The organism is Planosporangium flavigriseum (genome assembly GCF_011947225.1).
In the GTDB taxonomy this organism is placed as follows: Bacteria; Actinomycetota; Actinomycetes; order Mycobacteriales; family Micromonosporaceae; genus Planosporangium; species Planosporangium flavigriseum.
This window is the reverse complement of record NZ_JAATVW010000001.1, coordinates 113,989-229,331: the sequence shown is the minus strand read 5'-3', so window position 1 is coordinate 229,331 and position 115,343 is coordinate 113,989. Positions and strand designations below refer to the sequence as shown.

Below are 115,343 nucleotides of genomic sequence, written 5' to 3'. Positions count from 1 at the left end.
GACCAGTGCGCCGACCTGCGGGGTCGACGGCGATCACTCCAGTGCTCGCACCTACACGATCACCTGCAGCGGGGGCGATGCCGGCTCGGACTACGTGCTCGACTACAAGCCCGGCACCTACGTGGTCAGCCCGGCGGTCGTCACCGTGACCGCCGACAACCAGTCGCGGCGCTACGGCGCTGACGACCCGACCTTCACCTGGAAGGCGACCGGTCTGGTCGGGCAGGACACCTTCCAGACCCCGGCGGTCTGCGAGGTGTCCGCCGGCCACCACGATGCGGGCAGCTACCCGATCACCTGCAGCGGCGCGGAGGCCGGCCCGAATTACACGATCCGCTACTCCGATGGCGCACTGGCCGTGCAGCAGGCGCCGCTCGTGGTCCAGGCCGGCAACGCAAGCAGCACGTACGGTGATGCCACTCCGGAGATCGGGTACACGGTGACCGGGCTGATCGGCAACGACGGCCTGCAGACCGAGCCGACCTGCGCCGCGGCGAACCCGCACACTGCTGCCGGCAGCTACCAGACCGCCTGCAGCGGTGCCGAGGCGGGCGGGAACTACCACATCACCTACGCTCCGGGGACGCTGAGCGTCGGTAAGGCGGTGGTCACTGTGACCGCCGACAGTGCGTCGACGATCTATGGCCAAGCAGACCCGGCGTTCCATTACTCGGTCTCGGGTCTGGTCGGCTCCGACACGCTCGGCACCACCCCGACCTGCGCGGTCACCGACGCGCACAGCCAGGCGGGCACGTACCCGATTGCTTGCACCGGTGCCGATGCGGGCCCGAACTACACGGTCGCCTATGTGGCGGGCACGCTCACCGTTGCCAAGGCCCCCGGCGTGGTGACCGCCGCGTCCCAGACCATCACCTACGGGGAGAAGGACCCGGCGTTCACCTACACCGTATCCGGCCTGCAGCCTGGTGAATCGCTGGTGGCGCAGCCGACCTGCCGGGTGGACGGCCCGCACACCGCCGCCGGCACCTACCCGATCGTCTGCTCCGGCGGCGATGGCGGCGGCAACTACACGCTGTCGTACCAGGCTGGGACGCTGACCGTGCTCAAGGCGGCGGTTCGCATCAGCGCGAACGACCAGTCGATCAGCTACGGCAGCAGCGACCCGACCTTCGGGTACACGATCGCGGGTCTCGTCGGCTCGGACAACCTAATCAGCGCACCGACCTGTGGCGTGACCGGACCGCACAGTGCGGCGGGCAGCTACGCCATCACCTGCACCAGCGCGGACGCGGGCGGTAACTACACCGTCGATTACGCCCCGGCCACGCTCACGGTGAACAAGGCCGCGCTGACGGTGAACGCGCCGAGCCCGGCAACCACGTACGGAGTCGCCGCGTCGTCGATCGTGCTGAACCCGTCGCTGAGCGGATTCGTCGCGGCCGACACCGCAGCCTCGACCGGTCTGGACGCCATTCGGTGTGCCACCACGGCGAGTGTCATCGGCGGCGGCAGCTACCCGGCCGGCAGCTACCCGGTCACCTGCGCCGGGCCGGACAGCACCGCCAACTACGCCGTGACCTACACGGCCGGCACGCTGACCGTCGCCAAGGCTGTCCTGACCGTCGCCGCGAACGACGCCACCCGCGTTTACCAGGGTGCCGACCCGGTGTTCACGGCCACCATCAGCGGCCTGGTCAACGGCGACACCGCGGCGGCGTACTCGGGGGACCCGGCCTTGAGCACCACCGCGACCGAAACGTCGCACGCCGGGACCTACCCCATCACCCCAGCGCAGGGCACGCTGGCATCGGCGAACTACACGTTCGCGTTCCGGCCGGGCACCCTGACGGTCAACAAGGCGGCCGCCAAGCTGACGCCAGCTGGTGTGCTGGTCACCCTGGCGCGCGGAGGTGCCACCGTCAGGTTCGGCACGCTCACCGCGACGCTGACCTTCGGCAGCCCGGCCCAGCCGGCCGTTGGACAGACCATCGCGTTCACCTCCGGCGGCAAGGCCATGTGTACCGCGGTCACCGGCGCAAACGGTGCCGCGATCTGCCAGATCAGCGTTCTGCAAGACGCCTGGGTGATCCGGCAACGCGGTTACACGGCCACCTTCGCCGGCAGCCAGGACCTGTTGGCTACCACCGCCACCGGAGGCCTGTTCAACTTCACGTCCTGACAGGCAGCGGCACGAACGCCCCGGCGGGAGCGGAGAACACCTCCGCGCCCGCCGGGGCGGTCCTCAGGCGATCCGAGGTCGGGGGCAATCCCACCCCAACTGTCGGTTGGCGGGGCGCGGCAATCGCGGCGGGTCGATTTGCTGAGAAAGTTACGGCGCGTGCGGTTTCGCCGAACCGCGCTCTCCGCTCACGGTAATCGCCTGTGCACGCTGAGTGACCTATGGATAGCGTGGCTTAAAGCCAGAACTAAGTGTCTTTTAAGTGTGCTGTTCGCCGTGGTGCGGCGGTCCGGCCGGCTGGTATCAACACCGCTGTGGAACGACGACAAGGCAGCCTCATGGCCGCCGAGCGTTGGTTGGGTACGGACCGCCCCGGACCGGACATGGACGGGGTCATCGCCGCAGCCGATGCGACACGCCGGGCAGTGGAAGAACCGCTCTTCATAGACCAACAACCGCCCTTCATAGACCGGGAACCGCTCTTCGCAGACGAAGAACCGCTTTACCTAGACCTGAGCGAGGAGCCACGTGGCGGTTCCGCCGCGTACGACCCGCACCGGTCACGCACGGGACCGAGGCGGGTCAACGCCGGCAACCGCTTGTTCTTCGTGATCCTGTTCTGGTTCGCCCTGGCCGCCAGCGTCGAGGTGTGGTGGCTCGGCAACCCCTCGGGCTCGATCACCGGGGCGGGTCCGGCGCTGATCGCGGCCGGTCAGATCACCGGGCTGGTCGGCGGTTTCGTGCTGCTGGTCCAGGTCCTGATGATGAGCCGGGTGGCCTGGCTGGAGCAGTGGGTCGGCGCGCACGACCTGCTGATCTGGCACCGGTCGCTGGGCGGAGTCCTGGTCATCCTGATACCGGCACACGCGGTGTTGACCATCTTCGGGTACGCCGCGGCGGCGAACGTCTCGGCGGGCCGTGAAACGTGGACCATGCTCACCACGTACGAAGACATGATCAGCGCCTTCGTCGCCACCGGCGTGCTGGTCGCGATCGGGGCGCTGTCGATTCGCGCGATCCGGCGGCGGATGCCGTACGAACTCTGGTACTACGTGCACCTGGCCACCTACCTCGTGCTGCTGCTCGGATACGGCCACCAGTTCGCGGACGGCACGGACCTCCTGCGGGGCGGCTTCGCCCGGTGGTACTGGACCAGCCTGTACGTGTTCGTGGTCGTCTGCCTGATCTGGGGCCGGGTGCTGGAGCCGCTCTGGCTGAACCTGCGGCACCGCTTCCGGGTGGTGGCGGTCGTTGGCGAGGCTCCGGACATGGTGTCGATCTATGTCGGCGGCCGGCGCCTGGACAAACTGGAGGCCCAGGCCGGTCAGTACTTCCGCTGGCGCTTCCTGACCCGCGGCAACTGGTGGCAGGCGCATCCGTTCTCGCTGTCGGCGGCGCCGAACAGCGACTGGCTGCGCCTGACGGTCAAGATCGTCGGTGATCACACCCGCGGCCTGCAGCGCCTCAAACCCGGTGACCGGGTGTACGCCGAGGGCCCGTCGGGGGCGTTCACCGCGGACCGCCGGGTCCGGCCGGGAGCGCTGCTGATCGCCGGCGGCAGCGGCATCGCGCCGATCCGGGCGCTGCTGGAGGACCTCCCGGCCGGCACGGTCGTCCTGTACCGTGCCACCTCCGCCGACGACCTGGTCTTCCGCGACGAACTGGACAGCCTGGCGGTCGAGAAGCGCGCGCAGGTCTGGTACGTCCTGGGCGGGCGCGACGATCCCGCGCCGCGGCACCTGTTCACCCCTACCGGCATGCGCGAACTGGTACCCGACGTCCGCAGGCGTGACGTGTACCTGTGCGGCCCGAACGGGCTCATCTCGATGTCGGTCAAGGTACTGCGCCGCCTGCGCGTACCGAAGCGTCAGATCCACCTTGACCCGTTCGAATTCTGATCTGGGAGATTGTCGTGCGTAGAGCCACCGCTGCGCTGCTGGGCACCGTTGCCGGCACCGCCCTGCTCGTCGGTGCCAAGTACGGAACCAGCCCGGCGTCCGGTGCCGGCATCAGCAACACCTCGAGCCTTGCCGGGCCGGCTGCGGGCGGGGAGCCGGGCATGCCCGACCCGACCGCGGGCAGCGGCGGCGGTGCGGGGACGCCAAGCCCGACCACCGCGCCCGGGCCTGCTACTGCTTCCCCCGCGCCGACCGCCGCGAAGGCGACCGCTGGCGCCGGCACGACCGGCGGGACGACCGCGCCGGCCGCGCCGGCCGCGCCGGCCGCGCCGGCGGCCCCGGCGTGCACCACCGCCACCGGTAGCGCGGCCAGCGTGTCGAAGCCGGGTATCGGGGCGGTCACCGTGACCATCAAGGTCTGCGGGGGCGCGATGAGCAGCGCCTCGGGCGCGCTGAGCCAGTCGAACTGGAGCAAGAACACGAGCGCGATCCCGGCGCTGAACACCATGGCTGTCCAGTACTACAAGACCGGCTTCTCCCAGATCCACTACTCGGGTGCGAGCCTCACCAGCGCCGCGTACCAGGCATCGCTCAAAGTGGCGCTGACCAAGGCCGGAATCTGAGCGGGGCGCACGCCGACATGAGCAGACTGCGCCGGGCCGAGGACATGATGGGCACGATGATCGCCATCGACCTGGCCGACCCGCTACCCGAGGCCACCCTCGCTGCGCTCGCCGACGACTTCTTCTCGTGGATGCGCGAGGTCGACCGGAGGTTCAGTACCTACAAGCCGGACAGCGAGGTGTGCCGGCTGCACCGCGGGGAGCTGCCACCGGCGCAGTGGTCCGACCACCTGCGCGAGGTCCTCGACGCCTGCGCGCGGCTGTGGCGCGACACGGATGGCTACTTCGACGTGTACGCCACCGGCCCGCTCGACCCGTCCGGTTACGTCAAGGGCTGGGCGGCCGAGGTCGCCTCGGCACGGCTCGTCGCCGGTGGCAGCACCAACCACTTCATCAACGCCGGCGGCGACGTACGGGTCCGCGGCTGCCCCGCACCCGGCGAGCGGTGGCACATTCCGATTCGCCACCCCTGGCAGCACGACGGGGCGTACCTGGTGGTGGCCGGCAACGACCTCGCGATAGCGACGTCCGGCACGTACGAGCGGGGATTCCACGTGGTCAACCCGCGCACCGGGGAGCCGGCGCAGGCGCTGCGGTCGGTGACCGTGGTCGGCCCGGATCTGGCCGTGGCCGACGCGTACGCCACCGCCGGGGTGGCCATGAGCATGGCCGGCCTGCCGTGGCTGGCCGCGCTGCCCGGCTACGAGGTGGCGGTGGTGACCGAGGACGGGCAGGGATTCCGTTCGCCGGGGCTGCCGGAGGTACCGGCGTCGATCTTTACCGCCCCCGCTGGCTGATCAAGACCGCCGTCGAGTTGTGGATGGCTTGCCGCCACGGCCGTTGCCATCATGCCTCATCATCACCGATCTCGACAGCGTCATTGCCGCTGGCAGTTATCAGCCTGGAAGGACTGCGATGGCGTCGACGGAGATGCGTCGTCCACCGGCAAGTCCGACAATGGCGGCTGAGCGTGCGGGGGGGTTGTTCGGGAAGACGTCGGCGTACACCTTGTTGATAGTCGGAAGGTCGGCAAGGTCGGCGTAGAAGACGGTGGTCTTGACGACGTACTGAAGGCCCGACCCGGCCGCACGCAACGCCTGCTCGATATTGGCGAACGCCTGGCGGCATTCGGCCTCGAAGTCTCCCTCCGGCACTGCGCCGGTCGACTGGTCGATGCCTGTCTGGGCGGAGAGGAACAGCAGGTGCCCGGTGCGGACCACGGGCGAGTACGGTCCGAGTGGGCGGGGTACATCAGCGCCGGTAACGACCTCGTGGAGCATTAGTACATACCTCCGTTGTCCAAATCAGATTTAGCTCGAATAGCTGCGGACTGATGGGCGATTCCGGCGTGGAGCGTGCAGAAGAAGTGCCAGTGTGATCGGTGGCGATTCAGGACTGACCTGTGTGGCCGATGCCAAGTATCGCGGCAGCCCGTTGGTCGAGCTTGCGGGCAAAGGTGGGCTGGCGCGGTCCGAGCGCACTGAGGCGGCGCCGTAGATTGAGGACGGCTTGATTGGCCCGGGCTGACTGTAGGCCAGTCATCGTGTCCAGTGACTTGGACCAGTTGTTGCAGGCATCGGTGAGTTGGCCGCGGGTGTACTGCACGTCTGCGAGGTTCGCCAGGGTCAGAGTCTGAATGCGGCGATGGGCTGTCCCGTCACGGGTGGCGGTCGATCGGCGGAATTGGCGTTCGGACTCTTCGAGGTCGCCAAGACCGCGAAGCGCTTGCGCGGTTTGGTTTGCCAGGGAGGGCTCACCAAAGCCCATCCGATGGATCCACACCGGTTCGGCACTCCAGTCGACCCGGTCAAGCAGGCGTTCTGCGGCCTGAAGCGTCGCGATGGTCGGTTCCTTCTGCCGTTCGGCGGCGTAGCCGCGTGCCTTGACGACCGTGAATAGGGCGGACGCACCCGGCGTGGCGCTTTTGCGCGACCACTCCAGCGCCGACTCGGCCAGCCGAAGGCATGCCTGACCATGCCCCAAGTCGACGGCCTGATGTGCCATCGCCCGGAGGATGAATCCGCCGAGCGCGCCGTCGTCGGCTTCGTTCGCCAACCGCAGTGCTCTCAGGTAATACCGCTGGGCGATACCTTGCTGGCCGGAGTCGAACGCCTTCCAGCCCACGAGATAGGTCAATTCGGCGGCGGCGCTGAACATCGCACGTCGCTCGTCGTCAGAGCCGAACGAACTCCGCAGGTACCCGGCTACGTCGTTGGTCAGGTAGGCCACGATCGCCAGCCGGGCGTGGCCGCCCCCGAACCGCTCGTCCGCCTGCGAAAACGTGGCAATCATGTGCCGGACGGCGTCGACCTCGCCGACACCGACGACGGCACCTGCGGTACGTGCCCGCTTGCCCCGCTCCGCGATTTCCTCCCAGGAGTCGAGAGGAACGGCCAGCGCGGCCAGCGAGTACAGGGCCGTCTTCGCGAAGTCGCGTCGGTCCAAGTCGGCCCTCCCTACAGTGACGAGATCGGCGACGGGGTCGCATCCCCAATCTAGATCGGGTAGCGCCGGTCCGGGATCGGCGTCCGGGCCAAGCCCGAGATCGTTAAGCGTGACCTGCCAGCTAAGGCGCCTTGTCGCCGCCTCGGCCAGGTACTGCGGCGTACGCCCGCTCGGGCGGACGCCGGAGATCCAATGCGCTACATGCGACCGGTTCACTGACTGTAAGTCGTCGCCGCTCTCCCTCGCCACGGCGCGAATCGCATGGGCGCAGGACTCGTAGGACCAGCCACATGCCTTGATGATCGCTGACAGCCGCTCGTTGCGCCGTTTCTCGGTGCGACCCATCGCCGGACCTTCCTAGGTGGAGCGTTCAACGCGTTCAACACGTCCGGTGCTACTCAAGCCTACTAAGCGGGTGCCGTCCCCGTTTCACTGCTTGTGGACGGTCATGCCACCGGAGGTGATCTAACAATGAAACCAATGAATATCTCAAGCGATGTCGGGACCTGCGCGGTTCCTGAATATCCCGCATGGCTGGGACAGGAGGTGGACGGCGCCTTCAACGCGTCGGAGCTGAGCGGACTGCAGTGCGACGTGGTAACGGCGCCGCTTGACCTGTGCTGCGGAGTCTTCGTCGAGTTGGAGCGGGCTGGCGGGCCGCTTCCGCCGATGGCGCAACTCGGCGACAGGATGTTGTTCTTGGTTCGGGTCGGCTCAGGCGCTGCAGCGCTCGCCGCCCCGTCAATGCCGGTCGACTGCGAGTCCCTCGGGATCGAGGTGACAGCAGCGGGGAGCGTGTTGGACGCAACCGACCCGGCCGCTACTGGATCTTGGGTCGTGCCGCCTTCTGCTCATGGTGCAGACCTGCCGACCGTGTCCACCGTGCTCACCGCTCTTCAGGCGGCGCGGGCAACGACCGGACGGCGGGAAGGTGCACGATGACGCATCTTCCCAACACGATCTCGGGCGTCGGTCGAAGCCTCCGTGACGACGACCTTGCCCTGATGCGACACCTGCTGGACGCGGATGGCTACGTCTACCTCACCGGCATTACCGACGGTTTCGACTACCTGGCCGAGGTTTCCCGCCTTGGCCCGCTCGCGCGTCAGTACAGCGGCGCTCTCGTCCGTGATATTCGGCCTGCACCGGACATCGGCAACGATGTCTACTCCGCCTCGAACACCCGGGAACTGACGCCGCACACAGAGTCGTACGAGTTCGAAGGAATCCCACCTCGCTACGTGGCGCTATGGTGCGTCCGACCAGCCGAGGGGCCCGGTGGTGAGACGACGCTCGCGGACGGACACCGCTTCCTGCAGCAGTTCTCGGCAGACGACCAAGACCTCATGCGCTCGCGGGTGTACGAGTGGCGGTCCAGCCCCAGCCTGGCAAGCCAGGGTGTGCGGATATCTGCCCGCCATCCGATCCTGGAACCTCACGATGACGGGCTGGTCATGCGCTACTCGAATCAGGACATCGTGCGGGTGGACGACGGACTGCTACCGCGCTACGTCGACGGTGGCCGGCAGTTCTTCGACGCGAACAAGCGCGCCATTCGGATCGAGCGCAATGCCGCGCTTATCTGGGACAACTGGCGCATGATGCATGCCCGCAACGGGTTCGGTGATCGCAGCCGGCACCTTCGCCGCGTCCTCATCGCCACGCAGTAGTGGAGACACGCGCTTTTGTTGTGGCGGTATGTGTACCGACCCGGGCCCGTTCACGACTCCCGCGCGGGCCATCGATCAACCCAACTTTTATGTCCTGCGGAGCGCAGACGTATCACGCCGAGCCATCGAGAGGAGAGCGGCATGAGCCACCTGGTCACAGTGATCCCGGCAGTGCTGCTCGGGTTCCTGGCGGGGCTGCTGTCGTTCAAGGTTAAGAGCAGATGGTGTACCGAATGCGGCACGGTCAAGAGTTGCCCCCGATGCGCCGGCTGGGCTGACCCCCTTCCTGCTCGAGGTTCGTCTGGCGGTGCTAGGGCTGACGAGCGGCTCCGAAATGCCGGCTCCCACTGGTGGGCAGGAGTGTGGCGCCGATGATCCTCGACGAGGAGAACTGATGACCCTCCTGCTACATCGACGTCGCGACGTCGAGACCAATTCCATCACTGAAGGCCGAATGCAGGTGGACCGGCCATGGGCGGTCCCGGTCGGGATCCTGGGAACGGCGGCGGAGCGGCTGACACGGCTAGCGGGCAGTCTTCCGCTATCAGACTCTGTTGACCTGGCCGTCACCGCACGCACCGTGCATGTCGACCTGCACGAGGTATTCGGCGAGGTGGCCATGGTCCTCGGCTTCTGCCCTCAGCGGGATCAGCGTCATGTGCTCGCCGATGCGGCGATGTCGGTGTTCGCGGCGTGGCTGGTTCAGGTGGGGAAGGCGGCACCGTCGACGCCGGGGGAGAGCCCCCACCGTCTTGTGTGCCGCTGGGTGGTCAATCAGCCGCTGTGGGCGGTTATGCGCGAGCTATCGGCCGCCGCCGGCGTGCAGCGGCTGCGGCGATTGGCCGGTGAGCTCGGCGCAGAGCGTTTCGAAACGTTGCTGCGTGCCGAGGTGGCCACCGGTGCGCACGTATCCGGTGGGGCGTTGGCGTTATCGGATTGCGCGCGTTCGGCGGAATCCAGGGAGGGTGGAACGAGGCAATGAGGTCGACCACGTACTACGCGATGACGGCCGACGCACAGTTGGCCGAGGCGCAGCGCCTGCTCGATGCACACGTCACGTCCAGCGCAGACGGCTGCTGCGTCGCGTGCGGGATCCCTGGTCCGTGTCCGAAGCGAGAGACCGCTGTCGTGATGTTCTCCCGGACGCTTCGCCTGCCGCGTCGCAAGCCCGGTGCCAGCCGGCCAGAGGCGATCGGGCGGCGGTCGTCGCCGTACACGTGGTTCGGCAACGAATGAGTGCTGCGACTGACGATCGCCGCGATGCACATCGTTCAAGGGCCGGCGGCCGGTTCCTTCTGCGGCAACGGTTGTAGAGCACTACCGAGCCGATGCACGTGTTCGCTGACGGCTTGGCATTGGTTGAGCCTGCACCCGCGCTCCGCACGAACCGGCGCGTGCAGTCACCCCGCACCCTTCCACAGTCCAGCCGACCCCTCCTCAACCAACTAGGAGTACGCCGTGAGCAGCCCGATGATCCGTGAGGCACCAGAAATCCGCCAGGCTGTCCGCAGCGATGCCGCCGTCGTCGCAAGCGTCGTCACCACTGCCTTCCACGACCTGGGCGTGTGACGGTGGCTGGTGCCCGACCTGTCGCCCTGCAGGCGGCGGGCTTCGTGGTGCACCAGGAAGATCCCGACAGTAACCTGTCGGAGCTGTTCTACGGCTTCGACCGAGACATGCGGGAGCTCCGCGTGCGGCGGGACGGGCGCAGCCTGGTGCTCAGCCTTGGCCGGCTCGATCGGTTGTGCAGTCCCATCGTGATGGGCATCGGCCCTGTGCTGCGCATTGATGACGTGGTGGCATCAAAGGCAGCGGCCCTCGTCAGCCGTCGAGAGGTACGCGACTACATCGACGGGGCCGCAGTACTCGGCCGCTACAGCCTGGACCAGCTGCTTGACCTCGCGCACCAGCACGATCCCAGTCTTGAGCCGGCCGACGTCATTTTGGTTGGGGCATACCTGGACCGTTTGAGTGATGAGTGCTTCCAGCGGTATGCGCTCGGTCCTTGACAGCTGGCCGCATTACGAGCCACGTTCGGTGTGTGGCCCAGGTCGGGAGGCTCAGCTTGACAGAGACATGCTGAATCCGGTCTATACCTCGGCTATGGGAGGACCCCAGGCCATCCCCGATGCGCGGCCGCGGCGCCGGGCTAACCTCTCTGGTGATGATGCCCGCTGAGAAGTACGCAGCGACGCCGCTAGGCAACGTGGTCGGCGTAGCCTGTGTTGAATGAAGTGAACGAAATCCGAGAGTTGGATCTTCAGAACCGCAGGTGAACAAGTCTGCTCCCCGCGTACGCGGGGATGGTCCCTCGTTGAACCAGGCCGGCGGGCCGGCGCTGGTCTGCTCCCCGCGTACGCGGGGATGGTCCCAGAGCGGCCAGCGCTCCACCGCCAGCCGCCCCCTGCTCCCCGCGTACGCGGGGATGGTCCCAGAGCGGCCAGCGCTCCACCGCCAGCCGCCCCCTGCTCCCCGCGTACGCGGGGATGGTCCCTGCCCCAGCTGCGACGGATCCGGTGGGCCGTCCTGCTCCCCGCGTACGCGGGGATGGTCCGGCGGTCGCCCCGGGCGACCAGGGCAGCGGCGCCTGCTCCCCGCGTACGCGGGGATGGTCCGCTTGACAGCCTCGCCGACGCGTCCTCCCGCATCTGCTCCCCGCGTACGCGGGGATGGTCCCCGTCCATGGACCGCTGGACAGTGAACGTCTGCCTGCTCCCCGCGTACGCGGGGATGGTCCCCTGGCACCCGCTAAATAACTACATAGTGCGTTCTGCTCCCCGCGTACGCGGGGATGGTCCCTACCAGCCGGCGCAGGTGCTGCCCTACATCGGCTGCTCCCCGCGTACGCGGGGATGGTCCCCAGCTGACCCCGTGCCAGGGCTGGTTGAGCTGCTGCTCCCCGCGTACGCGGGGATGGTCCTGCTTCGGCGATCTGCTGACCCACCCGGTAGCCCTGCTCCCCGCGTACGCGGGGATGGTCCACGTCGGTGGGTGTCGCGGTTACGCCGTGACCGCTGCTCCCCGCGTACGCGGGGATGGTCCCCCGGCGGCCTTGACTTTGGCCAGGTCGATGCCCTGCTCCCCGCGTACGCGGGGATGGTCCGCCGAACGGGGCGACGATCACGCCGTCGGTGTCCTGCTCCCCGCGTACGCGGGGATGGTCCGTACTGCACCGGGCCGGTACGGCCGGTGAAGCGCTGCTCCCCGCGTACGCGGGGATGGTCCAGCCCAGCAAGCGAGTACCCCGAGCCCGACACCCCTGCTCCCCGCGTACGCGGGGATGGTCCCCCGGGGGAGTGGCAGATGGAGCAACGGGCCGCCTGCTCCCCGCGTACGCGGGGATGGTCCCGCGATGCGCGCCTGCTCGGCCTTCACGCGTAGCTGCTCCCCGCGTACGCGGGGATGGTCCGGACGCCACGACGTGGCTGGTGCGAGACCACAACTGCTCCCCGCGTACGCGGGGATGGTCCCCTCGACGCGTACACGGTGCTGCCCTAGCAGGGCTGCTCCCCGCGTACGCGGGGATGGTCCCCGTCGGTAGGTGCCGGTCGCGGTTCCCTCGGTCTGCTCCCCGCGTACGCGGGGATGGTCCGGAGGCCACGATGTATCAGGTAATGGGGCCGGACTGCTCCCCGCGTACGCGGGGATGGTCCCTTGTTGGCGTCCCGCCAAACTGGAGAGCATGACTGCTCCCCGCGTACGCGGGGATGGTCCCCTGTGCACCGGTGTGGCCACCGAGATGGGTGACTGCTCCCCGCGTACGCGGGGATGGTCCGCCATGAGCCTCGAGGAAGCCGGCTACGACGTCCTGCTCCCCGCGTACGCGGGGATGGTCCCGCCTGGTAGGACACGCGCTCGCCGGGGGTGCCCTGCTCCCCGCGTACGCGGGGATGGTCCCCGGGCCGGCACGCCGAGCATCCGCAACGATTTCTGCTCCCCGCGTACGCGGGGATGGTCCGGTTGACCCATGGGCTGGACAGCTGGCGGGTGCCCTGCTCCCCGCGTACGCGGGGATGGTCCCCAGCGCGCCGTCCTGCACGCGGGCGTCCTCGGCTGCTCCCCGCGTACGCGGGGATGGTCCACGAGGTCGCCGGGCATCGGGTTGACCACCGGGCTGCTCCCCGCGTACGCGGGGATGGTCCCGAACTGGTGCGCTGGCTGATCACCGCTGGAGCCTGCTCCCCGCGTACGCGGGGATGGTCCGCTACGCATCCGGGGGCAGGTGGCAGCCAAGACCTGCTCCCCGCGTACGCGGGGATGGTCCCGTGAACCGCACGCTCTCGCCACCGTCGCCGTTCTGCTCCCCGCGTACGCGGGGATGGTCCCGGTCGGCGCGGGTGAGCACACCACCCGCGTCGCTGCTCCCCGCGTACGCGGGGATGGTCCCCGTCGGGCTACGGGCGGGTACCCGGCGCCGGGCTGCTCCCCGCGTACGCGGGGATGGTCCTCGATCACGGGTCCGCCGCCGAACGGATCAGGCCTGCTCCCCGCGTACGCGGGGATGGTCCCAGGGCCGCGTCCACGAACTCATGGCCCCCGCCCTGCTCCCCGCGTACGCGGGGATGGTCCCTCCAACGGCGGGTCGCGCGCGTTGGGCGAGGCCTGCTCCCCGCGTACGCGGGGATGGTCCTCGCCGGGGCCGGTGACCCATGGTCCAGAAGAACTGCTCCCCGCGTACGCGGGGATGGTCCCTGTTGGTGGTGCTGATGGTGTGGGTCGCGCCCCTGCTCCCCGCGTACGCGGGGATGGTCCCGACACGGCGCTGCGTCACTCCGCGGTCTGGGCCTGCTCCCCGCGTACGCGGGGATGGTCCCTACGCCCCGAACTTGCCGACCGAACGTCAAGACTGCTCCCCGCGTACGCGGGGATAACGGTCGGAGACACCCTGCTCCCCGCGTACGCGGGGATGGTCCCGGTCACACGGTGATCGAGTGCCGCGGCGGTACCTGCTCCCCGCGTACGCGGGGATGGTCCTGAGTCGATCGGCCTGCTCAACCCGTCCAAAGGCTGCTCCCCGCGTACGCGGGGATGGTCCGGTCGTGTGCCGCTTCAGCCGGCCGCGGGCGTCCTGCTCCCCGCGTACGCGGGGATGGTCCCTGCTGGCTACCGAGACACGGCTGCCCGTAGGCCTGCTCCCCGCGTACGCGGGGATGGTCCCTACATCTATCACGGGCCGGACTGGGACCAAGGCTGCTCCCCGCGTACGCGGGGATGGTCCCGGGGTCATCTTCCACAAGTTCGGCACCGACGACTGCTCCCCGCGTACGCGGGGATGGTCCGCGCAAGCGGGGCGTCCGGGAGCTGGTCAACGCACTGCTCCCCGCGTACGCGGGGATGGTCCCCCGGTCTGGCCTCCGGGTCGGCGCAGCTCACCCTGCTCCCCGCGTACGCGGGGATGGTCCCGCCCTGACGTGCTGCAAACGGTGACCGGGAAGCTGCTCCCCGCGTACGCGGGGATGGTCCCGACGCCGGGAACACCGCCATGCCCCGCTCGTCCTGCTCCCCGCGTACGCGGGGATGGTCCCTCCGCGCCCCGCTCCGCCCCGCGTCGGCCGACCTGCTCCCCGCGTACGCGGGGATGGTCCACCAGACTCACGCTCGCGACGACCACCAAGCCACTGCTCCCCGCGTACGCGGGGATGGTCCCGTCACCGCTGCGACGAGAACGGTTGCACCGAGCTGCTCCCCGCGTACGCGGGGATGGTCCCGTGTCGGTGCGCACGGCCAGGACCTCGTTGACCTGCTCCCCGCGTACGCGGGGATGGTCCCGACCTGGTCGGATGGGCCGGTGGCCTACCCGGCTGCTCCCCGCGTACGCGGGGATGGTCCTCAGGGTCGACACGAACAGCGAAGTCGTGTCGGCTGCTCCCCGCGTACGCGGGGATGGTCCCTCTCGGCTGATGCCCGATCCGTTGGTTACGGCCTGCTCCCCGCGTACGCGGGGATGGTCCCTCGACCACGTCGATGTCGTGGCAGCCGAGCCCTGCTCCCCGCGTACGCGGGGATGGTCCCAGCGGCGACGGCGACGGACGACCGGGCGAACCCTGCTCCCCGCGTACGCGGGGATGGTCCGGTGTCCCGGATCGCCGACACGATCCCGGTGACCTGCTCCCCGCGTACGCGGGGGTGGTCCGGCGTACCGGAGCGCGGCGAAAGCGGCCAGCTCCTGCTCCCCGCGTACGCGGGGAGGGTCCCTTACGAGGCTCTCTACCGGGCTCGGGATCGTCCTGCTCCCGCGTACGCGGGGATGGTCCACGGCCGCCGACATTCGGAATCGAGTAGGCCACCTGCTCCCCGCCTACGCGGGGGTGATCCCGCCGACCAGCCCAAGACCGACGAGCAGCGGCACTGCTCCCCGCGTACCCGGGTCCCAGGCGCCGCGGGTCCATGATGAGAGGCAATGCGCAGTCCCAGCCTGTGCAGACGGCGGTGGTGAACAAGGGCTGCCGGATGCTGGCGCCGGGGCTGCTGATCACCGAGGCGCCGATGGGGGAGAGCAAGGCCGCCTGGCGGCGGTCGAAGTGTTCGCTGCCCGTGGCAGGGTAGGCGGTTGTTGCATTGCGTCGCCGACGCATGCGGCCAGTAACGTGATGTTCCGACGGCCCTAATCTGGCCGGGGCGGTTGCCGGTGCCGGATACCGATTGTGGTGCCCGCGATGTGGGTTTGGCTTATGGCAGGGCTCGCCCGAATGCGGACTGCGCGCGGTTGTGCCAGCACGCTTTGCCCAGCTTCACAACACCATCGTTAAGTCCAGCGCTGGGCGCTCCAGGGCGTGCGATGGTTCCTCGTGGAGTAGTTCGATCAGGAAGAGACGGTGAGGGTACCTGCGGTGAGTCCGTCGCGTATCTCGCGGGCGAGGGCGGTGCCCATCGCGGTGGCCTCGTCAAGTCCGGCGCGGAATTCGGCGAGCCGACGGAAGGCTTGTCCGTACGTCTGCTGCTGGTCCAGCGGCAGAACAGGGATGGTGAGGCGCTTGATATCTATACGCAGAGTGCCATTGGTGGAGCTGGACGTCCGACCTGCAACGCGCAGGTTGTCCGAGTAGGAGAGGACACCGGCGACGAACCATGGGTCGAACCGGACCGGGTCGACGCGTACGAGTTGCACGTTGGGCTCTAGCTCGGTGCCGATCTGCTCGGGGGTGGCCACCCGGGCGACGATCTCGCGGCCCATGACCGGGATGAGGATGTCGTTGGCGCGTACGCGTGGTACGGGATCGTCGTCTCCGGCGCGAGTGGTCGTGCCGGTCACTGATCCGCTGGGGAGGTCGGAGGAGGCCGGCACGGCCCCGCTGGCCATCGCTCTGTTCGCATGAGTACGGGAGACCGTGCGCTGCACGGACATGCTGCCCGCCCGGATCAAGTCGGCCAGGCTGGCCTGCGGTGCCGTGCTCAGTGCTGCCGTCGTCCCCTTCTGCACTCTGGGTAGGCCGCGCCGTACCTCGTCGATGAGTCGGTCGAAGTCGCTGATCCTGACGATGGTCTGGGCCGGATCGGCGGCGAGCGTGCCAGCTTGCGGCAGGTAGCGCTGCGGCGTTAAGTCGACCTGGTCGTTGAGCACGTCGATGGCGGATATGGAGCGGTGGATGCCGGATGCTTCACCGTCCTTACCGGACAGATAGACACGCCATGCGTTCCCAACGACGTCGGCGAGCGTGCTGGTTTCTGATGCGGTGGTATCGGCGAACAGCAGACGGCCAGCGGGCGGCTGCTGTGGATCGGGCTGGGTGAGTACCCAGATGTGCAGCCCGATGCCGGTTGGCGGCATCAGACCGGCGGGCAGGGCGATGACCGCACGCAGCGCGCCGCGGCGCACCAGTTCGGCGCGGATGCGGCGGCCCGCCGGGCGCAGCGCGGCGGCCGGGGGCATGAGCACAACGGCGGTGCCGCCGGGGGAGAGGTGGGCCAGGGCGTGCTGCACCCAGGCGAGCTCGGGCTCGGTACGCGGGGGCAGGCCGTAGGTCCAGCGCGGGTCGTACGCGAGCTGGTCGTGGCCCCAGTCGTGGATGCCGAACGGGAAGTTCGCCACGACGACATCGGCCCGCAGATCGGGGAACGCGTCGGCAAGGAGGCTGTCGCCGACGTGGATGATCGGCGGTTCCGCCGTCAAACCGGCGCGCTGGGCGCGGCGGTGCACGAACCACAGGCGCAGCAGGGTGATCAGCGCGTACTGCGGCTTGATCTCCTGTGCGTAGCAGTGTGTTGCCACGCCATTGTGCAGCGCCCGGTCAGCAGCCATGCGCAGGATCGACCCGGTGCCGCAGGTGAAGTCGAACGTGCTCGCGCCGGAGCCCGCGAGGGCCAGCATCACCTCGGCGACGTTGTCGGGAGTGCCGGCGAGGCCGGACATCGAGTGCGCTGAGATTACGTACTGACTGTGTAGGTACTCGAAGGCGTCCTCCGGGTCCTGCTCCTGACTGAGCTGGTCGACCATGCCCAGCACAGTGGTGAGCTGTGGCGTCCACTGCGCCGGCAGCACACCGCCGACCAGGTCGGCCAAGCGGCGGTCGAGCGCGCGCAGCCGAGTGACCAGTTGTTTCGGGGTAAGCAGGGCGTTGCTCCGGGCGACGGGCTGATCGGAGCGGACGAGCAGGTAGGCGCCGGAGATGGCGAGGGCGTCTCCGATCTGCGCTGCGGGCTGGTAGCTCTCGATGTGTCGCCATGCCCACTGCTCGATGCCGACCTGGTGCAGCTTGCCCTGTCGGCGTAGCCACTGCTCCACTTCGCGCGCGTCGAACAATGGGCTGGTTGGCGTTCCGCCGACCGGCGCGGGGAAGTCAGCGTACCGACGACGCCAGTTGCTCACAGCCGCCCTGCCGACGTTGGCCAGTTGCGCGATCCCGCTGGCAGTCAGGGTGGCGTCCCCGATCGCTGCACTCCGCTCCGTTGTCACACGTGAACGTTAGCACGCGTCGATATATTGTGAACTCGATACACAAGCCTTAGTCTTCACGTAAACCCGGTTCACAAGGAAGCTTGAGGGGGCCCATGCCACGCCGCGGGCACAGTACGACCATCGGGAAGATCGCCAAGGTCTGTCACGACCGCCGAGTCTCGGAGATTCGCGTTCTGGGTGAGCTACTGCGCCGCGAGCAGTGTGCCGTGTCGACTGTGATACCGGCTGCGCCCGACATGCGGCCGGGATCATTGGCCCGCTGACCGCATCCGTCCCATAGCGACGATCGAAGGAGGACCATGAATACCGTTGTTCGCACCTGCGTTGCCGTCCACCTCGGCCGCACCCTTTCCGCCGATTGCGTATCTGCTCGCAGGCACGCGGCGGTACGGCTTTCGTGTCCGTGACGCCCTCGCGCCAGCAGCGTATGCACGGGTGCGCCTCGGCCCGGTGCTAGGCGTCGCCATCGCAGACGCTTACATGGCCGCACCGGCCAGGGACGAGCGGGCCTTTCCCGCGTACGCCGCGTTCTGCCGCGAGACGGTGCGGCAGTACCACTTTCTGGTGGGCCGGGTCGAGTTCGGCGGGCTCGGCGTGGCGGTGCGGGTCGTCGACGAGGATCCGTACCCCGACGTGGAGTCGATGGTCGATGATGTGCGGCAACGCCGGTTGAAAGTGTGGGCCAGCGCAGCGACCGGCAATCCGCATCCATACCTCAGCGACGGCGAGAACGACATGTTCCGCGCGGTTCACGATGTGTTCGGGCACGCGGCCAGCGGTCGTGGCTTCGATCCGCATGGCGAGGAGGCGGCCTGGTTGAAACACAGCATGATGTACTCGCCGCAGGCGCGCCGAGCCCTGACTACGGAGACGCGCGGGCAGAACTGCGTGCAGACCTTCCACTACGGGGGCAGCCGGTTTCCGGAGCAGAAGGCCGTGCTGTTGCCGCGGTCGTTCACTGACCCGCGTTCGGTGTGCATCGAGGGTGGCTCAGTGTGATGAGGCACCTTTCTCGCTCAGTCGCGCGATCTCCTGGCGCAGTTCCAGCACTGCTGGGTGCTCCGGCCCGTCCGCCCGGATCCGGTCGTGCAGCAGCTGGTTGAGTTGGCGCAGCGCCCGGTCGTGTTCGCCGAGCGGCAGGTGGGCGCGAGCAGCGCGCAGCCGGCAGTCGAACACCAGCGGATGGGTGTCGCCGTGCTGTCGCGCGTGATGCTCCGCGAGGCGCCGCCATAGTCGAGCGGCGGCACGGAACTTGCCGTCGGCAACCAGCTGCTCCGCCTGCTCCGAAGCCTGGTCCACGTCGAGGTCCGGCCGCCGAGGTGGGGGATCCGGCGCCGCGTTGTCGTTGGACGGCCGCGGCGCCTGTCCGACTATCGCGGCGTACGCCCGCACCGTGTCGCCGCCCTCGTCGACCACCCCGGGGATCGGTGGCAGGTCCTGGGCGAGCGGGGCGAGCGTCGCATACACCTCAGTGGCGCTGGCAGGCCGGTTCTCCGGGCGGATCGCCAGCAGTGCGTGGACCAGTTGGTCGAGCGCGCTCGGGATCTCCGGACGCAGCAGGGCGGGGCGCGGCGGGGGATCGGCCAGTTGGTGGTGCAACGTGGTCGCGGTGGTGTCACCGTCGAATGGTGGATGGCCGGTGAGTAGGTCGAACAGCGTGCCGCCCAGCCCGTAGAGGTCGGTGCGGTGATCGGTGGGTTCGCCGAGGATCTGCTCCGGCGCCATGTAGCCGATAGTGCCGAGGCTCTGTCCGGTCTGGGTGATCCGCGAGTAGCGGTCGTCGTCGCGAATGACGGCCAGCCCGAAATCCAACACCTTCACCGCGCCACTCGCGTCCAGCATGACGTTGCTCGGCTTGATGTCGCGGTGCACCAGGCCGATCCGCCGGGCGGCGACCAGCACGCTGCTGATCTGTGCACCGATGGCGGCCACCCAGGCGATCGACAGTGGGCCTTGCTCTGCGATCAGATCTGCCAGGTTGATCCCGTCGACCTTCTGGAGGACGAGGTAGGGGCGGCCGTCGTGCTCGTCGAGATCGTAGACCGCCGGTACGCCGGGGTGATCCAGTCGGGCGGTCAGCAGTGCCTCGCGCCGAAACCGTCGCATCAGCTCCGCGTCCACCATGGAGCCGTTGACGAATTTGACGATGACGGCGCGGTCGAGGTGCTTGTCCTGCGCTGTCCAGACCTCGCCCATCCCGTTGTGCGCCAAAGGTAGCCGGCCTATCGCGTACCGGCCTTTGAGGAGCGCGTCCGCCAACACGAGGCCAGCCTAGTCGGACGCCGGGCGGCACGGGCCTTTCCGGACAGTCGAGCCACTGGGTCCCGCGTTGGTGAATGGAGCGTTCGAAAATTTCCTTGCAAACAGCGTTCACAATATGTTGGAATGCTCATCGATACGAGGGAGTGGGCCTCGGCCGAGTGGCCTTCGATGCTTGCGCGATTAGAGCTGTTTCACTCATGGCGGGGCTCGCTATGGTGCACTCTTCGCGTCCTCGGTCGGGCCAGGGTGCTGACGATGGGGAAGGGGATGATGTGGCCGAGCTGGCCATCGATCGTGGTTTTCTTCCTGCCTATGCCAGGTTGCAGCGCCCAGTGCAGCGTGCTGTCGACGCCGCGATCGGCAAGTTCGCCGAGCACACCCATGCGGGCCTGCACCTGGAGAAGCTGGCCAGCGCCCGCGATCCGCACATCCGCACCATCCGCATTGACCAGTTCCATCGAGGGGTTGTGCTTGCCCTCGGCGAGCAGCGATACGCCCTGCTCAACGTTCTGCCGCACGATGACGCCATCGCCTTCGCGGTGAGCCGGCGGTTCACTGTCAACCAGGCCCTCGGCGTGCTGGAGGTACGTGACCAGGTCGGTATCGAGGAGTTCGCACGCGTCACGCAGGCAGCACCGGCCACCACTGGGCTGTTCGACAAGTCCTCCACCGCCGACCTGGTGCGGCTCGGCGTGGACAGGGACCTGGTGCCGCTACTGCGGCTGATCAGCACCGACGAGCAGTTGGAGAGCCTGGGCGGCCGGTTGCCTGAGGTTCAACTCGATGTCCTGCGCGGGCTGGCCAGCGGGTTGACCGTAGAGGAGGTCTGGCAGGAGCTGGCCGAGCGGATCGTGTCCGGTGTGGACACCGACGACTTGCTGGCGGCGGCGCGCCGCACGCCGGAGCGGATCGCGTTCGTCTCGGGCCCGGTGGAGCTGGCCGCCATCCTCGCCCACCCGTTCGACCTCTGGCGCACCTTCCTGCACCCGACCCAGCGCGACGTCGCCTACCGGGCGGTCTACAACGGTCCCGCGCTGGTCACCGGCAGCGCCGGGACCGGCAAGACGGTCACCGGCCTGCACCGGGCGGTGTTCCTCGCCGGGCGGCTGCCGGACGACGGCTCAAAGGTACTGCTCACGACCTACACCCGTGCACTCGCCGATGCGCTCAGCAAGCAGCTGTACCGGCTCACCGGCGACCCGAAGGTGAGGTCGCGCATCGACGTGATCAGCGTCGACAAGCTGGCGTACGAGATTGTCACGCGTGGCGGCCGGAAGGTCACCATTGCCGACGACGACATCATGGACCGGCTGTGGGAGGCGGCCGCGAAGACCGGGCCGACATACCTGAACCGGGCCGGCCAGGTCACCACGCTCAGCGGTGCCTTCCTCCAGCGGGAGTGGGAGCAGGTGGTGCTGGCGCAGCAGCTGACCAGCGTCGAGGCGTACCGGGACGCCCCGCGCAAGGGCCGCGGCGAAGGGCTCCGCGGGGCCCAGCGCGAACAGGTGTGGGTCGCGATCGAGGGGGTCGTCAACCAGCTGGCCAAGCAGCGCCGGCGCACCCACACCCAGCTCGCCGACGAGGCAGCCGAGATCGCGCGACGCTCTCCCGCCCCGTACCAACATGTGATCGTGGACGAGGGACAGGACCTGCACCCGGCGCAGTGGCGGCTGCTGCGCGCGCTTGTCGCACCCGGGCCGAATGACATGTTCCTGCTGGCCGACCCGTACCAGCGCATCTACGACAGCCACGTGTCGCTGGCCCAGCTCGGCATTCATGTGCGGGGCCGGACCCGCCGGCTCACCGTCAACTACCGCACCACCCACGAGATCCTGGACCTGTCGGTGAAGGTGCTGGCCGGTGATGCCGCCGTCGGGCTGGACGACGAGGCCGACACGCTGCGCGGCTACCGTTCGGTTACTCGCGGCGGCGCCCCGGTGGTGGCCGCGCACACCAGCAGAGACAACGAGTTTGAGGCCCTGATCGAGCGTGTGGGCACCTGGCTGGAACAGGGCGTCGAGCCGCACGCGATCGGTGTCGCCGCTCGCACCGGGCAGCTGGTAATGGCTGTCACGGCGGCGTTAACCGACGCCTACATCCCCGTCGCCGACGACCGGCGCGGTATCGACGGGGTACGGGTCGCCACCATGCATCGCATGAAGGGGCTGGAATTTCAGTGCCTCGCGGTCGTCGGGCTGGACGCTGGCGTACTGCCCGCGCCCAACGCGGTGACGTCGGCGGCCGAGGACCCGCACGCCCACCGGCAGGATCTGCAGCGCGAGCGCTGCCTGCTGTTCGTCGCCCTCACCCGTGCCCGCGACGTGCTCTACCTGTCGCACAGCGGCACGCCCAGCACCCTGTTGCCGGCGTCGCCATGAGTACCCGCCTCGTGGCCGACGGGCCGACGCTGGGCGACGCGGCGCGGTCGGTCTGGGGCAAGACCGACCGCAAGGGCACGTCGCCGGTGGGCTGGCTGCCGCTGTGGCGGCACCTGGCCGACTCCGTCGATGTGGCCGGGCGGCTGTGGGACCACTGGCTGAGCCCGGCGGTGCGCCGGCGTATCGCCGACGAGCTGCCCGGTGGTGACGCCGACGGCCGTACGCTGGCGATCTGGCTGGCCGGAGTGCACGACATCGGCAAGGCCACCCCTGCCTTCGCGATCCAGGCGTACGTGCTGGCGGAGCGGATGCGTGACCACGGGCTGGCATTCGACCGCGAGCTGATTCGGGCCGACCGGCGCTATGCCCCGCACGCTACCGCCGGCCACGTCATCCTCGCTCAGTGGCTGCAGGAACAGGGCTGGGTTGATCCGCACCCGTACGCAGTGGTCGTCGGCGGGCACCACGGCGCTCCACCGACCGACGAGAGCCTCCGGGATGTGCAGATCCGCCCCTACCTGCTTGGCGACGAGGCGTGGCAGCAGGTCCAGCTGGAACTGTTGACCTGGATGACCGAGCGATCCGGTGCCGGTGACCGGCTCGCCGCGTGGAGCGGTGCGCCGCTGTCGCAACCGGCGCAGGCGGCTCTCACCGGCCTGGTGATCATGGCCGACTGGATCGCTAGCAACGAGGAGTTCTTCCCGTACACGCTGGATAGTACGGACGCCGATCGGCTCAGCGTCGGCTGGGAGTTGGTCGACCTGCCCGTACCCTGGCTGCCGGCCGGGCCGCCGGAAAGCGTGGACGAGCTGTTCGCGGCGCGATTCGAGCTCCCCGCCGGCGCGGCGCCACGCCCGGTGCAGCGTGCCGTCGCGGAGCTTGCCGCCACCATGCTCGCGCCTGGGATGATGATCGTCGAAGCGGCGATGGGGGAAGGCAAGACCGAGGCGGCCCTGGCGGCTGTGGAGATCCTCGCCCGCCGTACCGCAGCGTCCGGCTGCTATCTCGCGCTGCCCACCCGGGCCACCAGCGACGCCATGTTCGGCCGGATGCTGCCCTGGCTGCGCCGGCTACCCGACGCGCAGGTCGGCCGGGGCGACCGCGACGTGCGGCTGGCGCACGGCAAGGCGGCGCTCAACCCCGAGTACGACCGGCTGCGGGCCACGTCGCTGCCGAGTGGCATCGCCGAGGACGCGGGCGGCGCCGACATCGGCGTACACGCGTGGCTGGCCGGGCCGAAGCGGACGCTATTGTCGAGCTTCGTCGTGGGCACCATCGACCAGCTGTTGTTCGCGGCGCTGCGCGGAAAGCACCTGGTGCTGCGCCACCTCGGGCTCGCAGGCAAGGTCGTCGTCATCGACGAGGCACACGCCTACGACGTCTACATGGGACGGTTCCTGGACCGGGCGCTGGAGTGGCTCGGCGCCTACGGGGTGCCGGTGGTCCTGCTCTCGGCTACGCTACCCGCGTACCGCCGGGCCGAACTGATGGACGCGTACGACAACGGCCGCCTCGGTCCTCCACCCCCGCGCACCTGGCGTGACCGGGGCAAACCGACGGTCGACCCGTACGCCTCACTCCGGAGTGACCTGCGGTACCCACTGGTCACCGTGTCCGGCGCCGAACGCAGCGCCACCGCGATCAGCTGCGCCGACTCCGGCCGTGGCGTCGAGGTGCGGTTGCGGCGCCTGGACGACGAACTGCCGGCGTTGGTGGAGCTGTTACGCGACCAGTTGGCCGACGGTGGCTGCGCGCTGGTGGTCCGCAACACCGTGGCGCGGGTGCAGGAGACGGCGGCCACGCTGCGGGCAGCGCTCGGGCCGGACATTCCGGTGTCGGTGGCGCACTCCCGGTTCATGGCGGTCGACCGAGCCGCGAAGGACACCTGGCTCCGGGAGACATTCGGGCCTCCCGGCAGCGCCAACCGTCCACACCGGCACGTCGTGGTGGCAAGCCAGGTCGCCGAGCAGTCCCTCGACATCGACTTCGATCTGCTCGTCACCGACCTCGCCCCCGTCGACCTGGTACTGCAGCGCATCGGCCGGCTGCACCGGCACCTTCGCAGCGACCGCCCGACCCGGCTCGCGACGCCGACCTGCTGGATCACCGGAGCTGACTGGACCGAGGAGCCCCCGCACCCGGTCTCCGGCTCCCGACGCGTCTACCAGCCGTCCATGCTGCTGCGCAGCGCCGCCGTGCTGCTGCCGCACCTGACCGGCACACCACTGCGGCTGCCTGCCGACATCGCGCCGCTCACTCAGTCCGCCTACGGCAGTGCAGCGGTCGGCCCCACGTCGTGGCAGCCGGCGATGGCCGAGGGGGAGGCGCGGCAGCGCGACGAGTTCGCCGCCAAGGAACTGAAGGCCGACGGCTTCCGGCTGGCCGGCGTGGCCGAACCCGGCGTGCCGCTGATCGGCTGGCTGTCCGGCGGCGTCGGCAACGCCGACGACCGTGCCGCGCTGGGCCACGTCCGCGACACCGACGCCGAATCGCTCGAGGTCCTCTTGCTGGTACGGACGCCGGATGGCCTGGTTCTACCCCCATGGATCGACGGGGGTGGGGTAGCCGTACCGACCGGCAGCGTCCCACGCTGGCCGCTGCCCCGGCAGATCGCCCGCTGCACCCTGCCGCTGCCGCGGATGATGACCGCCTCCGACGTGATCGACGATGTCATCGCCGAGTTGGAGCGGCGCACCGATGTCAGCGCCTGGCAGGACAGCCACTGGCTCACCGGCGAACTCGTGCTCGACCTCGACGACGACGGGCGTGCCACGGTGGCCGGTTTCGACCTGCACTACGACCAGGACGATGGGCTACGCGTCACCCGCGCGGCCGCCTGAGTCCTCAATCGCAAAGGAGGTGGTGCCGATGACCGGCTCACCGCGCCCGCCGGAATTCTCGCTGGTGGATGAGGCGTGGATCCCGGTGCTGGACGCCGCAGGCCAGCGGCGCGAGGTCTCCCTGCTAGGACTGTTCGAACAGGCCGACGACCTGCGCATGATCGCCTGCGAACTGCCCACGCAGACGTTCGCGATCCTGCGGCTGGCGCTGGCGATCCTGCACCGGGCCACCGACGGGCCACCGGGGGAGGCCGCCTGGCAGGCGCTCTGGCGAGCCCGGCAGCTGCCGCTGCCGGAGGTCACCGACTACCTCGCCGCGTTCCGTGACCGGTTCGACCTGCTCCACCCGAGACACCCGTTCTATCAGGTCGCCGATCTGCGCGCCGGCAAGGACAACTCGTTCGGGCTCGAGCGGCTGATCGCCGATGTGCCCAACGGCATGCCTTTCCTGACCACCCGCGCCGGGCGGGGGATGGAGTCGATCTCGCCTGCCGAGGCGGCCCGCTGGCTGGTGCACTGCCAGGCGTACGACCCTTCAGGCATCAAGACCGGGGCGGTCGGCGACCCGCGGGTCAAGGGCGGGCGAGGTTATCCGATCGGTGTCGGCTCACTTGGCGCGTTGGGCGGCGTCCACCTGGAGGGTGCCAGTCTGCTGGAGAGCCTCCTGCTCAACCTGGTGCCGATCGCGCCAGGCTGGCAGCGCGCCGACGAGCGGGACCTGCCGGTATGGGAGCGGGAGCCGCAGACGGCCACCGAGGAGCCCGACGAGACGCGGGGCCCGTACGGCCTGCTCAGTCTCTACACCTGGCAGTCGCGGCGGATCCGCCTGTTCGGTGATACCAGCGGCATCACCGGCGCCATGATCTCCAATGGCGACAAACTCGAGTGGCAGGACCGGCACCTGTTGGAGCCGATGAGTGTCTGGGGGCGCAGCGCGCCGCGCGAACGCGAACAGAAGAGGAGCCCGATCTATCTGCCCCGACCGCACGACCACACCCGGGCACTGTGGCGCGGCCTGCAGACCCTGCTGCCACTGGCACCGCCATCCGGCAGCGAGCCGCCCCAACGGTTGTCGCCGATGGTGCTGCAATGGCTGGCCCGGCTGACCGTCACCGGCGTGGTCGAGCCGGACTTCCAGGTCCGGCCGCGCGCCACCAGCGTTACCTACGGCACTCAGCAGGCGGTCATCGACGAAGTGTTCGGCGACGCGCTGACCATGAACGTCCTGCTGCTGGTCGACCAGTCGCCGCTGCGCACCACGGCCGTCGACGCGGCCGCCGATGCGGAGGGCGCGGTCGGGGTCCTGCGCCGGCTCGCCACGAACCTGGCACGCGCCGCCGGCAGCCGCGACGGCGACAGCGGCGAGGCCGACCGTGCGGCCGAACGCGGCTACGCCCGGCTGGATCGCGCCTTCCGTGACTGGCTGGCCCGCCTCGGTCCGACCAGCGACCCGGCGGCTGAGCGCGCTTGGTGGCAGCGCCTGGTGTGGCGAGCGGTGGTGCGGCTCGGCAATGACTTAGTCGCCGAGGCCGGCCCGGCCGCCTGGGTGGGCCGACTCGGCGTCGACCGCAACGGACGGGAAGTGCACTACTCCAGCTCGCAGGCCGAGGTTTGGTTCCGGGCCGGCCTCGCCAAGGCGCTACCGATGGCCGCCGACCCCGTAGCTAAGACGCAGGAGGTACCAGCATGACCACGGTCGAGATCAGCCAGTCGGAATCCGCGGCACGTACGCCGCGGGGACGGCGTCGTGGCGAGTTGGGCGACCATGTCGCCCGGACCGTCAGCGGCCTGCAGCAGCGACTGCTGCGCGACGTGCCGGACCCGGAAGCGGTCAGCGCGCTTGCCCGACTGCGCCGTGGCATCGGCCGCGACCCCGGCTTCGACTACACGCTGGAACGCTACCTGCAGGTCCCGGAGCACCTTCTGGGCTACCGGCCGGCCGACGACACCCAGGCCACCGACACCGAGTACGCGGTGCACGACGCGGTGACCCTGTACGCGCTGCACCAGCAGTCCCGCCGGGAGCGGATGCACGTGGACGGGCGAGGACTCGGCTGGGCCATGGCTGGTCTGGTACGCGCGTCCAGCGGTCCGGACGGCGTGCGTCGCCGCTTCGCCGCGCTCGGCACGGCCAGCACCTACCACGAGAGCATCTACCACCTGCGCAGCCTGATCACCATGCTGCGCGAGCACCAGATCCCGCTCGACTACGGGCTGCTCGCCGACGATCTGCGGACCTTGCGCTGGCCCGGCGGTCGCGCCCAGATGCAGGCCACCTGGGGACGGGAGTTCTTCCGCAGCCGGCCCAGTACCGACACCGACGCCCTCGTCACCGACACGCAGGAGGAGAACGCATCATGAGCCGCACCATCATCGACGTCTACGCGCTGCAGACCGTGCCGCCGAGCAACCTCAACCGCGACGACACCGGCTCGCCGAAGACCGCGCTCTACGGCGGCGCCCGCCGCGCTCGCGTATCCAGCCAGGCCTGGAAGCGAGCGGTTCGGCTGGCCTTCGCCGACGTGCTCGACAGGTCCCAGCTCGGTGTGCGGACCAAGCGGGTGGGTGAGGCGCTCGCTGCGCGGATCAAGGCGCTCGACCCGAGCCTGTCCGACGAGGCCGCGTCGGCGCTCGCCGCCGAGGCGTTCGCTGCGTCCGGGCTGGCCAAGGCAGACAAGAAGAAAGGTGAGGCGAAGGACGTCGAGTCCGGCTACCTGCTGTTTCTGAGTCACCGGCAGCTGGACAGCATCGCGGCCGCCGCGCTGGACGCCTCGCGTGCGGGTAGCAGCCTGGACAAGGCCCGGTTCAAGGCACTGGCGAACACCGAGCACTCGGTGGACATCGCCATGTTCGGCCGGATGGTGGCCGACATGACCGACATCAACGTCGACGCCGCGTGCCAGGTGTCGCACGCGATCAGCGTGCACGCCGTAGACAACGAGTTCGACTACTTCACCGCCGTGGACGACCGCAAGGCTGACGCCGCGGAGACGGGCGCCGGCATGATCGGCACCGTCGAGTTCAACTCCTCCACCCTGTACCGGTACGCAACGGTCGACGTGGACGCGCTGCATCGTACGCTCGGCGACGCGGCCGCCACCCGCGCCGCCGTCGAGGCGTTCCTCGTCGCGTTCGTGCGCAGTATGCCGACCGGGAAGCAGAACACGTTCGCCCACCGCACCCTGCCCGACGCGGTGATGGTGCGGGTGCGGGACACCCAGCCGATCAACCTGGTCGGCGCGTTCGAGACGCCCATCCGCGAGACGCACGCCGCCGGCCGGGTCGAACTGGCAGCCGCCGCCCTGGCCAAGCACACCGTGGCCGTCGAGAACGCGTACGGCGAGCGGCCGGTCGGTGCCTGGGTCACCCAGGTCGGCGAGCAGACCGTGGCCCTGGCCGACCTCGGCAAGCTGGTCACCTTCGACGAGCTGGTCAACGGCGTGGGCGAGCAGGTCGCTGTGGCGCTCGGGCAGCCGGCATGAGCGGGTATGTGGGCAGCCGAACGCCGGAAGCGAGCGGAGCGGGATGCTGACATGAGCGTGTTGTTGTTGAAGCTGGCCGGCCCTCTGCAGTCGTGGGGATCGTCCAGCCGCTTCGCCCGTCGAGGAACCGAGGTCGCGCCAACCAAGAGCGGCGTAATCGGCCTGCTCGCCGCGGCCAAGGGCATCCGTCGTAGCGAACCGCTCACCGAACTCCTCGGCCTCGAGTTCGGAGTACGGATCGACCAGCCCGGGCAGATCCTGCGCGACTTCCAGACGGCGCGCTCCCTCGACGGGCGGGAAAGCGCCCCGCTGACCTACCGCTTCTACCTGTCCGACGCAGCCTTCCTCGCCGCCGTCAGCGGCGAGCGGGAACTCCTCCTGGGCTTGGCAGAGGCACTGAACAGGCCGCAATTCCCGCTTTATCTCGGGCGGCGCTCGTGCCCGCCCGTCGGCCCGATCAGCCTCGGAGTACACGACGATAGCCTCGACGACGCGCTGAGCTCATGGCCGTGGCTCGCCGCCGAGTGGTACCGCCGCCGAGCGGCCCGTACGGTCCGGCTGGAGATCATCCGGGACGCCCGGCCGGGCGAGCCGGTCACCGAGACCATGCCTGATGAACCGGTCAGCTTCGACCCCACGCACCGGCAGCACACCTGGCGGTCGGTGCTGCGCCGGCACGTGGACGTCACCAACGACCTCGCCGAACGGGCCGGCATCGCCGAGCACGACCCGTTGAGCCTGCTGGGAGGCTGAGCATGTTCCTCACCCGGTTCCAGATCAATCCGGCGCGCCGGGGTGCGCGGAAGCTACTCTCCTCGCCGCAGGCCATGCACGCCGCGGTCCGCGCCGCCTTCGCCGCGCCTGAGGACCATGAGCGGGCCGGAACCCGTACGCTGTGGCGGCTCGACACCGCGGCGACCGCGACCGTCCACCTGTACATCGTCAGCCCCGGCCGGCCCGACCTCACCCACCTGGTCGAGCAGGCCGGCTGGCCCACCACCCAGACCTGGGTGACCCGTGACTACGACACGCTGCTCAGCTCACTGCGCCCCGGTCAACAGTGGGCGTTTCGGCTCACCGCCAACCCGATCCACAGCGGACGCAAGACCGCCGAGGCCAAGGACACCCAGCGCTTCGCTTACCTGCGCGAAGAGGAGCAGGTGAAGTGGCTTGCCGACCGCGCACCCCGGCACGGCTTTGCCCTGGCGACGCAGCAGGACGGCGAGCCCAACCTGCGCCTGCACCGCCGCCAGACGCAGACCTTCAAGCGGGGCATGGCTGCAGTTACCATCGCCACCGTCACGTACGACGGCATCCTTCAGGTCACCGACTCGGATACCTTCCGCCGAGCGCTGACCAGCGGGATCGGGCACGCCAAGGCCTACGGCTGCGGCCTACTCATGCTCGCCCCCGTTGGCTGAACCCAGGGGACGACTGATGAAGATCCCTGGAGTACCGCCAGCGGAGCTCGCCGATCTCGCCCGCGCCGAGGACCGCATCAGCTTTCTCTACCTCGAACGCAGTGTCATCCATCGGGACAGCAACGCCATCACCGCCACCGACGATCAGGGCGTGCTGCACATCCCGGCCGCTTCGGTCGGTGTGCTACTGCTTGGGCCCGGCACCAGCATCACCCACCAAGCCATCGCCCTGCTCGCCGACCACGGTGCCACCGCCGTCTGGGTAGGGGAGCGGGGCGTGCGCTACTACGCCCACGGCCGGTCGCTTGCCGCCTCCAGCCGGTTGCTCATAGCGCAGGCCGCCAAGGTCAGCCACCGCGACCGCCGGTTCGCCGTCGCCCGCGCCATGTACGCGATCCGCTTCCCCGGCGAGGACACCGCCAACCTCACCATGCAGCAGCTGCGCGGCAAGGAAGGTGCCCGCGTCCGCCGGACGTACCGGGAACACGCCGCACGGACCGGTGTCGCCTGGAGCCACCGCGACTATGACCGGATGGACTTCACCGGTGGCGACGCCATCAACCAAGCGCTCTCGGCCGCGCATGCCTGCCTGTACGGCATCGTGCACGCCGTTATCGTCGCGCTTGGGGCGGCTCCCGGCCTTGGTTTCGTTCACACCGGACACGAGCGCGCCTTCGTGTACGACATCGCTGATCTGTACAAGGCGGAGATCACCATCCCCGTTGCCTTCGACGTGGCGGCCAGCGGCTCCACCGACATCGGCGCCGACACCCGCCGCACAGTACGTGACCGCGTGCACGACGGGGCGATCCTGGCGCGTTGCGTACGCGATATCCGTACACTGCTGCTCCAGCCACAGCCCAGTGGCATGATCGATGACAGTGACTTCGAGGATCGCGATTCGCTTGGCCTCTGGGACGATAACGGCTTCGAGGTCGCTGCCGGTCGCAACTACGCCGACATCGGCGACGTCGACTTCTGATGACCGTCATCATCCTCACCGCGTGCCCGCCCGGCCTACGTGGGCACCTCACCCAATGGTTGCTGGAGATCTCCGCGGGCGTGTACGTCGGGCACGTCAGCGTGCGTGTGCGCAGCCGATTGTGGGCTCGGGTGGTTGAAATGGCCGGTCCCGGTCGTGCCTTGATGCTCTTTGAGGTACGCGGCGAGCAGCGACTTTCTTTCATGGCCCATGACCATCACTGGATTCCAGTTGACGTGGATGGTGTGACCTTGATGCGCCGCCCCAGCGAGCCGTCGGCCAATCCGGCGATGCCAGCGGGCTGGAGTAAGGCGGCTAGACGTCGCCGGTTCGGGCACCGCGGACGGTCGGCGTAGCCTGCGTTGCGTGAAGTGAACGAAATCCGAGATCTGGATCTTCAGAACCGCAGGTGAACAAGTGTGCTCCCCGCGCACGCGGGGATGATCCCTCAGCTCGACCGACTGCGCGATGATCGATCACGTGCTCCCCGCGCACGCGGGGATGATCCCATGCTTCGACGTACGCGTGCCGTTGCCACGCGGTGCTCCCCGCGCACGCGGGGATGATCCCGCCCTGCTCGACGGGCAGGCCATCGAGTGGCTGTGCTCCCCGCGCACGCGGGGATGATCCCAACGCCAGCCCGCCGGCGGATCCAAACTGGTCGTGCTCCCCGCGCACGCGGGGATGATCCATCGGGCTGCGTCACGGGACCTCCGGCGTATCGGTGCTCCCCGCGCACGCGGGGATGATCCCAGGCCGCCGAGCAGTTGGCCACCCAGATCATGGTGCTCCCCGCGCACGCGGGGATGATCCCTCGGGCTTGAGGGCGTCCTGGAAGACCCGCTCGTGCTCCCCGCGCACGCGGGGATGATCCCCACTGCCGCCGTGGCGGGCAGCTTGCGGTTCTGTGCTCCCCGCGCACGCGGGGATGATCCGCTGGCCGCCGGTATCACCTCGACGGCCACCACGTGCTCCCCGCGCACGCGGGGATGATCCGTGCATGAGGTCGCCCACCGCGCGGAGCAGCTCGGTGCTCCCCGCGCACGCGGGGATGATCCCGCCGGGGCCTCGCTGGCGTTTACGGGTCGCTCGTGCTCCCCGCGCACGCGGGGATGATCCGAACTACTGCAAGCTGGCCGGCGCGAACGACGCGTGCTCCCCGCGCACGCGGGGATGATCCCATGTCCAGCAGCTCGATCGTCTGGTGGGGTTGGTGCTCCCCGCGCACGCGGGGATGATCCCGGTGCCGGGCTGGTGCGGTCGTCGATGCCGGGGTGCTCCCCGCGCACGCGGGGATGATCCTCACACCCAGCCGTCCGGCGGCACGATGGTGTGTGCTCCCCGCGCACGCGGGGATGATCCCTGCGCCATCCAGCTCACCAAGGCGCAGATGGGGTGCTCCCCGCGCACGCGGGGATGATCCCCAAGGAGTCAGATCGTGACCTACCCGCAGCAGGTGCTCCCCGCGCACGCGGGGATGATCCCGAGTCCGTGCGCGCCCTGGCCGGTGCCGCATGGTGCTCCCCGCGCACGCGGGGATGATCCGGTTGTGGCCCTGACCTGCGACGTTCAGAAGTTGTGCTCCCCGCGCACGCGGGGATGATCCCGAGACGCTCATCTTCTTGCCCTTCTTGGTGATGTGCTCCCCGCGCACGCGGGGATGATCCGCTGGCGCAGCTCGCCTACGCGTACGGGTGGGAGTGCTCCCCGCGCACGCGGGGATGATCCCCGGGCGCTGACGTGGTGCAGCGGTGGGAGGACGTGCTCCCCGCGCACGCGGGGATGATCCCCCCACACCGCGACTGCGTACTCGTCGGCCTGCGTGCTCCCCGCGCACGCGGGGATGATCCGGGGATGCAGTCGCGTCCCAAGCCAGCGGTACCGTGCTCCCCGCGCACGCGGGGATGATCCCTCGTCGCTGCGATCTTGTGGCCCCTGGCGTACGTGCTCCCCGCGCACGCGGGGATGATCCGAAGGCTCACGTACGCCACCGGTGCGGGCTTCCGTGCTCCCCGCGCACGCGGGGATGATCCCGGGCAGCGAACCTGCATCGAGGGATGCGTCGGGTGCTCCCCGCGCACGCGGGGATGATCCCACGGACCGGTGGATCAGGATCGCCGCGGATCCGTGCTCCCCGCGCACGCGGGGATGATCCGTTGTGGGTGTCCATCGGGGGGACATCGGAGGCGTGCTCCCCGCGCACGCGGGGATGATCCGGGCCGGCTGACTGCCCGTCTGCGCCGGGGCAGGTGCTCCCCGCGCACGCGGGGATGATCCGGAACTGCGCGATCGGCACGCCGAGGACCCCGGGTGCTCCCCGCGCACGCGGGGATGATCCCTGCAGTACCTGGTCGGTACCGTCCGGAGTGAAGTGCTCCCCGCGCACGCGGGGATGATCCCGAGTACTCGACGTCGCGGACCATCTGCTTGAGGTGCTCCCCGCGCACGCGGGGATGATCCCCTGAACCCGGTAGTGAGCGGCACGGCCACGGTGTGCTCCCCGCGCACGCGGGGATGATCCCGGCCTGCCGCAGCCGGTCACCCGTGACCAGGAGTGCTCCCCGCGCACGCGGGGATGATCCTACGACCTTGCGCGCGATGGTCCGACGCGTCCAGTGCTCCCCGCGCACGCGGGGATGATCCGGTGCGCGGGCTCGCTCTCGGCGTCGGCAACATGTGCTCCCCGCGCACGCGGGGATGATCCCGATTTCGCCGCCACGCTCCCGGCCACCTCGCCGTGCTCCCCGCGCAGGCGGGGATGATCCCGACACGGTGATCGAGTACCGCTTCCCGGCGCAGTGCTCCCCGCGCACGCGGGGATGATCCGTGGTGGACCGCCTACCAGGCCGGATACTCGCCGTGCTCCCCGCGCACGCGGGGATGATCCCGACCCCGGCGCTGTGTCTGACGGCTCGATCTGGTGCTCCCCGCGCACGCGGGGATGATCCGACGAACGCCGCGCTCTCGTCGGCGAGGCCGCAGTGCTCCCCGCGCACGCGGGGATGATCCTCTTTGACGGACTTTCCGAGCAGCGCGAGGCTCGTGCTCCCCGCGCACGCGGGGATGATCCCACGGTACGGGGAGACCGGCCTGGCGCCGTACCGTGCTCCCCGCGCACGCGGGGATGATCCGTATGCTCCAATGCCGGGAACATCCGCAGGGTGCGTGCTCCCCGCGCACGCGGGGATGATCCGTCCCTGCAATGGTCGGTGGTCGGCAACAGCAGGTGCTCCCCGCGCACGCGGGGATGATCCCGGAAATCGGCCGCGGCCGCCAGAACGGCGGCGAGTGCTCCCCGCGCACGCGGGGATGATCCCGCGATCGCCTACGCCCGCCAGCAGCTGGGCTCGTGCTCCCCGCGCACGCGGGGATGATCCCGCGTTGGCGTCACAACCGGACTGCGAGCCGATGTGCTCCCCGCGCACGCGGGGATGATCCGGAGATCACTGTGGCTGAGATCGTGCTCGCCGAGTGCTCCCCGCGCACGCGGGGATGATCCCGACGGGTACCGCGTGGTACGTACCCGGCCGGTGTGCTCCCCGCGCACGCGGGGATGATCCCGTCGGCCTCGAAGGCGACTACCTCGAAAACCCGTGCTCCCCGCGCACGCGGGGATGATCCCGGCCGGACGCGCGGCCGGGCTGGAGCCGCTACGTGCTCCCCGCGCACGCGGGGATGATCCCCCGGGCGCCGCGAGGGAAGCCGCCATGATGCTGTGCTCCCCGCGCACGCGGGGATGATCCCAGGTAGTAGGCCTTGCGGATGGCGTGGGGTCCGTGCTCCCCGCGCACGCGGGGATGATCCCAGGTAGTAGGCCTTGCGGATGGCGTGGGGTCCGTGCTCCCCGCGCACGCGGGGATGATCCCATCGAAGACGCCTTCGCCGAGGCGCAGCTCCCGTGCTCCCCGCGCACGCGGGGATGATCCACACTGGCACGCCGCCGGTGCTGGCATGCCCGGGTGCTCCCCGCGCACGCGGGGATGATCCGTCCGGCAATGACGTCTCACGACGGCCCTTCGCGTGCTCCCCGCGCACGCGGGGATGATCCGGCACGGCGCCGACGGAGGAAAACCAGTACGGCGTGCTCCCCGCACACGCGGGGATGATCCCGGGGGCAGCCAACAGGACTAAGGCGCGGCAGCGTGCTCCCCGCGCACCCGGGGATGATCCCGACTCGACCAGTACGCCGCCGATACGGAACGAGTGCTCCCCGCGCACGCGGGGATAATCCCGCCTCGAACAACGCGATCCGCGCGCCGAGACCGTGCTCCCCGCGCACGCGGGGATGATCCCAGCCGGTTGGTCACCGCCGGCGACAGCATCGGGGTGCTCCCCGCGCACGCGGGGATGATCCCAGCCGGTTGGTCACCGCCGGCGACAGCATCGGGGTGCTCCCCGCGCACGCGGGGATGATCCCCACCCCGGTGTCGTGCCGTTCTCCGACGACCCGTGCTCCCCGCGCACGCGGGGATGATCCCCACCCCGGTGTCGTGCCGTTCTCCGACGACCCGTGCTCCCCGCGCACGCGGGGATGATCCCGTCGCGCCCGGGCCGGCAAACACCACGGCATCATGCTCCCCGCGCACGCGGGGATGATCCTGCCGGGGCGGCATCCCGCCGGTGTCGTCGGCGGTGCTCCCCGCGCACGCGGGGATGATCCCGTCACCCCGATCGGTTCGCGTCGCGCCCAGACGTGCTCCCCGCGCACGCGGGGATGATCCGTGCAGGGTCGCGCCCTTCGGATGCTGGAACCGGTGCTCCCCGCGCACGCGGGGATGATCCCGTGGTGCGCACCGAGACGCTCGACGCCTACCGGTGCTCCCCGCGCACGCGGGGATGATCCTTGACCGTGGCGTCGGCGGTCGGACTGCGGGTGGTGCTCCCCGCGCACGCGGGGATGATCCCGCGTTCACCCAGCCGTACTGGCTCGACTTCGCGTGCTCCCCGCGCACGCGGGGATGATCCCGAACTGGTGGCCGTGGTGACCGAGGCGCGCAAGTGCTCCCCGCGCACGCGGGGATGATCCGTACTCCGCCGGGCCCGCACCGGGTGGCCGATGGTGCTCCCCGCGCACGCGGGGATGATCCCTTGGACGAGGTGGCGGACCCGTTCGACATCGTGGTGCTCCCCGCGCACGCGGGGATGATCCTTCGGCGCGCTCGTACCGCCGGCTCGGGTACGGGTGCTCCCCGCGCATGCGGGGATGATCCGCTCGGCCGCGACGACCTGCGCATCGTCGGGGTGTGCTCCCCGCGCACGCGGGGATGATCCGAAGTCGCTGCTGGCGGCGCAGCCGACCGCGAGGTGCTCCCCGCGCACGCGGGGATGATCCATCAACCACCACCGGATGCTGTCGTGGTCCGGCGTGCTCCCCGCGCACGCGGGGATGATCCATGGTGCCACCAGTACTGCGCCAACCATCACCCGTGCTCCCCGCGCACGCGGGGATGATCCAGGGAAAGCCCCGAGGAGAGCGTCAATTTCTCCGTGCTCCCCGCGCACGCGGGGATGATCCGACGTTGCGGTTGACACTCTCGCGGGTCTTGCCGTGCTCCCCGCGCACGCGGGGATGATCCGGGTCTCGACTCGGTCGACCGGTTGATCGATAAGTGCTCCCCGCGCACGCGGGGATGATCCCTGACGGAGGCTGCCGCCCCGATGGCCCCGAAGGTGCTCCCCGCGCACGCGGGGATGATCCTACGTTCGAGCAGCCCTCCATGTCAGTGCGCTGGTGCTCCCCGCGCACGCGGGGATGATCCGCAGCTGGCCCAGGCCGTGCTCGGCGGCGCCTCGTGCTCCCCGCGCACGCGGGGATGATCCCGTGGCGCGCACCGAGACGCTCGACGCCTACCGGTGCTCCCCGCGCACGCGGGGATGATCCTTGACCGTGGCGTCGGTGGTCGGACTGCGGGTGGTGCTCCCCGCGCACGCGGGGATGATCCCACCTCGGCGATCCTGTCTAGCGTCCAAGCGAAGTGCTCCCCGCGCACGCGGGGATGATCCCAGCGCCGCCATCATCGCGGCCATCTCGCCGGCGTGCTCCCCGCGCACGCGGGGATGATCCCGTGCTCGGCCGGATAAAGATCACGAAGCCGGAGTGCTCCCCGCGCACGCGGGGATGATCCCTCGACGTGATGCTCGACGTCCTCAACGGAGTCGTGCTCCCCGCGCACGCGGGGATGATCCTCGGTCGACGACCACAAGATCCTGGGCGAGTCGGTGCTCCCCGCGCACGCGGGGATGATCCGCCGCCTACGTCCTACGAGGCAAAGGCTGCGACGTGCTCCCCGCGCACGCGGGGATGATCCGCTGGAAGCGCGGGGTTCCGTGCTGTCTGGGCTGTGCTCCCCGCGCACGCGGGGATGATCCGCTGTTCGAGCTGGAGACCGACGCCGGCCTGGTGTGCTCCCCGCGCACGCGGGGATGATCCCTCGCCCGTGACCGGGTGGAAGCGCACGATGTGGTGCTCCCCGCGCACGCGGGGATGATCCGACCGACACGATCTCGGTGGGGTGGATCAGGATGTGCTCCCCGCGCACGCGGGGATGATCCCGACTCCGACGAGCCCCGCTCGGCGTTGTTGACGTGCTCCCCGCGCACGCGGGGATGATCCCAGGTCGTGGCCGAGGACGTTCGTGGTGTCGAGGTGCTCCCCGCGCACGCGGGGATGATCCGGTTAGACACGACCCCCGACAAGTTGCCCGGCGGTGCTCCCCGCGCACGCGGGGATGATCCCTCATCCACAGTGGAACGCCGACGGATCCGTTAGTGCTCCCCGCGCACGCGGGGATGATCCGATCGAACGAACTAGGCTGCCCGACCGGACGACGTGCTCCCCGCGCACGCGGGGATGATCCGGTTCGCCACGTCATCGGCGGTGGCCGGATCGAGTGCTCCCCGCGCACGCGGGGATGATCCTGGCGGGCGCACGGCGTGCACAGCAGGGACTCGGTGCTCCCCGCGTACGCGGGGATGATCCCCGGACCGTGTTCGGCCACGGCGTCCACTGGCAGCCTCGTCGTGCCCGGTGCTCAGCGGTTGGCCGCGTCGGCGAGGGCTCGCTCCACCGGGACCGGCCGCCCCAGGTAGAACCCCTGTCCGAGGGGCACGCCGCACTCGACGAGCGCGTCGCGCTGCTGCGCCGACTCGATCCCCTCGGCGATGACGGTGCAGCCGTGCTCACGTGCGAACTCGACCAGCGAGCGGATCGAGGCGCGGCGTGCATTCTCTGCCTCGACACCGGCCAGCGCCGCTCGGCCCAGCTTGAGGAAGCCCGGCTTCAGTGACTCCACCCGAGCCAGGGAGTCGTACCCCGCGCCGGCGTCGTCGACCGCGATCCGCACCCCGGAGGGCAGGCGGTCGAGATCCGCCCGGTCGGCTTCGGTGATCTCCAGCACCAGCGGCCGGGAGCTCTCCGCCAGCAGCGGTTCCAGCTCGCGCGGCCGCCGCAGCAGGTCGCTGGAGACGTTGACCGCCAGCCACGTGCCGTCCGGCAGGGCATTCGCGGAGGCCATGGCAGCGCGGATGAGGGCGGCATCGAGGTCGATATGCAGGCCCTGTGCCTGCGCGGCCTCCAGTCCACGCTGTGGGCTGCTGCCGTCGGCGAACCGGGTGAGGGCCTCGTAGCCCACGACCTCCCCGGACTCCAGCTCGAAGATCGGCTGGAAGACGGTGAAGAAGGTGAACTCCTCGAAGGAGCTCGACCGGGACAGTGGGGTCTGCGATCCGCGCCTGGACCGGTCCGCGGCCGCCGCCTGCGTCGACCGGACCGCGACCAGTCCGGAAGCGCCCCGGTCGGACCGGTAGTGCAGCACCGATGCCCAGTCGCCGATCGCGCCGGTCGGTGCCACCGCGTGGCCCCCGGAGGCGGCGGCCGAGGCCGGCCGCGTGGCGCTGGCACCGCCGCGGGCGCGCTTCTTCGGGTGCACCGGGCGGTACAGCCAGTTCCGCAGGTGGGTGAAAAGGTCGACCACGGTGTTGCCCACCCCGACGAAGGCCACCATCGCGTACGTCGCCAGCACCAGGTTCATCCCAGCAAAGACCAGGTTGGCCCACTGGTGCAGCTGTACGTCGCGGACCGCCGTCCAGACGCAGAGCGCGATCAGGGCGAGCGGCGCGACCAGGTACGTGGTGGCCGCGGTGGTCCGGTCGCGCACCTTCGGCGTCCGCTTGAACGCGCTCTTCTCTCCGGTCAGTAGCTGCAGGATCGAGGCGAAGCTGCCGGAGAGGTTGACCGGCAGCAGGATCAGGTTGAAGCCATAGATCCGCAGCACGTCCACGCGCTTGTAGCCGAGGTACTTCAGGTCCGCGCTCATCATGAGGAAGTACGGCACGGACACCAGCAGCAGGATCGGGTTGAGCAGGTCGGCGTTGAACGGGTACGCGAGCATGACTACCAGGCACACGGAGCTCCAGAAGATGGAGGCCATGTAGTTGACCCGCAGGAACAGCTCACCGAACCGGTTCTTCTGCCCCCGGGCCGCACGGGCCCGGAACTGATCCTTCAACCGGGACAGGATCAGCAGGCCGCCGTTCGCCCACCGTTGGCGCTGGATGCATAGCGAGCCGAAGTCCGGCGGGGTGGCGCTGTACGCCAGGCGCTCCGGGTAGTTGTAGAGCGTCCAGCCGTTGACCCCGAGGTCGATCGTCGACTCGGTGTCCTCGATGACGGTCCGGTCCTGGATGTAGCGGCGGATCTCCCAGTCGCCCTCATACGCGACCTCGCAGATCTCGTCCAGCGCCTTCTTGCGCAGCACGGCGTTGGCACCGACCCAGAACGTCGCGTCGTAGTGCGTCATCCCCTGGTGGACGATGTGCTGGATGTCGGTCGTGGCGCCGGAGATGCGCTCGATCCGGGTCGCCGAGCCGGGGAACGCGCTGTACGGCGTCTGCGCCACCGCGTCCCCCGCGTGGGCGCCCTGCTCGAGCAGGTGCACCAGCCGCAGGCAGTACTCCGGCAGCAGCACGCTGTCGGCATCCAGGGTCAGCACGTAGTCCGGGTCGGGGATGGTCAGCTCGCCCCGCCCCGGCCCGGCCGGCACGAGCGCGACCCCCAGCGGGGTGCTGACCTCCTGGTAGCTGCCGCCCATCAGGCCGATGTAGCTGTTGAGGTTCATCGCCTTGTTCGGTTCGCTCGACAACGAGACGTACCGCTTGCGCTCGAAGCTCGTCACGGAGACGTCGCAGATGGCGAGCAGCCGGCGGTACAGCTGAACGAGACGCTGCACCGGCAGGGCGGCCTCCTCGCTGGCGCCGCTCTCCAGCGCCTCGGCGATCGTGGCGAGATCCTCGGCGAGCGGGTGCAGGATGTGCTCGACGAAGAAGACGTCGGTGTGGTCCACCATCTCCTGCCGGCGGCCCAGGCCGTAGAGCCAGCCGGCGGCGAACCGGTACTCGGCGGCGAGGTCCCGCATGTCGTCCGCGGCGGTGACGCCCTCGTCGCGCCCGCCGAGGGACTGCTCGAATTTCTCGTACGACGCCTGCACCCGCGCGTAGGGGCCGGCGAACTCGGCCTCGATCGCGGCCGGCAGCGCCCGGGCGGAGATCAGCAGGTCGCGGGCGGCCCGGGTCCTCGGCTGCTGCGGGTCGTCGATGAGCAGCACGACCCGCAGGCCGGGGTACTCCTGCAGCGCCGCCGTGAGCAGGGTGGTGCGGATGACGCGCTCGTCCTCCTGGTACGACGGCACGAGGACCGTCACCGACGGGGTCGGCCCCGCCAGGAAGTTGTCCAGCACGATCCGCGGCGCTCGGTGATGCGCCCGGCTGCGGTAGAAGAAGCCGATCCGGGTGATCAGGTAGGCCGTCGCGGAGGCCGCCAGTCCGGTGACCACGATCATGTAGACGATCGCCTCGACGACCAGCCGGGCGCTGTTGGCGCGTCCGGCGATGAACTGCTCGATCACCGTGTAGACGATGTAGCAGGCCCAGACGGTGATGGTCATCACGATCGCGAGCCGACCCCGGGCGATGCGGCCCTCGGATACGGGCGGGGGCACGAGAGGGTGGGGTTCCGACCGCCGGTCGGCACCCCACTGGCGCTGGGCGTCCGGCCTACGCTGGTCCACCGAGTTGCGCTGCATCGTTGCCCTTCACTGTTGTCCGACACCGGCCGCACCTGCGCGACCGCCGAGCCCGGCGCGGCTCGCCGCGTCCGTTCGACTCCCTATCGGCGGCTTCGCGACGTACCTTGAAGGTTTTTCTGTCGCAGGCCTTCAGTTGTCGTGGAACCTGCCGATTCGAGAACAGAGGGTCGAGCCCAGCCAACGACCCACGAACGAGAGGCCACCATGCTGACCGACCGCGCCATCCCGCAGTCCGTGCGGCAGGAGCACGACCCCCTCGCCGACCCGGACTGGCAGGAGCCAGAGGCCCCGGTCGAGCGGCTGTCGTGGCTCAGGCTCGGCATTCTGGTTCTGGTGCTGGCCGGGCTCGGCGCCGGCAGCGCCGCCACGGTGCTGCACCTGCGGGACACGGCCGGCCCAACCGCGAAGTCGTGGGCCGTGCCGTACGTGGATGTCACACTGACCCCGACGTTCCAGTTCCAGGACCCGAAGGCGAACCCGGCGAACGACGTGGCCCTCGCCTTCGTGGTCGCCGACCCCAAGGACGGGTGCTCGCCCAGTTGGGGCGGCGCGTACAGCCCTGATGAGGCGGCTGCCTCCCTGGAGCTGGACCGCCGCATCAGCCAGCTGCGTTCCGCCGGTGGGAACATCATGCTCAGCGTGGGCGGGCAAACTAACACCGAGCTCGCCGTAGCCTGTACCGACCAGGCGCGGCTGACCGACGCCTACCGGCAGCTGGTGCGGCGCTACGACGTGAAGACCCTGGATCTGGACATCGAGGGGACGGCCGTTGCGGACCAGGCGTCGTTGCGGCGGCGCGCGCTCGCCCTGGCGGCGCTGCAGGCCGAGCGGGAGTCGGCGGGCCAGCCGCTGGCTGTGTGGCTGACCCTGCCGGTGACGCCGAACGGCCTGACCGCTGACGGTCTCGGCGCGGTGCGGACGACGCTGGAGGGCGGTGTTTCGCTGCGCGGTGTCAACGTGATGACGATGGACTTCGGGTCGCAGCAGAGCTCCCACCCCAACATGCTCGAGTTGAGCACTCAGGCGCTGGAGTCGACCCACCGGCAGCTGTCCGCCCTTTACCTGCGGCTCGGGGTGCAGCTCACGCCGCCGCAGGTCTGGTCCAGGCTCGGAGCCACGCCGATGATCGGCCAGAACGACGTGGATGCCGAGCGGTTCACCCTCGACGACGCGCGCGGGCTCGCCTCGTTTGCCGTCGAGAAGGGGCTCGGCAGGGTGTCGATGTGGTCTCTGAACCGAGACGCCCGGTGCCGTGGAACCTTCACCAACGTCGTCGTTCACTCCAACACGTGCAGCGGGGTGACCCAGGAGGCGCTGGCCTTCTCGTCGGTCTTCGCGGGGCTGCCCGGAAGCGCGGTGGGTATGTCCGGCAGGGAGTCCGTCACGGTCCCGAACCAGGAGTCGATCGTCGACGATCCCACGACAAGCCCGTACCCGGTGTGGCGTATCACCGCCCAGTACGTGAACGGGTACAAGGTCGTCTGGCACGGTGTCGTCTACGAGGCGAAGTGGGCGAACAAGGGCGTGGATCCCTCGGCTGCGGGTGACGCCTCCAACCCCACACCGTGGTCGGTGATTGGCCCGGTGGGTCCGACCGAGACCGCTCCCCGGCCAAGTCCGACGGTAACCGGGGTGACCGTGGCATGGAACCCGGCGACCCTCTACGCCCGTGGGGAGCGCGTGCTGTTCGAGGGGCTGCCGTACCAGGCTCGGTGGTCGACGAAGGGCGACGCTCCCTCGACTCAGTACCCGATCAGCCCGGACGAGCCGTGGCAACCGCTCTTCACGGTACCGGGGGAGCCGGTGACCAACTGAGGCTAGCTGCGTGTGTCCTGTTTCGGCTGTACCCACGTCGCGGTCGCGGCGCCGGTTCAGGGGATCAGTGGTGAAGCCCGCACCGCGGCCATGTCCGGTTATCCTTGCCAGCCGCATCACGATGCGCGGGACGGCTGCGGGCGTTCATGGTCGTGGCCCGGTTGGTCGCCGCCATTGGGGCCTCCGCGCCCCGCTTGCTTCTGAGCCGCACGTGCGGTGTGGGGACTGGCGAGTCGTCGGAGCGCAAGCAGGCCGCCGATGCCTGGAAGCACGGCGGTCGCTCGCGTCCCTGTGGTGGTTTCGGGTCGGCGGGCGATGAGGATGATGACCAATAGGTAGGCGCAGCCGTGCGTAGGCCCAATGAGAGAGGCCACCGCCCGCCAGTGCACCGTGGCGAGATTGATCAGCAGGACGAGCAGCGACACCAACTCCACGGCCGCCGCGATCCGCAGCGGGCGCAAGGACGAACTCACCGTCAGACTCCCGTCGTCGAGCCGGGTCGGACAATCATCAGCACGGTGACCGAGGCCCACAACACGTTGAACACTCCGGTGTACATGGCCAGCCGCGCCGGCAGTCTCCGATCGCTCTGCGCGTTCGCGGCGGTCGCGGGTGATGAAGCGAGCCTGGCGAGGATGCGGCTCTGACGCGGCAGAATCACCAGCGCCAGCACCGCTGCCGCAGCGGCGGTCAGCCCGATCGACGTGATCAGCCAGGCATTTCCCAGCACCTGGAGGCTGCTGGCGGTGGCGAACCCGAATACCGGAACCACGATCCCGATCGCGGCATAGACCCGGCAGATGCGATGCAGCGTGCCTAGGGTGGCGAGTTCGCGGTCCGCGTGGAGCGCCGAGAGGGCACGGCGGGTCGCGGCGGGGAACATGCTGGCCGCGACCGTCACCGGTCCGATTGCGATGATCGCGGCCAGCACATGAACGCAGAGCAGGACCTTGGTCACGCGCCCGCTCCGGACGAATCCGCCGCCATGCGGTGTTCGGTGACCCTGGAGACGGGCAGGCGGGCAGCCGCGGCGCGGCCGGTCATCTCCCCACCGTTGGTGGTGAGGTCCAGTGGGTCGAATCCATCGAACAACACGATCTGCGCCAGCATTGTCGTACAGTCCTCCACACGTTTGGTCGCGTCGACGCTAACCGTGGTCCCCGGACACCGGAACAGGCTGGATTGCCAACATCCAACGGATTCTCGCCACCAGACGTGAGCTGGACACAACGGTGTCGTGTCTGGTCCACGGTTTGGCTGGAAACAGTCGTACACCTATGGTGTTGCCATGCATACGGTGACTGTCCTGGCTCTGGACAACGTCATCCCGTTCGACCTGTCCACGCCGATCGAGGTGTTCACCCGCACCCGGCTGCCCGACGGCCGCCCGGCGTACCGCGTCCGGATCTGCGCCGCCACCCCGACCGTCGACGCCGGCACGTTCACCCTGCAAGCGCCGTGGGGCTTGGACGCCCTGGCCGAGGCGGACACCATCATCCTGCCTGGCTGCGCCGACCCCGCCGTCCCCGTCCCGAACGACGTGCTCGACGCCCTGCGCCAGGCCGCAGCGGGCGGCACCCGCATCGCCTCGATCTGCTCAGGCGCGTTCATCCTCGCCGCCACCGGGCTACTCGACGGGCACCGCGCCACCACCCACTGGCTCGCCGCCGACACGCTCGCCAAACTCCACCCGAGCATCGAGGTGGACCCGGACGTGCTCTACGTGGACAACGGCCAGTTCCTCACCTCGGCCGGCGCCGCGGCAGGGCTGGACCTGTGCCTACACCTGATCCGCCGCGACCACGGCTCCGCGGTCGCCGCCGACGCCGCCCGCCTGTCGGTGATGCCCCTGGAACGTGAGGGTGGACAAGCCCAGTTCATCATCCACGACCAACCACCCACACCACGCGGCTCCGTCCTGGAACCCGTACTCCGCTGGATGCAGGACAACGCCGACACCGACCTCACCCTGAAGGACATCGCCGAACACGCGGGCATGAGCACCCGAACCCTCAACCGACGCTTCCGCGAACAAACCGGCACCACGCCACTGGAATGGCTGCATCGCACCCGCATCCGCCAGGCACAGCACCTGCTGGAAGGCACCGACTACCCCGTCGACAGGATCGCCAGCCAGGTCGGATTCGGCTCACCGACCGCCTTCCGAGACCGCTTCAAACGCGTCGTCGGCACCAGCCCCAACGCCTACCGCGCCGCCTTCCGCGGACCCGCGGGACGCTGCCCCTACAAGCCGTAGTCACCGCGCCCCAAACCATCAGCCCACTGCCCCAGAGGGCCTGGACCGTCTGTCCACGATGGTTGGCGAGATTCCGTTGGTACCTGGCACTACAGCCGCTGTTGCGGCCGCGACCAGCCGATTAACGTCCCGATCATGGTCGTCATCGCGCCGATACTGATTGGTGTCCTGTACGCGTTCCTCATGTCCCTGCTCCGAGAGCCAACGAGGCGGCGGTTCAACGCCATCATGGTCGCCGGGGCCGGCGCCGCCTATCTCAGCAGCGGCAGTTTCGGACCCTGGGAGTTCGTCTTCACCATCGCGGTCACCTACTGCGCCTACCGCGGCCTCGACTCCTACACCTGGATCGGCATCGCCTGGCTACTCCACACGGCCTGGGACGCCCTGCACTACCTACGAGGTGCTCCGATCATCCCGTTCGCGTCGCACTCGTCGCTCGGCTGCGCGATCTGCGACCCAGTGATCGCGATCTGGTGCCTGCGGGGCGGGCCGTCGCTGCCTGGTCTGATCAGGTCCTGGTTCTCGCGGCGGCCTGCATCCGGGTCCGGCGCCACAGGTTCGTAGACACACCAGTCCACAATCCGTACCGCGTCGGATGTGTTGCGCAGCGCACCGTTGGACAGCCGACTGTGCACCTGTGGGGTCTGCCCTCGACCTAGCCTGGCCGGGCTGCGAACGGCAGGGTCGACCTGCTCTGGCGGTGTCCATACGTTAGGCCATCATCGAGGGCCGGTACCGGAGCCTTGATCGACGCGCTCACGGTCATCGGCATGCCGATGACCGTGAGCCGCATGCCAGTCGTTGCGCCGTCGTATCAGTTCTCGTACGTCGCCACGATCCGGTTCTGTTCGATGATGTTCTTTCCGTAGCGCTCAAGGAACTCTTCCCTTGACGGGGTGCCGTCGACCGTCGTGTTGAGCGCGTACACCCAGAAGTAGTAGTGGTGCGGGCCGTGACCGGCTGGCGGCAGCGGACCCACGTACCCAGGATCACCGGTGCCGTTGGGTCCTGCCCGGAATACCTTGTCGGCGTCCCTGTCCAACTCCGTGGTCTCCGGCGGGATTCCGTACAGCGTCCAGTGGGTGAAGCCGAAGGGCAGCGGAGCGTCAGGGTCGTGGCAGACCACAGCGAGCTCTACAGTGCCCTCGGGCACCCCGTGGATCGTGAGGCGCGGAGCGACGTTGTCTTTGTCCCAAGCATGCACATCGTCGAGCCTGGAGCCCGCGGCGAAGTCCGGGCTGGAGACACGGAGGTCCTTGATGTTCAGCGCCACGTTTGAACCTTTCGTTTGAGGACATCGCGGATCTCGCCAGGGACCGCTCTGTCGTAATTCATGACTGGCAGGACTGCGGTTGTATCGAGGAGCTCGGGTGCGTCGACTAGAAGGTTCCGGTCGGCCGGTGCCTGGCCGCTTCTAGTACGGTTGGCGTGAACTGGTTCCCCTTAGACATTCCGCGCGTCTCCGCGTAGAAGGCGGATTTCTCTTGGCACCGGTCGGTAATGGGGCGCTCTTTCTTCTCCCATTCCTGCAGCGCGTTTTCAACGTCGTTGGTGCCTTCGACAGCCGCTGCCAGTGCGAGTGCGTTGACCATGGCGCAGCCCGCGCCCTGTCCGAGTGCCGGGCACATGGCGTGCGCGGCATCTCCAACTAGCGCCACCTTTCCGCTGGTCCAGGTTTCGAGGACGGTCGTCTCGTACCTGTCGTAGCGCCCGGGCATTCCGGCGGCAGACTCCAGTACCGGAGCCAGTTGCGGAAACGCCTCGCGCCAGAGGGGCAGATCAATGGGAACACGGGAGCCCTCGGGATCCTCCCACGGTGCCATGAGAGCAATGTAGAGGTTTTCGTCATTGCAGGGGACGTAGAGAATTCGCAGGACGCGCGGCTCGAAGTTCCAGAAGTCGATGACGTTGTCCCATTCGCCGGGGCCCAGCTCTTCCTTGTGCCTCGGGACCAGGAGCCGCGTGATGCCGTCCCGGGACTTGCGTCGGGTCTGGGTGAAGCCGATGGAGTCACGTACCTTGGACGCGACGCCGTCCGCACCTACTACCAAATCCGCTTTCAGGGTCTGTCCGGATGCGAGGACGAGCGAACCATCAGGGTCCGCTCCCGCCACCTCCGAGCCGACAGCAATGTCTGCCCCTTCGCGGACGGCAGCATTCAGGATCGACCGGTAAAGGTGTTGGCGGGTCATTGCTCGGAGCCGGACGTCTCCGAAGGACTCCTTCGACACGGTCGAATTGTGAATGCGGGTCTCATAGAACGGAGGAGCGGACGAGCTGGCCAACACATCGTCGTGCGCGCCAATGGCCTCGAGAACGCGCAACCCGTTTTCCCAGATGAGGATCCCGGCGCCGAATTCACGTAGTTCTTGACTCTTTTCGTGCACGCGAACGGTCCAACCGCGCTGAAGAAGCGCCACTGCGGCCGTCAGTCCCGCGAAGCCAGCGCCAGCGATTTCCGCGTGCGGCGCCTTGGGCCTTCCAGTATGTGTTTGTTCGCGCACTGGGGAACCTTCCTTTCGGATTTTGCTATGGGCTTAGCTGAATAAATGGCATTGGGCCGGATGGGGGTCAGACCCTGTAGTTTTCTTTGGGGAAGTCCAGTTCAAGCAGGTCGAACGTCGGCCTGTGAAAGAGCGCGTGGAGCTCCTCTGGGCTGATCGTTCCCGGGTAGACCAGCTCCATTTGTTTCACTATTCGAGTTACTGCTGAAATGGTTCCCTCGACCGTGGCGATAGGGAAATCCGTTCCGAACAGGACTCGGTCGAGCACTCCGTACTCTTTGGCTGCCGCCAATGCCGTCATGAGGATGGATGGCCGGTGGCACAGAGCGGAAATATCCGTAAACACGTTTGGATGGCGGCGCATGACGACGGTCGTCTCGGCTACCCATGGATGCCCCATGTGAGCGATGATGATTTTGAGCTTAGGGAAGGCGAGGGCGACATCGTCGATCATGATTGGGTTCGCATCCGCGAGTCGGCCCGTCGTCACGAAGACTGCACCCTGATGGATCAATATGGGTAGACCTAGAGTCGACGCGTGCGCGAAGATCCTCATCATCCGAGGATCCAATGGCGAGGTGCCCTGGTAGGGTGAGCCAAGCTTGATGCCGCGTAGCTGAAGGTCTTGTGCGGCCCGTTCCATCTCTTCTAGCGCGCCAGCCTCCCTGGGATCCAGGGACATGAATCCTACCGCGCTTGGTCCGACGTCGGTGACGAATTTTGCCACATCGTCATTGGGTACCATGATCCCCGACGCGCTAGCCCTCATTCCGAAAATGATCGAGGCATTCGCACCCGCTTGTCCGGCCAGGTACTTATCAACTGAGACATCGAGTCTCGCGCCGGTTCGTGAGTTGTCCTTGATCCGAGCCATCTGGTCGATCCACTGCGGCTCCATGAAACTGGAGGTCCAGAAATGGCTGTGGCAGTCGATAATCATCGCATCGCGCCTTCCGTCGGGAGTGCCGCTACGCCGCCACCGGCAATGATTTTCCCGTCGAGGCGGTAATTGGTACGGGCGCCCAGCGGCATCATCCGGCTCATGCGGTTGCCGGCAAGTGTCTGTTCCTGGGCAGGCGTCGACTCCGTGGAGATACGGCTCTGGCTGTTTCTACGGAGCAAGCGACTGCCTTCCTCTGTGCCGCTGAGTTGTGTAGTCCACCGTGTACTGCATGCGGGAATTACTGAGAGCGCGACGTCTTTCCGCGGCGTGTTCGATTCGCTCGGAATCTCGTTGGCAGAAGGTACCATACCAGTTGGCCAGGAGTGTACCATACCAGTTGTCGGGTGGCGGTTGCGTCGGCATCTGGCTTCCTTGGGCGACGCTGGCGAGGGCGTCGTCATCTCTTTGTGCCCTCAATTGGAGGCACCGCGACTGGCGAGGTTCCTGGGGGCGCAAGAAAGAGGCTCCTAGCCAAGAGGGTGTCTCGCTTGGGGGCCGACCTCGCGCCCATCGCCACTGAAAGGAACGACGGCCTCGTGACTCCTCGACGTCTTGTTCAACTAACGGCGTTCGTGAGCTCGTTGGACAGATTTGTGATGCCGCCGATGGTCGTGGCGATGTCCCATGATCTTGGCTTGCCGCTGACGCAAGTCATGCAAGTGACCGGCGTGTACCTGTTCGCGTACGGCCTGATGCAACCGGTCTGGGGCCTGATCTCAGATCGCCTTGGCCTTGTACGGATGATGCGCGTGACGCTTCTCCTTGCCGCCGGCGCAACGATCGCGTCCGTCCTCGTGCCGTCCACCCAGGGACTCCTGGTCGCCCGAGGGCTCGCCGGCGTGGGATTCAGCGCCGCGATCCCGGCTTCGCTGGTCTATGTGAGCGACACCGTAGCGGCCGGAAAACGGCAGCGAGAGCTGACAGATCTGGTGGCGGTCATCGCCCTGGGCGCCGCTGTCGCATCCCTCGGAGCGGGCGTTCTCTCGCACCTGTCCAACTGGAGGATCGCCTTCGTGGTGACAGGGGTGAGCGCCCTGTTGCTGGTCGTGAAGTTGGGTGCTCTTGCCGAGCCGCCACGAACCCGCGCCCATCATCATTTCCTGGCGCCGCTCGCGGAGGTCTTCCGTTCCAGGGCGACCGTGCTGGTGCTCCTCCTGGCCGTTGCAGAAGGTGCAGTCCTGCTTGGGAGTCTGACCTACCTGCCGGCGGCCATGGAAAGCAGTGGCGCGAACGCGTCGATCGCGGGTGCGATCACGGCAATCTACGGAGTGTCGGTCTTCGGCTTCGCGCGGGTTGCTAATTACCTGTCACGACGACACGTGTCCCCTGTCAAGCTGATCGCGATGGGGGGTGCGGCTGCGCTGGTCGCGTGCATCTGCGCAGCTATCTCCCAAAAACCGCTGAACGCGGCGGTAGCAACGGCCCTCATCGGCATGGCATGGGTGTTCTTGCACTCCACGCTGCAGACGTGGGCAACAGAGGTTCTACCGTCGGCGCGGCCGACCGTTGTCGCGCTGTTCGGCTCAGGCCTGTTCGTGGGAAGCGCCTTGGCTGCAGTTCTGGTCGCAGGATTCGCGGAGACGAACCGCTATGGGGACATTTTTCTGTTGGCGGCCATCCTGACAGTGCCTCTCAGCGTGCTGGGAAGCCGTGGCCGAGCGAAGTGGTCAGGAACCTGAGAGCCGTCAGGAACCTGAGAGCCATCAAGTACACCAGCCTTGCACGCTCCGTCGACGCAGGGACAGCCCCGTCGACTGGTCGGATAGCCCTCGCCCTCGGGATGGCCGAGACCGGGGCTGTGCACGGCGACAGTTGAGGGTGCGGGAAGTGAGCGGGCCGGCTCGCCGGCAGGCAACAGTCCCACGGCGAGTCCGATGGCCGTGGGACTGGCGAGTGGAAGGCCGGGCGCCTGGATGGGGGCAGTACCCGACGCGAACATTCACGGCGCGGCGCGTTCCGTCGGAGACCTCCACGTCGAGCTGGTGTACCAGACGCTTCACGTCATCCAACTCTTGCATGGCAGATTCGGTCCGACTGCGTCGGTGAAGGCCATTAAGTCCGAGGTAAAACTGCCGGTAAAGACGTCTTGACTTTCCGATCAAACGCCGGACACACTCACTGCCATACAACATGCAGGCGGACTCCCGGCCGGACCGGCCCGCTTACGAGGAGGGCAACGTCATGGTCCGCGGCAGGGAAGAAGGGGCGGAGCAGCCGGAGAGCGTGGTCGACGCGCTTCGCCGACTGATCGTCTCCGGTGAGCTCTCCTCGCATTCGGCGCTGAGCGAGTCCGCCCTCGCCCAGAGTTTCGGGGTCAGCCGCACCCCTATCCGTGAGGCCCTGAAGCGACTGCAGACCGAGGGGCTCGTGGAGATACGCCCTCGGGTGGGCACCTTCATCCGTGAGCCGTCGAATCGGGAGGTGGTGGAGCTGTTCGACGTCAAGGAGATGCTGGAAGGGCTGGCGGCACGGCTCCTGGCCGTTCGTGGGCGGGTGCTCGAACGGGACCAACTCGAAGAGAACGTGGCCAGGTCGCGCGAGGCCGTCGCCGCGTCCGAGCACGCGAAGTACGCGGAACTCGTTCATGAGTTCCACAACCTGATCATCCAGGGCTCGGACAACATCAAGCTGGCCGAGCACTATCGCGCCCTGATGAACCAGCTCGCCTATCACCGGATCGTCGTGCGCACCGTTTCGAACGCCGGAAGGCTGTCGTCTTCCTTGGAAGAACACGAACGTGTGCTGGCGCGGATCATGGACAAGGACCGGTTCGGCGCGGAGGCCGCCATGCGAGACCACGTGCGGGCCGCGGCCCGGGAGGCGGTCCTGCGCTAGCCGCTCGGCCAGCGGCGCGAGCGTCCGATGTGGAAACAAAAGACTCTGAAGTACGGCGACAGGCAGCAGTGCCTGCCCCTAAATACGGCGAACGTTCGACTCGATGGGTCGCGCTCGGATGAGGTAACAGGAGGACACGTGGTCGTGACCCGTCGGTGGCTGACGGTTCTGGAGGAGACTTTCTCGGAGTCTGGACTACCGCTCGACAATCCTTGGCGAAAGTGCGCCGTGGCGGCCGTAGTCCGTAACCCCTGGCACGGCCATGGATACGTCGCCGATCTTTCCGCTGAGGTGGCAGCGACGGCACCCGAGATTGCCAAAGGGTTGGTCGACCGGCTCCTGGACGTCCTCGGCGGTCCAGACGAGGTGGAAGCCTTCGGCAAGGGGGCGATCGTCGGTCTGAGCGGCGAGATAGAGCATGGGGCGGCGCTCATTCATACGCCGCACTACGGCGACCACTTTCGCGACCTTGTCAACGGAACGTCGGTTATCAATTTTGCCGATACGAGAGCGTCCGCAGGCACCTCCCTCGTCATTCCCGTTTGGCACAAGACCAGGAGTACGACGCGCTCCCACTACCAAACGGTGGAGGTGAGCGTGCCGGACGCCCCGAAGAACGACGAGATCGTGATTATCGCAGCAGCCGCCACCGGAGGCCGGCCCTTCGCCCGCATAGGCGACCGCTCCACAGACCAGCAGTAGAGACGTACGGAAGGAAGGCGTGACACGATGAAGCTGCGTAAGATACTGACAATTCGCGATGAGGTCACTGTCGAAGGCGGAAAGCTCGTCGAGCCGGTCGCGGAGACCGCGGTGGTACTCGCCGTGATCGAGAACCCGTGGCATGGCCAGGGGTTCGTTGCGGACCTTCAGCCCATCATCGATGAGGTTGCCCCGCAGCTGGGCAAGCTCCTGGCAGACCGGGTGGTAGCGGCGCTTGGCCGGCCGGTGGAGGCTTATGGAAAGGCCGCGATCGTCGGGCTCGACGGCGAGATCGAGCACGCCTCCGCGCTGATCCACACGTTACAGTTCGGCGACTTCTTCCGTACGGCCGCGAACGCGACGACGCTGCTTCCGGCGGTTGAAAAGCGCAGCCCAGCAGGGCAGGTGTTCGATATCCCGCTCAAGCACGTGACGGACGCGACCATTCGCTCTCATCACCAGTCCGTCGAGGCGCGGGTCCCCGACGCGCCTCGGGCAGATGAGATCATCGTCGGATTGGCCGCCGCCGGCCAGGGCCGGCCGCACGCGCGGCTGCAGGCATTCGCCCCCGGCAGATGATCAGCTACGAATGGCGAGGCCGGGGCAGGACGCCGATACTCTTCCTGCACGGTGTCGGGATGAGCCGGAGCGCGTGGGACAGGCTGGTGCCGTCGTTTGAGGACGACTTCGCGCTCTGCCTCCCCGACCTACGTGGGCACGGGGGCTCGGAGGCCGCTTCGCCGGACACGACGCTCGCGGATCTCGCCGCGGATATGGCGCCACTCCTCGCTGAGCCGGCGCACGTGGTCGGTCTCTCCCTGGGTGCCATGGTCGCGACGCAGCTTGCGCTGGACTGGCCCGACCGCGTTCGTAGTCTCTGTCTGGTCAGCTCTGTCTGCAATCGGAGCGCGGCGCAGCGAGAGGCGGTTGGTGAACGCTATCGGCAGGCTCGGGAGGAAATGGATACAGCTGCCCGCGCCGCCGTCGCACGATGGTTTTCACCGGACTGGCTGGCGCTCGATTCCGCGCTCGCCGACGAGTTGCTTGAGCAGTTGAAATCAAACGACCGCGAGAGCTACTTGTCCTGCTACCGCATCTTCGCGACCGCGGATGCGCTGTTATGGCCGCGGCTAGGCGAGATCACCGCGCCGGTTCTCGCGATAACCGGCGCGGACGATGGCGGGTCCACGCCCGACATGAGCCGGCTGCTCGCCAGCACGGTGCGGCGGGGCCGGGCCATGGTAGTCCCCGGGGTTCGACATCTCCTTCCGCTGGAAGCGCCGGAGGTGCTCGCACACCACCTACGGCGGCACCTCGACGAGAGCGCAACCGAATTGAGGAGTCTTGATGCGATCCTCCCTTAGGAAATTCGCCGGTGCCCGTGTTTCTCGTGGGGGACACGAAAAAGCCTCACAGGCTGGCGCTTTCGCTGTCTCGCTACGACGCGACAGGCAAGGTACCTGCACCAACCGGTAGGACCTAACTGGCGGCGCCGCGCACGCACATGTTCGGCGCATCGCACGCCTTCAACAACCGCACACGCCGTAATCAAAACGCGACCAATTCTGGAATGGTAACGGACATCACAGTGGTTGCGGCCGCTTAAGAGGATGGGAAATCAGCATGACGAGAAACGGTTTACGTCCAACCCGCCGTGCTATTGGCACTGTCATGGCAGGCCTTCTCCTGGCCTGGTCGGCCGCTGCCTGCGCATCCAGTGGCACCGCGCCCGGCGCCGGCAGCGCGGACAAGGGTCCCAAGTCGATCGACACGTACCGGAAAGAGGGTATTAAGGTCGCTGTCGCTGACGCGCCGCCGTACTCGCAGATCCTCGCGGACGGGAAGGTGACCGGAGCGTCGCCGGAGATTCTGCGCGCGGTGCTGAAGCGCCTCGGGATCGAAATCAAGGATGGCGTCGTGACGACCTACGATGCCATGATCCCCGGTCTTGCGGCTCAGCGTTGGGATGTCGTGGCCGCCGGCATGGTAATCAAAGAGTCGCGTTGTAAGCAGGTTTTGTTCTCGGAGCCCGACATCGTCTCCACGATGGCATTCGGGGTGCCTGCCGGAAATCCACGCAACATCAAGTCGATCGCTGACGGTGTCGCCAACAAGGACCTGAAGATCGCTGTGCTGCCGGGAACCTTCGAAGAGGGCGTGCTCAAAAAGGCAGGCGTGACCGCGGGGCAGCTCGTCACGGTCAACGACCCCCGGAGTGGGCTTGAGGCCGTAAAGGCCAAGCGCGCTGACGCGTACTTCTACACCACCCTGTCGCTCCGGCAGCTCGTCAAGGACGACAAGAGCTTCGACGTTACCGAGCCGCCCAAGGACTCGCCCGTCACCGGTGCCGGTGTCGCATTCCGCACGACCGACACTGAACTTCTCAAGGCCTACAACGAAGAGCTGAACAAGTTCAAGGCGACGACCGAGTACGTGGAACTCATGAAGAAGTTCGGGTTCGACCCCGAGGCCGTCAAGGGCGTGACAACTGCCGAAATGTGCAAGACCGCTGGCTAATTCAACCCCGGTGTAAGCAGTTGGGACGTGTCGCAGGGGTTCTGCGGTCGCGTCCCAACTGCGCGACATCCTCGAAGAGAAATGAGCAGCAAGCATGGGCGCAGTCGTCGAGTACGCTCCACTGCTCCTCAGGGGCCTCGGGATCACACTACTCGTCACCGTCCTCTCGTCGATTCTGGTCGTAGTGGTGGCATTCGTCACCGGGCTCGCGCGCCTCTCACGGCACTGGTTCGTGCATTGGCCGGCCACGGTGATCGTCGAGATCTTCCGCGGAACGTCCTTGGTCATACAGATATTCTGGTTCTTCTACGCACTTCCGCTTTTTGGTATCAACCTCGTTCCCCTGGCGGCAGCGGTGCTCACGCTCGGTCTTAATGGCGGGTGCTATGCCGGCGAGATCGTGCGTGGGGTGATCAAGTCTCGCCCGAAGGGGCAGACCGAAGTGGCAATCGCCTTGGGCATGGGTCCATGGCTAAGAATGCGGCGCGTCCTGATCCCGCAATCCATCCCGGCGATGTTGCCGCCCTTCGGTAACGTCATGATCGATCTGCTGAAGAACACGTCTCTGTTGTCGCTTGTCACGATTGCGGACCTGACGTTCAGGGCGCAGTGGGCCCGCTCGAAAACGGGCGAGACGGTGGCGATCTTTTTAACCCTGCTGGTGATCTACTTCGCGCTCTCGTGGCTCCTCGGTCTCTTCACGAAGTGGCTCGAACGGCGATTTTCCTTGAGTCGCAGGTCAGTTGCCCGACCGCGCCGGCTCCAGCCTGTAATGGGAGGTGAGTGAGCATAATGACGTGGGACAACGAATTCGCCATGTCGGTACTTCCTGAGCTGTTACAGGGTCTTGTCGTAACGGTCAAGCTGACGCTGTGTGGCATCTCTATAGCCCTTATCGTTGGGCTGATAGCTGCCGTACTGAGATTCCAGAAAATTCCGGTACTGGCACCTGTCCTCGGATTTTATGTTCAGTTCATGCGCGGAACCCCGCTGCTGATCCAGGCGTACGTCGCCTTCTTCGTACTGCCGCAGTACGGGATTACGTTGAGCCCGTTCGTCACGGGAGTCATCGTCATCGGGCTGAACTACAGCGCATATACCGCCGAGGTGTACCGGGCAGGAATTGAGGGCGTGCCGACCGGGCAGTGGGAGGCGGTTGCCGCCTTGGGGCTCGGTGCTCGCCGCAAGTGGCTGCGCATCATCCTGCCGCAAGCGGTGCGGACGATGGTCCCGGTGCTGGGGAACTACTTCCTCCAGATGTTCAAGGACTCGGCCATCCTATCGGCGATCACCGTGGTTGAACTGTTGGCAGCGGCCATGAAGGTCGGCGGTAACAGTTTCCGTTACCTGGAGCCCCTTACGCTGGCAGGCCTACTTTTCATGATAATCAGCTTCCCCGCTTCCTTGCTTATTCGACGACTGGAGCGCCGCTTTGCCACAACACACTGACTCCTTCAGTTTGTCCAATGTCGACCAGCCGACGCGTAACGTGGAGATAGAATTCAATGGCGTCAGCAAGAGTTGGGGAGAGAACCATGTCTTGCGTGATCTGAATCTCTCCGTCACGGCTGGCGAGAAGGTCTCGATCATCGGCCCATCGGGTTCGGGAAAGACGACCATCCTTCGTGTCTTGATGACGCTGGAGACTCCGGACGTAGGTGTCGTCTCGGTCGGGGGCGACATCCTGTGGGATGTGAAGGCGGGCGTCAAGCCCAAGGAAACGAAGAAGATGCGGGCAACGCGCCGCAAGGTAGGTATGGTCTTTCAGCAGTTCAACCTCTTTCCGCATATGACGGCCCTGCAAAACGTGATCGAAGCGCCGATCCATGTGCTTGGTCTGCCGAAGAAAGAGGCTGAAGAACGCGCTGTAGAGCTGCTGGGGTTGGTGGGGCTCAAGAACCACATGAGCCATATGCCACATCAGCTCTCGGGCGGCCAGCAGCAGCGCGTGGCGATCGCCCGCGCTCTGGCTATGCGCCCCCGGGTCATGCTGTTCGATGAACCGACGTCCGCGCTGGACCCCGAACTTATCGGTGAAGTTCTGGGCGTCATCAGGCAGCTCGCGACGACCACCGACATGACCATGCTCATGGTGACGCACGAGATGCGATTCGCGCAGGATATCTCTGACCGGGTTCTGATGTTCGACAAGGGCGCTGTGATCGAGCAAGGTCCGCCGGATCAGATCTTCGCAAGTCCTGAGCACGAGCGGACGCGGCGCTTCCTGAGCATGATGCTCGATCGATGACGGCTCCGTCAGGACAGGTGCGCTTACTCTCCGCCCCGGGAATCAGGCCGTGAAAGTGGTGAGTGCCGTCCTGTTCCGCTACGGATCGGGACGGCCTTCCGTAAACCCTGATGGCTCCGACGGCCGGCGATGCTGCTCCCGTTGAGAAGCTCCTGGAGCTTCTCAACGGGAGTTTGCCATTTCAAGGGTTGGACGGAGGTCGTCTAGGCCGGCGGTGGACCAGGACTCCGACGCCGAGTCCGACCGGGAGCCGGGTGACGTGCCAACGTTTCTGCGGTGGGTGTGGGGCGGTAGCGCTCGACGACCGGCCAGGCGCGGCTGGTGTGACCGCAGTCGCCAGCGGTGGGTGCAGACGACGTTGGCCGGGAGGGGATCAGGGTGCGGCTGGACAACATGATCGCCAGCGGATGTGACGGCCCGCTGCGGTGCCAGGGGAGAGGTGCCGGTTGCTCGTCGTGCCTGGTGCCAGGATTCATGTCTATGTCTGTTCCGGCGCGCCTACCGCGGACGGCGGGGACGCTGACCATGCGACAATGGCAGCGGTCGCCGAACTAGATGTCGTCGGATTGGCTGCGAAACCGCTACGCTTCCAGCAGATTGCATAACACCCCGGCATGCGGGGGAAGCTCCCACACACGCGAAGGCCGGTGTTTAACACCATGGCAATGAAAGACGAGATCGTCAGGTCGCTTCAAGAAAGGATTATCTCCGGCGATCTCGAGCCCGGTGAAAAGCTCTCCGAACAAAGACTGGCCAGGGAGTTCGGGGTTAGCCGCCAGCCTGTTCGGGAGGCGCTCAAGGCACTTGAGATCGCTTCCCTCGTGACGATCGAGCGACGTAGGGGAACATTTGTCCGGGGATTCACGCGGACAGACGTGACGAACCTCTACGAGGTGCGAGAGGGCATTGAAGGGATGGCGGCCAGACTTTGTGCGATACGCGGAAGCAAGGACGTCATCGTTGAGCTCGAGGACATGATGCAGCTCATGAAGCACTTTGTTGAGGTGCAGGACGTCGAGCAGTATCTGGCGTCAGACGAGGCCCTTCATCGCCTCATATTTGTTGGCGCGAACAACGATCGGCTCGTCGAGCACTACAATCTCCTGATTCTTCACATCCAACGTCAGGCTCTGGGGCGCATCGTCGGGCGGCGTGCGGGCCGCATCAATCGTTCCTATCTCGAGGTCAGCGCCATAGTGCAGGCGATTCGCGATGGTGACGGAGACCGGGCGGAGTCGGCCATGAGAATCCACGTCCAAAGTGGACGGAAGGAATTGACGGGTTCGCTGTACGGAGATACCGACTGACGTCCCAGCTCAACGACTCTTTGCCGGTCATCTACGTAACGATTGCTGAGTACGGACGCCGTGTCGTGGTTGTGGCTGTCGAGGATCTCCGGTAGCGGGGCGATCAGGAGCGGTGGCAGGTGGATCCCGCGATCGCCGTGGCGCCGCTCTCAGCCGGCACGGTGCCGGGGCTGAAGGCCGGTCACCGTGGTCTGCGTCAGGTCGACCACGGTCTGCGAACGCTCGCCGGCCTCGAGAACGATCAGGCCGGTGGTGTCGATCCCGCCCACCCGGGCTGCCGACAAGCCGCGCGAGGTGAAGCGGTCCACGCACTCCTCGGTGCGATCGGGCTCGCAGGTGAGCAGGAACCCGTAACACGGGAAGCAGTTGCACCAGCGTGCCAGCGGCACGCCGCGGGGAGCGGGAAGAGCCTCGAGATCGACGGTTGCCCCGAAGGTCCCCCATTCCAGGAGCATTGCCAGCGAGCCTACGAGTCCGGCCATGCTGATGTCCTTAGCGGCCACCGCGAGCTTGGCATCTGCGATTTCGCGGAGCAGTCGGATGTCGTCGGCGAGGTGCGGGCCGCGCTCCTCGAAGGAGGGGAAGAACGGGAAGTCGTCGCGCATGGTGCCCTCGGTGCACGCGGCGACGACGAGATCCTGTCCGGCGCGGACGTTGGTGGTGGACAGTACCGCGCCCGCGGACCCCACGGCGAACGCCGAGATCGACGGGTCTGTGGCTGAAATTGTGAGGTGCCCGCCGACGATCGGGACCCGGTACAGCTCGGCCGCGTACCGCATTCCCTCGAGCGCGGCACGAGCCGTGGCCTCGTCGGCGACGATCGTGTCGACGATTCCGAGGGGGATGCCTCCCATGGCGGCGACGTCGTTGACGTTCGTCAGCACCGCCGCGATACCGGCTCCGAACGGGTCGTTCCGCACGAACGGTGGCCAGAGCGCCTCTCCGCATGCGATGACGGTCCGACCGTCGGCATCGAGTGCGGCGCCGTCGTCTCCGGGTCCGTCGAGCCACCCGACGGCGCCGAGCACCTCGGACACCAACCCGATCGTGCGCTTCGCGGCGATCGAAGGGTTGTTCAGGACCGCGGCGACGACCTCGTCGAACTGCTCGATGGCCGATCCTGGGCTGCTCGTCATGGGTATCCTGCCTTCCAATCCCGACCGCGCAGATCGTGCCACACGGCGGAGCCATCAGAGCCTGTCGCCGGGAGAACTTTGGATCAAGCCGTGGCGGTGGCTTGTCCTAAAGTAAATGGTCGTCATAGCATAGACAACGTGGGTCCTTCTTTTCTGTCGTTGCCGCCTCGCGCTGGTAAGCCCCGCAACGCGGGGCTTACCCATGTGCTCGACAAGGGACTGACCCCGCAGGCGACCGCCGCGCTCCTCGACGGCGTGGGCGAGCACGTTGACGTGTGGAAGTTCGGCTGGGGCACTGCGTACATCGACCGGGGGCTCGACCGGAAAATCGGCTATCTCCACGAGCATGACGTCGCCTGCTGCCTCGGCGGCACGTTGCTGGAGTTGGCGTGGTCGCAGGGCAAGACCGACGAGTGCCTCGCCTGGGCGGAGCGCGTGGGCTTCGACGCGGTTGAGGTTTCGCGCGGGGTCGCGCCGATGCCGCTCGACGACAAGCGTGAGCTCATCAAGAAGGCCGCCGAGAATTTCACGGTGCTCGCTGAGACCGGAGTCAAGGACGCCCGGGTGGTCCTGTCGGCCCGCCAATGGCACGACGAGATCGCCGAGGACATCGAGGCCGGAGCGACCTGGGTCATCACCGAGGGCCGCGAGAGCGGCACGGTCGGCGTCTACGACGGATCCGGCTGCCCACGGCCGGACATCATCGACGCGGCCGTCGACGCGGCCGGCCTCGACCGCGTCCTGTTCGAATCGCCGCGCAAGGACCAGCAGGCCTGGCTGATCAACCGGTTCGGGCACGAGGTCAACCTCGCCAACATCGCGCCCGATGAGGTGCTCCCACTCACGACCCTCCGGCTGGGGCTACGCGCCGATACCGCCGAGCTCGTCCTCGGTAGACAGCGGTGACCCTCCAGTCTCACCGCACGCGGGCCAACCTGGTGCCGAACGCGTACCGCGGGGTGTCCGTCAGCCACGCCCGGCTCCCGCTCGACCCCGACCGCCTGCGCGAACACTTCCTCGGCCGGGAGGCCTACCGACGCACCCGCTTCCTCGTGGTGCGCGACGATGCCGGCGGCACCGCGCTGCTGCGCGTCGAGAAGGAGTCCGAGGCGCCGCTCTTCTCGCCCATCGTCGAGGTCGAGGTGCTCGCGACGCCCGACGAGTGCGCCTACGTCGTGGCGCCCGAGGCCGACACCGCGGTGCCCTCGACTCTCGCGCGGATCGCCGTCGAGCGCGCGCCCGAAGCCAGGGCGGTCGTGGTCGAGGGCCGGTACGAGCACGTCAGCTTCATCGTCAACCCCAAGCCGCTGCGCCTGCTCGTGCAGGAGGTCGTGCCACCGACGCCGGCGAAGCTGTTCGACCAGGTGCAGCGTCTGCTGGCGGTGGCCGAGGACCTACCTCCGATCCTGCCGGTACCCGACGTCATCACCTTCGAGGAGCTGGCCGCCCAGGCCCCTTCGCCCCGCTACCTGCTGCCGTGTAGCGGCTCCGGGGTCGCCGTCGCCGGCGCCGCCACGGCCTACCTCGACCAGCGTCCGCCGGCCGAGCCGTGGACGTTGCTCGGCTGCGAGCGGTCGCAGGGCATCCACGAGTGGTTCTACGGCGAGCGGCCGCCGACCGTGGAGATGTGTCCACGCCAGCGCGGCCACCAGACCGGCACCGCCGTCCTCACCAAGTGTTGCCTGCTGGAAGACCGGATCGAGCGCGAGGACGGACGGGTCGTCGTCCCTTGGGGCGCCTCGCTCGACCAGGTGCGCGACGCGCTCCGGGAGGTGGCCCTGATGTGGGAGCCCGAGTGGCGACCCGTCTGACGGAATCGGCGTCCTACGCCCACCTGTGGAGCACTCCGGCGCTCGTCGGCGTCTTCGACGACCAGCACCGGCTGCAGACCTGGCTGGACATCCTCGCCGCCCTCGCCGCCGCGCAAGCTGAACTGGGTCTCGTCCCCGCCGTGGCGGCTGAGCAGATCGCCGAGCACGCCCGCGTGGAGCGGCTCGACCTCGAATTCGTGGCGGCCGAGACCCGGCACACCTCGCACTCCACCCTGGGTCTCATCCGGGGTCTGCAGCAGGTGCTGCCGGAGCCGGCGCGCGAGTACGTCTACTACGGCGCGACCGTACAGGACCTCACCGACACCTGGTCCGGGCTGGTGATGCGGGACGTGGGCCGGCTCGTCCGGGCCGATCTCGCCCGCGCGCACGCGCGGATGCTGCGCCTGGCCGCGGCGCACCGCGACACCGTCATGGTGGGGCGTACCCACGGCCAGCCGGGTGCCCCGATCACGTTCGGCTTCAAGGCAGCGACGTGGGCCGACGAGATCGGCCGGCACATCGTCCGTCTCGACGAGGGCGATGCTCGCTGGTCGGTCGGCCAACTCGCCGGGGCGGTCGGCGTACTGGGCTTCTTCGAGCCCGACGGCCAGGAGCTGCGCCGAAGATTCTGCGCACGGCTGGGGCTGCGGGATCCCGGGATCTCGTGGACCGCGACCCGGGACCGGGTGGCCGAGTTCGGCAGCGTCCTCAGCATGATCGCCGGCACTCTCGCCCGGGTCGGCAACGAGGTCTACGAGCTGCAGCGCCCCGAGATCGGGGAGCTGTCGGAGGCACCGCGGGGATCGACGGTCGGCAGCATCACGATGCCCCACAAACGCAACCCCGAGGCCAGTGAGCACCTCGACACCCTCGCGCGAATCGCGCGGGCGGCCGCCGGCGTGCTGGTCGAGGGCATGGTGAGCGGCCACGAGCGCGACGGGCGGGCCTGGAAGGCCGAGTGGATGGCGCTGCCGGAGGTCGCCCTCACTGCCGGGACCGCCGCCTCGCTCGCCGGCGACCTGCTGGACGGTCTTGTGGTCGACGAGGCGCGGATGCGCGCCAACCTGGACCGCACCGGGCAGCGGTGGGCCTCCGAGCGGGTACTGGCAGAGCTGTCCCGGCGGCTCGGCAAGCACCGTGCCCAGGAACTCATGCAGGAGGCCCTGTCCACTGCGGACGGCGCCGACCTGGTCGCCCTCCTGGCCTCCCGCGGCGTGGCTGACCCGGCCGACCTCGCCGCGTGGGTCGAGAGCCCCGCGATCGGTACGGCAGGCGCCATGGTCGACGCAGTCGTGGCCCGCGGCACGCCCGGAACCACCGTATGAACCGCCCCCGCCGCCACCTCGCCATCCTGCCCACGCCGCTGCAGCGGTTGACGGGCCTCGAAGCACGTCTGGGCTGCGGCCCGCTCTACCTCAAGCGCGACGATCTGGCCGGGTTCGGGCTCGCCGGGAACAAGGCCCGCCCGCTGGAGTTCCTCCTCGGCGAGGCGCTGGCCGCGCGCGCCGACGTGCTCGTCACCGCCGGCGCGGCCGGCTCGAACTTCGTCGCCGCCGCAGCAGCCGCCGCCCGCGTATGCGGACTGGAGTGCGACGTCCTGGTGTCCGGGCCGGCATCGCGGCAACTATCCGTGAACCAAGAAATGGCTGTGAAAGCCGGCGCCACCCTCCACTTCACCGGGGCCGACCGCGACCAACTCGACCAGCTGGTCGAGCAGCATGCCGACAAGCTGCGCGCCGACGGGCGGGTGCCGTACCCGGTGCCGCGCGGCGGCGCCACGGCAACCGGCGCCCTCGGCTTCGCGTACGCCGCCAGGGAGCTGGCGGCGCAGCTCACGGCGCTGGGACACGAGGACGTCGTGGTTGTCCTGCCCACCGGGTCCGGCGCGTCGCTGTCGGGGTTTCTCGCCGGGCGGGCCGCGCTCGGCGCGGCCTGGCGTACGTACGGGGTCTCGGTGAGCCGGCCGGCGGCGCAGATGGGGGCCGAGGTGGTGGAGCTCGCCGCCGCGTGCGCGGCACTCCTCGACGCGCCCGCCCCCACCGGGCCCGACCTCACCCTGCTCGATGCCACCGGGCCGGGCTTCGGCCAGGTGACCGAGGCCGACCTGCACAACGCGCTGCTCGCCCTGCACACCGAGGGACTGCTGTTTGATTCCACGTACGGCGCGAAGGCGCTCACCGCCGTGCTCGCGCTGATCGAGGCCGGCGAGCGCGCCCCGGTCGTGCTGTGGCACACCGGAGGCATGCCGAGCGCGCTCAAACTGCTCGCCACGCCGGAGGTGCGCGCGTGACCGGAGGGCCGGCCGACGAACTGATCGCCGCCGGGTACGGGTGGGAGGTTGCCGACGCGCCCGTGCTGCACGACGCGCTCAACCTCGCCGACCTCGCGCACGCCGTCGAGCTCGCCGAGCGCGGGATCCTGCCGGCGGGCGCGCGGGGCGCGCTGCTCGGCGCGCTGCTCGACCTCGCGTCGCTGCCGGCCGAGGCGGTCGACTACAACCCCGGGTACGGCGAGCTGTACGACTCCCGCGAACGCCACCTCGTGGCGTGCATCGGCGACGACGCCGGCTGGCTGCGCGCCGGCCGTACCCGGCGCGAGGCCGTCCGCACGGCGTTCCGCATCACGCTGCGCGGGCAGGTGCTCGACCTCATCGACGCGGGCGCGGCGCTGGCCGTGGCCCTGGTCGACCAGGCGGAGGCGCACCTCGGGACGCTCATGCCCGACTACACGTACCTGCAGCAGGCCCAGCCGACGACGTTCGGCCACTACCTGCTGTCCTTCGCCGACCCGGCGCTGCGCGACGCCGGCCGGCTGCTCGCCGAGTTCGCCCACGTCAACGCCAGCCCGGCCGGCTCCGGCGCGGCCAACGGCTCCCGGATCGTCGACGACCGGGACGCCACCGCGCGGGTCCTCGGGTTCGACGCTGCGGTGGAGCACACCCGCGACGCGATGTGGCAGACCGACCCCTTCCTGCACGTGCTCACGGCGGCCACCAGTCTGCTGCTCACCCAGGACAAGCTGGCCGAGGACCTCGAGATCTTCGCGAGCGCGGAGTTCGACTTCATCGACCTCGCCGACGCGTACAGCCGCCCGAGCATCCTCATGCCGCAGAAGCGCAACCCGTACGCGTTGACCGTCATCAGGGGGTCGACCGGTGTGGTCATGGGGCGGCTCGCGGGGCAGGCGGCCGTGACGAAGACGCCGTCGGCGCGCAGCGACAACCTCATTTACCTGTACGGCGAACTTCCCCGTACCCTCGACCTCGCCCACCGGGTGACCCGCCTGACCACGGGCGTGGTCCGCACGCTCGTCGCCGATGCCCACCGCATGCGCGCGGCACTGGACCTGGGCTTCACCCAGGCCGCCGACCTCGCGGAGCTGCTCATGCAGCGCTTCGCGGCCGATTACCGCACCGCCCACCGGGTCGTTCAGCGGGCGGTGCGCGAGCTCGGCGACCGGGGCGCCGGCGGGGCGGCGCTGGACGCCGAGGCCGTCGCGCGCGCCTCGGCCGCCGTTGTGGGACAGGCGTGGCGACTCGACGACGCCGAGCTGCGGACGATGCTCGACCCCCGTGCGCTGGTCGACTCCCGTACCGCGTTGGGCGGCGCCGCGCCGGTCTCGATGTACCCGATGCTCACCCGGGCACGCCGCCAGGCCGCGCAGTTCCGCGCGGAGGTCGACGCACGACGAGGCGCGATCCGTGCCGCCGAGGATGACCTGCGGACCCGCGCCAGGAAACTGGCCGGGCAATGAAGGAGGCAAGCATGACCGTGACGAGCCCCCGTACCGATCTCCCCACCGACGCGCGCGTCGTCAACCTGGGCCTGCCGCTGTTCGCCGATGCGGTGGCGGCGCAGGGCGCGTCGGTGCTGCACGTCGACTGGCGACCGCCGGCCGACGGCGACCCGGCCGCCGTTCGCGCGCTGACGGATCTGTACGGACTTCGCTCGGCCGACATCGAGGCCGCGAACGCCGAGGTGCTGCGCCGGCTCGACGAGGGCGTGCCGTGCCTGGTCGACGTGCGGACCGCGGCGGACGTGGTGCCGGGCATGGGGGAGCGGATGCTGCTGCACCCCGGCCCGCCGATCGCGTGGACCGACGTCTGCGACCCGCTGAAGCGTTCCATGCGCGCGGCCGTGGTGGCCGAAGGGTGGGCGGCCGACGTCGCCGCGGCGGACGCCCTGCTGAGCTCCGGTGAGGTGACCCTCGGCTCGGCCAACGAGCACGCGACCGTCGTGCCGATGGCGACCGCGCTCGGGCCCAGCGCACCGGTGTACGTCGTCGAGAACGCCGCCGGCGGCACCCGCGCCTTCGCGCCGATCGGGCAGGGCCCGGGCGACGTGGCATGGTTCGGCCGCGACTCGGACGCCGCGATCGAGCGGCTGGTCTTCCTTCGTGAGGTCGCCGGCCCGCGGCTGGCCCGGATCGTGGCTCAGCTCGGCCCGATCGACGTCTTCGCGATCGCGGCGCAGGGCGTGCAGATGGGCGACGACGTCCACATGCGCACGCAGGCCTCGACGAACCTGCTGATCCGCAACATCCTGCCGGCGGTCGCGGCGCTCGGCGACGATCCGCAGACGGTGGCGTTCTGCGAGTACCTTTCGACCAACCACCTGTTCTTCCTGACCCTCGCGATGGCGGCGGCGAAGTCGCTCACCCTGTGGGCCGAGCAGGTCGAAGGCGCCAGCATCGTGACGACGATGTCCCGTAACGGCACGACGTACGGGGTGAAACTGGCCGGCCTGGACCGGTGGTTCGTCACCGACTCGCCACCGGTGGCGGACGCGTTGTTCTATGCCGGGTACGGCCCGGAGGACGCCGCCCCCGACATCGGCGACAGCGCCGTCCTCGAGCTGGTGGGGCTCGGCGGGCCGGCGGCCGCCGGGTCACCGGCCGTGGCGGCGTTCCTGGGCGGCTCGATGGCCGACGCCGCCCGCGCCACCGACGAGATGGTGCAGATCTGCGGCGCGGAGAGCAGCCGGTTCAAGCTACCGACGATGGACTTCCGGGGCACCCCGCTCGGTGTGGACGTGCGCAGGGTGGTCGAGACCGGTATCACGCCGAAGGTGAACACCGGCATCCTGCACGCCAGCGACGGAACCGGTCAGATCGGCGCTGGTGTCGCCACCGCCCCGGTCGCGGGATTCCGCGAGGCACTGATGGCGTTGCGCGAGAGCTGAGCACGAGAGCTGATGCGTCTGGTACGGGTCGGCGAGGGCGCGGCCGCGCTGCTCGCCGGCCGGGGGACAGGGCGCGTGGTCGCGGTGTTCCGCCGCGCCGTCTACCTGTCCGTCCCCGGTGGACTGTTCGCGCTCGTCGATACGGAGGTCGAACCGGGTCCGCTGCACGCCCATGTGACGGCGCTGCCGTCGGTGGTGGTCGGCGAGCAGGTGCGGGTCGACGGCGGCGACCTCTGGGTCGCCCAGGTGCGGGTGCCCGGGTCCCCCGTGGTCTGGCGCCCACGACCGCTTGCCGACCCTGCGGCCGTAACGGCCGCGCTGCGCCGCGTACTTGATCATGATCCCGTCCTCGACCTCGACGACGGCCCCGGCCCGGCCGGCGAAGTGACGCTGTCCGCGACGTTGCGCCGGCGTGGACTGGCCGCGGCAGTGGATGTCCTGGCCGGCCGGGGTAGCGGGCTGACGCCGGCCGGCGACGACGTGGTGGCTGGTCTGCTCCTCGTCGCGCGGGCAGCCGCCGGTTCGGCGCACGAGGCGCGGCTCGTGGCGCTCGCCCGGCAGGCGCCCACCCACGACATCTCCCGGGCGTTTCTGGAGTGGGCCGCTCGTGGCCGGTCGCTGGCGGCCCTGCACGACCTGGTCGCCGCCTGCGGCGACGGGGACCTCGGGGGAGCGCACCAGGCGCGCGCGCGACTGGCCCGGGCCGGGCACACCTCCGGGCTCGACCTCGCCTACGGTGTCCTCGTCGGCTCCGCGAACTGCGCCACGGCGCCCTGGCTCGGCGGGTCGGCGCCATCGGTACCGGTAGAAAGCCCCGTATAGTAGGTGTCTGTCCGCTATAGGAAACGCCACGGGAGCAACGGAGGTAAGCATGTCGACGCGTACCGTCAACGCAGAATGGCTGGGTGGCTACCAGGTCCGCGTCGACGCCGGCCGGTTCGACCTGCGCGTCGACGAGCCGGAGAGCGTAGGCGGCACCGATACCGGCCCGCAGCCGACGGACTACCTGCTCGCCTCCGTTGCGTCCTGCTTCGCGCTCGCGCTCGTCTACAGCGCCCGCAAACGCTCCGTGGAACTACCTTCGGCACAGGTCACCGTCACCGGAACCTATGACGGGCCGCGGTTTGCCGACATCGCCATCGAGGTGGTCACGGGACTGCCCGATGAGGACGCCGAGCGCCTCATCGCTTCGGCGGAGCGCGTCTGTTACGTCACCAATACCCTGCGCCGTCCGCCCACCATCACCGTCCATCACCGGGCGGGCCAGGCGTCATAGTCAGGCGAGCCGCGTCGGTCCTCAACTGCCGCGCAGCGCGATCCAGATCGCCCGAGCCGGCCGCTTGGCCTGGTTGCCCCACTGGTGCGGCACCTCGCCGCCGAAGTGCAGCGTGTCGCCCTCGCCCAGGGCGTAGGACTGGCCGCCGATATCGAAGGTGAGCACGCCTTCCACTACGTGGACGACCTCCTCGCCAGGGTGCTGCAGGAGCTTCTCGCCGCTGTTCGCGCCCGGGATCACCGTGGCCATCGCCGCGGCGGTCTCGAACTGGCGGTAGGAGCCGGTGATGCCGGCGAGAGAGAGGCCCTTGTGTGGCGTGTAGACCACCGGGCGCTGCTCCGCGGGCGTGTACTTGACGCGCTCGGGCGGCATCCCCTCCTCGGCCACGAAGTGGCTCACCTGGACCCCGAGCGCGGTGCCGAGCTTGAGCAGCGTGGTGATGGTGGGGACCATGCCGTTGCGTTCGATCTTGTGGATCGCCGCGGATGAGACATCGCTGATCGTGGCCAGCTGTTGCAGGGAGTACCCCCGTGCCCTGCGCAGTTCGTACAGTTTCGGCCCGATGAGGCTGACGATCTCCTCGACCTGGGTCGGGCGTGCTTCTTCGGCCTCGACCGGCGGCGAGACGTCATTGGCGGGCATGTCAGCTCCTCGTCGTGTCGACGTCCAAGAGTAACGCGCGTGGCTGTTGACATCGTGAAATCCCGTGCATCATAGTCAACGGGCAGTGTTCGATGATGAACGCGCACCCCACACTCTGCCCTACAGCAGGAGGATCCGTTGGCTCGTAAAGTGGTGATCGTCGGCGGTGGCGCTGCGGGGCTCGGGGCGGCGGGTGGCGCCAAGGCCGCCGATCCGGCCAACAAGGTGGTCGTCTATACCCAGTTCGAAGACGTCGCCTACAGCCCCTGCGGTATTCCGTACGTGCACGGCAAGGAGATCCCGGACTTTCAGGCGCTGTTCCTCGCCGACAAGCAGTCCTACGTGGACGCCGGGATCGATGTCCGGTACGAGACGACCGTCCGGTCCATCGACACGGCCGCGAAGAAGATCCGGGTGGAGGGCGAGGGTGAGGTTTCCTACGACTCCCTCGTCGTCGCCACCGGCTTCGACTACAAGGACCCCGGCGTGGCGGGAGCTGGCCTCGGTGGCCTCTACTATGTGAAAAACATCCGCGCGGCCATGGAGTGGGACAAGGTCCTCGATACGGTCAAGAAGGCCGTCATCGTCGAGGCCTCGGCGCTCGGCCTGGAGATGGTCACCGCGCTCGCCCACCGCGGCATCGAGACACATCTGATCGACCCGCACCCGTGGGCCCTCGGGGAGCTGTGCGACCCGGACATCGCCGCTCCGGTGCAGGAGTCCTGGGCTGAGATGGGTGTGACGATGCACTGGAACACCGAGCTCAAGGGCTTCCTCGACAACGGCAAGGGCCACGTCCGCGGCGTCGCGACCTCGAACGGGGAGATCGCGTGCGACCTGGTCGTGGTCGCCACGCACAAGGTGCCCAACAACGCTCTCGCCATGGCGGCCGGCGTCACGGCGGGCTCCACCGGAGGCGTCGTCATCGACGACCACATGCGCACCTCTGCGCGCGACGTGTGGGCGGCCGGCGACGTGTGCGAGATCCCGCACGGCCTGGGCGGTCTGCCGCTGCAGGGCCTCACCGGCAGCCACGCGTACGCGCAGGGCAAGGTGGCCGGCTTCAACGCCGGCGGCGGTGACCGTGCCTACCAGTCGGTCTACGTGCCGTGGGGGATGGTCGCGGGCAAGTGGATGATCGGTGGCGTCGCCCTCGGTGAGGTCGCGGCCGGCGCGCTCGGCATCCCGCACGTCGTCGGCAGGGCCACGGGTATCTCCCGCGCGCGCTACTACCCGGGGGTGAAACAGGTACGCGTCAAGCTCCTCGCCGAGCCCGGCACCCTGCGCCTGATCGGCGCGCAGATGGTCGGCGGCGAGGGCATCAAGGAGCGCGCCGACTTCCTCGGCGTCGCGGTCCGCAAGGGACTGACCCTGCACGACCTCGCGACGATGGAGAACGTCTATTCGCCGCCGATCGGCGCGCTCAACGAACCCATCGCCGTGGCCGCCCAGAATGGCGTGGCCGAGGCCCGCAAGGGGGCGTGAAATGGCGTCGTTCACGCGCTGGGTCAGGGAGAACGCGCAGCACTACCTGCTGCGCGACGCGCAGGCGCGGGTAGCGCGCGCCCACGGCATCACACCGCCGCCGATCCACGGCTCCGTTTTCTGGACCCGGGTCTTCGTCCCGGTCTACCGGCTGACGCCCTGGGCGATCCGCCGCAGGTTCATGGTTGCCATGCCCGGCAGCCACCGCAAGCACTGGTCGAAGCCCACCCCGCCGGCCGGCCCGGCGGTATAGCACAGGCGCGCAGACCAGCGACCCGAACAGACCACGTCGGTCACCCAACCAGGAGGGCACATGCCGAAGACCGTCAACACCGAACTGCCGGCCGAAGGTGAATACCTGTACAACACCGAAGAGAAGCTCTTCCCCGACATCAAGGCCAAGCCGGGGCAGAAGGCGTACGTCTTCATCCACACCGTCCCCTTCGAGGGCTCGGTAGCCCTGGTCAACCTGCTCACGTCGACCCGGCTGGTCCGGAAGGGTTTCGACGTCAGCATCGTTCTGTACGGCCCCGCCGTCCTGCTCGCCTCCGGTACCCGCGGCTACCCCACCGTCGGCAAGGAGGGATTCCCGGGCAACCTCGCCATTAACAACCAGATCAAGACCCTCATCAACGAGGGCGCGAAGATCTACGCCTGCCGCTTCGCCATGGGCGCGCTGTACGGGTTCCGCGAGGACGACCTGATCCCCGGCGTCATCCCGTTCAACCCGCTGGACGTGCTCGACATCGCGCTCACCTCCTGGCAGGAAGGCGCCTTCCAGCTCAACACCTGGACGGTCTGACCGCTCAGGACCCGTCGGGTGGGGAGTCCTCCCGGTTCCCCACCCGACGCCACCATCCCGTTCCCCTGGTGAAGAGGAGGGCACCGTGAGCAACGTCCAACCTGCGACCGGCATCCACGACATGGGCGGTACCGACGGCTGGGGCCGTGCCCCGGTTCCGGTGCCGAACGAGCCGGTCTTCGAGGATCGGTGGCAGGCTCGCGCCTTCGCGCTGGCGCTGCTCTCGATGCGCCTGTCGGGGACCAACCTCGACGCCTTCCGCCACGCGATGGACCGCCTCGACCGGGCGGACTACCTCGACGACGGCTACTACGGCCGCTGGCTGCACGGCGCGGAGAACCTGCTCTACGACAGCTCGATCATCGCCCCCGGCGCGGTCGAGGCACGGGCGACCAATCTGTCCGGTGGCCGGGTCGAGGAACCGCCAGCCCCCGAGCCGAACAAGCCCGACTATGCGCCCACCGCCGCGGGGTCGATCCGCTCGGTCGAGGCGCCGCAGAAGTACAAGGTGGGCGACCGGGTACGGGCAAAGACGGTCGAGCCCGCGGGGCACACCCGGCTGCCGCGCTACGTCATGGGCCACGAGGGGACCGTCGTCATCGTCGAGCCGGCACAGTTGCTGCCGGACACCCACGCCCACTTCCAGGGAGAGAACGCGCAGTGGGTGTACACCGTGCGCTTCGACTCCCACGAGCTCTTCGGCGCCGACGCCGAGCGGTTCGACCTCAACATCGACCTCTACGAGGACTACCTGGAGGAAGCGGCATGACCCGCGTACCCATCGCGCTGCGTACCGAGGCGCTCGAGCAGTTGCTCGTCGAGCGCGGCCTCGTCGACCCGAAGGTCATGGACGGCTTCATCAAGATGTACGAGACCGATGTCGGCCCCCTCAACGGCGCCAAGGTCGTCGCCAAGGCGTGGACGGACCCGGAGTACAAGGCGCGGCTGCTCGAAAACGGTACCGCCGCAGTCGCCGAGCTGGGCTTCAGGGGGCCGCAGGGCGAGCACATCGTCGTCGTGGAGAACACGCCGGACGTGCACAACGTCGTCGTCTGTACCCTCTGCTCCTGCTACCCCTGGCCGCTGCTCGGGCTGCCGCCGGCCTGGTACAAGGACCCGGCCTACCGGGCGCGGGTGGTGAAGGAGCCGCGCACGGTGCTGGCCGAGATGGGCCTTCAGCTCGCCGACGACGTGCAGATTCAGGTGTGGGACTCGAGCTCGGAGGTGCGCTACTTCGTGCTGCCCGAGCGTCCTGCCGGCACCGAGGGCTTCACCGAGGAGCAGCTGGCACCGCTCGTGACGCGGGACACCATGGCGGGCGTGGCCCGGGTGATGGCATGACCGCCGCGCTCACGGTCTCCCTCGACGTCGACGGCCCGGCCGCCCCGCCGCGCTCCAATGGTGAGCTGGTGTTCGCCGAGCCGTGGGAGAGCCGCGCCTTCGGCCTGGCGATGACCCTGAACGAGGCGGGCGCCTTCGAGTGGGAGGAGTTCCGCCAGCGCCTCATCGTCCGGATCGCCGACTGGGAAACGTCCCACGAACCGGGGGAGTGCTTCAGCTATTACCGCTGCTGGCTCGACGCCCTCGAGCAGGTCGTCGTGGCGCGGGAATTCGTCACCGCCGGTGCTGTGCAGGAGCGGGCCGCCGAACTCGCGGCCCGCCCCGCCGGCTGGGACCACGGCCACGACCATGGCGATCACGGCCACGGCCACGACCATGGCGATCACGACCACTAGCGCCGCGGTACGGCCGGTCAGATCGGCCGTACCGCCTGGTAGATCTCGGCGTGCCGGGCGGCCGACGCCGACCACGTGAACGACGGCAGTACCGTGTGGCCGCCCGCGACGAGGGTGGACCGCAGCCGCTCGTCGGTCATGACCCGCTCCAGCGCATCGGCGAGCGCCGTCGGCTCACCGACGGCGGGCAGCAGCGCGTCCCGGCCGTCGGTGAGGAATTCACGAAACACCGGCAGGTCGCTCGCCACCACCGGCAGGCCGGCGGCCAGGCCCTCCAGCGCGACGAGCCCGAAGCCTTCCTTCACTGAAGGAAACGCGAGCGCGTCGGCGCTGCGGTACCACGCGCCGAGCACATCCTCGGACACGGTGCCCACTCCGATGACGTCGGTGCCGAGCTCGAGCCCGAGATCGGGCAACATCGCGAGCGCCTCGCGCCGGTAGGCCTCATAGTCCTGGAACGAATGGCCGCCCAGCACCACCAGGACGGGGCGCAGGCCGCGATCGCGCAGCAGCCCGAGAGCCTCGAACAGCGTCTTGCTCCCCTTGCGGGGCTCGATGCCGCCGACCGAGATGAAGAGGAACCGGTCCTCGGCGCCGACCGACGCGCGCAGTTCGGCTCTGCGCTGCGCGGTCACCGGGGGGAACCGCGACGGGTCCACGCCGTTGCGCACGACGTCGGCGGTGACGCCGTACTCCTCACGAAGAATCCCCCGCCACTGCTCGCTGACGACGAGCAGGTGGTCGGGCTCGATGATCGCCTTGCGCTGGCAGTCGATGAGGGCCGGCGTCGTGAAGTCGTCCACGTGGTGGACGGTGCGCAGAACCGGCGGTCCGGCCTTCTCGTCACGGATCCGGGTCGCCGCCCGGGCCGAGATGCAGTCCTGGGAGTGGAAGAGGTCGAACTCGTCCACGACACCCGCCAGACCGGTGGCGATCGAGTCGACCGAGGCGAAGACCTTCTCCTCCAGCGAGTCGATCCCGGACGGGGCGGGGAAGAGGGTGAAGGGTACCTGCGTGTCCCGGAAGAACGCGCCGTCCTCGCCGCCGAGAGCGAAGATGTGGACGTCCACGCCGGCGGCGACCAGCGCCTCGGCGAGGGCGAGGGTGTGGACGACTCCGCCTCGAGGCTTGGTCGAGTAGGTGAGCAGGCCGACCCGGCCGCGGTAGCTCATAGGACGGCCGTCGCGGTCTGTGGCGTACGGGTGGCGATCGCCGCGGCGGTGAGCGCCGCGCGGGCTGCCGTCTCGGTGACGATGCAACCGGCGTCGACGAGCTTACGTACCTGGTCTTCGTAGCCCTGGGGGTCCTGGCCGGTGCCGAGCACGTACGCGACGACCTGCGGCCCGTCGGGACCGGAGATCTCGGCGCACACCGGCGCGAGCATGCCGGCCGGGTCCGGGTGGGAGCCGTGGCCCAGCACGACGTCGAGCAGCACCACGGCGACGTCGGGGTCCTGCCCGACCTCCCGGAGCATCTCGACGCGGGCCTCAGGGTCGATCATCGGGTGTGGACGTCCCTTCGTGTACTCCTCCTCGCCGAGGTCCAGGCAGACGCTGGCGTGCTCGGGCGCGGGAAGGCCGTAGCGCTTGTCGATCGGCGTATTGGACCACACCGGGCCGAGGGTACGTCCGAGCAGGACGAGCGCCTCGTAGCAGAGCGTTCCGCCGGAGTAGAGCCCGCGAACCGTCGTACGGGCGGGTGCCACCCGGGCGATGGCGTCTTCAACGCTCGGGCCCCGCAGCCGGGTCCGGTCCGGCGCCGCGATCCCCAGTACGTCGAGCGTCCTGACCACGCCACCCTCAAGGGTGTCCGACACGTAGACGCCCTCCGGCACGGTCGCGTCGGGGCTCAGGCCGATGAGCGAGGCCACGAGCGGGGTGTCGCCGGCCAGGGACAGCACCTTCTGCGCCACGGACTCCGCGGGTGGCTTGGAGACGAGCAGGATCACCTCGGTCGCCGGGTCGTCGCGCAGCGCCTCGAGAGCCAGGGCCGCCATCCGGCCGTCCACAGCCTCGGACAGGTCGCGGCCGCCCAACCCGACGACGTGCGAGACGCCGACGCCCCACCGGTCGAGCAGCGCCATCGCCTCCTGCGCTCCGGTACCCGCCGCGGCGATGACCCCAACCCGGCCCGGGTTTACGACGTTGGCGAAGCCCAGGCCCGTACCGGCGAGCATCGCCGTGCCGGCACCCGGGCCCATGACGAACCGGCCGCGGCGCGCGGCGTGCTCCTTGAGCGCGATCTCGTCGGAGACGGAGACGTTGTCGCTGAACAACAGGACGTCCAGGCCTCGCGCGAGGGCCTTGTGCGCTTCCAGGGCGGCGTAGTCGCCGGGCACGGAGACGACGGCTATCGTGCTCCCGGCCTGCTGGCGCAGCGCCTCGTCGAGCGAGCGTGGCTGCTGCACCGTGGCGCCCGATCCGCTCTCGCGCGCGGCGAACATCGCCTGTTCGCCGGACTTGAGCGCGGCTTCGACGGCGGCCTCGTCGACGCCGCGTACGGCGAGGAACAGGTCGCCGGCGGCGGCGCCCGCGATGTCATCCGCGGTGAAGCCCTGCTCCTGCAGGGTCTCGATGTTGGCTGCGGTGCCCATCGCGGCTGCCGCCCACTCCACCCCCTCCACCTGCCGCATCGCCCGGGTTCCGGCAAGCTGGAGGACGGAGTCGAGGTACGTGTCCTTGAACAGCCGCATCGCGGTCTTCATGCTGCTCCTTGACTAGCCAGGGTGCTGACGATTCGGGTACCGGCGGTGGAATGGCCGGCGAGTACGGACGGCGCGAGTTCGGGGCACGTGATGACGGCACATCCGCCACCGGCGTCAAGGAACTCCAGGCAGGCGCGTACCTTCGGCGCCATGCTGCCCTCAGGGAACTGCCCGTCCAGCAGGTGCTGGCGCATGTCGGCGGTGCTGGCGGTCGTGATGGCCCGCTGCCGGGGCGTACCGAAGTCGAGCATGACCGCGTCGACGCCGGTGACGAGGACGAGGGCGTGCGCGCCGATGTCCACGGCGAGCAGTGCGGCGGCGAGATCCTTGTCGATGACGGCTTCGACGCCCGCCAGGCGGCCGTTGTGGTCCGTGACCGGGATGCCGCCACCGCCGGCCGCGACGACGACGAAACCCTCATCGAGGAGGCGAGTGATCCCCCGGGCCTCGACGATCTCCACCGGTGCGGGGGAGGGCACCACCCGGCGGTACCCGCGCCCGGCATCCTCGACGACCTGCCAGCCCTTCGCCTGGGCCAATTCCTGCGCCGCCGCGGCGGAGAAGAACGGACCGATGGGCTTCGTGGGATGGTCGAAGGCCGGGTCGCGGGCGTCAACCCGCATGTGCGTCACCACGGCCACCACGTCGGGTGAGTCGTCGCCGCACACCTCACGGAGCGCGAGGCAGAAGAGGCTGCCGAGCATGCCCTGGGTCATCGAGCCGAGCGCGAACAGCGGCAGGCCCGGTACCAGAGGTTCACCAGCGTCCTGCTGGATCGCCAGGTTTCCCACCTGTGGGCCATTGCCATGGACCACGACGACGCGCCAGCCGGCCTGCCGGAGCCCATGGACCGCTGCCGCCATCGCGTGTGCGTTCGAGGCCATTTCTTCGTATGTACCGCTCTGGTGCTCGCGGGTGAATGCGTTTCCGCCGAGCGCGACGACCGCTGTCCTGAGCACAGGGGCTTCCTTCCGCGATGGGCGTATGACGCCCGCGCACTGTCGTCTAGGATGCGACTTGGAATGATCACGATAGTGAACGACCGCCGAGCTTGCCAAGGGTCCGGAAGTGTCATGTTGAGGTGCCATGTTTGAGTCGCTGCCACCGTCGGCCGCCGGGGACAACGTCGGTCCGGCCGGGATACCGGCCGAACACGCCGCGTTGGCCCGCCGACTGCGCGAGGCCGAGGACCGGCTCTTTCCCCTCGCGATGGTTGACGCGGACCGCTACCAGCGCGCGGTGCTCCTCGTAGGATTGCTCGCCCGACGACTTTCGGAGACCTGCGCGAGCCTCGATGAGCTCGCCGCCGGTGCGGACGGTCTGACCGGCTGGCTGGTCGCCGCCGCCGGTGCCGAGGGTGTTCCTCTCGACGGCCTCGACACCGCCCTCGTGGTCGAGGCCGCGATGTCACAGCGGCTGCGCGGCCTGCTTCAGGAGCAGGCCGATGAACTGCGACGACAGGCGGTCGAGCGGGCCCGTGCCGCGGGGCTGACCTGGGCTGTCATCGAGGAGCCGAGCCCTGCCGCCTGGCGTACGGGGTCCGCGCGGTGGGTGGAGGCGCACATCGAAACCGACGCCCTCATGGTCCGTTCAGTCGTTGCCGATCCGCGAACCGGTCTGCCGGCGTATCGGCTCGAGGTGTTCGGTGTCGCCGGTGACGATCCGTCCCAAGGAGTGCGCGTGGAGGAGTTCACCGACCGCGACGCGTGGTTGGCGGCGGCCGACGAAGTCCGGAGCAGTTTCGCATCGGAAAGTTGATGCTCTTACTACCTTGGTGGACGTCCATCTGGTATCACTAGTGCACACGGGGACGGATGTAGGAGGTTCATGAGGTGACAGCAACAGTGTTCGGCCCTAGCGCGGACGGCGGGACCATGGTGGACCGGCCGGCTCCGGCCGACATCAGCGAGCTGATCCTCGACCTCCAGGCGCGCGGTCTCCGGCTGGAGACGCAGATAGAGCGGCGCACCGGTGGAGCCGGCCCGACCGACTCCGGAATGCTGTGGGTCGAAGGCTTTCCGGTCACCGCGCCCACGGACAACGCGGTCGCCGCCGACTCGCCCTATGTCCTGCGTGGAGAAGACGACGGTTACGGCATCTACCGGGAGGGCGTACGCCTCGCGGGCGCGCGGGCTGAGCGTCGTCCGCGGTTCTACGACCTCAAGACCGCCGACGGCATCCCGTACGAGCAGATCGCTCTGCTCCACCTCGACTCGTTGGCCAGCACCGTGGTGCAGCACTGCACCTACTGGGGCAACGACGACCAGTGCACGTTCTGCGGAATCGGCCTCTCGCTCGAGTCCGGTCGCACTATCGCGCGCAAGACGCCGGAGCAGTTGGCTGAGGTGGCGGTCGCGGCGCGCGATCTCGACGGCGCCGTCGACGCCACGCTGACGACGGGAAGCACCCGCGGTGTCGACCGCGGTGCCCTGTATGTCGCCCGCTGCGGCCAGGCGATCAAGGAGGCCAGCGGGCTGCCTGTCGAGGTGCAGTTCGAGCCGCCGTACGACCTCGACGTGATCAACCAGGTCGGCGAGATGGGTATCGACTCGGTCGGCATCCACATCGAGACCTTCGACCCGGCGGTGCTGGCTCGCGTCGCTCCAGGCAAGGCCCGTACGGGTATCGACGGCTACTTCGCGGCCTGGGAGCGGGCCGTCGAGGTGTTCGGCGAGGGTCAGGTCTCCACCTACGTGATCCTCGGCATGGGGGAGGACCCCGAGGCGACGATCGAGGGGTGCAAGCGGGCTGTCGACATCGGGGTCTACCCGTTCGTCGTGCCGCTGCGCCCGGTAGCCGGCAGCCTCATGGCCGACTGGAAGCCGCCGACCCGCGCGTACACCCAGCCGATCTACAGCAAGGTGCTCGCGTACATGACCCAGCGGGGCATGGGCTCGACGACGGCGAAGGCCGGCTGCGCCCGGTGTCAGGCCTGCTCGGGCCTCTCGTCGATGGAGCCGCTCCTGCAGATCCGTCCCCGGCCGGTCGGCTGAAGTCCCGCATGCTTCAGGCCGAACGCGTCGCTGTCAACTGCCGCGCTGCCCGGACCCCCGACGAACTCGCGGCCCACCACGCGGTGCGGCGCCGCGTGTTCGTCGACGAGCAGCGCATCTTCGCCGACTCCGATCGGGACAGTAACGACGACAATCCGTCGACCGTCCACGCCGTCGGTCTCGTCGACGGCGCGATCGCCGGCACCGTGCGGCTCTTTCCGCTCGACGAAACCGCCACGCTCTGGCAGGGTGATCGGCTGGCCGTGCTGCCGGAGTATCGGACACACGGGCTGGGGGGCCCATTGGTGCGGTATGCGATGCGAACCGCTGGCGAGCGCGGCGGGCAGGTCATGGCCGCCCACATCCAGCTACCGAATGTGGCCTTCTTCGAGCGCCTCGGGTGGCGACGCGACGGTGACGTCGAGGTTTACGTCGGGCTACCACACGTGCCCATGTTGGTCGACCTGACCGAAAAATGACGATGCCCTAGTGTCCTGAGTCGTTAAATATGGGATGTTCGCGCAGCATCACGTCCCCTGTGGGAAAAAGGACTCGGTGGATCACTGCGTGGGCAAGAAATGGAAGTGGAACGCGGTGTGCGGCTCGTCCGCGCGCAGGTAACGCTCGAGGCGCTCCGGGTGGTCCCCCCATGCCTCGGCGATGAAGATCCGCGGCGGGTCGTACTCCTCGGCGAGGGCCCGTCACTCGCGGTAGATCTCGTGCACGCCGTCCCGGTCTCACTGCGGGTGGCCGTCGAGCGCGACCAGCGCGGCCGCGTCCCCGAGGTCAGCGAGACCGGGGGCCTTGATTAGCGAATACGCCACGTCGATACCGAAGCCGTCGACACCGCGGTCGAACCAGAATCGCAGCGTACGGGCGACGTCGGCGCGCACCTCGGGGTGATCGCAGTGTCAAGGGTCCCTGTTGGGTGCGGCGTCGTTGGGTGCGGCGTCGCGCCGTTTCTGGTGCGTGCGTAACGCAGGCCGGGCTGAGGCGGTGCTGCGCCGTTTTGCATTCAGCGTGCGCGGCATCACTGGGCTAAGTATGCTCCGGGTGGCCTGCCATCGCTGGCAATGTGGTTTCGAGGACCGCCCGGGACCGCTTCGGTGGCTGTGCGCGACGTTATCAAGCTGCCACGCAGCGACGATCCCGCGATTCACGTGCAAAGACTACAAGTCCGATAGGGCTAGCCATAGATGGTCATTGAATGGCCGGGGAAATGATGGCTGTCTTGGTTCAAGAATTTATTTGATTTCAATATATACCTCATTTTGTTCGCCGGCAGGTCTGTCTGCGGGTGAGCTGGCCGCTGCCCACGAAACAGGAGCCCGATGAGCACCGCACCAATCATCAATAAGTCAGTTATCGCCATCGTCGGCGGACCCGGTATGGAGCCAAGCCCCCTCTCTCTTATCGCCGCACATAATGGTGGAGCGCTGGCGGTGATCGATCTTGTTGACGGTGATCAGCTGGCGCTGGAAATTCTCGAACGGGTCGTCGCTGAAACGACGGGAAGCATCGGGGTGCGGCTGGGGCCGGGCTGTGCGGCCAGCCTCGACGACATCCGCCGCCGCGCCGGCGGCCGGGTGGATCTCGTCGTGACCGGTCCGGACGGACCTTGGCCGGTGGCCCGACTCGCTGCGCACTATCGCGTGGTCGCCGAGGTCACCAGCCTTATCGAGGCAAACGAGGCCATCGCGGCCGGCGCCGCCGGACTCATCGCCCGCGGCATGGAGTCCGGCGGGCGGGTCGGCGACCTCAGTTCGTTCGTCCTGTTGCAGCAGCTCGTGGCCGACGACGCGGTCACGGTGCCGATCTGGGTCGCCGGCGGCATCGGAGCGCGGACAGCCGCGGCCTGCGTCGTGGGCGGTGCGGCCGGTGTGGTGCTCGATACCCAACTCACGCTGATGCCCGAGTCGGACCTGCCGGACCACGTCATAGCCGCGATCCGCCGGATGGACGGCACCGAGGCGGTCCTCGACGGACAGGTCCGTGGCATCCGTCTCGGCCGCCAGCACGGCGAGGTCGACCAGGTCCTGCCGGTCGGGCAGGACGGCTGGCTGGCGGCCGTTTTCGCGCAGCGCTGGCCCGACACCGCCGCGGCTGTCCGGGGCATCCGCAAGGTCATCACCGGGGCCATCGCGGACTCCACCGCTGGTGCCCTGTTCGCGCCGGGCGCGCCGCTGGCGGTAAGTCTCGGCACCCGCCTTCCGGTGGCCCAGGGACCGATGACCCGAGTCAGCGACGAGGGCGGGTTCGCCGCAGCCGTGGCAGCCGAGGGCGGCCTGCCATTCATCGCGCTCGGCGTGGCCGACGCTGAGCAGTCGCGTCGCATGCTACGCCGGGCCGCCGAAACGCTGAGCGAGCACCGGTGGGGCGTCGGGGTCCTCGGGTTCGTCCCGGAAGAGCTGCGTGCGGCGCAGATCGCCGCGATTCTCGAGACCCGGCCGAGCTACGCCATCATCGCCGGTGGCCGGCCGGCGCAGGCGAAGGCCCTCGAAGCCGAGGGCATCGGCGCCTTTCTGCACGTACCGTCGCCCGGCCTGCTGCGTCAGTTCCTGGGTGCGGGCGCCCGGAGGTTCGTCTTCGAAGGTGCGGAGTGCGGCGGCCACATCGGTCCGCGGGCCAGTTTCCCATTGTGGGAGGCGCAGCTCGCGGTGATCGAGGAGTTTCTGGTCGAGGCTCCGGCCGAGGCGCCGGACCGGCTGGAGGTGTTCTTCGCCGGCGGCATCCACGACGCCCGGTCCGTAGCGATGGTTGCCGCGATGGCGGCGCCACTGGCCGCTCGGGGGGTGCGGTTCGGGGTCCTGATGGGCACCGCCTACCTCTTCACGGCGGAAGCGGTCGAGCACGGCGCGATCCAGCCGTTGTTCCAGCGGCTGGCCATCAGCGCCAGCCGTACCGCGCTGTTGCAGACCGCGCCGGGACACGTGACCCGGTGCCTGCAGAGTCCGTTCGTCGACGACTTCCATGACCTCCGGTCCAGGCTGGAGCACGCCGGGGTGCAGCACCGCGAGATCTGGGAGCGGTTGGAACTGCTCAACGTCGGGCGCCTGCGGATCGCGAGCAAGGGGCGCCGCCGCGATGCGGACACGCTGGTCAGCGTCGATGAGGCTGCCCAAGAGGCCGAGGGGCTCTTCATGGCCGGCCAGGTGGCTGTGCTGCGGGACAGGACCACGACGGTCGCCGCGCTGCATGCGGAGGTCACCAGCGGGGCGGAGGCGTTCCACGCCGCGCGGATCGCGGAGCTGCGGGCTGCCGATGGCACGAACGTCGCCGCGGTCGGGGAGCAGCCCAAGCCGATGGACATCGCCATCATCGGCATGGCCTGCGTGCTGCCCGGCGCACCCGATCTGGCCAGCTACTGGCGGTCAATCCTGGCGGCATCGGACGCCATCACCGAAGTGCCGGCGGACCGCTGGGACGTCGACACGTACTACGCCCCCGAGGTCGGGCCGGGGCAGGCCGGCCGGATCAGCGTCTCCAAGTGGGGCGGTTTCCTCGATCCAGTCCCCTTCGACGCGATCCGGTACGGCATTCCACCGTCCGCACTTGCCAGCATCGACCCGGCCCAGTTGCTCGCGCTGGAGGTCTCGCACCGCGCTCTCGTCGACGCCGGGTACCGCTACGACGACCCAGGGGCCGACCACGAGCGCACCGGTGTGGTCTTCGGCGCCGAGGCCGGCAGCGACATGGGGTACGCACAGACTCTGCGTACCCTGCTCCCCGCCTACCTGGGCGAGATACCGCAGGCGCTGGCCGAGCAGCTTCCCGTGGTGACCGAGGACTCGTTCCCGGGGATCCTGGCCAACGTGATCGCCGGCCGCGTCGCCAACCGGCTCGACCTCGGCGGGCCCAACTTCACCGTCGACGCAGCCTGCGCGTCGTCGCTGGCCGCGCTTGACGCCGCCTGCAGGGAACTGGAGGCCGGCGGCAGCGACCTGATGCTCTGCGGGGGAGCGGATCTGCACAACGGCATCAACGACTACCTGATGTTCACCTCGGCGCATGCCCTGTCGCCGACCGGGCGGTGCCGCACCTTCGACAGCACGGGCGACGGCATCGCACTGGGTGAGGGTGTCGCGTGCGTGGTGCTCAAGCGGTTGGCGGACGCGGAGCGCGACGGCGACCGGATCTACGCGGTCGTCAAGGGAGTCGGCGCCGCCAGCGACGGCCGGGCGTTGGGCTTGACCGCGCCGCGCGCCGAGGGACAGCGGCGGGCGCTGGAACGCGCGTACCGCCGTGCCGGTATCTCCCCCAGGGAGGTGGGCCTGATCGAGGCGCACGGCACCGGAACGGTCGTGGGGGACCGGACCGAGTTGCAGACGCTCACGAACATGTTCCGCGAGGCCGGTGCCGAGCCCGGGAGCTGTGCGCTCGGCTCGGTGAAGTCGCAGATCGGCCATACCAAGTGCGCCGCGGGCCTGGCCGGCGTGATCAAGGTGGCGATGGCGGTCTACACCGGGGTCAAGCCACCCACCATCAATCTCAGCCGGCCGAACCCGGCCTGGAGCCCGGAGCACAGCCCGTTCGCCTTTCACGCCGCAGCCAGTCCGTGGGCCGCGCCGGCCAGCGAGCGGATCGCCGGCGTGAGCGCCTTCGGGTTCGGCGGGACCAACTACCACGCCGTGCTTTGCGCGCATCCCGCGACACCGACGCCGCGCCACTCCGCACCGGCGTGGCCGGTCGAACTCTTCTGCTTCCGGGGCACGGACTCGGCCGCCGCGCACCGGGCGGTGCGCAAGCTCGCCGAAGAGCTCGAAACGGCAGCCCGGACATTTGAGCCGGTCCGTCTGCGCGACCTCGCTGCCGCCACGGCGGCGCAGTCGGATCCGCGCCTGGGGCCGATCCGGGTCGCCGTGGTGGCCCGCGATCTGGCCGAACTGCGGACATTGCTGGATCGGGCGCTCGAAGGCGTTCACGACCCGGCGAGAGGGCTGGTCCAGCCGCCGGACGGTGCCACCGACACTGCCGGCAAGGTCGCGTTCGTCTTCCCGGGTCAGGGTAGTCAGCGCGTCGGCGCACTGGCCGAGCTGTTCGTCGCCTTTCCCGAGCTGCGACGCTTTCTCGATCTCGGACGGCGGTGGGCCGGGTTGCTCTTCCCGGCGACGGCGTTCGACCCGGAGACCGAACGTCGGCAGCAGGACCGCCTCCGTGACACCCGGGTCGCCCAACCGGTCCTCGGCATCGGTGGGCTCGGCGTCCACCATCTGCTGCGTCGCTTGGGAGTACGGCCCGACATGGCTGGCGGTCACAGCTACGGCGAACTGGTCGCGCTCAGTGTCGCCGGTGCATTCGACTCGGCCACCCTCCTGGAGCTCAGCGCCGAGCGGGCCGACGCGATCCTCGCCTCCGTGGGCGATGACCCGGGCACGATGGCCGCCGTCACGGGCACCGCGGATCAGGTGCGTGGCGTGCTGCGCGACAGCGGACTCGCCGATGACGTGGTCGTGGCCAACCACAACGCGCCGAACCAGGTGGTGATCTCCGGACCGACGCAGGCGGTGGACTCGGCGAGTGCTGGTCTGAGGAGCGCCGGCCTGGCCGCTCGTCCGCTCTCCGTCGCCTGCGCGTTCCACAGCCCGATGGTGGCCGGCGGGACGGACCGGTTCGCCCGGACGCTCGCCGGTGTACCGGTCTCACCACCCCGGATCCCGGTCTGGTCCAACCGGACGGCCTCGCCCTATCCCGACGAGCCCGACCGGATACGCGCCGAGCTGGCCGAGCAGATCACCTCGCCGGTCCGCTTCTGCGACCAGATCGAGGCGATGTACGCCGACGGTGCCCGGGTGTTCGTGGAGGTCGGTCCGGGCCGGGTGCTCACCGGGCTGGTCGGGGCGGTGCTTGGTGACCGTCCACATCTTGCGGTCTCGTGCGACGGCCGGCCCGGCGATGGGTTGCGTGCGCTGCTCATCGCTGTGGCCCAGTTGGCGTGTGCCGGAGTACCGGTACAGACCGGGTGGCTGTTCCGTGGGCGCGGCACGACCGACGCCGGCGCCACCGCGGCCGCCGACCGTCCGATCTGGATGGTCAACGGGCAGTTGGTCCGCGATCTGAATGGAGACACTCTCGCGGGTGGTATGACCCCGCCCCGACGTGTGGAGGAGTTGCTGATGACCATGGTGAACAGGTCCCCAGACACAGCCCGCGACAGCCGGGACGAACTGCTTGCCGAGTTCCTCCGGGCCAGCCGGGAGATGATCGCGTCCCAGCGTGATGTGCTCCTGGCGTACCTCGGCGGCGGCCCGGGCGGTCGGCTGGTCTGGGAGTCGACCGGAGGGCCCGCGCCGGTGCCTGCGCTGATCCCGTCGCAGAGCTTCGGCCAACAGCCGGGCGGATCCGCGCCCGCCCTGGTGGGCGCACCGGCAGTTGCCTCGACCGCTGCGGTCCGGCCGGAGGTGGTGCAGGCCGCGCGGATCGAGCCGGAGCCGCCGGCTACCGCCGCAGCGACGCCGGTGCTGCCGGACTTCAAAGGTGCCGTGCTGGCCGTGATCAGTGAGCGTACCGGGTATCCGGTCGACATGATCGACTTGGATCTGGATCTTGAGGCGGATCTGAGCATCGACTCGATCAAACGGGCCGAGGTGGCCGGTGAGGTCGCGACTCGGTTGCGGCTGTCGGCGGACGGGGATCCGGAGGAGTTGGCGGACCTGGTCAAGGCGCGGACCGTGCGGGCCATGGTGCAGTGGCTGGACGAGCGGGTCACCGCCGCGGCCGGGTCACCGCCGGCGCTCGAACCCGCCGAACCGATGCACCCGGCACCGGCGGAGGCGGCGCCGCAGCCGTCGGGCGCCCGGCCCGCAGGCGTGGCACCGCGCCGGCTGGTGGCCGTCGAGTCCCCGGTCGAGGAGGTCGAACGCCAGCCGGCCAGCACCCTGGCCGGTGCCCGCTTCCTCGTCACCGGGAGCACACCGGTCGTACCCCACCTGGCGGCGCTGCTGGCCGAGCACGGGGCGGCAGTCCTGACCGGTGTCGTGGACGGCGCCACCGGGGACCCGGCGGGCGGCGTGGACGGCCTCATCATGCTCGACGGCCTGGCCCATGGACCCGTGCCGATGCTGCCGCGGGCGTTCCCGTTCATCCAGCGCGTGCTGGCGGCCGATCCGCGATGGCTGCTGGCCGCCGCCACCGAGCCTGCCTCCCCGCGCGTGGACGGCCTTCCCGGCCTGTTTCGCACGATCTCTCAGGAGTACCGGCAGACCATGGCCCGCTTCGTCGGTGTCAACCGCGAGCTGCCGCCGGAGCAACAGGCGCGGCAGCTCCTCGACGAGCTGCTGTCGCCAGGCTCGGCCGCGGTGGTCAGCCACCGGCCCGAGGGCCGGTTCGTCGCTGACCTCGTCCCCTCCGGCCTCGGCACGCTAGCCAGTGGCGGGGCCGGACCGGCCGGCGAGGGGGTCGCGGAGGCGCAGGCCATCGGTCTGGACCAGGACTCGGTGGTCGTCCTGATCGGCGGTGCGCGCGGGATCACCACCTGGTTCGCCCGAGCCCTCGCCACCGCGAGCAAGTGCCGCATCGAGCTGATCGGCCGGACCCCGCTCCCGGAGGACGCCGAGGACGCCGGGGACGCCGACCTTGCCGCCGCGCTCGACGCGACCGCGCTGCGCGCCGCGCTCGCCCGCCGCGGTATGCGGTCACCGGCCGACATCGAACGGGCCGCCCAGACGGTCCTCGCCCGCCGCGAGGTTGCCGCCACCCTGGCGGAGCTGACGGAACTGGGCAGCTCGGTGCGCTACCACACGCTGGACGCCCGGGACTCGGTGGCGACCCGCCAGCTACTGGAGAAGCTCCACGAGGAGCACCAGCGAATCGACGGTCTGGTGTACGCGGCCGGGGTGATCGAGGACAAGCTGTTGGCGGACAAGGACCCGGAGTCCTTCGCCAGGGTGTTCGATACCAAGGTCAACGGCGCCCGCGTGGTGCTCGACGTGCTCGCCGAGCGCGCCGCCGCGCCCAGCTTCGTGGTGCTGTTCGGCAGCATCGCCGCGGCCTACGGCAGCCGGGGCCAGGGCGACTATGCGGCTGCCAACGACGCGCTGGACAGCATGGGCGCCAGGTGGTCGGCGGCGACCGGGCACCGGTGCCTGACCGTCCACTGGGGACCATGGGCGCCCGCGGCCGGCCACGGCGGGATGGTGACGCCCGAGCTGAGCGCGGAGTTCGCGCGGCGCGGGATCGAGCTGATCGATCCGGAGGAGGGCGCGATGAGTCTGTTGCGGGAGCTCGCCTGGGGCGATGCCTCGGTCACCTCGGTCTGTTACACCGCGTGACGGCCATGACTGAGATCGCCATTGTCGGGATGGCGGCGCTGATGCCCGGCGCCGGCAACCTCGAACGCTACTGGCGGAACCTGGTGGACGGGGTCGACGCGATCACCGATGTTCCGGAACACCGCTGGGACGCCGAGTTCTACGACCCGAGGCTGGCGCACCGCCCGGACCGGGTGTACTGCCGGCGCGGTGGCTTCGTCGACGAGCTGGCCACCTTCGAGCCGTTGAAGTTCGGCATCATGCCGGCATCGGTCGGCGACATCGAGCCGGACCAGCTCATCACGCTCGAAGTGGCCGCGGCGGCGATCGACGATGCGGGCGGGCGGGACCGGCTGCCGGATGCGGACCGGGTAGGTGTGATCCTCGGCCGTGGCGGCACCCTCAGCCCGGCCCAGGCCCGGTACGCCGAGCGGGTGCGCCTGCCCAGCCAGGTCGTGCAGATCCTGCGGGACCTCGTTCCGGAGCTCGACCCGGCCAAGTTGGACCTGCTGCGGGAGAAGTTCGACGAGGTGCTCGGCCCGTACCAGCCGGAGGGCGCCATCGGCCTGGTGCCGAATCTCGCCGCCTCCCGGGTGGCCAATCGGTTCAACCTGCGCGGTCCCGCGTACACCCTGGACGCCGCGTGCGCCTCGTCGTTGATCGCGGTCGACCAGGCCATCACCGAACTCAGCGCTGGTCGCCTCGACGCGGTACTGGCCGGTGGCGTGCACCACGTGCACGACATCAGCTTCTGGTCGGTGTTCAGCCAGCTGCGTGCGCTGTCCCGGCAGGGGCGGATCCGCCCGTTCGACGCGGCGGCCGACGGTCTGCTGATCGGTGAGGGTACCGGCATCGTGGTGCTCAAGCGGCTGTCCGACGCGGAACGCGACGGCGACCGAATCTACGCGACTGTCCGGGGCATCGGAACGTCCAGCGACGGCAGGTCGGCGAGCATGTTCAACCCGGCGACAGCCGGGCAGGTGCTCGCCATCCGGCGGGCCTGGGCGGCAGCGGGGCTGGACCCGACCGCACCGGACGCGGTCGGCCTTCTCGAGGCACACGGAACGGCAACGCCGACCGGCGATGCCGCCGAGCTGACCACAGTGGCTGAGGTCTTCGGTTCGCACCACGGCGGGGAACGACCGGTGATCGGCTCGGTGAAGTCCATGATCGGGCACACCATGCCGGCGGCCGGGATCGCCGGGCTGATCAAGGCGACTCTGGCGGTCTACCGTGGCGTCCTGCTACCGACCCTGCATTGCGACAACCCTCGCGCGGAGCTGGCACGGACCAGGTTTCGTACCATCCGGACCGCACAACCGTGGGAGGGCGATGGCCCGCGGCGGGCTGCGGTCAACGCGTTCGGGTTCGGCGGGATCAACGCGCACGTGATCATCGAGCAGCACGGCGTGGCGAACGCCGGCTCGACCGGGATGCCGGCGGCGAGGCCGGCGCCGGTAACCGTGACCGAGCCGGAGCAGGTGCTGTGGCTGTCCGCAGCCGATCCGGTCGCGCTCGGCCGGCTGCTCGATCGCGACGACGAGGCGGTGCGGGCGACAGGCGCCGCCCGGGCAGCGGGCCCCGCGGCGAGCGCCGACGACGGTAGGTGCCGGCTGGGTCTGCTCGATCCGACCGCCGAGCGGCTGGCCAGCAGCCGTCGGACGGTGGCCCGCGGCGTGGCGTGGCGTGGCGGCCGGGACCTGTGGTTCAGCCCCGATCCGCTGCTAAGCGGTGCCTCACCCGGCAGCGTGGCATTCGTCTTTCCCGGCCTGGAGGCGGAGTTCGCACCGCAGACCGCGGACGTCGCCGAGCATTTCGGTCTCCCGGTACGGCAGTGGTCGGCCAGTGACCTCGGCCAGCACGGCACCGGCGTGGTCGAGGTGGGCCGGCTGCTCACCGAGGTACTGGGCCGGATGGCCGTGCTCCCGGACGCGGTCGCCGGGTACAGCATCGGGGAGTGGAGCGCCGCGGTGGCAACGGGTCAGATCAGCACCGCAGCGGCGGACGAGTTCCTGGCGCTGTTCGACGCCGACTCCGTCGAGCTTTCCGGCTATCGTTTCGCCGCGGTCGCGGCCGGGGCGGCGCAGGTCTCGGCGTTGCTCGACGGATACCCCCGGGTGGTGCTCTCGCACGACAACACCCCGACGCAGTGCATCGTCAACGGCCCGGCAGCGGATGTGCGGCGACTGATCGAGGCGCTGCGCCGGCAGCACATCCTCTGCCAATTGCTGCCCTTCCGGACTGCCTTCCATACCCCCGCCTGCGCCGATGGCCTGCGAGCCATCGGCACGGCGCTACGCCACTGGGAGGTCCATCCACCGGCGGTGCCGGTGTGGTCCAGCACGCTGGGTGCACCGTTCCCCGTCGATGCGGAGAAAGTCAACGAGCTCTTCATCCGACACATGGTGGAGCCGGTCCGGTTCCGGCAGCTCATCGACGCCATGTACGAGGCCGGGTTCCGGGTCTTCCTGCAGATGGGCCCCGGGCAGCTCGCCTCGGTGATCGACGACAACCTGCGCGGACGGGACCATCTCGCGATGCCGGTAAACGTCGCCAGGCGTGGCGGACTGGACCAACTGCGCCGGGTGGCCACCGCGCTGTGGGTCGAGGGCGGAACGCCAAACCTTCGTGTCCTGGACCCGCCCGCCGCCGCGGTCACCAGTCGGGCCAAGCCGCCAACCCGGCGCAGCCCGGCTGTTCAACTGGACCTGGGCGGGCCCCTGATCCGGATGGGCGAGGCCGCGGCCAACCTCCTTGAGGTCTATCCAAAGGGAACCGCCTCGAAGGGAACCGGCCCGTCGCCGGCTCGGCCGCGCGACACGGTTCCCGTGTCGGCCGTGGACAACGCCCACGCCGCAGGGCCGTCAGCCCCTCCTGAGGAGACGGCGGCCGCGCTCGCCACCCTGCAGGAGTTCGCCGGCCGGTCGAGCGCGGCTGCCGAACTCGTGGCGCTGCTGCGGGAGACGGCGCACAGCGCGGCCAGCGTCCTGCACGCCGGCTCCGCGCCGCCGAACGGTGGTCCGGTGGTCCCGACGCCAGGCCCGCGCCGGGTGCCGCAGAGCCCACCACCGGCCCCGCTCGATCCGGCCACGGATCGGCCGTACCGGACGGTCCTACGGGTCTCGGTGGAGACGATGCCGTACCTGTTGGACCACTGCTTCTTCATGCAGCCCGACGACTGGCCGCAGGCCGAGGACCGGTGGCCGGTGGTGCCGGCGACCACGGTCGTACAGCACATGATGGACGCCGCCGAGCAGGCGGCACCGGGGATGCGCGCGGTCGCCGTGCGCGATGCCCGGTTCGACCGGTGGATCATCGCGGCACCAGCCCAGGAGGTGGAGATCCTGGTAAGAGCGGACGGACCGAACCGGGTGTCGGTGACCTTCGGCGGCTTCGCTCGAGCAACCGTCGAGCTGGCCCGGGACTACCCGACGGACCGGCCCGAACCATGGCGGTACCGTCGCTCCGACGAACGGGCACCCACGATCGGCGCGGCGGAGATGTACGCCGAACGCCTGATGTTCCACGGCCCGCTCTTTCAGGGCGTCACCACCATTCACGCCGTGGGCGACCGGCACGTGCGCGGTGTGGTGACAACACCCGCCCCGCCGGGAGCGCTGCTCGACAACACGCTGCAACTGATCGGCAATTGGCTGATCACCACCCAGCCGTTCCGGACCGTGGCGCTGCCGGTTGCCCTGGGTACGGTGCGGTTCTTCGGGCCGCCGCCGCCGGTCGGCACGGCGTTGGAGTGCGTGGGGCGGGTCCAGTCGATCGACGACGCGCAGTTGGTCGTCGACACCCAGTTGATCGACGACGGTCGGGTCTGGGCCCAGATCGAGGGTGCGGTCGATCGCAGGTTCGACAGCCACCGGACGGCGCGCCCCGCCGAGCGCTTCCCGGAGCGGAATCCCATGTCGCAACGCCAGCCGGGCGGCTGGACGATGGTCTTCGACTGCTGGACCGACCTGGTGACCCAGGGCATGGCGGCCCGGGGCCTCCTCGGCGCTCGAGCGTACGCCGACTACGAGCGGCAACCAGCGAAACAGCGCAAGTCGTGGCTGCTGGGCCGGATCGCCGCGAAGGACGCGGTGCGATTCCAGCTCTGGGAGGACGGCCACACCACCATCTATCCGATCGAGCTGACCATCACGAACGACCCGAACGGTCGCCCACGCGCGCAGGCGCGGCCGGGAACCGGCTGGCGGGAGTGCGACGTCTCGCTGGCGCACTGCGCCGAGATCGCCGTGGCGATCGCCGCGCCGCGCCCGCGGAACGCCGGCCAGGACTCGCCTGGCGTGGGCATTGACGTCATCGAACTGACCTCCAGGCCCGACAGCACCGTCTCGTACGTGCTGACCGCCGTGGAAGAGCGGCTGCTGGGCGGACTTGACGGCATCGACGGGGGCCGACGCCTCTGGTTCCACCGGTTCTGGGCGGCGAAGGAGGCCGTCGGCAAGGCCGAAGGGACCGGGCTCGACGGACGGCCCCAGCGGATCACCATTCAGGCGGCCACCAACGACGGACTGACCGTCCGGGTCGCCGGCCGACGCTACCAGGTCAGCTTCGCCGAGGCGGAGAACCCGCCCGACCTGCCGCCCAGGCGGTACATCGTGGCTTGGACCTGGGGGCCGGAGCCGTCCACGCGCTGATCCATCGTGTCCGATCCGATTGCCGCGCAGCTTTCACCCTGTCGCCATCGCTAGCTAGACCAAACATTCCTGACAAGGAGCCTTGCCATGCCCGCGGACCAGCGCCGTGTCCTCGCCGAACTCACCGAGATGCTCCACGCGATCCTCGGTGAGTTCGGGACGGACGTCGAGATCACCCTCGACACCACCTTCCGTGACGATCTTGGTATGGAAAGCCTGGACGTCGTCTCGCTCGCCGGTCGCCTCCAGGCCAGGTACGGCAGCGCTGTGAACCTCGCCCAGTTCGCCGCCGCGTTCGACCTCGACTCCATCCGGGAACTGCGGGTCGGCAAGCTGGTGGAGTACATCAGCCGGTCGCTTGACGAGCAGGCGCCGATGGAAGCACTCTCGTCGTGACGATCGTGCAGGTCAACGGGGTTAAGCTGCACGTTCAGGAGCTCGCCCCCGGCGGCCCGCTGCGGTCGCAGCCACCACAAACCGCGGTCCTGATCCACGGCATGGCTGGCGACGACATGGCCAGCTGGTACTTCACGCTGGCCCAGCCGCTGGCCGACGCTGGCATGCGGGTGCTCCTGTACGACCTGCGCGGCCACGGCCGTAGCGAGCGCCCGGCGCAGGGTTACCGGTTGGCCGATTTCGTGGCGGACCTGGCCGCGCTGCTCGCGGCGCGTGAGATCACCGGCAAGGTCTGCCTGTTCGGCAACTCGTTCGGCGGAACGGTTGCGTTTGGCTTCGCGGCCCGTTTTCCGGACCGGGTCCGGGCCATCGTCGCGGTCGAGTCCGCGCCGCCGATCCCCGTGTGGTTCGCCCGGATCGGCCAGCGACTGGACCGGGTAACGGCATCGATGGCCGCCGCATCGCCGGCGCGTGGTGGTGGAGCGAGCCGCGCGCAAGCGGAAGCTGCGGCGGGGACCGGTGCCAGATCGGACGATCCGGACGAGCGCCTGATCCGGCGGGCCCGGCGGACCCGGGAGCTGCTCGCCGACACCATGATCGCCCGGGAACTCCCCGCCAGTGCGCTGCCCGACCCCGAGCGGATCGCCGCGGTCGCCTGCCCGGTGCTCTGCCTCTACGGCGGCGACTCGGCGCTGCGCGACCTGGCCGCCGAGACCGCTCGCCTGCTGCCCCAGGCGCACCTCGCTGTGCTGCCGGGGCAGCGCCACTCACTGCTGATCGACCGGCCGGACCTGGTCCGCGGTCACGTCCTGCCCTGGCTCGCCGAGCTGGGCATCGCGGGCTCCAGTCAGACCCCGTGATCATCCATCACCGAGGAGGTAGCGTCGTGGACGTACCGACAACACAAAGATCGATAATCATCAGTAACGGGCGCTGCGGCTCCACACTGCTCTCCGACCTCATCGCCGAGGAGCCGGACACATTATCCGTACAGGAGTTCTTCACCGCGGTTCCGTGGACCCCGGCCACGGAGCGGATGGACGGCCGGGCGTACTGGGCGATCCTGAGCAGCCCCAGGCCAGAGATTGCGACCCTGTGCCGCCTCGGCCTGCCGCCGAAGGAGCTGCGCTATCCGGCCTCCGGCCGCTGGGCCGACCGGCTCGAACACCTTCCCCGCATTCTCGCGATCACCCTCTCCAAACTGACCGACGACCCGGATTCACTCTTCGACGCGCTCGGCGCACGGGTCAACGGCTTCGAGGAGCAGACGCTCGCCGAGCATCACCAGATGTTCCTGGACGTGCTGACCGAATTGACCGGTCGGCGGCGCTGGGTGGAGCGCTCCGGCGGATCCAGCCACTTCGCGCAATACCTGTTGAGAGCCGTGCCGACCGCACGGGTGGTGCACCTGACCCGAAACTGGCAGGAGACCGCCGTCTCGATGAGCCGGCACCCGTCGTACCAGCTCACCGAGCTGCGGATCGAGGCGCTCAGCCGGTTCGGCCTCGACCCGTTCGAGATCGAGGCCGACCAGAAGGTGCCCGCGGAGATGGAGCAGTTCCTGCCGCAGCACCTCACCGTCGACCTGCTGCGCGAACGGGGCGCCGATCCCCGCCGTTACCTCGGGATGTGCGCGTTCATGAGTAGCCAGGCCGAACAGGCGTTGGCCGATTCGCCGCCGCAGCACCTGCTGACCATGCGGTACGAGGATCTGGTGCCCGATCCGGTGGGGGAGCTGAGCCGGCTGGGCCGCTTCCTGCAGTTCGCCGATCCGGACGGCTGGGCGCTCAAGGGTGCCGGACGGGTCGTGCGGCCGGCTGGCGAGGCCTCGGCGGTGGCGGCATGAGACAGTTACCGTTCCGCCGGTTTACCTCATTCGGCCTGGTTGCTGTCATGTTCGGCTCGGTGCTCGGTCTTTCAACCGGTGCCCTGGCTGGCGACTACGGGAATGATGGTTCGCCCTACCGGGTACGGCTGTTAGCGAAGGCCAAACCGGACGAGTGCTTCGCCGGGATCGGGGTGTCGTACCCGCCCGGGCCGCCGTGCGCTACTGGCCAAGCAAAGGTCAACCAGGCGTACGTATGGGGTCTTGCCCGGGTGGGCAGGCAGGTGTGGTTCGGTACCGGGACGAACATTAACTGCCTGACCAGCGGCACCAACCTGAGTCGGATCGAGCCGTATGTCAACGGCGACTTCGTCTGCGAGTACGGCCAGAGCCAAGTCGTCAAGCAGAACCCTGGCCTGCCGCCGTCGGTCGGTGACTACCGGCCGCCGCAGGTGTGGCTCTACGACTCGGGAAACGGGCAGCTGACCGAGAAGACCGCGGAAATCCGCGACCGGTCCGCCGACGACGCCAAACGCCTCCGGACCACGCTGGGTCTGCGGGCCGGCGGTTCGCACAACGGCATCGTCCTGTTCGGCGGCCCGGCCCTCAACCAGACGGTGAACCTGTTCGCGTTCGACAGCAAGACCAAGCGTTACCTCGGTTCGACCACCCTTTCGGAGTACGGCAACATCCGGCACATGGTGGTGGCGGACAACGCGCTCTACCTCGGGGTCGGGATCGGCCGCAACGGCAGCGCCGGCGGCGCGGTCCTGCGCTGGACCGGCACCGTCGAAAACCCGTTCAGCTTCGTCCCGGTGGCACAACTGCCGGCGCAGGCAGCCGACCTGACTGAGCACGACGGGCGGATCTTCATCAGCACGTGGCCGGCCGGGTCCGCGACCACGACCGCGACGATGGCGGGCATCTGGATGAGCCCCAAGCTGTCCGACGGGGCGCCCGGGTTGAACAGCGAGGACGCAACCCGGTGGACTCAGGTCTGGAACGCCACCATGTACGAACCTGATCGGGTGGTCGCGGCGACCTATGCGATGGGCGGCCTCGCTTCCTACGGCGGCTACCTGTACTGGGGCACACTGCACGTGCCGACGAAGGCGACCAGCGTCCATACCGAGGTGTATCCCCCGGGGGACGAGGCGGCCACCAAGGCGGCGGTGCGGAACACCCAGCGGGCGAGCGCTGTCTTCCGTGGCAGGGACTTCGGCGACTCACGTCAGAAGGTCGACCTACTCTACGGCCTTCCTGACCTGCCGGCGTTCGACCCGACGGCCAGCGCGGGGGCCGGCGCCTGGAGTCTCAAATCGACCGGCTACAAGCCGCTGTACGGCAGGTCCGGCTTCGACAACCCGTTCAACACCTACACCTGGGCCATGGCGGTGGCCGGCGGGAAGCTCTACGTCGGCACGATGGACTGGAGCTATCTGCTCACGAGCATGGCCGGCATTGGTGGGCAAGGATCCAACGCCACTGTGACCCGCGAGATGTACAACCCGGCGAACATCTCAGCGGTCGATCGCTCGGGCTTCGGCGGGGACCTCTGGGTGTTCGAGGGCGCCAACCATCCCGCCAAGCCGGTGAGCACCAGCGGTCTCGGCAACTATCTCAACTACGGTGTTCGCAACATCGTGACCGACGGCAACGATCTCTTCGTCGGCATGGCGAATCCGATGAATCTGCGGACCGACCCGAACGACGGCGTCCCCGAGGGCGGGTGGGAGCTCATCTCCGTGAGCCCGCGACGCTAGGGCTCGGCTCCTTGGCGACCGGTTGAGTGATGGTGATGAGCCGGTGGTATGCCGGGCTGCCCGACGTGCCACCGGCTCCCCTCAATCCGGATACGACTCTTACCTCGTTCGAACACCGACGCGAATGGTGGGGATATGAGTCTTGGACATCGAACTGCGGCGCGCGGGGCGGCGTCGCTGTTATCGACGCTGATGATCGCCACCGCACTGGCCGGGTGCGAAGACCGGCGCGAGGACTACGGACCGGAAAAGACGCCGACGGCCACGGCCAGACCCACGGGCACGTCGAAGCACACCCTCATGGTCGACGGGAAGGAACGTAGCTACCTGTTGCGTCGCCCGGCCGGGCTGCCGTCGCGACCGGCGCCGCTGGTGGTGATGTTGCACGGCGCGGTCGGTACCGGCGAACAGGCCGAGTCGTCCTACGGGTGGGACGGCCAGGCCGACCGCGGGGGTTTCCTGGTGGCCTATCCGGACGGGATCGGCCGGGCCTGGGCGGTCAGCCGCGACTGCTGCGGCGCGCCGGCTCGGGACGGGATCGACGACGTCAAGTTCATTGAACAGCTGGTGTCCGCCATCGCCAAAGCGACGCCGGTCGACCGGTCGCGGGTGTACGCCGCTGGCATCTCCAACGGCGGGATGCTCGCCTACCGGTTGGCCTGCGACGCGTCGACCTTTGCCGCAATCGGCGTGGTCTCCGCGACGCTCGTGGGTGACTGCCCGAATCCCAGACCGACTTCCGTGATCCACATCCACGGTACGGTTGACAAGACAATTCCGTACGACGGTGGCCCTGGCAAACGGGACAACGACGGAACTGGCCCAGTGCCAGCGAAGATCGATGGACCGCCGGTGTCGGAACTGCTTGCTCGCTGGCGCCGGACTGACGACTGCGCGCCGCCGACGGTCACCGTCAAGGATCCGGTCACCACGTCGCTGGCCGCCTGCCCCGACGGCCGGGCCGTCGAACTCGTCGCCATCGCCGGCGCCGGGCACCAGTGGCCTGGTGCGCCCGGCCCGAAACCGGTGGCCCAGCGCCTACTCGGGCTGGACCAGCCGTCCACCGCACTGAACGCCACGGCGACGATCTGGCAGTTCTTCGCCGCCCACCCCCGGCAGGGGTAGGCGGGCACCGATGTCGAAGTGGCCGGTTGAGGGCGGTCAGTGTTTACCTGCATGTCGGTCACCGGCAACGTGCAGGGATCAGAGCCGACAGGAACGCGGACTTGGATTGCTGCGAGATCAACTTCGCTGCGCCTGGCAGCCCACCGACACCTCGTAACTAGGAGATCGCATGAAGCGGCGACATCTCGCTGCGCTGGCCTCGACAGCTGTGGCCGCGGCTCTGTCCGTTTCCGCCCTCACCGTTCCGGCATCGGCGTCGGATGACCACAGCTACACCTTCGCGGTCATCGGCGACATTCCCTACGGCTCGGCCTCGATCGCCAACTTCCCGAAGGCCGTCGCGCAGATCAATGCCGACCCGTCCGTAGAGATGGTCACCCACCTCGGCGACATCAAGGACGGGTCGAGCGTCTGCAGTGACACCTACTTCCAGCAGGTCAAGAGCAACTTCGATCAGTTCCAGGACCCGCTGGTGTACACGGTGGGTGACAACGAGTGGACCGACTGCCACCGTCCCAACAATGGGCCGTACAACCCACTGGAGCGGTTGGCCAAGGTCCGGCAGGTGTTCTTCCCGCAGCCCGGCCGCACCCTGGGTCAGCACAGCGTGCCCGTGCAGTCGCAGGCCGAGCTCGGCATTCCGGAGAACGTCCGCTGGCAGCGGGCCGGTGTGGGCTTCGCCGCCGCTCACGTCGTCGGCAGCGACAACAGCCTCGGGCCGTGGACCGGAAAGACCGCGCCGACCCCGGAGCAGACGGCTGAGGTGCTCAACCGTACGTCGGCGACCATCCAGGAGATCCACGACACGTTCGCCGACGCGCGCCGCCAGCACCAGCGGGCCGTGGTGCTGATGCTGCAGGCCGACATGTTCGACCCGACGTACAACGCGACGTTCGCTGACGTCTACGGCTTCCAGCCGATCGTGGCGGCCATCGCCCGGGAATCGGCGGCGTACCGGGGGCAGGTCTACCTGTTCAACGGCGACAGCCACGTCTACAACACGGACAACCCCCTCGGCGCAGGATCGAAGTGGTTGGACTTCTACGGCATCAGCAAGCCGGTGTCGAACCTGACGCGCATCACCGTGGACGGCTCCGGCAACGCCAAGGATTACCTGCGGGTGACGGTCAACGGTCGCGGCTCCCAGGTACTGAGCTGGACCAAGGTCCCGTTCACGTTCTAACGGCCGAAGCGGCTCCCGCCCGGAACGGGGGGAGCCGCTTCGTTTCACCGGGCGGGGGTGGTGCCGGGAAACGCAGGGGAAACCTGCGGCTGAACTCGCTCGTGATGCCCGTCGCCGGCACCGGACCGGTGCCGGTGACAACCGCAGGACGCGTCAGCGTGGCTCGTAGGCTTTGGGCAGTCGCATGCCGCGGTCGGCCATGATCTGCCGTACGCGGTTCGGGTAGTTGGTGATGATGCCGTCGATGCCCGTGTCCGTGAGGGCCTCGACGGTGGCGGGGTGTGGCGATGGCGTGACGGGGCTATGAACGTTGAGGGTCTGTGGACAGCTTCTCCTTCGAGGCCCGTGCCGTGATGAGGGGGCCCGGCACTGCTACCGTCAGCGACGCCAGAGCACGGCCGACGGTGTGCCGGCGTCCAGGACGACCTCGCCGCTCCAGGTGAGGAAGGACGGCTGGGGGCGGTAGTCCTCGCCGAGAAAGAAGCCGCGCCTGATCGCCGTGACGTGGATCGGCGCTCCGCTGTCCGTGTTCACTACGACGCGGTGGACGCTCACCTCGGCGATGTCCGCGACCGTCGTGCCGGCCGGCAACTCGACGGTCGTGGCCGCCGGGTCGTCACGCTGCAGCGACCAGGTCGGCTCGGTGTGGTTGGACAGGTAGACGGTCTCGCTGCCCACGAGGCGCACGCCGAGCGAGACACCGACCCATGCGGACCCCGAGTTGGCGCCCAGGGTGGTCTTCTTGACCACCGCGTACAGGTAGTTGCGCTGGTCGCTCACTGCGGGCGTGAACGCCGTCGTCGGTGAGGGGACCTCTATCTTGCGCTCGCGAAGCATTTCCTTGGCCATGATCTGGTACGTCCACGGGTTGCTGTCCATCAGGTGCTCGCGCGCCTGGTCGGCCGGCCGGGTCGGCAGCGCCGACAGGAAGAACCGCATCGGGCCGTCCACCGCGTCGCACATGTTGTTGTTGGCGGTGCACGTCTGCAGCAGCGGGTGGTCGTCCTCGTAGCGGCCGGCGAAGTGCAGAACCTGGTGGTTCGGAGCCTGGAAGATGTCGCTGCCGGCGACCCGGTCGCCGCGCTCGTCCAGTTCGACCGAGTAGACCCACTCGATGTCTGTGGTGCGGCCCCATCGGGCCATCAGCGCCGGCGTGTTCGTACCGCCGTCCTCGTTGCTCCACACCACCGAGTAGGTGACGATCACGTGGCCGGTGGTCGGGGTCGGTACGGTCTCGTGCCAGGCGAGCAGCGGCGTATCGGTCGTGGCGTTCTGGTACGGGCCGCCCAGTGCGGCGATGGTGCGCCCGTACACCACCGGCGCGTGCCGTAGCACCCGGTACTCGGGGTCGTCCGGTGAGTACGTCGATACCGACATCCTGTCGACGACTACGGATACGTTTGTCGCCGGGGACCGCTCGTGGGCGAAGCCGAGACTGAGCAGGTGCACCCCGGCCCGGAGACCTCCCAGCGCGAACTGCCGGTCGAGCGGGGTCGCGCCCGCGACGACGAGGTCTGTGACGTACCGCCCGTCGACCGAGACTGACACGACGGCGGACTCCGCGCCCGGCAGGGCCCAGTCCGTACCCGGCGCCGCCACCCGCAGGTCGACGATGGCCTCGCCGGACCGGCGCACGGTGACCGGTACTGATACGTCCGGGTGGTGCGGGCGGATGACCAGATTCCGGACGGGGCCGGTGCCCGCGCTCGCCGCGGCGGGATCGGCCACCATTGCCATGCCTGCCGTGGTGGCAGTGGCCAGCGCGGTCCCGAGCGCCAGCGGCCCGGTCAACAGATGAACGACTCGCATGAGGCTGCTCCCGCCGGCTCACCGTCCGATAGTGCCGTTGCCCGGTCGGAGTGTTCTCCAACGAGCGCGTAAGCCTCCAATTGAATGAAGAATGGCGATGTGATTGCGATCTACGTTAGCGACCTCGCCCTTCGGGCATAGGGGAGCCGCCCCTGCCGGTGTACGGCCCAAACCGGCTGACTCACGAAGCGAGGGACCCGGACATGTCGGACGCGGTGACGCAGGCGGCGGACCGGAGCGGACCGTCCCGGTCCGCCGGCGCCGTGCTCGGGGTGCCGGCGGAGGTCACTGCCGAGAAGGTGGCGAGCGGGGAGACCGCCGGCCGCGTTCGCCGGTCGCCCGGCCGGGCGCTGCGCCACGAGGCGACGCTGGCGTCTGCCGCCGGGCTGCTGCTCGCGGTCGCGATGATCTGGCTGGTCCCGCCGTTCGCGATCTGGATCATGTCCGCCGGCGAGACCCGGCCGGCCATCCCGGACCCGGTGCACACCATCACCGGTGACATCAGCGACCCTACCGCCCAGGCATGGATCCTCGCCTGGAACGGCCACGCCGTCCTGCACGACATCGGCCACCTCTGGCGCACCAACGCCTTCTACCCGGAGAAGTACCCGCTCGCGTTCAGTGACTCCCTACTCGGGTACGCGCCCGCCGGCATGATCGGCTCCGGTATGGCCGACGCCGTCCTGCGGTACAACGTCATGCTCGTGCTGACGTTCGCGCTCGCGTCCGTCGGCGGGTACGCCCTCGCCCGCCAACTCGGCGCGAACCGTGTCGGCGCCGCCATCGCGGGCGCCGCGTTCGCCTACGCCCCCTGGCGCTACGGCCACGACGGGCACCTCAACATCCTCTCCACCGGCGGCATCGCCCTGGCCCTGGCGATGCTCGCCCGCGGCCACGGCTGGTCGCTGACCCGCGGCTACCGCCCGGAGAAGGTCCGCCCCGGTTGGGCGATCGCCGGCTGGGCGGTCGCCGCCTGGCAGGTCTCGCTCGGCTTCGGCATCGGCCTGCCGTTCGTGTACATCGTGATGCTCACCTGCCTGGCCGGCGCGGTTGGCTGGCTGGTCAGCGGCCGCCCGCCGCTGCCGCGGCGCGTCGTCCTCGCCGACCTCGGCGGGGGCCTCGCCTTCACCGGCGCCTGCGGCTATTTCGCGTACCACTACCTGCGCGTGCGGGCGCTCTACCCGGAGACGGAGCGTCCGTGGGACTACGTGGCCTGGTTCTCGCCGACGCTGCGGGGCCTGTTCACCGCTCCGCGCAGCTCGCTGTCGTGGGGCGCCTGGCACGAGAGTGCCCGGAACGCGTTCCAGGTCGCGTCGAACGAGAAGGTGTTGCTCTGCGGATACGTCCTGTACGGGCTCGCGGCGCTCGGCCTGGTCGTGTCGGCCTGGACGATCCGGCAGCGGGTGTTCCTCACCGCCGGCCTCGTCGTCGGCGTCCTGCTCGCCCTCGGCGCCAACGGCCCGCTCTACCAACTGCTCTACCACTATCTGCCCGGCTTCGACGGCAGCCGCACCCCCGGCCGCCTGATCGTCTGGCCGACCCTGCTGCTCGGCCTGCTCGCCGCCGGTGCGGTCACCGAGCTGGCCCGCCGTGTCCGCCGCGCGGCGCTGGCCGCGTACGCCCGTACGCTCGTCCTCGCCGTCACCGTGCCCCTGCTTGCGCTCGTCCTCGCCGAGGGCCTGCCGAAGATGGACCACCCGGAGGTGCCAGATGGCCCGTGGGCGGCGATGGCCGCGACACCCACGCCGATGATCGTCCTCCCGTCGGACGAGGGGATCGATCTCAACGTCATGCTCTGGTCCACCGACGGCTTCCCGGCGATGGTGAACGGCGGCAGCAGCATCACCCCGTCCGGCCACCAGGTCATCCGCGACCTCGTGAAGCGCTTCCCGAGCCCGGACAGCGTGAATCGGTTGCGCTTGCTCGGCATCCGCGGCGTCGTCGTCGACCGGAAGCGGGTTGCGGGCACGCCGTACGAGCGGCTCCTGGACGCCCCCACGGCCGGCACCGGCGTTACCCGCCGGAACGTCGGCGCGGATGTGGTATTCGCGCTCGGCTGAGCGAACCCACGGCCGCTTTGCGCTGCTCAGCCACTCTTGCTGTCGCCGTTGCCCCCGACTCGACCCTTGCCGTTGCCGTTGCCGTTGCTGTTGTCCTTGCCGTGACTGGGCTTCTGCCGCTGATTGCTGTCGCCGGCGCTACTCTGACTGCGCTGATTGTCGTTGTCGTTGCCGCGAGTGGACTTCTGATTCTGGTTGCTGCCGTTGCCCGGGGGCGTATTACCGGATCCCCCGCCGGTGCCCACCGAGACGCCGACCGGATAGACGGTGCCCTGGGGTGCGGCCGGCACGGTTACCGGGACGGCCGTGGCGCCGGTGACCGTCGCCCGACAGGGCGCACCGTTGAGCGTGAACACCGTCGGAATCGGGTTGGACGCCTGGTACCCGCCGGTCATGCGTGCCGTCGCCGTCGCGCCGGCAGCGAGGGTTCCCGCACCACCGGCGGTCACCGTCTGGCCGGACTGCGCCCATTCTGCACCGGCGCCGCCGGTCAGCCGCTGGTCTGCGGGAAAGTCGAAGCGCAGGGTCCAAGCGCCCACCGGCTGGGTGGCGCGGTTGACGATGGCGATGTCGACGTCGAACGTCCCACCCTGGTCCCTCATGGTCTGGTAGCGCACTTCGCAGCCGATCGGCGGTGGTGTCGCCACATGCTGCCGAAGCGGCAGAGCCTGCGCCGACGACTGCGGCTGCGCCCCGGCATCAGCCCAGGCGGTCAACCCGGTGATGGTCACAACGGCCGCCGCGCCCGCCGCGACCAGTCGGGGACGATGATCCCACCAGCGCCTGGCCGTGGTGGCACCAACCTGGCCGACGGACGCCGTAGTCGTGTCCGATGACGGCGCCGTATCCCAGGTCAGTGCATCGTCGAGCGGAAGGGCGACCCGGATCCCGACCGCGGCCGACAGGGTGCGGGCGACCTCTTGCGCGCTCGGGCGTTTGTCCGGCGCCTTGGCAAGGGTGCGCGCAGCCACGTCGGCTGCGGCGGCGGGTAGCCAGGCGGCCGGCGGTAGCGGCCGCGGTTCGGTGTACTGGTGGGCTTCGAGCATCTGGGTGACCGTCTCGGCCTGCCACGGCAACCCGCCGGTGAGCATGCGGAACAGCAACAGGCCGAGGGCGTACACGTCGCTGGCCGGAGTGACCGCCTTGCCGCTCAGCCGCTCCGGCGCCAGGTAGGCCGGGGTGCCGAGCACGACCGACGCGCTGTCGGCGTTCGCGCCGACCAGAGCGGCGATCCCGAAGTCGACCACCTTCACCCCGCCGGGGGTGAGCATCACGTTCGCCGGTTTGATGTCGCGGTGCACCAGGCCCTGCGCGTGCGCTGCCGCGAGGGCCGCGGCGACCTCGGCGGCGATGCGTACCGCGACCGGCCACGGCAGGGGGCCCTGCGCGAGCCGGGCGTCGAGCGTGACGCCGTTGACGAGTTCCATCACGACGAACGGCACTCGGGTACCGTCGGGTTCGACCGCTTCGCCGTAGTCGTACACGCTCGTCACGTTGGGGTGGGACAGCCTACCTGCCGCCTGCGCCTCAGCGCGGATGAGATCCCGCGAGGTCGCGTCACCGACATACTGGCCGCTGAGCATCTTCACCGCGACGTGGCGTCCGAGCACCTCGTCGTGGGCTCGCCAGACCACCGACATACCGCCCGCGCCCAAGCGGTCGATCAGACGGTACCGGTCGGTCAGCAGGCGTACGGATCCCATGGCCTTTCGATGCCCCCACTCATGGTTCTCTACACCTGATTTCGTGGGAGCCACCTGGATGAGGACGACTGATTGGCAAGCGGACGGGAGATGCCCAAGCCGCCGGGGTGAAGGGGCGCTGCCGGTCACCGGCACCGCGTCACCGGCGCGGCGTGAGCTCCCGGAAGGCGGCAAGCACCTGGGCCGCATTCCGATCGGTCATGGCCGCCAGGGCGCAGGCCCAGCCGGCCAGGAAGTAGTCCCAGCCGTCGTCGTACGGGACGCCAGCAGTCCGGGCCTGCTCGAGGAACGTCAGCGGCCCGCGGTAGTTGAAGTCCCACGCGGCCGAGGCCGGCGGGAAGGCGCCCGCGTCCGGTAGCGGTGAGCCGGGTCCGGACTTGCCGAGGCCCGTCGCGTTGACGATCAGACTCGTCGGGTCCAGGCCGGCGATCAGCGCAGCGCACTCGGCCGGATCGGCGGCCACGCGCAGCCGTACCGGCGCGTCGCCGAGCTTGGCGCGATCCAGCACCGCGCGGACGTCGGCCAGGGAATCCTCCTGCAGCCCGACGATGGTCAACTCCGGCCGGTGGTCGCGCGGGGACAACAGGTCGGTCTGGGTCGCCAGCAGCAGGGCGATCGCCGCGCCTCCGGATCCGAGGCAGACGATCGGGCGGCCGTCTGCGACGTGCTCGACCGGGCCGTTGAGGAGGACGTCGAGGGACTGGGCGTCGCGAGCGAACGCGCGTACCGGGCCGCGGGTGTCCAGCGAGTTGACTTCGTGGGTGAGCGCGACGAGGGGCTCGGTCACATCCATCAGATGGCTGGCGTGGCGGTAGATCCGGAGCTTGTGGCTGGTTATCACGGCGCCGTGTACCGACGGATTGTCCCGCATCGTGGTGACCAGCCGCTCCCACGTGGCCGGCCCCGCAGCCTCCGGAAGATCGAGGCCCTGCAGATCAGCGTCCAGCCCGATCCGCTTCGCCCAATGCGGGAACGCCTGGTGGACCCGCGAGCCAGCTGTGTCGATGCCGACGAACAGATACAGCGGACGCCCCTCGTACCTTGCGAGTCCATCCAGGTCGATCACAGTGTTTCCTTACCCGGTGCCCACATCAGCGTATGAACTGTCCAAGTTGATTGGCGAGACGACGGCTAGGCGGTGAGCCGGACCGTCCGGCCGGTCCTTGCTGCCTCCTCGGCGGCGGCCAGGACCGCGGTGACCGCTGCCCCGAACCGCACGTCGAGCTGCGGTTGCGGCCCGCCGTCCGCGGCGGCGAGCAGCTCGTCGAGCATGCGCGTGAACGCCTGGACCGGTTCCCACCGCATGGCCGGCACCGCGACGACGCCCGCCTTGCCCGCGAAGACGGCCTCCTGCCGTGCGGCGGCCGGCGGCGTGTCGACCGAGAGCGTCAACGTGCTGATCGCCTCCGACGCGTGCCGTAGCAGCAGGTGGGTCATGTCGCGTGGGCCCACCATCGCGGTCACCTCGGTCACCGGGCCGAGCACCGGGAGCACCAGTGCGAGAGCGTGCGGGCCGACGTCCCACAGGCCACCGCGCTCGCGGCGCCACGGCGACGCCCCGAACGGGTTGCCCTCCTCGTAGATCGAACCGACGTGGTGGACGCGGGCCTCGACCCAGCCACCCGTCTTCCGGGTCTGCTCGAGGAACTCCTGCAGCTGCGGCACGAAGCGCCGGGTGAAGAAGACCGCGGACGCGAGGCGGCCCTCGGCCACCGCCGCGGCGATCGCGTCGGCCTCCGCCACGGTGAGCGCGACCGGCTTGTCGAGCAGCAGGTGCTTGCGGGCGCGTGCCGCCGCCAGGGCGATCGGCGCCTGCACGTCCGGCGGCAGGGCCACGGCGATCGCATCCACGTCGGCGATCAGGCCGTCGACCGTCGGGTAGGCCCGCACGCCGTACTCACCCGCCAGCGCCTCGGCCTTGTCCGGATTGCGGCCCCAGACTCCGACGAACTCGACGCCGGGATGCGCGGCGAGAGCCGGCGCGTGGGTCATATGGGCCCAGGGGCCCGTGCCGAAAAGTCCGAACCGCACCGCCGTACCGCCTCTCCCTTGCCAGGTCTAGCAGGCCGAAAGCTAACACGGGCGCGCCGGAGCGTCGCCCGTGGTGGCTTCGAGCGGATCCTGGAGCAGTCGTTCGAAGGTCAGCTCAGCGGCTCCCATGAGCGGCGCGTCGTCACCGAAGGTTGGGGTGCGCAGCCGGACGCGTTCCCGGCACGCGGGCAGCACCATACCGTCGAGGCGGCCGTGCACCTGGGCCACATCCGCCAGGTAGAGGCTGCGGAGCGTGCCTCCGAAGAGGACGGCCTCGGGGTTGACGATGTTGACGAGGTTCGCCACGCCGAAGCCGAGCCAGTCGGCCACGTGCCGGACGGCGGTCCGGGCGGTTGGGTCCCCGCGGACGGCGGCGTCGATGACGGCCAGCACGGCGTCCCGGCCGGTCATGCCGTCGCGCCCGGTCATGCCGTCCCGGCCGGTCACGCCGTCGCGCCCGGCGTGCCGGAGCAGGGCGTGCTCGCCCACCTCGGTCTCCCAGCAACCGCGCGAGCCACACCAGCACGGCTGCCCGTTCGGGTTGACCACCATGTGGCCGACCTCGCAGCCGCGCCCGGTGATCTGTCGCCCGTCGGCGATGATGCCGCCGCCGATGCTGGCGTCGCCGTACAGGTAGATGACGTTGCGTAGGTTCATCGCCGCGCCTCGGACGTACTCCGCCAGCGCTGCCAGATCGGCCACGTCGCCCACCAGCGGAGCGCGGTCGCCGCCGAGCCGCGCCTGTAGCACGGCCCCGGTGACGCGCGGACTCGCGGCCAGTGTTCCGTCCGCCTGTCGCAGCACGCCGGCGACGGCAACGCCGGTGCCGACGCAGAGCGCGTCGTCCGGCGCATCGCCCCGCAGCCCGCGCGCCAGCTCGGCGAGCGGCTCCAGGGCGTCAGGCAGCGGCGTCCCTGGTGGGCGGGGCAGGTCACGACGATCCAGCACGATCCCGCCCAGCCCCACCCGGGCGGACCGCAGGTGGTCCACCTCGACGCTGTACGCGTACGCGAAGACCCGCTCCGAACACGGCCGGACGACCAGCGACGGTCGTCCCGCGCCGTGGTTGTGCGCGGGGACCGCCTCGGTGACGAGTCCGGCGGCGACCAGTTCGGCAGTGAGGGCGCCGATCGTGCTGCGGTTGAGGCCGAGCCGGCCGGTCAACTCGGCGCGCGAGGTGGCGCCGTGGATGTGCACGTACCGCAGCAGTGCGCCGAGGTTGCGCCGGCGTACGGCCTCGAGGCTGGCGGCGGCCCCCGTCGCGGGCCGGGCGCCGGCGGCGGGAGCCGTCCTGTCCTGCCTCTGGTCCGGGGGAGTGACCATGGATCCTTCCGATTGGCGGGACAGCTCATGACGGTCGTGGGTCCCCGGAGCACAGTCTCCGGGGACCCACGAGCGTGCCTAGCTTTGGTGTGGAGCCTGTTACTTGGTGAGCGGAGCCAGCTTCGGGTCGTTGGCGTACGACTGCGCAGCGTTCTCCTTGGTCACGATGACCGGCGGCAGCAGGTACGACGGGACGACCTTGACGCCGTTGTTGTACGACTTCTCGTCGTTGACCTCGGCCTTCTTACCGGCTTGCAGGTCCTTGACCATCTGGATGGTCTGCTTGACCAGGTTGCGGGTGTCCTTGTTGATGGTCGAGTACTGCTCGCCCGCCATGATGGACTTGACCGACTCCACCTCGGAGTCCTGGCCGGTCACGACCGGCACCGGCTTGCCAGCGCCCTTCACCGAGGTGATGATCGCGCGGGCCAGGGTGTCGTTCGGGGACAGCACGCCGTCCAGCGTCTTGGCGCCCGAGCTGTAGGTCGAGGTCATCAGCGAGTCCATCCGCTGCTGCGCGTTCTCGGCCTTCCAGCTCTGGGTGGAGACCTGCTTGACGTCGGTCTGGCCGGAGCCGACGACCACGTTGCCCTTGTCGATCTCCGGCTTGAGGACGTCCATCGCGCCGTTGAAGAACACGCCGGAGTTGTTGTCGTCCGGCGAGCCGGCGAACAGCTCGATGGTGTACGGGCCGGTCGGCTTCTTGGCCTTCATGCCCTTCAGCAGCGCCTCGCCCTGCAGCTGGCCGACCTTGAAGTTGTCGTAGGCCACGTAGTAGTCGACCGCGTTGGTGTTCTTGAGCAGCCGGTCGTACGCGATGACCGTGGCGCCGGCCTGCTTGGCGGCCTCGACCTGGGTGGCGAGCTGGGCGGCGTCGATCGCGCCAATGACGATCACCTTGGCGCCCTTGGTGACCATGGCGGAGATCTGCGACTGCTGCTCGGAGACGCCGCCGGTGGCGTACTGCACGTCGGACTTGAAGCCGGCTTCCTTGAGCCCGTTGGTGAACAGGTCGCCCGCGAGCACCCAGTTCTCCGAGGTCTTCGTGGGCAGAGAGACGCCGATCAGCGAGTCGGCCGCGAAGCCGCCCTTAGCGGCGTCCCCGCTGCCGGAGCCGCTGTCGGAGCCGCTGTCGTTGGAGTTGCGCGAGGAGCAGCCCGTCAGGGCCAGCAGGGCGATCGCGCCGGCCGCGACGCCCCGGACGACTAACTTACGCATGTACAGGTGCCCTTCTTCGAAAAGTTCCGGGGTGGATGAGTTCCGCCCCGCTGGCTATGACCGTCAGCCGGCCACCGGGGTCTTGGCGGGCTCGGTGCCCGTGGGGGTGGGGGTGGGGGTGACGGGGATGGGGGTGGAGCCGCGGAACGGGCGCATGATCGAGTCGATCACGGAGAATCGGCCCTGGCGCTTGTTGTACACATCGAGCGCGACCGCCAGCAGCAGTACCAGGCCCTTGATGATCTGCACCTGGTCCGAGCCGACGCCGAGCAGTTGCAGGCCGTTGTTGAGCACGGCCATGACCAGGCCGCCGACGATCGACCCGCTGATGGTGCCGAGACCGCCGGAGACGGCCGCGCCGCCGATGAAGACGGCGGAGATCGCGTCCAGTTCCCAGTTGAGGCCGTCCTGCGGGCCGGAGGCCGAGGCCCGGGCAATGAAGATCATGCCGGCGAGCGCCGCGAGGGCGGACATGTTGACCATGACCAGGAAGTTGACCCGGCGGAGCTTGACGCCGGACAGTTCCGCAGCGCGGGAGTTGCCGCCGACCGCGTAGATGTGCCGGCCGCCGGCGGTGTTGCGGGTGATGAACGAGTAGATCAGCACCAGGACGGCGAGGATGATGCCGGAGATCGGGAAGCTCGTGCCCACCCGGCCGCCGGCGAAGCGCAGCGTGGCGAAGACGATCACCGCGAGGATGATCGCCAGCCGGAGGCCGGAGACCCACAGCGGCGCGGGCTCGGCGCCCAGATCCTGGCGCGTCTTGCGGGCGCGCCACTCGCGGACCACGACCGCCGCGCAGGCGAGCAGGCCCAGCAGCAGCGTCAGGTTGTTGTACCCGGTGTCCGGGCCGACCTCCCAGAGGTAACCCGCGCCGATGTTGCGGAACCCCTGCGGCACCGCGATCGTCTCGGCGTTGCCGATCGCCTGGTTGCCGCCGCGGAACAGCATCATGCCGGCGAGGGTCACGATGAACGCCGGCACGCCGACGTACGCCACCCAGAAGCCCTGCCAGGCGCCGATCAGCGCGCCGACCACCAGGCCGAGCAGGATCGCCGCCGGCCACGGCAGGTGGTACGTGTGCATGGACTTGGCCACGACGATGCCGACGAACGCGGCGACGGAGCCGACCGACAGGTCGATGTGGCCGGCCACGATGACCATGAGCATGCCGATGGCCAGGATCAGGATGTACGAGTACTGGCTCACCAGCGTGATGAGGTTGCCGGAGTTCAGCGTCAGCCCGTTGGTCAGGATCTCGAACAGCGCGACGATCCCCACCAGGGTGAAGATCATGCCGAACTGCCGGGCGTTGGAGGTGGTACCCCCGAAGAGGTGCTTTCTGAGTTCTGCGAATCGGCTCATGACATCTGCATCTTCTTGGTCGAGGTCATCAACTTCATGAGGGTCTCCGGGTCGGCGTCCCGGCGCTCGATGCTGCCGGTGATGGTCCCTTCGAACACGGTGTAGATGCGGTCGCACAGGCCGATCAGCTCGGGTAGCTCCGAGGAGATGACGATGACGCCTTTGCCCTGGTCGGCGAGCCGCTGGATGATTCCGTAGATCTCGTACTTCGCGCCCACGTCGATGCCCCGGGTGGGTTCATCGAGGATGAGCAGGTCCGGGTCGGTGAACATCCACTTGCCCAGGACGACTTTCTGCTGGTTGCCGCCGGAGAGCTTGACGACGCCCTCGTCGACGGTGGGGGTCTTGATCCGGAGGCTGGTTCGGTACCCCTCGGCCGCCTGGTACTCCTTGGCCTTGTCGACGACGCCGGCCTTGGAGATCTTGGACAGCTTCGCGGCCACCACCGACGTCTTGATGTCGTCGAGCAGGTTCAGGCCGACCGCCTTGCGGTCCTCGCTGACGTACGCCAGACCGTGCGCGATCGCGTCGGCCACGTTCTTCAGCTCGATCTCCTTGCCGTCCTTGACGATCCGGCCGGAGAGGTACGTGCCGTAGGAGCGGCCGAAGATGCTCATCGCCAACTCGGTGCGGCCGGCGCCCATCAGGCCGGCGAAGCCCACGATCTCGCCGCGGCGCACGTTGAAGCTGGAGCCCTTGCACACCATCCGCTCAGCCGAGACCGGGTGGCGTACCCACCAGTCGCTGACCTCGAAGAAGACCTCGCCGATGTTCGGGGTGTGGTCCGGGAACCGGCTGCTGAGTTCCCGGCCGACCATGCCGCGGACGATCCGGTCCTCGTTGATCCCCTGGCCCTTGACGTCCAGGGTCTCGATGGTCCGGCCGTCGCGGATGATGGTGATGGAGTCGGCGATCTGCTCGATCTCGTTCAGCTTGTGCGAGATCATGATCGAGGTGATGCCGCGCTCCCTGAACCCGCGGAGCAGGTTGAGCAGGTGTTGCGAATCGTTCTCGTTGAGCGCCGCGGTGGGCTCGTCGAGGATGAGGAGCTTCACGTCCTTGGCGAACGCCTTGGCGATCTCGACCAGTTGCTGCTTGCCGACGCCGATGTCCTTGATCAGGGTGTCCGGGTCCTCGTTGAGGCCGACCAGCTTCATCAGTTCGGCCGCCTTGCGGTTGGCGGACTTCCAGTCGATCCGGCCGAGTCGACGGGGCTCGTTGCCCAGGAAGATGTTCTCGGTGATCGACATGCCTGGGACCAGGGCCAGTTCCTGGTGGATGATCACGATGCCGGCGCGCTCGCTGGCCCGGATGTCGGAGAACCGGACCTCCTGCCCCTGGTAGACGATCTCCCCGGCGTATGAGCCGTATGGATAAACGCCGCTGAGCACCTTCATGAGGGTGGACTTGCCGGCGCCGTTCTCCCCGCAGATCGCGTGGATCTCCCCGGCGCGGACGGCCAGGTTGACGTCCGACAGTGCCTTGACGCCGGGGAACTCCTTCGTGATGGAGCGCATCTCCAGGAGTACGGGAGCTTCACTCATCGGCCGTCTCCCTGATCGGGAGCGGTCTGGTGGACGGCTCCAGATTTTTGGGTTCCGCGCCACGTCATCAATGTCATGTTGCCTCCGGGAGCGCTCGTGGGCGGCTCGGTTTTTGTTGTGGCGCCGAACTTATTCGACCGCGCAGACGCTTCACAAGGGGCACGTGGTCCCCATCAGGTCACAACTTGGCAATGTGAGCGTCGACGTCTGTTTCCCGAGAGTCATCTCCGGGCGGTGCCACCCCGCACCTGCTCCGGCGATCGGGTGCGCCGGAGTCGAGGGTGGGCCGCGAGGATCAGGATGCCGGGGTCGGCGGCGAATATCCGATTGCTGCCGCGACGATGACGGCGCGTAGTCGATTGAGTGCGTCGCTCCGCGCGCCGGTCAGCGACGGCTCGACCATCAGCTCCGCGGCTCGGACGGGGACGTGCCGGGGAAGCTGCGTCGCGGCCGCGGCGATGGTGTCAAGGATGGCGGGGTGGCTGCCCCAGGGGCCGCCGACGATGACCACCTCCGGGTCGGCGAGCGCGCCGAGGGCGGCGAGGATCCCGCTCACGGCCTGGCCCAGCGCGTGGCGGGTAGCCAGTGCCCGGGGGTCGGTGCCGGTGGCGGCGGCGAGGAGGCGGTCGACGTCGATCGCGGTGGAGTCGGACTGCCGGAGACCGAGTTCGCCGAACACCTCGATGAGGCGGGTCGCCTGGCCGCTCGGGCCGACGGTGACGAGGTGGGCGAGCTCGCCGGCGAGACCGGTGCGCCCGCGTCTGACCTCGCCGTCACTGACGATCGCGCAGCCCAGGCCCTCGCCGAGGAAGACGTACGCGAAGTCGGTCAACGTGGTGGCGCCGGCGTTGTTGCGTTCGGCCTGCGCTGCCCAGTTCACGTCGTTGTCGACGGTGACCGGGCCGTCGACGTGCGCTGCCAGGATCTCGACGGGATCGAGCTCGCCGAGCAGGAACGGCGAGTCGGGTAGCTGAACCATCCGGCCGGTGGTGCGATGGACCGGGTCGGCGGCGCTCACGACCGCCAGGTGCGGGGTCGGTCCGGCGCTGTGCCGGGCTTCCGCGACGGCGGTCCGCAACGCGGCCGCGACCTCCTGGGGGCGGGCCGGTCTGCCGATCTTCTGTTCCGCGCGCGATACGGTGTCGCCGTAGGCGTCAACGCATTCGGCCACGATCCCTTCGGGTGCGATGCTGACGGCCAGGGCGGTGCCGGCGTCGGCAGCCAGGGCGTAGTACGAGCCCACCCGGCCACGTCCACGGCCGCCGGGGGTGCGTTCCCCGGTGTCCACCACTACGCCGGCCTCGGTCAGCCGGCGCACACTCTCGCCCACGGTCGGCTTCGAGATGCCGGTCTCGGCGGCCAGTTCGGCTCGCGTCAGCCGCCTGTGCTGCATCAGGGCGCGCAGGACGTGCTGGTCCGTCAACGAACGCAGCAGCTCCAGCGAGGGCTTGGCCGGATCCACGAAATCAATTCTAGGCAGGACCCTTGCCTAGAAAGTTGGACGCCCCTACATTGACTTCAAGTTAGGAGAGCTGACTAGAAGGAGCGCCGCGATGTCAGTCCAGCCCGTACTCGAAAAGGTCGCGCTTCCCCCGCTGCCGCACTGGGAGCAGACGCCGGCGGACCTCCCGGCCGCGATCAGGCAGATCAAGGCGGCGCTGCGGGCCCGGGTCGCCGCCTCGGGCCGGTCGGTCGAGGAGGTCTTCGCCGTCGTCGAGCAGCGGATCAAGGCCGAGGTCGACGAGATCGCCGCCGCCCGGGCGCGGGGTGAGTCGATCTGGCCGGTCATCGACTACGCCGACATCGAGGCCGGCACGGTGTCGGACGAGGCGCGGGCGTTGCTGCGCCGGCGTGGCTGCCTCGTCGTGCGCGGGCACTTCGAGCGGGAGCAGGCCCTGGCGTGGGACCGCGACATCGTCGACTACGTCGAGGGCAACAAGTTCTTCGAGAACTACCGCGGCCCCGGCGACGACTTCTTCGGCAGCGTGGGCTCCAAGCCCGAGATCTACCCGATCTACTGGTCGCCCGCGCAGATGCAGGCGCGGCAGAGCGACCGGATGGCGCGGGTACAGGCGTTCCTCAACAGCCAGTGGCAGCACGAGTCCGAGGGGGAGCGGTGGTTCGACCCCAACCGCGACTCGCTGTACCCGGACCGCATCCGCCGCCGCCCGGAGGGCGCCGACTCGGGCGGGCTCGGCACCCACCTCGACCCCGGCACCCTCGACCTGTGGATGACCGAGGCCTACCAGCAGGCGTTCCGCCACCTGTTCGACGGCACCGTCGAGCAGTACGACCCCTGGGACCCGGCCTACCGCACCGCCGGACCGCAGTACCCCGGTACGACGATGTGCTCGGCCTTCCGCACCTTCCAGGGCTGGACCGCACTGTCCGACATGGACCACGACCAGGGCGTGCTGCACACCGTCCCGATCCCGGCCGCCATGGCCTACCTCATGCTGCGCCCGCTGCTGGCCGACGTGCCCGACGACGACATGTGCGGTGTCACCGTCAATCAGGTCTTCCCGGCCAACGAGAAGTGGCACCCGCTGCTCATGCAGGCCCTGACCGGTATCCCGGACGTCACGGCGGGCGACTCGGTGTGGTGGCACTGCGACATGATCCACAGCGTGGCGCCGGTGAAGAACCAGCAGGGTTGGGGCAACGTCATGTACATCCCCGCCGCCCCCTGGTGCCCCCGCAACGAGCGGTACGCGGCCAACGTCCGGGAAGCCTTCCGCACCGGTTCCAGTCCCGGCGACTTCCCGGCGGAGCACTACGAGCGCACGTGGGCCAACCGCTTCCAGGTCGACGACCTCAACGACACCGGACGGCGCGGCCTCGGCCTCGACTGAGCGTCACGAGTACGCTGCATCGTCCGCCACCGTCGGCGTAACGGAGTGGGGGAGCGGGAATGTTCGACACCGCCACCAGCGGGGGACCAGTACGTACCGCCGTCGTCGGCTACGGGCTGGCCGGATCGGCCTTTCACGCACCCCTCATCGCCGCGACCGACGGACTTGCGCTCACCACGGTGGTAACCAGCAACGACGAACGGGCCGCGGCCGCCCGTGAGCGGTACCCCGACGTCACCGTCGTGCCGACCGTCGACGAGCTGTTGCGTAGGCGGGACGACATCGATCTGGTTGTGGTCGCCAGCCCGAACAGTTCGCACGTGCCGATCGGTCTCGCAGCGCTCGGTGCCGGCCTGCCGGTTGTCATCGACAAGCCCGTGGCTGCGACGGTCGCCGCCGCATCCCAACTGCGCGCCGCCGCCGTGAAGAACAACCTGCTCATCAGCGTGTACCACAATCGCCGGTGGGATGGCGACGCCCGCACCCTTCGCGCGCTCCTCGCGCAGGGGCTGCTCGGGACCGTGCACCGGTTCGAGTCCCGCTACGAGCGGTGGCGCCCGCAGGTCGACGCGTCCAGATGGCGCGAGCAGCCGGGCAGCGACGTCGCGGGGGGCCTGCTGTACGACCTCGGCAGCCACCTCATCGACCAGGCACTGGTGCTGTTCGGCCCGGTCGACAGCGTGTACGCCGAGGTGGGCGGGGTGCGAGCCGGTGCGAAGGTCGACGACGATGTCTTCCTCGCCCTGACCCACGCAAACGGCGTCCGTTCGCACCTGTGGGCCTCGGCCGTCGCTGCCGATTTTGGTCCGCGCCTTCGAGTCCTCGGGTCGGCAGGCTCATACGTCAAGTACGGAATGGATGTGCAGGAGGACGCCCTGCGCAGCGGTGGCACGCCGCGCGACCCAGGCTGGGGTGTGGAGCCCGAAGCGGCCTGGGGCCAGCTCGGCGAGCCCGGTAGCGGGCGCTCGATTCCCACCGAGGCTGGGGCGTACCAGGACTTCTATCGCGAAATCCGGGACGCGCTGCGCAATGGGGCGCCGCCGCCGGTGACGATCGACGAGGCGATCGAGGTCCTGGCCGTTATCGAGGCGGCTCGACGCAGTGCGGACGAAGGCGTGACCGTCCGAATGTGACACGGGGATGTGCAGCCGTTGACGGCTGCACATCCGCGCTGCGCCGTTGGTTCAGCGCGCTCCGCGCTGCTTCAAGGCGGTCGCCGCAGTCGGCGCCAGCGGCAGCGACGGGAACAGCACGGACTGGAAGATGTGGTAGACGTCCGCCTTGCCGGACCAGGTCGAGGACGCCGGCTGCAGGTCGGTGCTCAGTTCGTGCCACCAGCTTCCGCCGATCCGGTCGACGTAGAACCGCTCGATCTCGTCCCACCACCGCGCGCCGAGCTCGGCAAAGCGCGCGTCGCCGGTGCGCCGGTGCAGTGCGTCGGCAGCCAGAACGGCTTCACACATCACCCAGTGCAGGCGTCTGGTGACCACAGGGGTTCCGTCCATGTCGACGGTGTAGACGATGCCCGGGCGGCCGTCCGGACGCCAGCCGTCAGCGACGGCGACGTCGAACAATCCGGTGGCCGCTTCAAGCATCCACGGTGGCGCGGCAGGGAGTGCGGCTTCGAGGTTGAGCAGCAGACGTGCCCACTCGAAGGAGTGTCCGGGGGTGGCGCCGTACGGGCGGAACTGGTCGTCGCGACGGTCGCTGTTGTAGTCGAGGATCGGGCGCCAGGATTCGTCGTAGTGCTCGGGGACTCGCCACTCATGAGCCCGGGCGTGGCCGTTTACGATCTTGGTGGCAATGGAGAGCGCGCGCTCACGCCAGACCGCGTTGCCGCTCGCATCCGCCGCCACGAGGTAGGCCTCCAGCGAATGCATGTTGCTGTTGGCGCCGCGGTAGGGCTCCAGCTCGGTGAAGTCGGGGCTCCACGATTCCAGCGCGCACCCTTCCTCGTCGGACCAGAACCGCTTCTCGATCACGTCAGTCACCGCGGCGAACGCGTCCTGTGCGCCGGGCACGCCGGCGACGACCGCACTCGCGCCGGCCAACAACACGTGAGCATGCGCGTAGCTCATCTTCGTGGCGTCGATGATGGTGCCGTGGAAGTCCAGGCTGGTGAACCAGCCGCCGTGCTCGGCGTCGGCGTACTCGGTCATCATCGCTCGGACGCCGGACTCACTGAGTTGCACGGTGTCAGGTACGCCGAGCAGATGCGCCAGCGCGAAGACGTAGG

87 protein-coding genes and 3 CRISPR repeat arrays (2 of these 90 only partly in view) are annotated in these 115,343 nt (G+C 69.0%); of the genes, 60 read left to right on the top strand and 27 right to left on the bottom strand.

Annotated features, from left to right (window positions below):
• The 4 genes from HC028_RS00930 to HC028_RS00915 form a co-directional block, all read left to right on the top strand.
• On the top strand, nt 1-2,140 hold the 3' end of the coding sequence (locus tag HC028_RS00930) for an MBG domain-containing protein (protein WP_168071783.1). 2,552 nt of this gene lie to the left of the window's left edge; 2,140 of the gene's 4,692 nt are visible here — the last part of the coding sequence; the start codon falls outside the window, past its left edge; it ends in the stop codon at nt 2,138-2,140.
• 608 nt (nt 2,141-2,748) lie between these two features.
• Nucleotides 2,749-4,038: a ferredoxin reductase family protein gene (locus HC028_RS00925; protein WP_239075520.1), complete on the top strand. Its 1,290-nt coding sequence runs from the start codon at nt 2,749-2,751 to the stop codon at nt 4,036-4,038.
• A 14-nt stretch (nt 4,039-4,052) separates the two neighbouring features.
• Nucleotides 4,053-4,661 (top strand): hypothetical protein, encoded by a 609-nt coding sequence (locus tag HC028_RS26930; RefSeq protein ID WP_203981359.1) that lies wholly within the window; start codon nt 4,053-4,055, stop codon nt 4,659-4,661.
• A 47-nt stretch (nt 4,662-4,708) separates the two neighbouring features.
• Nucleotides 4,709-5,458: an FAD:protein FMN transferase gene (locus HC028_RS00915; RefSeq protein WP_168072203.1), complete on the top strand. Its 750-nt coding sequence runs from the start codon at nt 4,709-4,711 to the stop codon at nt 5,456-5,458.
• A gap of 99 nt (nt 5,459-5,557) precedes the next feature.
• Here HC028_RS00915 and HC028_RS00910 read toward each other — a convergent pair whose 3' ends face one another.
• Both HC028_RS00910 and HC028_RS00905 read right to left on the bottom strand, forming a co-directional pair.
• Entirely contained in the window at nt 5,558-5,941 is a 384-nt protein-coding gene (locus tag HC028_RS00910; protein WP_203981358.1) for a RidA family protein, read from the bottom strand.
• A gap of 109 nt (nt 5,942-6,050) precedes the next feature.
• Entirely contained in the window at nt 6,051-7,451 is a 1,401-nt protein-coding gene (locus HC028_RS00905) for an NsdA family TPR-like regulatory protein (protein WP_168071781.1), read from the bottom strand.
• A gap of 593 nt (nt 7,452-8,044) precedes the next feature.
• Here HC028_RS00905 and HC028_RS00900 point away from each other — a divergent pair.
• The 5 genes from HC028_RS00900 to HC028_RS00880 all read left to right on the top strand — a co-directional run bounded on the left by HC028_RS00900 (nt 8,045) and on the right by HC028_RS00880 (nt 15,322).
• The gene (locus tag HC028_RS00900; RefSeq protein ID WP_168071780.1) at nt 8,045-8,776 is read left to right on the top strand and encodes a TauD/TfdA family dioxygenase; all 732 of its coding nucleotides are present in this window, start codon (nt 8,045-8,047) and stop codon (nt 8,774-8,776) included.
• A gap of 394 nt (nt 8,777-9,170) precedes the next feature.
• Nucleotides 9,171-9,758 (top strand): hypothetical protein, encoded by a 588-nt coding sequence (locus HC028_RS00895; RefSeq protein WP_168071779.1) that lies wholly within the window; start codon nt 9,171-9,173, stop codon nt 9,756-9,758.
• Nucleotides 9,755-10,012, top strand: a complete 258-nt coding sequence (locus HC028_RS00890; RefSeq protein ID WP_239075519.1) for a hypothetical protein — start codon at nt 9,755-9,757, stop codon at nt 10,010-10,012. Before HC028_RS00895 ends, HC028_RS00890 begins: the two co-directional genes overlap by 4 nt.
• Nucleotides 10,013-10,341: 329 nt before the next feature.
• A complete protein-coding gene (locus tag HC028_RS00885; protein ID WP_168071778.1) occupies nt 10,342-10,785 on the top strand; it encodes a hypothetical protein in 444 nt (147 codons plus the stop codon).
• Between the two features lie 273 nt (nt 10,786-11,058).
• Nucleotides 11,059-13,589: a CRISPR direct-repeat array (repeat unit 28 nt; unit sequence CTGCTCCCCGCGTACGCGGGGATGGTCC).
• Nucleotides 13,590-13,660: 71 nt separating this feature from the next.
• Nucleotides 13,661-15,091: direct repeats of the CRISPR family, unit length 28 nt; unit sequence CTGCTCCCCGCGTACGCGGGGATGGTCC.
• A gap of 72 nt (nt 15,092-15,163) precedes the next feature.
• A complete protein-coding gene (locus HC028_RS00880) occupies nt 15,164-15,322 on the top strand; it encodes a hypothetical protein (protein ID WP_168071777.1) in 159 nt (52 codons plus the stop codon).
• Between the two features lie 256 nt (nt 15,323-15,578).
• Here HC028_RS00880 and HC028_RS00875 read toward each other — a convergent pair whose 3' ends face one another.
• Nucleotides 15,579-17,669 (bottom strand): N-6 DNA methylase, encoded by a 2,091-nt coding sequence (locus HC028_RS00875; RefSeq protein WP_168071776.1) that lies wholly within the window; start codon nt 17,667-17,669, stop codon nt 15,579-15,581.
• A 312-nt stretch (nt 17,670-17,981) separates the two neighbouring features.
• Here HC028_RS00875 and HC028_RS00870 point away from each other — a divergent pair, with 312 nt between their 5' ends.
• Nucleotides 17,982-18,671, top strand: a complete 690-nt coding sequence (locus tag HC028_RS00870; protein ID WP_239075518.1) for a hypothetical protein — start codon at nt 17,982-17,984, stop codon at nt 18,669-18,671.
• On the opposite strand, the gene HC028_RS00865 is transcribed toward HC028_RS00870, so the two are convergent.
• Nucleotides 18,663-19,934: a serine/threonine-protein kinase gene (locus HC028_RS00865; RefSeq protein WP_239075517.1), complete on the bottom strand. Its 1,272-nt coding sequence runs from the start codon at nt 19,932-19,934 to the stop codon at nt 18,663-18,665. The two genes, HC028_RS00870 and HC028_RS00865, sit on opposite strands and share 9 nt — an antisense overlap.
• Before the next feature lie 332 nt (nt 19,935-20,266).
• Between HC028_RS00865 and HC028_RS00860 the strand changes: the two genes are divergently transcribed.
• Genes HC028_RS00860 through cas2e form a run of 9 tightly spaced genes read left to right on the top strand, consistent with a single transcriptional unit; the run spans nt 20,267 to nt 31,393 of the window.
• On the top strand, nt 20,267-22,312 hold the full coding sequence (locus tag HC028_RS00860) for a UvrD-helicase domain-containing protein (protein ID WP_203981357.1): 2,046 nt from the start codon (nt 20,267-20,269) through the stop codon (nt 22,310-22,312).
• Nucleotides 22,309-25,152, top strand: coding sequence for a CRISPR-associated helicase Cas3' (gene cas3, locus HC028_RS00855; protein ID WP_205860905.1), 2,844 nt, complete (start codon nt 22,309-22,311; stop codon nt 25,150-25,152). The genes HC028_RS00860 and cas3 overlap by 4 nt, the downstream gene beginning before the upstream one ends.
• 28 nt (nt 25,153-25,180) lie before the next feature.
• The gene (gene casA / locus HC028_RS00850; RefSeq protein ID WP_168071775.1) at nt 25,181-26,842 is read left to right on the top strand and encodes a type I-E CRISPR-associated protein Cse1/CasA; all 1,662 of its coding nucleotides are present in this window, start codon (nt 25,181-25,183) and stop codon (nt 26,840-26,842) included.
• Nucleotides 26,839-27,513, top strand: coding sequence for a type I-E CRISPR-associated protein Cse2/CasB (gene casB, locus HC028_RS00845; protein WP_168071774.1), 675 nt, complete (start codon nt 26,839-26,841; stop codon nt 27,511-27,513). Before casA ends, casB begins: the two co-directional genes overlap by 4 nt.
• On the top strand, nt 27,510-28,634 hold the full coding sequence (cas7e, locus tag HC028_RS00840; protein WP_168071773.1) for a type I-E CRISPR-associated protein Cas7/Cse4/CasC: 1,125 nt from the start codon (nt 27,510-27,512) through the stop codon (nt 28,632-28,634). Before casB ends, cas7e begins: the two co-directional genes overlap by 4 nt.
• 51 nt (nt 28,635-28,685) lie before the next feature.
• Nucleotides 28,686-29,387, top strand: coding sequence for a type I-E CRISPR-associated protein Cas5/CasD (gene cas5e / locus HC028_RS00835; protein ID WP_168071772.1), 702 nt, complete (start codon nt 28,686-28,688; stop codon nt 29,385-29,387).
• Nucleotides 29,388-29,389: 2 nt separating this feature from the next.
• Complete coding sequence (cas6e, locus tag HC028_RS00830; RefSeq protein ID WP_168071771.1) at nt 29,390-30,055, top strand: type I-E CRISPR-associated protein Cas6/Cse3/CasE; 666 nt, start codon at nt 29,390-29,392, stop codon at nt 30,053-30,055.
• 16 nt (nt 30,056-30,071) lie between these two features.
• Complete coding sequence (gene cas1e / locus HC028_RS00825) at nt 30,072-31,037, top strand: type I-E CRISPR-associated endonuclease Cas1e (protein WP_168071770.1); 966 nt, start codon at nt 30,072-30,074, stop codon at nt 31,035-31,037.
• Nucleotides 31,037-31,393, top strand: coding sequence for a type I-E CRISPR-associated endoribonuclease Cas2e (gene cas2e, locus HC028_RS00820; protein ID WP_168071769.1), 357 nt, complete (start codon nt 31,037-31,039; stop codon nt 31,391-31,393). Before cas1e ends, cas2e begins: the two co-directional genes overlap by 1 nt.
• Nucleotides 31,394-31,456: 63 nt before the next feature.
• A CRISPR array of direct repeats spans nt 31,457-38,016; the repeat unit is 28 nt; unit sequence GTGCTCCCCGCGCACGCGGGGATGATCC.
• Between the two features lie 52 nt (nt 38,017-38,068).
• Here cas2e and HC028_RS00815 read toward each other — a convergent pair.
• Complete coding sequence (locus HC028_RS00815; RefSeq protein WP_239075379.1) at nt 38,069-41,101, bottom strand: EAL domain-containing protein; 3,033 nt, start codon at nt 41,099-41,101, stop codon at nt 38,069-38,071.
• Between the two features lie 222 nt (nt 41,102-41,323).
• Here HC028_RS00815 and HC028_RS00810 point away from each other — a divergent pair, with 222 nt between their 5' ends.
• Nucleotides 41,324-42,934 carry a chitinase gene (locus HC028_RS00810; protein WP_168071767.1) on the top strand — a complete coding sequence of 537 codons (1,611 nt, stop codon included), beginning with the start codon at nt 41,324-41,326 and terminating at the stop codon, nt 42,932-42,934.
• A gap of 116 nt (nt 42,935-43,050) precedes the next feature.
• On the opposite strand, the gene HC028_RS00805 is transcribed toward HC028_RS00810, so the two are convergent.
• From HC028_RS00805 to HC028_RS00795, 3 genes are read right to left on the bottom strand one after another with little or no spacing between them, the layout of a single operon-like run.
• Nucleotides 43,051-43,407 (bottom strand): hypothetical protein, encoded by a 357-nt coding sequence (locus HC028_RS00805; RefSeq protein ID WP_205860904.1) that lies wholly within the window; start codon nt 43,405-43,407, stop codon nt 43,051-43,053.
• Nucleotides 43,408-43,409: 2 nt separating this feature from the next.
• Complete coding sequence (locus HC028_RS00800) at nt 43,410-43,892, bottom strand: DUF2269 family protein (protein WP_168071766.1); 483 nt, start codon at nt 43,890-43,892, stop codon at nt 43,410-43,412.
• A complete protein-coding gene (locus HC028_RS00795) occupies nt 43,889-44,044 on the bottom strand; it encodes a hypothetical protein (RefSeq protein ID WP_168071765.1) in 156 nt (51 codons plus the stop codon). Before HC028_RS00795 ends, HC028_RS00800 begins: the two co-directional genes overlap by 4 nt.
• A 178-nt stretch (nt 44,045-44,222) precedes the next feature.
• On the opposite strand from HC028_RS00795, the gene HC028_RS00790 reads away from it, so the two are divergent.
• Together HC028_RS00790 and HC028_RS00785 are read left to right on the top strand one after the other, a co-directional pair.
• The gene (locus tag HC028_RS00790) at nt 44,223-45,191 is read left to right on the top strand and encodes a GlxA family transcriptional regulator (protein WP_168071764.1); all 969 of its coding nucleotides are present in this window, start codon (nt 44,223-44,225) and stop codon (nt 45,189-45,191) included.
• A gap of 135 nt (nt 45,192-45,326) precedes the next feature.
• Nucleotides 45,327-45,755, top strand: a complete 429-nt coding sequence (locus HC028_RS00785) for a DUF6010 family protein (RefSeq protein WP_168071763.1) — start codon at nt 45,327-45,329, stop codon at nt 45,753-45,755.
• A gap of 250 nt (nt 45,756-46,005) precedes the next feature.
• Here HC028_RS00785 and HC028_RS00780 read toward each other — a convergent pair whose 3' ends face one another.
• From HC028_RS00780 to HC028_RS00770, 3 genes are all read right to left on the bottom strand, one after another.
• Nucleotides 46,006-46,464: a YbhB/YbcL family Raf kinase inhibitor-like protein gene (locus tag HC028_RS00780; RefSeq protein WP_168071762.1), complete on the bottom strand. Its 459-nt coding sequence runs from the start codon at nt 46,462-46,464 to the stop codon at nt 46,006-46,008.
• A gap of 106 nt (nt 46,465-46,570) precedes the next feature.
• Nucleotides 46,571-47,695, bottom strand: coding sequence for an FAD-dependent oxidoreductase (locus tag HC028_RS00775; protein WP_203981206.1), 1,125 nt, complete (start codon nt 47,693-47,695; stop codon nt 46,571-46,573).
• 67 nt (nt 47,696-47,762) lie between these two features.
• Nucleotides 47,763-48,635: an amidohydrolase family protein gene (locus HC028_RS00770; RefSeq protein WP_168071761.1), complete on the bottom strand. Its 873-nt coding sequence runs from the start codon at nt 48,633-48,635 to the stop codon at nt 47,763-47,765.
• Between the two features lie 482 nt (nt 48,636-49,117).
• On the opposite strand from HC028_RS00770, the gene HC028_RS00765 reads away from it, so the two are divergent.
• The 10 genes from HC028_RS00765 (at nt 49,118) to HC028_RS00720 (ending at nt 58,247) form a co-directional block, all read left to right on the top strand.
• A complete protein-coding gene (locus HC028_RS00765) occupies nt 49,118-50,317 on the top strand; it encodes an MFS transporter (RefSeq protein ID WP_338091261.1) in 1,200 nt (399 codons plus the stop codon).
• 451 nt (nt 50,318-50,768) lie between these two features.
• The gene (locus HC028_RS00760) at nt 50,769-51,473 is read left to right on the top strand and encodes a GntR family transcriptional regulator (protein WP_203981207.1); all 705 of its coding nucleotides are present in this window, start codon (nt 50,769-50,771) and stop codon (nt 51,471-51,473) included.
• 138 nt (nt 51,474-51,611) lie between these two features.
• The gene (locus HC028_RS00755) at nt 51,612-52,175 is read left to right on the top strand and encodes an amino acid synthesis family protein (protein ID WP_203981208.1); all 564 of its coding nucleotides are present in this window, start codon (nt 51,612-51,614) and stop codon (nt 52,173-52,175) included.
• A 27-nt stretch (nt 52,176-52,202) separates the two neighbouring features.
• A complete protein-coding gene (locus HC028_RS00750; protein WP_168071759.1) occupies nt 52,203-52,754 on the top strand; it encodes an amino acid synthesis family protein in 552 nt (183 codons plus the stop codon).
• On the top strand, nt 52,751-53,539 hold the full coding sequence (locus HC028_RS00745) for an alpha/beta fold hydrolase (protein WP_168071758.1): 789 nt from the start codon (nt 52,751-52,753) through the stop codon (nt 53,537-53,539). Before HC028_RS00750 ends, HC028_RS00745 begins: the two co-directional genes overlap by 4 nt.
• Before the next feature lie 307 nt (nt 53,540-53,846).
• Nucleotides 53,847-54,692: an ectoine/hydroxyectoine ABC transporter substrate-binding protein EhuB gene (ehuB, locus tag HC028_RS00740; protein WP_168071757.1), complete on the top strand. Its 846-nt coding sequence runs from the start codon at nt 53,847-53,849 to the stop codon at nt 54,690-54,692.
• 94 nt (nt 54,693-54,786) lie between these two features.
• The gene (ehuC, locus tag HC028_RS00735; protein ID WP_168071756.1) at nt 54,787-55,479 is read left to right on the top strand and encodes an ectoine/hydroxyectoine ABC transporter permease subunit EhuC; all 693 of its coding nucleotides are present in this window, start codon (nt 54,787-54,789) and stop codon (nt 55,477-55,479) included.
• 5 nt (nt 55,480-55,484) lie between these two features.
• Nucleotides 55,485-56,141 (top strand): ectoine/hydroxyectoine ABC transporter permease subunit EhuD, encoded by a 657-nt coding sequence (ehuD, locus tag HC028_RS00730; RefSeq protein WP_168071755.1) that lies wholly within the window; start codon nt 55,485-55,487, stop codon nt 56,139-56,141.
• 10 nt (nt 56,142-56,151) lie between these two features.
• Nucleotides 56,152-56,940 (top strand): ectoine/hydroxyectoine ABC transporter ATP-binding protein EhuA, encoded by a 789-nt coding sequence (gene ehuA / locus HC028_RS00725; protein WP_205860903.1) that lies wholly within the window; start codon nt 56,152-56,154, stop codon nt 56,938-56,940.
• 665 nt (nt 56,941-57,605) lie between these two features.
• Nucleotides 57,606-58,247: a GntR family transcriptional regulator gene (locus HC028_RS00720; protein WP_168071754.1), complete on the top strand. Its 642-nt coding sequence runs from the start codon at nt 57,606-57,608 to the stop codon at nt 58,245-58,247.
• A 149-nt stretch (nt 58,248-58,396) separates the two neighbouring features.
• On the opposite strand, the gene HC028_RS00715 is transcribed toward HC028_RS00720, so the two are convergent.
• A complete protein-coding gene (locus HC028_RS00715) occupies nt 58,397-59,383 on the bottom strand; it encodes an AIR synthase related protein (RefSeq protein ID WP_168071753.1) in 987 nt (328 codons plus the stop codon).
• Between the two features lie 138 nt (nt 59,384-59,521).
• Here HC028_RS00715 and HC028_RS00710 point away from each other — a divergent pair, with 138 nt between their 5' ends.
• The 8 genes from HC028_RS00710 to HC028_RS00675 are packed head-to-tail and all read left to right on the top strand — an operon-like array spanning nt 59,522 to nt 67,650.
• Nucleotides 59,522-60,289, top strand: a complete 768-nt coding sequence (locus HC028_RS00710) for a phosphosulfolactate synthase (protein WP_168071752.1) — start codon at nt 59,522-59,524, stop codon at nt 60,287-60,289.
• Nucleotides 60,286-61,194, top strand: coding sequence for an XcbA family protein (locus tag HC028_RS00705; protein WP_168071751.1), 909 nt, complete (start codon nt 60,286-60,288; stop codon nt 61,192-61,194). The genes HC028_RS00710 and HC028_RS00705 overlap by 4 nt, the downstream gene beginning before the upstream one ends.
• A complete protein-coding gene (gene xcbD, locus HC028_RS00700) occupies nt 61,179-62,519 on the top strand; it encodes a 3-sulfopropionylcysteine synthase XcbD (RefSeq protein ID WP_168071750.1) in 1,341 nt (446 codons plus the stop codon). The genes HC028_RS00705 and xcbD overlap by 16 nt, the downstream gene beginning before the upstream one ends.
• Nucleotides 62,516-63,484 carry a 1-aminocyclopropane-1-carboxylate deaminase/D-cysteine desulfhydrase gene (locus tag HC028_RS00695; protein WP_168071749.1) on the top strand — a complete coding sequence of 323 codons (969 nt, stop codon included), beginning with the start codon at nt 62,516-62,518 and terminating at the stop codon, nt 63,482-63,484. The genes xcbD and HC028_RS00695 overlap by 4 nt, the downstream gene beginning before the upstream one ends.
• Nucleotides 63,481-64,947, top strand: coding sequence for a lyase family protein (locus tag HC028_RS00690; RefSeq protein ID WP_168071748.1), 1,467 nt, complete (start codon nt 63,481-63,483; stop codon nt 64,945-64,947). The genes HC028_RS00695 and HC028_RS00690 overlap by 4 nt, the downstream gene beginning before the upstream one ends.
• 11 nt (nt 64,948-64,958) lie before the next feature.
• Entirely contained in the window at nt 64,959-66,374 is a 1,416-nt protein-coding gene (locus tag HC028_RS00685; protein ID WP_203981210.1) for a YlbE family protein, read from the top strand.
• Nucleotides 66,375-66,386: 12 nt separating this feature from the next.
• Nucleotides 66,387-67,196 (top strand): oxamate carbamoyltransferase subunit AllH family protein, encoded by an 810-nt coding sequence (locus HC028_RS00680; RefSeq protein WP_168071747.1) that lies wholly within the window; start codon nt 66,387-66,389, stop codon nt 67,194-67,196.
• A 49-nt stretch (nt 67,197-67,245) separates the two neighbouring features.
• Nucleotides 67,246-67,650 carry an OsmC family protein gene (locus tag HC028_RS00675; RefSeq protein ID WP_168071746.1) on the top strand — a complete coding sequence of 135 codons (405 nt, stop codon included), beginning with the start codon at nt 67,246-67,248 and terminating at the stop codon, nt 67,648-67,650.
• A 21-nt stretch (nt 67,651-67,671) separates the two neighbouring features.
• On the opposite strand, the gene HC028_RS00670 is transcribed toward HC028_RS00675, so the two are convergent.
• Nucleotides 67,672-68,292 carry a helix-turn-helix domain-containing protein gene (locus tag HC028_RS00670; RefSeq protein ID WP_168071745.1) on the bottom strand — a complete coding sequence of 207 codons (621 nt, stop codon included), beginning with the start codon at nt 68,290-68,292 and terminating at the stop codon, nt 67,672-67,674.
• Between the two features lie 138 nt (nt 68,293-68,430).
• On the opposite strand from HC028_RS00670, the gene HC028_RS00665 reads away from it, so the two are divergent.
• From HC028_RS00665 to HC028_RS00640, 6 genes are all read left to right on the top strand, one after another.
• On the top strand, nt 68,431-69,777 hold the full coding sequence (locus tag HC028_RS00665) for an FAD-dependent oxidoreductase (RefSeq protein WP_168071744.1): 1,347 nt from the start codon (nt 68,431-68,433) through the stop codon (nt 69,775-69,777).
• Between the two features lies 1 nt (nt 69,778).
• Complete coding sequence (locus HC028_RS00660) at nt 69,779-70,030, top strand: hypothetical protein (RefSeq protein ID WP_168071743.1); 252 nt, start codon at nt 69,779-69,781, stop codon at nt 70,028-70,030.
• A gap of 60 nt (nt 70,031-70,090) precedes the next feature.
• Nucleotides 70,091-70,579: an MSMEG_0572/Sll0783 family nitrogen starvation response protein gene (locus tag HC028_RS00655; RefSeq protein WP_168071742.1), complete on the top strand. Its 489-nt coding sequence runs from the start codon at nt 70,091-70,093 to the stop codon at nt 70,577-70,579.
• Between the two features lie 85 nt (nt 70,580-70,664).
• The gene (nthB, locus tag HC028_RS00650; protein ID WP_203981211.1) at nt 70,665-71,348 is read left to right on the top strand and encodes a nitrile hydratase subunit beta; all 684 of its coding nucleotides are present in this window, start codon (nt 70,665-70,667) and stop codon (nt 71,346-71,348) included.
• Nucleotides 71,345-71,920, top strand: coding sequence for a nitrile hydratase subunit alpha (gene nthA, locus HC028_RS00645; RefSeq protein WP_168071741.1), 576 nt, complete (start codon nt 71,345-71,347; stop codon nt 71,918-71,920). The genes nthB and nthA overlap by 4 nt, the downstream gene beginning before the upstream one ends.
• Nucleotides 71,917-72,315, top strand: coding sequence for a nitrile hydratase accessory protein (locus HC028_RS00640; protein ID WP_168071740.1), 399 nt, complete (start codon nt 71,917-71,919; stop codon nt 72,313-72,315). The genes nthA and HC028_RS00640 overlap by 4 nt, the downstream gene beginning before the upstream one ends.
• 17 nt (nt 72,316-72,332) lie before the next feature.
• Here HC028_RS00640 and HC028_RS00635 read toward each other — a convergent pair whose 3' ends face one another.
• The 3 genes from HC028_RS00635 to HC028_RS00625 are packed head-to-tail and all read right to left on the bottom strand — an operon-like array spanning nt 72,333 to nt 75,978.
• Entirely contained in the window at nt 72,333-73,487 is a 1,155-nt protein-coding gene (locus tag HC028_RS00635; protein WP_168071739.1) for an MSMEG_0565 family glycosyltransferase, read from the bottom strand.
• A complete protein-coding gene (locus tag HC028_RS00630; RefSeq protein WP_168071738.1) occupies nt 73,484-75,019 on the bottom strand; it encodes a protein FdrA in 1,536 nt (511 codons plus the stop codon). The genes HC028_RS00635 and HC028_RS00630 overlap by 4 nt, the downstream gene beginning before the upstream one ends.
• Entirely contained in the window at nt 75,016-75,978 is a 963-nt protein-coding gene (locus tag HC028_RS00625; protein ID WP_168071737.1) for a carbamate kinase, read from the bottom strand. The genes HC028_RS00630 and HC028_RS00625 overlap by 4 nt, the downstream gene beginning before the upstream one ends.
• 127 nt (nt 75,979-76,105) lie before the next feature.
• Here HC028_RS00625 and HC028_RS00620 point away from each other — a divergent pair, with 127 nt between their 5' ends.
• The 3 genes from HC028_RS00620 (at nt 76,106) to HC028_RS00610 (ending at nt 78,491) form a co-directional block, all read left to right on the top strand.
• Complete coding sequence (locus HC028_RS00620) at nt 76,106-76,777, top strand: hypothetical protein (RefSeq protein WP_168071736.1); 672 nt, start codon at nt 76,106-76,108, stop codon at nt 76,775-76,777.
• A 74-nt stretch (nt 76,778-76,851) separates the two neighbouring features.
• Complete coding sequence (locus tag HC028_RS00615) at nt 76,852-78,012, top strand: MSMEG_0568 family radical SAM protein (RefSeq protein WP_203981212.1); 1,161 nt, start codon at nt 76,852-76,854, stop codon at nt 78,010-78,012.
• A gap of 8 nt (nt 78,013-78,020) precedes the next feature.
• Entirely contained in the window at nt 78,021-78,491 is a 471-nt protein-coding gene (locus tag HC028_RS00610) for an MSMEG_0567/Sll0786 family nitrogen starvation N-acetyltransferase (protein ID WP_168071735.1), read from the top strand.
• A 258-nt stretch (nt 78,492-78,749) separates the two neighbouring features.
• Here the strand turns inward: HC028_RS00610 and HC028_RS26925 are convergent, their stop codons facing one another.
• Nucleotides 78,750-78,905, bottom strand: a complete 156-nt coding sequence (locus HC028_RS26925) for a hypothetical protein (RefSeq protein WP_203981213.1) — start codon at nt 78,903-78,905, stop codon at nt 78,750-78,752.
• 549 nt (nt 78,906-79,454) lie between these two features.
• Between HC028_RS26925 and HC028_RS00600 the strand changes: the two genes are divergently transcribed.
• The 8 genes from HC028_RS00600 to HC028_RS00565 all read left to right on the top strand — a co-directional run bounded on the left by HC028_RS00600 (nt 79,455) and on the right by HC028_RS00565 (nt 97,202).
• Nucleotides 79,455-86,279, top strand: coding sequence for a type I polyketide synthase (locus HC028_RS00600; RefSeq protein ID WP_239075381.1), 6,825 nt, complete (start codon nt 79,455-79,457; stop codon nt 86,277-86,279).
• A 5-nt stretch (nt 86,280-86,284) separates the two neighbouring features.
• Complete coding sequence (locus HC028_RS00595; protein ID WP_168072166.1) at nt 86,285-90,910, top strand: type I polyketide synthase; 4,626 nt, start codon at nt 86,285-86,287, stop codon at nt 90,908-90,910.
• Nucleotides 90,911-90,997: 87 nt separating this feature from the next.
• On the top strand, nt 90,998-91,306 hold the full coding sequence (locus HC028_RS00590; RefSeq protein WP_168071733.1) for an acyl carrier protein: 309 nt from the start codon (nt 90,998-91,000) through the stop codon (nt 91,304-91,306).
• Nucleotides 91,303-92,166, top strand: coding sequence for an alpha/beta fold hydrolase (locus HC028_RS00585; protein WP_168071732.1), 864 nt, complete (start codon nt 91,303-91,305; stop codon nt 92,164-92,166). The genes HC028_RS00590 and HC028_RS00585 overlap by 4 nt, the downstream gene beginning before the upstream one ends.
• 26 nt (nt 92,167-92,192) lie before the next feature.
• Complete coding sequence (locus HC028_RS00580; protein WP_168071731.1) at nt 92,193-93,152, top strand: sulfotransferase; 960 nt, start codon at nt 92,193-92,195, stop codon at nt 93,150-93,152.
• Nucleotides 93,149-94,894: a hypothetical protein gene (locus HC028_RS00575; protein WP_203981229.1), complete on the top strand. Its 1,746-nt coding sequence runs from the start codon at nt 93,149-93,151 to the stop codon at nt 94,892-94,894. The genes HC028_RS00580 and HC028_RS00575 overlap by 4 nt, the downstream gene beginning before the upstream one ends.
• A 135-nt stretch (nt 94,895-95,029) precedes the next feature.
• The gene (locus tag HC028_RS00570) at nt 95,030-96,019 is read left to right on the top strand and encodes a CE1 family esterase (protein ID WP_168071730.1); all 990 of its coding nucleotides are present in this window, start codon (nt 95,030-95,032) and stop codon (nt 96,017-96,019) included.
• A 169-nt stretch (nt 96,020-96,188) separates the two neighbouring features.
• The gene (locus HC028_RS00565) at nt 96,189-97,202 is read left to right on the top strand and encodes a metallophosphoesterase (protein ID WP_168071729.1); all 1,014 of its coding nucleotides are present in this window, start codon (nt 96,189-96,191) and stop codon (nt 97,200-97,202) included.
• A 378-nt stretch (nt 97,203-97,580) separates the two neighbouring features.
• Here HC028_RS00565 and HC028_RS00555 read toward each other — a convergent pair whose 3' ends face one another.
• Nucleotides 97,581-99,011: a hypothetical protein gene (locus tag HC028_RS00555; protein WP_168071728.1), complete on the bottom strand. Its 1,431-nt coding sequence runs from the start codon at nt 99,009-99,011 to the stop codon at nt 97,581-97,583.
• A 203-nt stretch (nt 99,012-99,214) separates the two neighbouring features.
• Here HC028_RS00555 and HC028_RS00550 point away from each other — a divergent pair, with 203 nt between their 5' ends.
• A complete protein-coding gene (locus HC028_RS00550) occupies nt 99,215-101,071 on the top strand; it encodes a hypothetical protein (RefSeq protein WP_239075382.1) in 1,857 nt (618 codons plus the stop codon).
• Between the two features lie 26 nt (nt 101,072-101,097).
• On the opposite strand, the gene HC028_RS00545 is transcribed toward HC028_RS00550, so the two are convergent.
• The 8 genes from HC028_RS00545 to HC028_RS00510 all read right to left on the bottom strand — a co-directional run bounded on the left by HC028_RS00545 (nt 101,098) and on the right by HC028_RS00510 (nt 111,717).
• Nucleotides 101,098-102,774, bottom strand: coding sequence for a serine/threonine-protein kinase (locus HC028_RS00545; protein ID WP_168071727.1), 1,677 nt, complete (start codon nt 102,772-102,774; stop codon nt 101,098-101,100).
• 139 nt (nt 102,775-102,913) lie between these two features.
• Nucleotides 102,914-103,840 carry a hypothetical protein gene (locus tag HC028_RS00540; RefSeq protein ID WP_168071726.1) on the bottom strand — a complete coding sequence of 309 codons (927 nt, stop codon included), beginning with the start codon at nt 103,838-103,840 and terminating at the stop codon, nt 102,914-102,916.
• Nucleotides 103,841-103,905: 65 nt separating this feature from the next.
• Nucleotides 103,906-104,805: a Gfo/Idh/MocA family protein gene (locus tag HC028_RS00535; protein ID WP_168071725.1), complete on the bottom strand. Its 900-nt coding sequence runs from the start codon at nt 104,803-104,805 to the stop codon at nt 103,906-103,908.
• A 42-nt stretch (nt 104,806-104,847) separates the two neighbouring features.
• Nucleotides 104,848-106,128 (bottom strand): ROK family protein, encoded by a 1,281-nt coding sequence (locus HC028_RS00530; RefSeq protein WP_168071724.1) that lies wholly within the window; start codon nt 106,126-106,128, stop codon nt 104,848-104,850.
• Between the two features lie 99 nt (nt 106,129-106,227).
• The gene (locus tag HC028_RS00525; protein ID WP_168071723.1) at nt 106,228-107,346 is read right to left on the bottom strand and encodes a substrate-binding domain-containing protein; all 1,119 of its coding nucleotides are present in this window, start codon (nt 107,344-107,346) and stop codon (nt 106,228-106,230) included.
• Nucleotides 107,347-107,409: 63 nt separating this feature from the next.
• Complete coding sequence (gene mmsB / locus HC028_RS00520) at nt 107,410-108,711, bottom strand: multiple monosaccharide ABC transporter permease (RefSeq protein ID WP_168071722.1); 1,302 nt, start codon at nt 108,709-108,711, stop codon at nt 107,410-107,412.
• Nucleotides 108,708-110,255: a multiple monosaccharide ABC transporter ATP-binding protein gene (gene mmsA / locus HC028_RS00515; protein ID WP_168071721.1), complete on the bottom strand. Its 1,548-nt coding sequence runs from the start codon at nt 110,253-110,255 to the stop codon at nt 108,708-108,710. Before mmsA ends, mmsB begins: the two co-directional genes overlap by 4 nt.
• A 295-nt stretch (nt 110,256-110,550) precedes the next feature.
• Nucleotides 110,551-111,717 carry an ROK family transcriptional regulator gene (locus HC028_RS00510; RefSeq protein ID WP_168071720.1) on the bottom strand — a complete coding sequence of 389 codons (1,167 nt, stop codon included), beginning with the start codon at nt 111,715-111,717 and terminating at the stop codon, nt 110,551-110,553.
• A 91-nt stretch (nt 111,718-111,808) separates the two neighbouring features.
• Between HC028_RS00510 and HC028_RS00505 the strand changes: the two genes are divergently transcribed.
• Both HC028_RS00505 and HC028_RS00500 read left to right on the top strand, forming a co-directional pair.
• Nucleotides 111,809-113,107: a DUF1479 domain-containing protein gene (locus tag HC028_RS00505; RefSeq protein ID WP_168071719.1), complete on the top strand. Its 1,299-nt coding sequence runs from the start codon at nt 111,809-111,811 to the stop codon at nt 113,105-113,107.
• A 59-nt stretch (nt 113,108-113,166) separates the two neighbouring features.
• Nucleotides 113,167-114,240: a Gfo/Idh/MocA family oxidoreductase gene (locus tag HC028_RS00500; RefSeq protein ID WP_168071718.1), complete on the top strand. Its 1,074-nt coding sequence runs from the start codon at nt 113,167-113,169 to the stop codon at nt 114,238-114,240.
• A gap of 51 nt (nt 114,241-114,291) precedes the next feature.
• Here the strand turns inward: HC028_RS00500 and HC028_RS00495 are convergent, their stop codons facing one another.
• Nucleotides 114,292-115,343, bottom strand: partial view of an AGE family epimerase/isomerase gene (locus HC028_RS00495; RefSeq protein WP_168071717.1) — the 3' portion only. Its footprint extends 163 nt past the window's final position; 1,052 of the gene's 1,215 nt are visible here — the last part of the coding sequence; its start codon lies off the right edge, out of view; it ends in the stop codon at nt 114,292-114,294.

Bases quoted from the DNA above. Each gene is read 5' to 3' on its own strand.
- HC028_RS00915 (WP_168072203.1), top strand. From the start codon at position 4,709: ATGGGCACGATGATCGCCATCGACCTGGCCGACCCGCTACCCGAGGCC.
- HC028_RS00910 (WP_203981358.1), bottom strand. From the start codon at position 5,941: ATGCTCCACGAGGTCGTTACCGGCGCTGATGTACCCCGCCCACTCGGA.
- HC028_RS00905 (WP_168071781.1), bottom strand. From the start codon at position 7,451: ATGGGTCGCACCGAGAAACGGCGCAACGAGCGGCTGTCAGCGATCATC.
- HC028_RS00900 (WP_168071780.1), top strand. From the start codon at position 8,045: ATGACGCATCTTCCCAACACGATCTCGGGCGTCGGTCGAAGCCTCCGT.
- HC028_RS00895 (WP_168071779.1), top strand. From the start codon at position 9,171: ATGACCCTCCTGCTACATCGACGTCGCGACGTCGAGACCAATTCCATC.
- HC028_RS00890 (WP_239075519.1), top strand. From the start codon at position 9,755: ATGAGGTCGACCACGTACTACGCGATGACGGCCGACGCACAGTTGGCC.
- HC028_RS00880 (WP_168071777.1), top strand. From the start codon at position 15,164: ATGATGAGAGGCAATGCGCAGTCCCAGCCTGTGCAGACGGCGGTGGTG.
- cas3 (WP_205860905.1), top strand. From the start codon at position 22,309: ATGAGTACCCGCCTCGTGGCCGACGGGCCGACGCTGGGCGACGCGGCG.
- casA (WP_168071775.1), top strand. From the start codon at position 25,181: ATGACCGGCTCACCGCGCCCGCCGGAATTCTCGCTGGTGGATGAGGCG.
- casB (WP_168071774.1), top strand. From the start codon at position 26,839: ATGACCACGGTCGAGATCAGCCAGTCGGAATCCGCGGCACGTACGCCG.
- cas7e (WP_168071773.1), top strand. From the start codon at position 27,510: ATGAGCCGCACCATCATCGACGTCTACGCGCTGCAGACCGTGCCGCCG.
- cas5e (WP_168071772.1), top strand. From the start codon at position 28,686: ATGAGCGTGTTGTTGTTGAAGCTGGCCGGCCCTCTGCAGTCGTGGGGA.
- cas6e (WP_168071771.1), top strand. From the start codon at position 29,390: ATGTTCCTCACCCGGTTCCAGATCAATCCGGCGCGCCGGGGTGCGCGG.
- cas1e (WP_168071770.1), top strand. From the start codon at position 30,072: ATGAAGATCCCTGGAGTACCGCCAGCGGAGCTCGCCGATCTCGCCCGC.
- cas2e (WP_168071769.1), top strand. From the start codon at position 31,037: ATGACCGTCATCATCCTCACCGCGTGCCCGCCCGGCCTACGTGGGCAC.
- HC028_RS00810 (WP_168071767.1), top strand. From the start codon at position 41,324: ATGCTGACCGACCGCGCCATCCCGCAGTCCGTGCGGCAGGAGCACGAC.
- HC028_RS00795 (WP_168071765.1), bottom strand. From the start codon at position 44,044: ATGCTGGCGCAGATCGTGTTGTTCGATGGATTCGACCCACTGGACCTC.
- HC028_RS00790 (WP_168071764.1), top strand. From the start codon at position 44,223: ATGCATACGGTGACTGTCCTGGCTCTGGACAACGTCATCCCGTTCGAC.
- HC028_RS00785 (WP_168071763.1), top strand. From the start codon at position 45,327: ATGGTCGTCATCGCGCCGATACTGATTGGTGTCCTGTACGCGTTCCTC.
- HC028_RS00770 (WP_168071761.1), bottom strand. From the start codon at position 48,635: ATGATTATCGACTGCCACAGCCATTTCTGGACCTCCAGTTTCATGGAG.
- HC028_RS00760 (WP_203981207.1), top strand. From the start codon at position 50,769: ATGCAGGCGGACTCCCGGCCGGACCGGCCCGCTTACGAGGAGGGCAAC.
- HC028_RS00750 (WP_168071759.1), top strand. From the start codon at position 52,203: ATGAAGCTGCGTAAGATACTGACAATTCGCGATGAGGTCACTGTCGAA.
- HC028_RS00745 (WP_168071758.1), top strand. From the start codon at position 52,751: ATGATCAGCTACGAATGGCGAGGCCGGGGCAGGACGCCGATACTCTTC.
- ehuB (WP_168071757.1), top strand. From the start codon at position 53,847: ATGGCAGGCCTTCTCCTGGCCTGGTCGGCCGCTGCCTGCGCATCCAGT.
- ehuC (WP_168071756.1), top strand. From the start codon at position 54,787: ATGGGCGCAGTCGTCGAGTACGCTCCACTGCTCCTCAGGGGCCTCGGG.
- ehuD (WP_168071755.1), top strand. From the start codon at position 55,485: ATGACGTGGGACAACGAATTCGCCATGTCGGTACTTCCTGAGCTGTTA.
- HC028_RS00720 (WP_168071754.1), top strand. From the start codon at position 57,606: ATGAAAGACGAGATCGTCAGGTCGCTTCAAGAAAGGATTATCTCCGGC.
- HC028_RS00715 (WP_168071753.1), bottom strand. From the start codon at position 59,383: ATGACGAGCAGCCCAGGATCGGCCATCGAGCAGTTCGACGAGGTCGTC.
- HC028_RS00695 (WP_168071749.1), top strand. From the start codon at position 62,516: ATGAACCGCCCCCGCCGCCACCTCGCCATCCTGCCCACGCCGCTGCAG.
- HC028_RS00685 (WP_203981210.1), top strand. From the start codon at position 64,959: ATGACCGTGACGAGCCCCCGTACCGATCTCCCCACCGACGCGCGCGTC.
- HC028_RS00680 (WP_168071747.1), top strand. From the start codon at position 66,387: ATGCGTCTGGTACGGGTCGGCGAGGGCGCGGCCGCGCTGCTCGCCGGC.
- HC028_RS00675 (WP_168071746.1), top strand. From the start codon at position 67,246: ATGTCGACGCGTACCGTCAACGCAGAATGGCTGGGTGGCTACCAGGTC.
- HC028_RS00670 (WP_168071745.1), bottom strand. From the start codon at position 68,292: ATGCCCGCCAATGACGTCTCGCCGCCGGTCGAGGCCGAAGAAGCACGC.
- HC028_RS00660 (WP_168071743.1), top strand. From the start codon at position 69,779: ATGGCGTCGTTCACGCGCTGGGTCAGGGAGAACGCGCAGCACTACCTG.
- HC028_RS00655 (WP_168071742.1), top strand. From the start codon at position 70,091: ATGCCGAAGACCGTCAACACCGAACTGCCGGCCGAAGGTGAATACCTG.
- nthA (WP_168071741.1), top strand. From the start codon at position 71,345: ATGACCCGCGTACCCATCGCGCTGCGTACCGAGGCGCTCGAGCAGTTG.
- HC028_RS00640 (WP_168071740.1), top strand. From the start codon at position 71,917: ATGACCGCCGCGCTCACGGTCTCCCTCGACGTCGACGGCCCGGCCGCC.
- HC028_RS00635 (WP_168071739.1), bottom strand. From the start codon at position 73,487: ATGAGCTACCGCGGCCGGGTCGGCCTGCTCACCTACTCGACCAAGCCT.
- HC028_RS00630 (WP_168071738.1), bottom strand. From the start codon at position 75,019: ATGAAGACCGCGATGCGGCTGTTCAAGGACACGTACCTCGACTCCGTC.
- HC028_RS00620 (WP_168071736.1), top strand. From the start codon at position 76,106: ATGTTTGAGTCGCTGCCACCGTCGGCCGCCGGGGACAACGTCGGTCCG.
- HC028_RS00610 (WP_168071735.1), top strand. From the start codon at position 78,021: ATGCTTCAGGCCGAACGCGTCGCTGTCAACTGCCGCGCTGCCCGGACC.
- HC028_RS00595 (WP_168072166.1), top strand. From the start codon at position 86,285: ATGACTGAGATCGCCATTGTCGGGATGGCGGCGCTGATGCCCGGCGCC.
- HC028_RS00590 (WP_168071733.1), top strand. From the start codon at position 90,998: ATGCCCGCGGACCAGCGCCGTGTCCTCGCCGAACTCACCGAGATGCTC.
- HC028_RS00575 (WP_203981229.1), top strand. From the start codon at position 93,149: ATGAGACAGTTACCGTTCCGCCGGTTTACCTCATTCGGCCTGGTTGCT.
- HC028_RS00570 (WP_168071730.1), top strand. From the start codon at position 95,030: ATGAGTCTTGGACATCGAACTGCGGCGCGCGGGGCGGCGTCGCTGTTA.
- HC028_RS00565 (WP_168071729.1), top strand. From the start codon at position 96,189: ATGAAGCGGCGACATCTCGCTGCGCTGGCCTCGACAGCTGTGGCCGCG.
- HC028_RS00555 (WP_168071728.1), bottom strand. From the start codon at position 99,011: ATGCGAGTCGTTCATCTGTTGACCGGGCCGCTGGCGCTCGGGACCGCG.
- HC028_RS00550 (WP_239075382.1), top strand. From the start codon at position 99,215: ATGTCGGACGCGGTGACGCAGGCGGCGGACCGGAGCGGACCGTCCCGG.
- HC028_RS00545 (WP_168071727.1), bottom strand. From the start codon at position 102,774: ATGGGATCCGTACGCCTGCTGACCGACCGGTACCGTCTGATCGACCGC.
- HC028_RS00530 (WP_168071724.1), bottom strand. From the start codon at position 106,128: ATGGTCACTCCCCCGGACCAGAGGCAGGACAGGACGGCTCCCGCCGCC.
- HC028_RS00525 (WP_168071723.1), bottom strand. From the start codon at position 107,346: ATGCGTAAGTTAGTCGTCCGGGGCGTCGCGGCCGGCGCGATCGCCCTG.
- mmsB (WP_168071722.1), bottom strand. From the start codon at position 108,711: ATGAGCCGATTCGCAGAACTCAGAAAGCACCTCTTCGGGGGTACCACC.
- mmsA (WP_168071721.1), bottom strand. From the start codon at position 110,255: ATGAGTGAAGCTCCCGTACTCCTGGAGATGCGCTCCATCACGAAGGAG.
- HC028_RS00505 (WP_168071719.1), top strand. From the start codon at position 111,809: ATGTCAGTCCAGCCCGTACTCGAAAAGGTCGCGCTTCCCCCGCTGCCG.
- HC028_RS00500 (WP_168071718.1), top strand. From the start codon at position 113,167: ATGTTCGACACCGCCACCAGCGGGGGACCAGTACGTACCGCCGTCGTC.